At 62.6% G+C, this 85845-nt stretch carries 57 protein-coding genes, 2 tRNA genes, 3 rRNA genes and 1 pseudogene (1 of these 63 running past the window's edge); 42 read left to right on the top strand and 21 right to left on the bottom strand.

Annotation, left to right across the window (positions count from 1 at the left end; genetic code table 11):
- The first annotated feature begins 107 nt into the window (after positions 1–107).
- From OKW35_RS28800 to rrf, 5 genes are all read left to right on the top strand, one after another.
- Positions 108–1640 (top strand): 16S ribosomal RNA (locus OKW35_RS28800).
- A gap of 75 nt (positions 1641–1715) precedes the next feature.
- Positions 1716–1792: transfer RNA gene (locus OKW35_RS28795), tRNA-Ile, on the top strand.
- Between the two features lie 53 nt (positions 1793–1845).
- Positions 1846–1921, top strand: a tRNA-Ala gene (locus tag OKW35_RS28790).
- Positions 1922–2267: 346 nt separating this feature from the next.
- Positions 2268–5149, top strand: a 23S ribosomal RNA gene (locus OKW35_RS28785).
- Between the two features lie 228 nt (positions 5150–5377).
- A 5S ribosomal RNA gene (rrf, locus tag OKW35_RS28780) occupies positions 5378–5491 on the top strand.
- Together the 16S, 23S and 5S rRNA genes with 2 tRNA genes alongside form the textbook arrangement of a ribosomal RNA operon.
- Before the next feature lie 72 nt (positions 5492–5563).
- Here the strand turns inward: rrf and OKW35_RS28775 are convergent.
- The 3 genes from OKW35_RS28775 to OKW35_RS28765 are packed head-to-tail and all read right to left on the bottom strand — an operon-like array spanning position 5564 to position 10123.
- Positions 5564–6796 (bottom strand): lipocalin-like domain-containing protein, encoded by a 1233-nt coding sequence (locus OKW35_RS28775; RefSeq protein ID WP_429553875.1) that lies wholly within the window; start codon positions 6794–6796, stop codon positions 5564–5566.
- A 26-nt stretch (positions 6797–6822) separates the two neighbouring features.
- Positions 6823–9402 carry an FtsX-like permease family protein gene (locus OKW35_RS28770; RefSeq protein WP_429553804.1) on the bottom strand — a complete coding sequence of 860 codons (2580 nt, stop codon included), beginning with the start codon at positions 9400–9402 and terminating at the stop codon, positions 6823–6825.
- Positions 9392–10123 carry an ABC transporter ATP-binding protein gene (locus OKW35_RS28765; RefSeq protein ID WP_429553803.1) on the bottom strand — a complete coding sequence of 244 codons (732 nt, stop codon included), beginning with the start codon at positions 10121–10123 and terminating at the stop codon, positions 9392–9394. Before OKW35_RS28765 ends, OKW35_RS28770 begins: the two co-directional genes overlap by 11 nt.
- Positions 10124–10809: 686 nt before the next feature.
- Here OKW35_RS28765 and OKW35_RS28760 point away from each other — a divergent pair.
- The 5 genes from OKW35_RS28760 (at position 10810) to cyoD (ending at position 16620) form a co-directional block, all read left to right on the top strand.
- On the top strand, positions 10810–12366 hold the full coding sequence (locus tag OKW35_RS28760) for an NADH-quinone oxidoreductase subunit M (protein ID WP_429553802.1): 1557 nt from the start codon (positions 10810–10812) through the stop codon (positions 12364–12366).
- Between the two features lie 391 nt (positions 12367–12757).
- On the top strand, positions 12758–13648 hold the full coding sequence (gene cyoA, locus OKW35_RS28755; protein ID WP_184060279.1) for a ubiquinol oxidase subunit II: 891 nt from the start codon (positions 12758–12760) through the stop codon (positions 13646–13648).
- Positions 13649–13651: 3 nt separating this feature from the next.
- A complete protein-coding gene (gene cyoB / locus OKW35_RS28750) occupies positions 13652–15673 on the top strand; it encodes a cytochrome o ubiquinol oxidase subunit I (protein ID WP_429353803.1) in 2022 nt (673 codons plus the stop codon).
- Positions 15673–16278, top strand: a complete 606-nt coding sequence (gene cyoC / locus OKW35_RS28745; protein ID WP_429553801.1) for a cytochrome o ubiquinol oxidase subunit III — start codon at positions 15673–15675, stop codon at positions 16276–16278. The genes cyoB and cyoC overlap by 1 nt, the downstream gene beginning before the upstream one ends.
- Positions 16279–16620, top strand: a complete 342-nt coding sequence (gene cyoD / locus OKW35_RS28740; RefSeq protein ID WP_090805900.1) for a cytochrome o ubiquinol oxidase subunit IV — start codon at positions 16279–16281, stop codon at positions 16618–16620.
- Between the two features lie 89 nt (positions 16621–16709).
- Here the strand turns inward: cyoD and OKW35_RS28735 are convergent, their stop codons facing one another.
- Together OKW35_RS28735 and OKW35_RS28730 are read right to left on the bottom strand one after the other, a co-directional pair.
- Positions 16710–18770, bottom strand: a complete 2061-nt coding sequence (locus OKW35_RS28735; protein WP_429553800.1) for a capsular polysaccharide biosynthesis protein — start codon at positions 18768–18770, stop codon at positions 16710–16712.
- Entirely contained in the window at positions 18771–19919 is a 1149-nt protein-coding gene (locus tag OKW35_RS28730) for a glycosyltransferase family 4 protein (protein ID WP_429553799.1), read from the bottom strand.
- A 239-nt stretch (positions 19920–20158) separates the two neighbouring features.
- Between OKW35_RS28730 and cysC the strand changes: the two genes are divergently transcribed.
- A complete protein-coding gene (gene cysC, locus OKW35_RS28725) occupies positions 20159–20848 on the top strand; it encodes an adenylyl-sulfate kinase (protein ID WP_429553798.1) in 690 nt (229 codons plus the stop codon).
- A gap of 387 nt (positions 20849–21235) precedes the next feature.
- On the top strand, positions 21236–22414 hold the full coding sequence (locus OKW35_RS28720; protein ID WP_429553797.1) for a polysaccharide biosynthesis/export family protein: 1179 nt from the start codon (positions 21236–21238) through the stop codon (positions 22412–22414).
- Between the two features lie 105 nt (positions 22415–22519).
- Here OKW35_RS28720 and OKW35_RS28715 read toward each other — a convergent pair whose 3' ends face one another.
- The 6 genes from OKW35_RS28715 to OKW35_RS28690 all read right to left on the bottom strand — a co-directional run bounded on the left by OKW35_RS28715 (position 22520) and on the right by OKW35_RS28690 (position 34224).
- Positions 22520–23968 carry a glycosyltransferase family 4 protein gene (locus OKW35_RS28715; RefSeq protein ID WP_429553796.1) on the bottom strand — a complete coding sequence of 483 codons (1449 nt, stop codon included), beginning with the start codon at positions 23966–23968 and terminating at the stop codon, positions 22520–22522.
- A 151-nt stretch (positions 23969–24119) separates the two neighbouring features.
- A complete protein-coding gene (locus tag OKW35_RS28710) occupies positions 24120–26459 on the bottom strand; it encodes a glycosyltransferase family 2 protein (RefSeq protein ID WP_429553795.1) in 2340 nt (779 codons plus the stop codon).
- Between the two features lie 65 nt (positions 26460–26524).
- Positions 26525–31459 (bottom strand): DUF4915 domain-containing protein, encoded by a 4935-nt coding sequence (locus tag OKW35_RS28705; RefSeq protein ID WP_429553794.1) that lies wholly within the window; start codon positions 31457–31459, stop codon positions 26525–26527.
- Between the two features lie 144 nt (positions 31460–31603).
- Positions 31604–32257, bottom strand: a complete 654-nt coding sequence (locus tag OKW35_RS28700) for an ABC transporter ATP-binding protein (RefSeq protein ID WP_429553793.1) — start codon at positions 32255–32257, stop codon at positions 31604–31606.
- On the bottom strand, positions 32254–33003 hold the full coding sequence (locus OKW35_RS28695) for an ABC transporter permease (RefSeq protein ID WP_429553874.1): 750 nt from the start codon (positions 33001–33003) through the stop codon (positions 32254–32256). Before OKW35_RS28695 ends, OKW35_RS28700 begins: the two co-directional genes overlap by 4 nt.
- A gap of 54 nt (positions 33004–33057) precedes the next feature.
- On the bottom strand, positions 33058–34224 hold the full coding sequence (locus OKW35_RS28690; RefSeq protein WP_429553873.1) for a hypothetical protein: 1167 nt from the start codon (positions 34222–34224) through the stop codon (positions 33058–33060).
- Between the two features lie 404 nt (positions 34225–34628).
- On the opposite strand from OKW35_RS28690, the gene OKW35_RS28685 reads away from it, so the two are divergent.
- The 9 genes from OKW35_RS28685 (at position 34629) to ltrA (ending at position 52222) form a co-directional block, all read left to right on the top strand.
- A complete protein-coding gene (locus OKW35_RS28685; RefSeq protein WP_429553792.1) occupies positions 34629–35837 on the top strand; it encodes a capsule biosynthesis protein in 1209 nt (402 codons plus the stop codon).
- Positions 35830–36615 (top strand): SDR family NAD(P)-dependent oxidoreductase, encoded by a 786-nt coding sequence (locus OKW35_RS28680; RefSeq protein ID WP_429553791.1) that lies wholly within the window; start codon positions 35830–35832, stop codon positions 36613–36615. Before OKW35_RS28685 ends, OKW35_RS28680 begins: the two co-directional genes overlap by 8 nt.
- A complete protein-coding gene (locus OKW35_RS28675) occupies positions 36616–38151 on the top strand; it encodes an LTA synthase family protein (RefSeq protein ID WP_429553790.1) in 1536 nt (511 codons plus the stop codon). It abuts the gene before it with no gap.
- Positions 38148–45824, top strand: a complete 7677-nt coding sequence (locus OKW35_RS28670; RefSeq protein WP_429553789.1) for an SDR family NAD(P)-dependent oxidoreductase — start codon at positions 38148–38150, stop codon at positions 45822–45824. Before OKW35_RS28675 ends, OKW35_RS28670 begins: the two co-directional genes overlap by 4 nt.
- Positions 45824–46738, top strand: coding sequence for a UDP-3-O-acyl N-acetylglycosamine deacetylase (locus OKW35_RS28665; RefSeq protein ID WP_429553788.1), 915 nt, complete (start codon positions 45824–45826; stop codon positions 46736–46738). The genes OKW35_RS28670 and OKW35_RS28665 overlap by 1 nt, the downstream gene beginning before the upstream one ends.
- A gap of 23 nt (positions 46739–46761) precedes the next feature.
- A complete protein-coding gene (locus OKW35_RS28660; protein WP_429553787.1) occupies positions 46762–48099 on the top strand; it encodes an aminotransferase class I/II-fold pyridoxal phosphate-dependent enzyme in 1338 nt (445 codons plus the stop codon).
- Positions 48100–48134: 35 nt separating this feature from the next.
- Positions 48135–48845, top strand: coding sequence for a GNAT family N-acetyltransferase (locus OKW35_RS28655; RefSeq protein WP_429553786.1), 711 nt, complete (start codon positions 48135–48137; stop codon positions 48843–48845).
- 97 nt (positions 48846–48942) lie between these two features.
- Positions 48943–50373, top strand: coding sequence for a mannose-1-phosphate guanylyltransferase/mannose-6-phosphate isomerase (locus tag OKW35_RS28650; RefSeq protein WP_429403167.1), 1431 nt, complete (start codon positions 48943–48945; stop codon positions 50371–50373).
- 481 nt (positions 50374–50854) lie between these two features.
- Positions 50855–52222 (top strand): group II intron reverse transcriptase/maturase, encoded by a 1368-nt coding sequence (gene ltrA / locus OKW35_RS28645; protein ID WP_429551605.1) that lies wholly within the window; start codon positions 50855–50857, stop codon positions 52220–52222.
- 238 nt (positions 52223–52460) lie between these two features.
- Here the strand turns inward: ltrA and OKW35_RS28640 are convergent, their stop codons facing one another.
- The 4 genes from OKW35_RS28640 to OKW35_RS28625 form a co-directional block, all read right to left on the bottom strand.
- The gene (locus tag OKW35_RS28640) at positions 52461–52715 is read right to left on the bottom strand and encodes a hypothetical protein (protein WP_090805865.1); all 255 of its coding nucleotides are present in this window, start codon (positions 52713–52715) and stop codon (positions 52461–52463) included.
- A gap of 208 nt (positions 52716–52923) precedes the next feature.
- Positions 52924–53610, bottom strand: coding sequence for an HAD family hydrolase (locus OKW35_RS28635; RefSeq protein WP_184060269.1), 687 nt, complete (start codon positions 53608–53610; stop codon positions 52924–52926).
- Between the two features lie 98 nt (positions 53611–53708).
- Complete coding sequence (locus OKW35_RS28630) at positions 53709–55154, bottom strand: cytochrome-c peroxidase (RefSeq protein ID WP_429553785.1); 1446 nt, start codon at positions 55152–55154, stop codon at positions 53709–53711.
- Positions 55155–55316: 162 nt separating this feature from the next.
- Positions 55317–57041 carry a phospholipase C gene (locus OKW35_RS28625; RefSeq protein WP_429553784.1) on the bottom strand — a complete coding sequence of 575 codons (1725 nt, stop codon included), beginning with the start codon at positions 57039–57041 and terminating at the stop codon, positions 55317–55319.
- Between the two features lie 289 nt (positions 57042–57330).
- Here OKW35_RS28625 and OKW35_RS28620 point away from each other — a divergent pair, with 289 nt between their 5' ends.
- The 6 genes and pseudogenes from OKW35_RS28620 (at position 57331) to OKW35_RS28595 (ending at position 62138) form a co-directional block, all read left to right on the top strand.
- Positions 57331–57648 carry a YXWGXW repeat-containing protein gene (locus OKW35_RS28620; protein WP_184060263.1) on the top strand — a complete coding sequence of 106 codons (318 nt, stop codon included), beginning with the start codon at positions 57331–57333 and terminating at the stop codon, positions 57646–57648.
- 244 nt (positions 57649–57892) lie between these two features.
- Positions 57893–58483, top strand: a pseudogene (locus tag OKW35_RS28615) (RNA polymerase sigma factor); the annotation flags it as partial.
- Positions 58480–58896, top strand: a complete 417-nt coding sequence (locus OKW35_RS28610) for a hypothetical protein (protein ID WP_184038265.1) — start codon at positions 58480–58482, stop codon at positions 58894–58896. The pseudogene OKW35_RS28615 and the gene OKW35_RS28610, both read left to right, overlap by 4 nt.
- Positions 58893–59405, top strand: coding sequence for a periplasmic heavy metal sensor (locus tag OKW35_RS28605; protein WP_090805856.1), 513 nt, complete (start codon positions 58893–58895; stop codon positions 59403–59405). The genes OKW35_RS28610 and OKW35_RS28605 overlap by 4 nt, the downstream gene beginning before the upstream one ends.
- An 82-nt stretch (positions 59406–59487) precedes the next feature.
- Positions 59488–60984 (top strand): DUF1800 domain-containing protein, encoded by a 1497-nt coding sequence (locus tag OKW35_RS28600; protein ID WP_429553783.1) that lies wholly within the window; start codon positions 59488–59490, stop codon positions 60982–60984.
- 5 nt (positions 60985–60989) lie between these two features.
- On the top strand, positions 60990–62138 hold the full coding sequence (locus OKW35_RS28595) for a DUF1501 domain-containing protein (RefSeq protein WP_429553782.1): 1149 nt from the start codon (positions 60990–60992) through the stop codon (positions 62136–62138).
- Positions 62139–62359: 221 nt separating this feature from the next.
- Here the strand turns inward: OKW35_RS28595 and OKW35_RS28590 are convergent, their stop codons facing one another.
- Together OKW35_RS28590 and OKW35_RS28585 are read right to left on the bottom strand one after the other, a co-directional pair.
- A complete protein-coding gene (locus OKW35_RS28590; protein ID WP_429553781.1) occupies positions 62360–62923 on the bottom strand; it encodes a flavin reductase in 564 nt (187 codons plus the stop codon).
- Positions 62924–62970: 47 nt separating this feature from the next.
- Positions 62971–64365, bottom strand: coding sequence for an LLM class flavin-dependent oxidoreductase (locus OKW35_RS28585; RefSeq protein ID WP_429553780.1), 1395 nt, complete (start codon positions 64363–64365; stop codon positions 62971–62973).
- Positions 64366–64550: 185 nt separating this feature from the next.
- Here OKW35_RS28585 and OKW35_RS28580 point away from each other — a divergent pair, with 185 nt between their 5' ends.
- Entirely contained in the window at positions 64551–65120 is a 570-nt protein-coding gene (locus OKW35_RS28580; protein WP_184060247.1) for a helix-turn-helix domain-containing protein, read from the top strand.
- An 18-nt stretch (positions 65121–65138) separates the two neighbouring features.
- Here the strand turns inward: OKW35_RS28580 and OKW35_RS28575 are convergent, their stop codons facing one another.
- Positions 65139–65516: a BON domain-containing protein gene (locus OKW35_RS28575; RefSeq protein ID WP_429553779.1), complete on the bottom strand. Its 378-nt coding sequence runs from the start codon at positions 65514–65516 to the stop codon at positions 65139–65141.
- Positions 65517–66257: 741 nt separating this feature from the next.
- Here OKW35_RS28575 and OKW35_RS28570 point away from each other — a divergent pair.
- From OKW35_RS28570 to OKW35_RS28550, 5 genes are all read left to right on the top strand, one after another.
- A complete protein-coding gene (locus tag OKW35_RS28570) occupies positions 66258–66569 on the top strand; it encodes a hypothetical protein (protein ID WP_429354225.1) in 312 nt (103 codons plus the stop codon).
- A gap of 67 nt (positions 66570–66636) precedes the next feature.
- A complete protein-coding gene (locus OKW35_RS28565; protein WP_184060241.1) occupies positions 66637–67764 on the top strand; it encodes a VIT1/CCC1 transporter family protein in 1128 nt (375 codons plus the stop codon).
- A gap of 259 nt (positions 67765–68023) precedes the next feature.
- Positions 68024–69199 carry a quaternary amine ABC transporter ATP-binding protein gene (locus tag OKW35_RS28560; RefSeq protein WP_429493867.1) on the top strand — a complete coding sequence of 392 codons (1176 nt, stop codon included), beginning with the start codon at positions 68024–68026 and terminating at the stop codon, positions 69197–69199.
- Positions 69192–70094 carry a choline ABC transporter permease subunit gene (gene choW / locus OKW35_RS28555; RefSeq protein WP_184046843.1) on the top strand — a complete coding sequence of 301 codons (903 nt, stop codon included), beginning with the start codon at positions 69192–69194 and terminating at the stop codon, positions 70092–70094. The genes OKW35_RS28560 and choW overlap by 8 nt, the downstream gene beginning before the upstream one ends.
- 20 nt (positions 70095–70114) lie before the next feature.
- Complete coding sequence (locus OKW35_RS28550) at positions 70115–71107, top strand: GlxA family transcriptional regulator (protein WP_187611347.1); 993 nt, start codon at positions 70115–70117, stop codon at positions 71105–71107.
- 31 nt (positions 71108–71138) lie between these two features.
- On the opposite strand, the gene OKW35_RS28545 is transcribed toward OKW35_RS28550, so the two are convergent.
- On the bottom strand, positions 71139–72221 hold the full coding sequence (locus OKW35_RS28545) for a GlxA family transcriptional regulator (RefSeq protein ID WP_429553778.1): 1083 nt from the start codon (positions 72219–72221) through the stop codon (positions 71139–71141).
- Positions 72222–72552: 331 nt separating this feature from the next.
- Between OKW35_RS28545 and OKW35_RS28540 the strand changes: the two genes are divergently transcribed.
- From OKW35_RS28540 to OKW35_RS28515, 6 genes are read left to right on the top strand one after another with little or no spacing between them, the layout of a single operon-like run.
- Positions 72553–73947, top strand: a complete 1395-nt coding sequence (locus tag OKW35_RS28540; RefSeq protein WP_429553777.1) for an L-serine ammonia-lyase — start codon at positions 72553–72555, stop codon at positions 73945–73947.
- A 39-nt stretch (positions 73948–73986) separates the two neighbouring features.
- On the top strand, positions 73987–75231 hold the full coding sequence (locus OKW35_RS28535) for a sarcosine oxidase subunit beta family protein (protein WP_429553776.1): 1245 nt from the start codon (positions 73987–73989) through the stop codon (positions 75229–75231).
- Between the two features lie 17 nt (positions 75232–75248).
- Entirely contained in the window at positions 75249–75584 is a 336-nt protein-coding gene (locus OKW35_RS28530) for a sarcosine oxidase subunit delta (protein WP_018425086.1), read from the top strand.
- A complete protein-coding gene (locus OKW35_RS28525) occupies positions 75581–78583 on the top strand; it encodes a sarcosine oxidase subunit alpha family protein (RefSeq protein WP_429553775.1) in 3003 nt (1000 codons plus the stop codon). The genes OKW35_RS28530 and OKW35_RS28525 overlap by 4 nt, the downstream gene beginning before the upstream one ends.
- Positions 78573–79229: a sarcosine oxidase subunit gamma gene (locus tag OKW35_RS28520; RefSeq protein WP_429553774.1), complete on the top strand. Its 657-nt coding sequence runs from the start codon at positions 78573–78575 to the stop codon at positions 79227–79229. Before OKW35_RS28525 ends, OKW35_RS28520 begins: the two co-directional genes overlap by 11 nt.
- Before the next feature lie 31 nt (positions 79230–79260).
- Positions 79261–79524, top strand: a complete 264-nt coding sequence (locus tag OKW35_RS28515) for a hypothetical protein (RefSeq protein ID WP_018425089.1) — start codon at positions 79261–79263, stop codon at positions 79522–79524.
- A 12-nt stretch (positions 79525–79536) separates the two neighbouring features.
- Here OKW35_RS28515 and ampC read toward each other — a convergent pair whose 3' ends face one another.
- The gene (gene ampC / locus OKW35_RS28510) at positions 79537–80718 is read right to left on the bottom strand and encodes a class C beta-lactamase (RefSeq protein ID WP_429553773.1); all 1182 of its coding nucleotides are present in this window, start codon (positions 80716–80718) and stop codon (positions 79537–79539) included.
- A 280-nt stretch (positions 80719–80998) separates the two neighbouring features.
- Between ampC and fdhA the strand changes: the two genes are divergently transcribed.
- Positions 80999–82198 carry a formaldehyde dehydrogenase, glutathione-independent gene (fdhA, locus tag OKW35_RS28505; RefSeq protein ID WP_184060221.1) on the top strand — a complete coding sequence of 400 codons (1200 nt, stop codon included), beginning with the start codon at positions 80999–81001 and terminating at the stop codon, positions 82196–82198.
- Between the two features lie 19 nt (positions 82199–82217).
- Here the strand turns inward: fdhA and OKW35_RS28500 are convergent, their stop codons facing one another.
- The gene (locus tag OKW35_RS28500) at positions 82218–83213 is read right to left on the bottom strand and encodes a GlxA family transcriptional regulator (RefSeq protein ID WP_429353764.1); all 996 of its coding nucleotides are present in this window, start codon (positions 83211–83213) and stop codon (positions 82218–82220) included.
- Positions 83214–83631: 418 nt separating this feature from the next.
- On the opposite strand from OKW35_RS28500, the gene OKW35_RS28495 reads away from it, so the two are divergent.
- Both OKW35_RS28495 and OKW35_RS28490 read left to right on the top strand, forming a co-directional pair.
- Positions 83632–84906: a serine hydroxymethyltransferase gene (locus OKW35_RS28495; RefSeq protein WP_429553772.1), complete on the top strand. Its 1275-nt coding sequence runs from the start codon at positions 83632–83634 to the stop codon at positions 84904–84906.
- Positions 84907–84924: 18 nt separating this feature from the next.
- A protein-coding gene (locus OKW35_RS28490) for a dipeptidase (RefSeq protein ID WP_429553771.1) crosses the window boundary here: on the top strand, positions 84925–85845 show its 5' portion. 51 nt of this gene lie beyond the right edge of the window; 921 of the gene's 972 nt are visible here — the first part of the coding sequence; its start codon is at positions 84925–84927; the stop codon falls past the right edge of the window.

The following is an 85845-nucleotide window of genomic DNA, read 5'->3' as shown; positions in this document are numbered from 1 at the left end:
TCACACAGTATTGGAGGAAGGTTTGTCTGTCGAAAGACGGATCAATCATCGTCAGTACGTTGAGTGAGCGACCGGGTTCGAGAGAGCCCGAACACAGTAACAGGTTTGAACTGAAGAGTTTGATCCTGGCTCAGATTGAACGCTGGCGGCATGCCTTACACATGCAAGTCGAACGGCAGCACGGACTCCGGTCTGGTGGCGAGTGGCGAACGGGTGAGTAATACATCGGAACGTGTCCTGGAGTGGGGGATAGCCCGGCGAAAGCCGGATTAATACCGCATACGCTCGGGAGAGGAAAGCGGGGGATCTTTCGGGACCTCGCGCTCAAGGGGCGGCCGATGGCAGATTAGGTAGTTGGTGGGGTAAAGGCCTACCAAGCCGACGATCTGTAGCTGGTCTGAGAGGACGACCAGCCACACTGGGACTGAGACACGGCCCAGACTCCTACGGGAGGCAGCAGTGGGGAATTTTGGACAATGGGCGCAAGCCTGATCCAGCAATGCCGCGTGTGTGAAGAAGGCCTTCGGGTTGTAAAGCACTTTTGTCCGGAAAGAAAACCTCGTGGCTAATATCCGTGAGGGATGACGGTACCGGAAGAATAAGCACCGGCTAACTACGTGCCAGCAGCCGCGGTAATACGTAGGGTGCGAGCGTTAATCGGAATTACTGGGCGTAAAGCGTGCGCAGGCGGTGCTGTAAGACCGATGTGAAATCCCCGGGCTTAACCTGGGAACTGCATTGGTGACTGCAGCGCTGGAGTATGGCAGAGGGGGGTGGAATTCCACGTGTAGCAGTGAAATGCGTAGAGATGTGGAGGAACACCGATGGCGAAGGCAGCCCCCTGGGCCAATACTGACGCTCATGCACGAAAGCGTGGGGAGCAAACAGGATTAGATACCCTGGTAGTCCACGCCCTAAACGATGTCAACTGGTTGTCGGGCCTTCATTGGCTTGGTAACGTAGCTAACGCGTGAAGTTGACCGCCTGGGGAGTACGGTCGCAAGATTAAAACTCAAAGGAATTGACGGGGACCCGCACAAGCGGTGGATGATGTGGATTAATTCGATGCAACGCGAAAAACCTTACCTACCCTTGACATGTATGGAATCCTGCCGAGAGGCGGGAGTGCCCGAAAGGGAGCCATAACACAGGTGCTGCATGGCTGTCGTCAGCTCGTGTCGTGAGATGTTGGGTTAAGTCCCGCAACGAGCGCAACCCTTGTCCCTAGTTGCTACGCAAGAGCACTCCAGGGAGACTGCCGGTGACAAACCGGAGGAAGGTGGGGATGACGTCAAGTCCTCATGGCCCTTATGGGTAGGGCTTCACACGTCATACAATGGTCGGAACAGAGGGTTGCCAAGCCGCGAGGTGGAGCCAATCCCAGAAAACCGATCGTAGTCCGGATCGCACTCTGCAACTCGGGTGCGTGAAGCTGGAATCGCTAGTAATCGCGGATCAGCATGCCGCGGTGAATACGTTCCCGGGTCTTGTACACACCGCCCGTCACACCATGGGAGTGGGTTTTACCAGAAGTGGCTAGTCTAACCGCAAGGAGGACGGTCACCACGGTAGGATTCATGACTGGGGTGAAGTCGTAACAAGGTAGCCGTATCGGAAGGTGCGGCTGGATCACCTCCTTTCCAGAGCTGTGCATTCCCTGCACTCAAGTGCTCACGCTTATCGGCTGTGGTTAGAAGCAACGCAGGCAGGCTCAGGGGTCTGTAGCTCAGCCGGTTAGAGCACCGTCTTGATAAGGCGGGGGTCGATGGTTCGAATCCATCCAGACCCACCAGTGTCTTGTCTGGTGAGCTGAAGGGCTGGGGCCGCTGGACTATCTGTGGGACTGGGGGATTAGCTCAGCTGGGAGAGCACCTGCTTTGCAAGCAGGGGGTCGTCGGTTCGATCCCGTCATCCTCCACCAATCCTCAATGCGCAGGGTTCTGCATGAAGGCAGAGCGTTGCGCATTGGCGATTGAGCCAGTCAGAGCGGTATGAGGCACAGGCTTCATACCGGCTGCCGTTCTTTAACAATCAGGAAGAAGTAGTAAAGAGATTCACGAAAGCATACCTGGAGATGGGTGTGTGAGTAGGTGAATCAGGGTTGTGATTGTATCGATGTATTTTAAAGGTGATCGAAAGATTGCTTTGGAATACGGCGCAACACGAATACTCAACCTGTAGCGAGTGCGTCTATCCCCTCCGGGGATGGGACCCACGTAAGCGCTAAAGCGCTAACGTGGGTCGACACAGAGACACACCCGTTATAGGGTCAAGCGAACAAGTGCATGTGGTGGATGCCTTGGCGATCACAGGCGATGAAGGACGCGGTAGCCTGCGAAAAGCTCCGGGGAGCTGGCAAACGAGCATTGATCCGGAGATGTCCGAATGGGGAAACCCACTCCTAATGGAGTATCCGTAGCTGAATCCATAGGCTGCGTGAGGCGAACGCGGTGAACTGAAACATCTAAGTAACCGCAGGAAAAGAAATCAACCGAGATTCCCAGAGTAGTGGCGAGCGAAATGGGATCAGCCGGTACACGTTATCTGTATTGTTAGTCGAACGCTCTGGAAAGTGCGGCCATAGCAGGTGATAGCCCTGTAGACGAAAACAGCATGGAAGAACTGGGTGTACGAGAAGTAGGGCGGGACACGTGAAATCCTGTCTGAAGATGGGGGGACCATCCTCCAAGGCTAAATACTCGTGATCGACCGATAGTGAACCAGTACCGTGAGGGAAAGGCGAAAAGAACCCCGGGAGGGGAGTGAAACAGATCCTGAAACCGCATGCATACAAACAGTCGGAGCCTCTGCGAAGGGGTGACGGCGTACCTTTTGTATAATGGGTCAGCGACTTACATTCAGTGGCGAGCTTAACCGATTAGGGCAGGCGTAGCGAAAGCGAGTCCGAACAGGGCGTCCAGTCGCTGGGTGTAGACCCGAAACCAGGTGATCTATCCATGGCCAGGTTGAAGGCACGGTAACACGTGCTGGAGGACCGAACCCACTAACGTTGAAAAGTTAGGGGATGAGCTGTGGATAGGGGTGAAAGGCTAAACAAACCTGGAAATAGCTGGTTCTCTCCGAAAACTATTTAGGTAGTGCCTCGTGTCTCACCTTCGGGGGTAGAGCACTGTCATGGTTGTGGGGTCCATTGCGGATTACTACGCCATAGCAAACTCCGAATACCGAAGAGTGCAATCACGGGAGACAGACATCGGGTGCTAACGTCCGGTGTCAAGAGGGAAACAACCCAGACCGCCAGCTAAGGTCCCCAAATATGGCTAAGTGGGAAACGAAGTGGGAAGGCTAAAACAGTCAGGAGGTTGGCTTAGAAGCAGCCACCCTTTAAAGAAAGCGTAATAGCTCACTGATCGAGTCGTCCTGCGCGGAAGATGTAACGGGGCTAAGCCATATACCGAAGCTGCGGATGCACAGTAATGTGCATGGTAGGAGAGCGTTCCGTAAGCCTGCGAAGGTGCACTGGAAAGTGTGCTGGAGGTATCGGAAGTGCGAATGCTGACATGAGTAGCGATAAAGGGGGTGAAAGGCCCCCTCGCCGTAAGCCCAAGGTTTCCTACGCAACGTTCATCGGCGTAGGGTGAGTCGGCCCCTAAGGCGAGGCAGAAATGCGTAGCTGATGGGAAGCAGATTAATATTTCTGCACCATTGTGAAATGCGATGGGGGGACGGATCGCGGAAGGTTGTCCGGGTGTTGGAAGTCCCGGTCCTTGCATTGGAGAAGGCGCTTTGGCAAATCCGGGCGCAGAATTCAAGGGTGCGAGGCGAGCCACTTCGGTGGCGAAGCAACTGGAAGGGGTTCCAGGAAAAGCCTCTAAGCTTCAGTTTCACAGTGACCGTACCGCAAACCGACACAGGTGGGCGAGATGAGTATTCTAAGGCGCTTGAGAGAACTCGGGAGAAGGAACTCGGCAAATTGGTACCGTAACTTCGGGATAAGGTACGCCCTCATAGCCTGACTGGCCTGCGCCAGAAGGGTGAAAGGGTTGCAATAAACTGGTGGCTGCGACTGTTTAATAAAAACACAGCACTCTGCAAACACGAAAGTGGACGTATAGGGTGTGACGCCTGCCCGGTGCCGGAAGATTAAATGATGGGGTGCAAGCTCCTGATTGAAGTCCCGGTAAACGGCGGCCGTAACTATAACGGTCCTAAGGTAGCGAAATTCCTTGTCGGGTAAGTTCCGACCTGCACGAATGGCGTAACGATGGCCACACTGTCTCCTCCCGAGACTCAGCGAAGTTGAAGTGTTTGTGATGATGCAATCTCCCCGCGGCTAGACGGAAAGACCCCATGAACCTTTACTGCAGCTTTGCATTGGACTTTGAACCGGTCTGTGTAGGATAGGTGGGAGGCTATGAAGTTGGGACGCCAGTCTCAATGGAGCCGTCCTTGAAATACCACCCTGATCTGTTTGAGGTTCTAACCTTGGCCCGTGATCCGGGTCGGGGACAGTGCATGGTAGGCAGTTTGACTGGGGCGGTCTCCTCCCAAAGTGTAACGGAGGAGTACGAAGGTACGCTAGGTACGGTCGGAAATCGTGCTGATAGTGCAATGGCATAAGCGTGCTTGACTGTGAGACTGACAAGTCGAACAGGTGCGAAAGCAGGTCATAGTGATCCGGTGGTTCTGTATGGAAGGGCCATCGCTCAACGGATAAAAGGTACTCTGGGGATAACAGGCTGATACCGCCCAAGAGTTCATATCGACGGCGGTGTTTGGCACCTCGATGTCGGCTCATCTCATCCTGGGGCTGTAGCCGGTCCCAAGGGTATGGCTGTTCGCCATTTAAAGAGGTACGTGAGCTGGGTTTAAAACGTCGTGAGACAGTTTGGTCCCTATCTGCCGTGGGCGCTGGATATTTGAAGGGGGCTGCTCCTAGTACGAGAGGACCGGAGTGGACGAACCTCTGGTGTACCGGTTGTCACGCCAGTGGCATCGCCGGGTAGCTATGTTCGGAAGAGATAACCGCTGAAAGCATCTAAGCGGGAAACTCGCCTTAAGATGAGATATCCCCGGGGCTTCGAGCCCCTTGAAGGGTCGTTCAAGACCAGGACGTTGATAGGTCAGGTGTGCACGTACAGTAATGTACTGAGCTAACTGATACTAATTGCCCGTAAGGCTTGATCCTATAACAGGTGTGTCTCGACCCGCGGTAGTGCTTCAGCACTTACGCGGGTCCGATCCCCGAAGGGGATTGGTGTGAACTCCCGCGGGAGCTCACAGAAACGCCCGGTTGGGATTCAGTGTTGTGCCAGAAACAACACAACCCCCACACACCCGAATCCTTTACGCTTCTTCCCGATTGGCTGTGGCGCAACCGGTTGACTCCAGCCCTGCGACGCAGCAACCCGTCATGCCTGATGACCATAGCGAGTCGGCCCCACCCCTTCCCATCCCGAACAGGACCGTGAAACGACTCCACGCCGATGATAGTGCGGATTGCCCGTGTGAAAGTAGGTAATCGTCAGGCTCCCCCCCAGTCAGAAACCCCACCCGCCGCGGTGGGGTTTCTGCGTTTACGCGGCCGACTGTGCGCGCTTCACTACTTTCCGATCCGCAATGCATCCGCGTAACCCGTCAGTTCCAGATAGGCTCGCCCTACATCCGCATTCTGTTGACTCACCCGTACCGCGCCTTCCCAATACACGGCACCGGTCGACTGTCGTGAGTCGAGTTCCTGATCGTCCATCAGCGGATCGAGTTGCCATGTCAGCGTTCCCGCTCTAACCGTCATCGAGACCGGATACGAAGTATTCGTGTGCGGCGAGCGCCACATGCGACGCGGCGTGAAGTCGACTTCACCGGGGTTGAAATTCGTTACCTGACCATCGGGTCTGCGAAGCGTCGCGTGGGCCCATATTGCATGTCCGTCGCGGCTACGGATCTTGAATGCCATTAGCGCCGAGCCGTCCGTCAAATTGGCGCCGAGCCAATCCCATCCGACCGCATTGGCGTCGAGCAACGTGCTCGACCACTCGTGATCGAGCCATGCGGTCCCCGTCACTGCTGCATCGCGCATCGTGTCGTTTTCACCTCCGGCTGGGCGCACCACAGTGCCCGTCACACGGAGTTGCGGTTCGCTGTAGTAATAGCTCGCCTGTTCGGGCCGCGGTCCTTTGCGCGAGTAACCGCGCTCGCCCTGAATCAGCGGAGGCTGCGTTGGCGTGAGTTGGAGGTGTAGCGAGAATTCGCTTGCATCGGCGGTGACGTCGTAGTGGCCGTCCGCGGCGCGAATCATTTTCCAGGCGTCGAGTTTGACGTCGGTGTTGGCGGTCTTCGCGTAGGCGAGCCCGAGACCCTGCCGAGCGATGCGTTGATCGTGAACGAGGTGTCCGATGGCCGGATCGCTCAGCGCAGCGTGCGCGATGATCAGTTGCGACGGGGCGAAATCGCTGGGATCGGCGGCATCGTGACCAGTCGCCGTACGGAAGAACGTGATCTGGAATCCGAGCGGTCGGTTGTCGGGCGTCGTGAGCCAGCCTGTCGCGTACCACCATTCGGTGCGGAAAGCCGGATGAGCACCGCTGTCCCGCGGAAACGAGATCGGATGGTCTGGCGTGACTGCCGCGAAGGCGACCGGGGTGGATCCAGTGGAGTCGCTACTAGCGGCGAAAGAGGGCGACACAGCGGCTATGCCAATCCAAAGTAGCCCTCGGAAAAAAAGCTGAAGGCGCCGCGGAGGTGACCCGCCGTGTCGGCGCGCGATGCACGTCGCGCAGCCATCAAGCGCAGAGCAAAGCTCGCGCATGGCCGCGCTATCCCAGATCAACCGCATTTTCCAGGCACGCCGCGCAACTGGCATCACCAGTCCTCCTTCACCGCGCGCACTGCATCCACCGACACCGCGCCGCGTCCCGCGACCACCGCCGTCGTACACGACAGCACCAGCATTACCAACGCGACTGTGCCAAGCACTAACCACGGTACATGCAGCGACATGCTCCAGTGAAACGACTGCGGATTGACGACGAACACGAGAATCAGGCTGATCGCGAAACCAAGCGCGAAACCGAGCGCAATGCCGCATGCGGTGAGCAGACCGCCCTCCGAAGCGAGGATCGCGAGAATCTGCGCGCGCGTCACCCCGACGTGGCGCAACATCCCGAACTCACGGGCGCGCGCGAGCGTCTGCGCGGAAAACGTCGCTGCGACGCCGAACAATCCGATCACGATCGCCACCGCCTCGAGCAGATACGTGACCGCGAAACTGCGATCGAAGATCACCAGCGTGCGCGCACGGATCTCGCCCGGTTGCGACACCTCGAGCGAAGCGCCGAACGGCAGCGCCTTCAAACTTGCGACGACGCGTTCGACAGTCACGCCCGGCTCGACGGTCACGGCGACATCGGTTGCGGTGGAGTCGCCGGTCAGCCGCCGATAATCGGCAAGCCGTATCTGGATCGCGCCGCTCTGCCGCGCGTAGTCGCGCCAGACGCCGGCTACGACGAACGTCTGGCCATGCTCGCCGAGCGACAACCGCACGCGTTGACCTAACTCATACCCATACAGGTCGATCATTGCTTCGGAGACCCAAATAGGTATGTCGCCGGCGCGAAGCGCGGACGGCGGCAGCACCGCGCCGGTCATCTGCAGAGTCGCGCCCGGATCGGTCGCGTCGATTTCGCGGGCGAGCAGCGCGACATCCGGGCGCGCGGGATCGAGCGTCAGATGTGTAATGCGCGCGAACGCGGCGTTGCCGATGCCGGGCACCGTCGCGATGCGCGTCTGTTCGTCGGGCCGCAAGCCGCCACTGTCGCCGCTATTGCCGCCCGACGCTACGCGCACATACAGATCGGCGGACAGCAGATGCGTGATCCAGTCGTCGACAGACACGCGGAAGCTGGCCACCATGATCGCCATCGCGACGATCAGCGCGAAGCTCGACAGCACGCCGCCCATCGCGATCGACGCCTGCCCCGGCGCATTCGCGAGACGCGCAATCGCGAGCGTGCCCGTCGCGCCCGCGCGGCGTCGCGTGCCGCGCGCGCGGCCTGCCGCGCCGAATATCAGCGCGGTCACGCGCGGCATCAGCGCAATGCCGCCGACGAGCAGCAACGCGACCGCCAGATAACCGGCGATCGGCGCATCGAACCACGGCGGCACGCGCGTCAGCGCGGCGGCCGCCAGCAAACAGCCGAACGCCGGCCACGGCGTGGCGAGCCGCGCCAATGCGCTTTCCTCGGCACCGGCCTTGAGTGCCGGGGCAGGCCGTGCGCGCGCCGCGTCGATAGCGGGCGCTACGCTGCCCAACACCGACACCGCGACCCCGAGCGCGAGAAACACCGCGCTCGCGAGCGGCTCGAAGCCGACTCGCGGTTGCACCCCCGGAAAATAGCCGCCGCCGAGATCGCTGCCGAAGAAGCGCAGCGCACCGCTGGCCATCGCGTAGCCGAGCGCAAGTCCACACAACGAGCCGAGCAAGCCGAGCAGCGCGCCTTCAAGCAGGATCTGCCGCAATAGCTGAGCTCGCGTGAGCCCGAGCACGCGCAGCATCGCGAATTGCGATCGGCGTCGCACGACACCGAGCGCCTGAGTCGAAAACACGAGGAACGCGCCCGTGAACAGCGCGACCAGCGCGAGCACGTTCATGTTGATCCGGTAAGCACGCGACAGGCGATCGGTGCGGCTCTCGGTGTCGCGCGTCTCGGCGACTATCCATGTGCTGCCGAGCTCCTGTTGCAGATCGCGTTTGAAGCGTTGCCGATCGACGCCGCGTGCGAGTTGCACGTCAACGCGCGTCAGCTTGCCCACCTTGCCGAATCGCCATTGCGCGGCGGCGATGTCCATCACCGCGAGCCGTTGACCCGGCCGCGTGCGCACGAGCCCGCCCGCGACGCGCAGATGCAGATCCGACGTACCGCGGCGTAGCGTGACGTCGTCGCCGGTCTTGACGTTCAGCCATTGCTGCGCGGCCGTCGACAGAAATATCGCATCGGAGGCGAGCGTGTCGAACGGGCGATCAGGCGAGGGCACGCCGATCAGATCGGGTGTGATCGACCTCGCCTTGAAGACGTCGATGCCGAGAACGGGCAGTGCACCGGTGCGGCCCGGCACCGCGACGTCGAGCGCGAGCACGGGACTCGCCAGCACCACGCCCGGTTCGTTGGCGAGTCGCGGATAGAGGGACTCGTCGACGAAAGGCTGCGCGCCGCGCACCTGCAGATCCGCTTCGCCTGACAGACTGCGCGCGGCCGCCGAGAATTCGTTGAAGGCGGCGCTGTTGATCAATTGCACCGCGTAGCCGAGCGCGACGCCTAGCGCGATCGTCGCGATGGCGACGAGTGCGCGTGCGCGATGACTGCGCCATTCCGCGACCATCAGCCAGCGCGCGAGAACACGATATCCCGGCGCGCGCGGCAGTGGACGAAGGTCAACGGCCATCGTGGGTCGAGCGGGCCGCGGCGTGCGCGACGTTCGCGGCCTTGTCGCGCGCGCCATGCAAGTCGCCGTCGCTGAGGATCAACACGCGGTCCGCCACGGCGGCCGCGGCCTCGGAATGCGTGACCATGATCGTCGCCGCGCCGGTCGCCTTGCATTGCGCGCGGAACAGGCCGAGCACGTCGCGCGCGGTGGCAGGGTCGAGGTTGCCGGTCGGTTCGTCGGCGAGAAGCAGCGTCGGACGATGCACGAGTGCGCGTGCAATGGCTACACGCTGCAATTCGCCGCCGGAGAGATCGCGCGGAAAGTCGTCGCCGCGTCCGCCGAGGCCGACCGCCGCGAGCATGTCGAGCGCGGCGGCCGTCGGTAGATCATTGAGCAGCAGTGGCAGCGCGACGTTCTGCGCGAGCGTCAGATGCGGCAGCACGTGAAACGCCTGGAACACGAAGCCGAGCTTCTGGCGCCGCAGTCGCGTCGCGGCGTTGTCGTCGAGTTGTTCGACCGGGCGTCCGTCGATTAGCACGCTGCCGCTATCGGCGCGGTCGAGCCCGGCGATCAGGTTGAGCAATGTCGACTTGCCGACGCCCGAGTCGCCCATGATCGCGACGAACTCGCCCACAGCGAGTGTGAAGTCGAGCTGCGCGAGCACGATGCGGCCGGTGCCGTACCGCTTGCTCAGGCCGCGGCATTCGAGTGCGGGTACGACGTCGTCACGAAGCGCCATGCGAGGAGGTCCGGAAAAGGAGTCGGGCGAGGGGAGCCCGTTGCGCGAATTGAGTGTGCCTCGCCGCGCGAGTTTCTGCAGCAGTTACCATGGCGCGGCGCTGGTCCGTGTAAGGAAAACGGAAGATTCGTGCGCCTGGAGTGGAACATTTTCAGCGCACCTTGATCGAGGCGCGCGGCACCGCTGGGGACCTCCTCGTCGGTCGGTTTAGACCGCTCGTACAAAAATTTTTTTATCGCCGACGAGGCAAATTTTTGTTTGGTTGCCGCTCGTCCGCGGCCGTCAAAAAGCATTCGACAGCACGATCCGTTCCAGTCGAACCAGCCCCGTAAACAGCGAATGTCTAACAGCGGCCAACCTCCGGCTAATTGCCAGCTTTTGCTGCCAAACTGCCAAGGCCTAACGACGCATTTGTAACAATGTGCAAGTGCACATTTCGATCCATTTTGCAAGCGCCCACGTCGCAACAATGTATTGTGGCGCGGATTTCGCGGCTGTTGCGATGCAAAATTATTCTTATCTTGGTAATCTCCCACCCTTGGTCAGTCGGCTGCGGGTAAACGTGTAGCGGGAAACCGCTCCACGCGTCAATTTCAGCGAACTCCAACTTACATTTCCATTTCAATGTCTGCTTGTTTCAGGGGGCGTTGACGCGGCGTTTTGTACTTCAAGTTTTGACAGAGCACATGCCATTGCCTCTCCTAAGTCTTCTCATCTGGATCCCCATCGTCGCCGGGTTCGTGGTTCTGCGCGCCGGGTCGGACGCGGCGCGTAATCGCACACGCTGGCTCGCGCTGATCGGCGCGGTGGCGGGTTTCTTGCCGGTGATCCCGCTCGTGACGAGTTTCCGTAACGACGTGACCTCGATGCAGTTCGTCGAGAACGTCCGCTGGTCGCCGACGTTCGATATCGCATGGCATGTGGGAATCGACGGGATTTCGCTGTGGCTCGTCGCGCTGACCGCGCTGACGACGATCATCATCGTGATCGCATCGTGGGAGTCGATCACGCAGCGCACCGCGCAATACTTCGGCGCGTTCCTGATGCTGTCGGGCTTCATGCAGGGTGTGTTCACGTCCCTCGACGGCATGATGTTCTTCATTGCGTTCGAGGCGACGCTGATCCCGCTGTATCTGCTGATCGGCACCTACGGTCACAAGAACCGCACGTACGCGGCGGTGAAGTTCTTCTTCGTGTCGTTCCTCGGCTCGCTGATGATGCTGATGTCGCTGCTCTATCTGTATAGCCTGACGCACAGCTTCGACCTCGCCGTGTGGCGCGAAGCGCACCTCGACATGGTGCCGCAGGCGCTGATCTTCCTCGGCTTCCTTGCCGCGTTCGGCGTGAAGGTGCCGATGTGGCCGCTGCACACGTGGCTGCCCGACGTGCACCTCGACGGCCCGACGGGCGCCGCGGTGATGATCGGCATGCTGAAGATCGGCGGTTACGGTCTGCTGCGTTTCGCGCTGCCGATCGCGCCGCAAGCGAGCCATTTCTTCGCGCCGATGATGATCACGCTGTCGCTCGTCGCGGTGATCTATTCGAGCCTGCTCGCACTCGTGCAGACCGACATGCGCCGCCTGCTCGCGTATTCGACGGTCGCGCATATGGGCCTCGTCACGCTCGGTCTGTTCGTTTTCAACCGCTTCGGCCAGTCCGGCGCAATCGTGCAGATGATCTCGTACGGCGTGGTGTCCGGCGCGATGCTGTTGTGCACCGGCATGCTCTACGACCGCACGAATTCCGCGTCGATCGCCGAATACGGCGGCGTCGCCAACACGATGCCGCGCTTTGCCGCTTTCGTGATGCTGTTCTCGATGGCCAACATCGGTCTGCCGGGCACGTCGGGTTTCGTCGGCGAATTCATGGTGCTGATGGGCGCGATCCGCTTCAACTTCTGGATCGGTGCGATCGCCGCGACCACCCTGATTCTGAGCGCGGCCTACACGCTGTGGATGTACAAGCGCGTGATCTTCGGTGCGATTGCCAACGCGCGCGTCGCGAAGCTGAAGGACCTCGGCAAGCGCGAGTTCGCGCTGCTCGGTGCGTTGGCGCTGCTGGTGCTCGCGATCGGTCTCGACCCGAAGCCGTTTACCGATGCGATCGATCCGTCGGTCGCCACGCTGCTCGCGCAATCGGAACGCTCGGCGCTGCCGTCGGACTCCGTGCCGACGGAGGGCGGCGAGCATCTGCAGGCAGCGGCGCCCGGACCGGTTCCCGTCGCCACGCAGACTCCGGGTTGAAAGAACAGAGCGCAAGAGTCGTTGTCGCATCCGCGCGTCAGGATGCGGCGACGCTCTTGCGCTTTTGCGCGTCGTTATCAATCCCTTTGTGAATGCATGCGTGTTGCAGTACGTCGAAAACCGCTGCGCGTCCAGCGATTTTTAGCGCTTATTTCAGGGGACTTTTGCGATGCGTCAGCTTTTCGATGCTTCGTTTCGAAGCGTCGCAAACGACGCTGGTGAATAGGGTGCGCGGGGAGATGCGGCAACGTGTCGCACTGCGTCGCGACGCAATAGTTCGTTGCTAAATCGAGTGTTTATTAGCACCCGATGCCCCCCTATTATGCGAGCGCTTATTAATGGAGAGCCGTCGAATGACGTTCGTTGAAGTCAAAAAAACGAGGCAGTGGATATGAAAGGACGGACGCTGAGAAGGCCGGCAAGTTTCATTTCCGCCAGCCTCATGTTGCTGCTTTCGGGTTGCAGCAACCTCGATATTCTGAATCCGAAGGGGAGTGTGGGACTCGCGGAGCGTGATCTGATCGCGACTTCGGTGTGGGCCATGCTGATCGTCGTGGTGCCGGTGATTCTGATGACACTGTTTTTCGCGTGGCGTTACCGCGCATCGAACAGGAACGCCGACTACCAGCCAGGGTGGACGCATTCCACCGCGGTTGAAGTCGTCGTCTGGACGATTCCGACTTTGATCATTCTGTTCCTCGCAGTGTTGACGTGGCGGACGACGCATGAGCTCGATCCGTATCGCCCGCTCGAATCGCAGGTCAAGCCGATCAACGTCGAAGTCGTCGCGCTCGATTGGAAGTGGCTCTTCATCTATCCGGACCTCGGCATCGCGTCGGTGAACCAGCTCGCGATCCCGGTCGGCACGCCGGTGAACTTCCGGATCACGTCGGACACGGTGATGAACTCGTTCTTCATCCCGCAGCTGGGCGGCCAGATCTACGCGATGGCGGGCATGCAGACGCGCCTGCACCTGATCGCCGATCACGCCGGCGACTACGCGGGCACCTCGGCAAACTTCAGCGGCAAGGGCTTCTCGGACATGAAGTTCCGCACGCTCGCCAGCTCTCCTGAAGACTTCAACGCGTGGGTCGCCAAGGTTCGCGCTTCGTCGGATCGTCTCGACATGGACCGCTATCACGCGGTGTCCGAGCCGAGCGAAAAGGACCCGGTGCGGTACTTTTCGACGGTCGATCCGAAGCTGTTCAACAACATCATCGCCCGCTACAACAACGGCAACGTCCTCGACAACAAGGACGCTAACTGTGCGCCTAAGGGGTAACGCATGTTCGGAAAACTAACGCTCGATGCGATCCCGTATCACGAGCCAATCATCGTTACGGCGGGCGCGGGGATGATTCTCGCTGCGCTGGCCGTGCTCGGCGCAATCACGTATTTCGGCAAATGGCGCTACTTGTGGGCCGAATGGTTGACCTCGGTCGACCACAAGAAGATCGGTGTCATGTATATCGTCATTGCCTTCATCATGCTGCTGCGCGGCTTCGCCGACGCGATCATGATGCGTATGCAACTGGCGCTGTCGTACCTGGCCCCGGGCTTTTTGCCGCCGCATCACTACGACCAGATCTTCACCGCGCACGGCGTCATCATGATCTTCTTCATGGCGATGGCGTTCATGGTCGGTCTGATGAACCTCATCGTGCCCCTGCAGATCGGCGCACGCGACGTCGCGTTCCCGTTCATCAACTCGCTGAGCTTCTGGATGACGGCAATCAGCGCGATCCTGATCAATATCTCGCTGGTGATCGGTGAATTCGCGCAGACGGGCTGGCTCGCTTATCCGCCGCTGTCCGAATTGCAGTTCAGCCCCGGCGTCGGCGTCGACTATTACCTGTGGAGCTTGCAGCTCTCCGGTATCGGCACGTTGCTGACCGGGGTGAACTTCTTCGTGACCATCGTGAAGATGCGCGCGCCGGGCATGTCGTTCATGAAGATGCCGGTGTTCACGTGGACCGCGCTGTGCACCAACGTGCTGATCATGGCGTCGTTCCCGATCCTGACCGTCACGCTCGCGCTGCTCGGTCTGGACCGTTACCTCGGCATGCACTTCTTCACGAACGATGCCGGCGGCAACGCGATGCTGTACCTGAACCTGATCTGGGCATGGGGTCACCCCGAGGTGTACATCCTGATCCTGCCGGCGTTCGGTATCTTCTCGGAAGTCGTCGCGACCTTCGCTAAAAAGCCGCTGTTCGGCTACAAGACGATGGTGTGGGCGACCTGCGCGATCATGGTGCTGTCGTTCCTCGTGTGGTTGCACCACTTCTTCACGATGGGTTCCGGCGCGGACGTCAATGCGTTCTTCGGTATCGCGACGATGATCATCTCGATCCCGACTGGCGTCAAAGTGTTCAACTGGCTGTTCACGATCTACAAGGGCCGTCTGCAATTCACGACGCCGGTTTTGTGGACGATCGGCTTCATCATCACTTTCACGATCGGCGGTATGACCGGCGTGATGATGGCGATTCCGGGCGCGGACTTCATGCTGCACAACAGCCTGTTCCTGATCGCTCACTTCCATAACGTAATTATCGGTGGCGTGCTGTTCGGCTATCTGGCCGGCTTCAACTACTGGTTCCCGAAGGCGTTCGGCTTCAAGCTGAACGAGAAGCTCGGCAAGGCCGCGTTCTGGTTCTGGCAGATCGGCTTCTGGGTTGCGTTCACGCCGCTGTACGTGCTCGGCTTCATGGGCATGACGCGTCGTCTGAACCACTACGACAACCCGACCTGGCATCCGTGGCTGATCGCCGCCGCGTTCGGCGCGGTGCTGATCGCAATCGGTATCGCTTGCCAACTGCTGCAACTGGTCGTCAGCATCCGCGATCGCAACCTGAAGGAAAACCGCGACCTCACGGGCGATCCGTGGGACGGTCATACGCTGGAATGGGCGACGAGTTCGCCGCCGCCGGCTTATAACTTCGCGCACATCCCGGACGTCCGCTCGCTCGACGCGTTCACCGAAATGAAGTCGCGCAAGGGCGGTGTGAAAGTGCCGGCGTATCGCGACATTCACATGCCGTCGAATACGTCCGCGGGTCTGTTGGTGGGTCTGTTCTCGCTGGTGCTCGGTTTTGCCGGTGTGTGGCACATCTGGTGGCTTGCGATCGTTGGCGCGGTCGGCGCGATCGCCACCGTGATCATCTACAGCTTCATGGACAACGACGGCTATTACATTCCTGCCGACACTGTTGCGCTGATTGAAGAGAATCGCAACGGCGGTGCTGGTGCCGTGGCCGGTGTCGGCGCAAGCGCCGGCAAGCAGGTCGCGCTGGAGGTGGACTGATGTTACAGAAGACAATTGCGGTTGAGCCGCAACTCGCGCCGGACCATGTGCCGTCGCACTCGGTGTTCGGTTTCTGGCTGTACCTGATGACCGACTGCATCATCTTCGCGGCGCTGTTCGCGGTGTTCGCGGTGATGAGCCACCAGTTCGCGGGCGGTCCGAGCGGCAAGGACCTGTTCGAGATTCCGGGCGTCGCACTTGAAACGACGATGCTGCTGCTCTCGAGTATCACGTACGGCTTCGCGATGCTCGGCGCGTACAAGAACCGCAAGGGCGTGCTGCTCGGCTGGCTCGGCGTGACGTTCCTGCTGGGCCTCGCGTTCCTCGTGCTGGAAATGCGCGAGTTCTCGCACCTGATCGCCGAAGGCGCGGGTCCGAGCCGCAGCGCGTTCCTGTCGTCGTTCTTCACGCTGGTCGGCACGCACGGCTTGCACGTGACGTTCGGCCTGATCTGGATGGTCGTGCTGGCGCTGCAGGTGATGCGTCATCGCGACCTGACCGAACGCGACATGATCCGTCTGACGTGCCTGAGCCTTTTCTGGCACTTCCTCGACGTCGTGTGGATCGGCGTCTTCACCTTTGTCTATCTTGCGAGCGTGATCTAAATGGACCATAGTCATAGCGCCCATGGCGCACACTCGGAAGGCGGTCACGGCAGCTTCGGCAGCTATACGGCGGGCTTTGTGCTCTCCGTCATTCTGACCGTCGCGGCCTTCGCGATCGTGATGACCGGCACGTTGACTGGCCAGAGCGCGTTGCTCGCGATCGCGGGTCTCGCGTTCGTGCAGATCCTCGTGCATCTGGTGTTCTTCCTGCATATGAACACGTCGTCGTCGCAGCGCTGGAACGTGACGGCGTTTGCGTTCACCGTGCTGACCGCTGTTATCGTGGTTGGCGGGACGTTGTGGGTGTTGCATAACGTCAGCATGAATATGATGTCGCGCTAAGCGGATAACGCTTTAGCGTCAGCCTCGGAAAAAAGCCCCGCAAGATTTCGATCTTGCGGGGCTTTTGTTTTGTCTGGACGGTTTGCGTTTTACTGCGCTCGTGATGCGCGCTGTTGCTGAAGGCGCCATATGGCGTGGCGAATTGCATTGCCGCTCCAGCGAAAAGCTTTGAGAAGCGGCCGCATCCGGTTGCCGCGTACTTTTTCGAGCGGCCGTGCGGCTTGTGGTGCGAGTTGTTCGACCACGGCTTCCGGGGTCGTGAAGAGACGCGTTTTCCAATCGAAGTACAGTGGATAGCGCAGCAGCACGCCCGCGCACAGCATGTCGAGCGTCAATGTGCGATGACGCCACGGCAGCGGCGCGAGCGCGTCGTGGGTGAGTCCCCAGCCCGCGTAGAACGGCAGCCCGTAGGTGAACACCGCTTTGCCGCGCAACAGCGCGTCGAAGCCCGCGAGCGACGATAGCGTGTGAACTTCATCCGCCGCATCGACGAGCGACAGCAGGTCCGCTTCGGTATCGACGACGTCGGCGAGTTGCCGCGCGTCGATCAGACCATTGCGATTGCCTGATAGCACGTCGGGATGCGGTTTGTAGACGACGAATGCGTCGGGCCGCAGGCGGCGGACTTCGCGCAGCAGCGCATCGGCAGTGCCGATTGCGCGCGTGCCGAGGCGGATCGATGCGTCGTCGGCGACCTGGCCGGGGACCAGCACGATTTGCTTGCCTGACGGTGCGGTCCACGCAGGGCGCCGGCGGCCGAGGTTGTACTTGGTGACGCCGAGTTGCACGACCTTGTTGCGAAGCGCCGCGGCACGCGCCAACTCGGTGTCGCTGAACTCGGTCTCGTTGAGCAGCACGCTTAAGTCGCTCGGCTGACTCGCATCGAAGTACAGTCCGCGGCGATCGATCACCTGACTGCGCGGCGCGATCATGTCGGAACCGAGACCTGTCGAGTGGAAGACGCCGTCTTCGATCCGGACGCGACGAATTTCCGGCGCGAGGCCGTCTGCGCTGCGCGCGCCCCACAGTACCGCGCACTCGTGGGCTTGCACCGATTGCGGTTCGGCGGTCCAGCGTAATGCCGGATTGCCCGCGGTGATGTATGGCGTCGCGAACGGGCGCTTCCACCATTGAAAACGTAGTGCCGCTACGGCGTGCAGATCGGCGAAGCGTTGTTGGACCGCTTGCTGCAGTTCGATGCTGTCGAGCAGATCGTCGAGCGTGCCGGGTGTGTGCGTGAACGGATTCAGATAGCGCGTCGAACGGACGAACACAACGTCGAATAAGGTGGCGAGTGTGGGGCGCGCCGTGCGGTTTGGCAAGGGCTGATCGTCGTGCGTCAGGCCCCAGCCTGCGTAATACGGTGCGCCGAATACGTGAACACGTGCGCCGGCCAACAGCGCATGCATGCCTTCCGACGCGCCGAGCGTGTAGACGCGATCGACGTGAGGCAGGGCGGCGAAGAGGGATTCGTGGTCGGCGAAGCGTCTTGTGCCGAGGGGCAGCATCGGTTCCGATGATGCGGACAACCAGCGGCCTCGTCCTGGATCAGTCGATCGAGCAATCCAGAATTCGGCTTGTGGATGGGCGCTGATCGCGGATTGCAGCATTCGCGCAAAAGCTTTGGGCGAATAGCACGCCGCGGTTGCGCTCGATCCTTTTGAGCGTATGCGTTCGTCGATCAGCAGTACGCGCACCTTGCTTCGTGGTTCGAGTAGCGCGACGGGGCAGCAGGATTGCGAGTTACGTATCGCCGATGCGTGACTGTGCGCGAACCGCTGCATCAACCGTTGCGATTGGAAGGCGGTTTGAGATCTGCGATCCTGTTCCGTTGCGCTCGCGAGTGTTTCGTTCAGCGCGGCGGCGAATGTCTCTGGGCTGGCATCAACAAGCGGCATCGAAAACCATGACAAGAGAGGCGTGCCGGACGGTCCACGCGACCAGATCGGCCCGGGCCACGCGGCGTTGATTTGCTTGCGGAGTAGACCTGTGACGCGTAGGGCAATGCGCCCATGCCAACGATCGATCCATACATGCTCGACGCTCCGTTGACGGAGTCCGCTCCACAGACGAAAGCCGCGCGTCAGACTGCGCAGATCGATTGCGAGGTTCCCGGATGCCTGTTCGTTGGCGATGACACGTTGCTCCATTTAGCGCAGCGTCTCCAGAAAGGCGTCGACGCGTTCGAAATGCTCCGCCCACGTCGGCTCGCGAAATCGTTCGATGCGGATTAGCTGCGCATCGCGCTCGGAGCTATTCGGCTGCGCGTAGGCCTGAATGCGCGCGAGCCAGGCGGGACCGTCGAGTGGATCCAGATAGTCGGGAATGTCGTCGGCGATTTCGTGGAAGACGGCGAGATCGCTAGCGAGTACCGGTACTTTTAGCGCGAGTGCTTCTGCGAGTGGCATGCCGTAGCCTTCGACGAAGGAGGGGAACAGCAGCGCCTGGCAGTGTTGCAGATACGCGTGCAGTTTTTCGTCGGAGCAGTGGGGTTCTTCTATTACGACGCCCTTTAGCGGTTCGCAGCGCTCCAGCATGTCGATGACGTTTTCGCATTCCCAGCCGCGGCGGCCGATTACGACGAGCTTTGGTGCTGCGGTGCCGAGTTGTACGATGAGGCGGCGCCAGGCGTGCAGGATTAACCAGTGGTTCTTGCGCGGCTCGATCGTGCCTAGCATCACGAAGTACGGTGTGGCGATCGGGCGCGGCGCGAGTGGGCGCGGGGTTACGCCAGAGGCGAGGTGAGCGACGACTGTCGGTGGAAGCGGAAGATTGGCGCGTTCGGCTTCGGCAGCGAGGGAGTCAAGCGTGGCTTGCGAATTCATGATGAGCCCGCTTGCGTGCTTCAACGCCGTGTGCATGCGATTGCGATGCGTGGCGTCGACACCGGGGCGGCAGTATTCGGCGTGAGTCAACGGGATTAAGTCGTGGACCATGAATACGGGGCGAATTTGACGTCGTGTCATCGCACTGTAATAACGACCGAATTCCATTCCGTTGTGACTGGTGTGCAACAGTATTCCGCGTAGTTTGGTTTCGCGCAAACGATTCAGACAAGCGCGCGCGATTAGCGTACGGATAGAGTTTTTGTTACGAGTCGATGAAAGAAGTTGTGCAAACGTTTTCTGCGAGTCTCGCTCGGTCAAGACAGTGGAAAAGCCACGCTCGCTTAGGATGGCGCGAGCGTTCGGCGCGTACCTTTGGATGTATGCAAGGCTGACACGGTCGACGCCCGTGGGTAGAAGCCCATCATAAACGCGCGTGAGGAGACGCGTGACGTCCAGGAAGAGGGTTGACACAAGGGTGTGGCAGTTCTGTTAAGTGGCGCGTGGACGGTACCGTTTTTCAAGCGGTTTTTATCGCGCGCCATTTTACCCGAGTGCAAGAGACAGTTTCTCTGTAATGGCTTGAGATTTCACGATTGTGGTTTGATTGCCAAGTCTCGCGTTGACCAGCTTTCGTTTGCCGTAAAATCGTCTATCTTGGAACGTCCGCGACGCACCGACGGGATTTCAACGACATAGACAGCTATCCAGACATGAACAGTAGCGACAACGCCCACCTGGTTCCCGCCGCAACCCTCGTTACACCGTTCAACCGCGCATCAATGAAACAGCAGCGACCGGCGGTCGTTTGGTTTACCGGTGTATCAGGTGCGGGAAAATCGACATTGGCGTGCCTGCTTGACGAGGCATTGCACGCTCACGGATTTCATACATTCCTGCTTGATGGCGACAATCTGCGTCTTGGCTTGAATAGCGATCTAGGTTTTTCCGACGCAAGTCGGCACGAAAGCATTCGGCGCGCGGGCGAAGTGGCGAAGGTGCTGGTCGATGCGGGAATCATTGTGATCGCCTCGTTTATTTCCCCATTTCGCTTGGACCGGGATGCCGCGAGAGCGTTGTTTGCTGACGGACAATTTTTCGAGGTGCATGTCGACGCACCGCTGCATGTCGTCGAGTCGAGAGATACCAAAGGCCTATATCGGAAGGCTCGTGAAGGCTCTCTTCGCAACTTCACGGGTATCGATTCGCCCTATGAACCGCCGCTCAATCCCGAGCTTCGTTTGGACACTGCGGAAATTTCTCCGCGCGAGGCGTTGCATCAAGTTCTCGATCTGATCGAAATGGCGGTGCGTCCGACTAGATTGAGCTGCAATCATGAGGCGAGCCGGATGCGCGTTAAAGAGCCATGTCCCGGTGGAACGAACTCCCTCCTGAGCGCTTAGTCCGATCAGCGCAAATCGACAGAAGGGGACGAATCGGCTACGCATGGATTTTTTCTTAAGAAACGCGCGCACTATGCCGACGTGCATGAGACAATTCGCGCCGAAGCCGTTCGACGCCATCGATGTTTTTCTAGCAGCAAAAGAATTGCAAGCAAGCTTTCGACCGCCATGAGAGCAACATCAATGTCGATTAGAGCCAAAATGCGCGGTCGATAAGAGTATTGGTATGAGTTCGCGGTTGGCCTATTGGATGAAATGCGGCGTCTCATGTCAATCCGATTGGACATGGATCACGCGCCCGGCAGGTAGGACCATTCAGCACTGAGTTTTTATTTTCTGGGTGTTGCAAGTTCGTGAAAACACCCGCTTGGAACAACACAAGTAATAATGCGAAGCTTGTCTCCCTTTAAGTTTACGCTGTCGCTGCTGTGCGCGGCCGTCTTGACTGCCTGTTCAAGCATTCCGACGTCGGGCCCGAGTCAAAAGGAAGTGGTACGAACACCTGCCACCGCCACCGCAACGCCCGGCGAACTCGGTGTCCAGGTGGTCGATGTCAGTGATGACGTTGCGCGGCGACTTTTTGCGGAACGTCGCGCCGGCGATTTTTCGAAAACCTTGGGTGATCAACCAGTCACGCAGCAACCTCTGGGTGCAGGCGATGTTGTCGAAGTTTCCATCTGGGAAGCGCCGCCAGCGATGCTATTTGGCGCCTCTCCTACTGATGCACGTTCCGGTGGCCCGTCCAATGCGCGTGTGACCGTGTTGCCGGACCAGGAGATTGACGGTTCCGGCAATATCAATGTGCCGTTCGCGGGGCGGATCAAGGCCGCTGGCCGTACGCTCGATGAAGTAGGTCATGCAATCAGCGAGCGTTTAAACGGAAAAGCGAATCAGCCGCAAACGCTAGTTCGGCTCGTCCAGAACTCGACGTCGTATGTGACGATTGTCGGCGACGTCGCGTCAAGCAAGCGGATGCCCCTTACGGCCAGCGGCGAGCGGTTGCTCGATGCTTTGGCGAGCGCGGGGGGGGTGCGTCAGCCTGTCGACAAGATGACATTGCAGGTCACGCGGGGTGGTCAGGTGCAGGCTTTGCCGCTGGAAACCGTCATTCGCGATCCGCGCCAGAACGTGCCGCTGCATGCGGGCGACGTAGTCACCGCACTCTACCAACCGTATAGCTTCACGGCGCTCGGCGCGACAGGGAAAAACGACGAGGTCAACTTTGAAGCACAAGGCATTACGCTGGCACAGGCATTGGCCCGCGTGGGTGGTCTGAATGATTCGCGCTCCGACGCCAAGGGCGTATTCATTTTCCGCTTTGAAGATCCGGCCGCGCTCAATTGGCCGCAACAGCCCGCACGCACGGCCGCGAATGGCAAGGTCCCGGTGGTGTACCGAATCGATCTAAAAGATCCTCGCAGCTTCTTTGCGCTCCAGACCTTTATGATGGACAACAAGGACGTGTTGTACATCTCGAATGCTCCGCTTGCAGAAATGCAGAAGTTCCTCAACGTAGTGTTCTCGGTCGTCTATCCGGTGATGTCCACCGTGACGACGTTCAGGTAACGTTCAGGATGAACTTTTGCGAGGTCATGTACGCCTGACTTCGCAAGCCGGGTCGGTGGAGGTCACCGGATCCCGGAATAAATACCAGGCGAGTCGAGAGTGGACCTAGGCAGACGATTTGGCCTCAATTACCGAGTGCAGAAATTGTCCCCAAAGCGGCAGAATCGCTTCCGGTAAGTATCGGGCGGAGACTTGCTGACCAATTTCTCGCAACTTCGCCTTCTTCGCGTGTGCATCGATTCCATTCATCACCGTCTTCAGTTGCTGGACGAGACTCTCCGTGCTATGCGGATCGAAGTACAAGGACGCATCGTCGTAGACTTCCCTATGGACAGGAATATCAGATGCGACAGTGACGCCCCCACTTCGCATGCATTCGATGCCAGAGAAGTCGAAACCTTCAGCGATGCTTGGACAAATCGTCGCCGTCGCATGTCGATAGAGTATCCGGAGGTCTGCAGCGGGAACCTTATGCAAAACAAACAAGGCTCCTTGGTCGATCCATGTCCTCATTTCCTTTACGATGGGTTCGACATCCCAGCCGAAACTTCCGACAACGACCAACTTGAGTGCCGGATCTAGTTCGGAGCGTAGTGCCTCGAACGCCGCGATCAATCGCGTATGATTTTTTCTTGGCTCGATCGTCGAGACCATCAACAGATAGTTGAAAGGTGTCTGTCCAAGATGCTCCTCGTAGAACTCTCTTTGCTCATTGAGGTTACTGAACGTCGGCCGAGCCTCGGCACTATCGAGATTGAGTCTCGCTCTAATGATCTGTGCTGGTCGATCCGCGGGCGAGTCATCGGAGAAAAAATGATGCGATACCATGTTGGGAATGGTAATCGCTCGGTCCTTGAGCTCTGGTGCGACTCGTAACAGGTCTTGCCGTGTCGATTCGGAGACACACGCAAAATAGGCCCCGTTCTTTACGTTGCTCATCAGCGCGTGAAAGTGCCCGGCGTGGTGCCGCGTCTTGTTTGCGAACAGGTGCGGCATAAAGATCGGCAGCGCGTCGTGATATCGCACTACCAACGCAGTCCCCTTGTTCACGCGACCAGGGTACGGCGTTTGAGCAATGAAGACCTCGACACCCCGGGTGTCGAGAAAAGGGTAGGACGCTTCGGACGAGAACTTCAGCGACTTCAGCCCGACCGTCTGAAAGCTGTTCCATGGCGTTTTGACGACGCGATATTTTTTCCGTGTGACAATCGGATAGTCGCTTGACGGAAGCGTTTTGGCAAAAAAGGTCTGCCAGACGAAATCTTCGAAGAATTTCGGATCGAACAGGGTTGTCTTTACTTTTCTGGCCTTTCGAAGCAGTAGTGTTTTCAACAGCAGGGTATAAATCGACCACTTTTTCTTCGCGAGACGCGATATTTCGCGCGCAAGTTTATTTGATGGTGTGTCCGTAATCGAAATCAGAAGATTCGAGTACAGTCCAAGCCGCGCGGCTTCGCCATCATTATCCTTGATCCGCTGTGCTGGATTCGTACCCGATGCCAAAGGTCGTAACGAGGTTTGCAACAGCCCCTCAACCTCGACAGAGTCGATCATGCTCAAGCCTCGGAAGAGGAGGCGTGTTTCTTGCGGTATACCTGCAAATCCGTCAAGCGCCGGCCGCATTTCGAGCAGTATGACTGGTTTTTTTTCAGACATAAATCAAAGTTTTGGATCGGTGTTCGCCGCTGATGTCTCAGTTAGGCGGTCAACTAGTACGTGGTGGCCATGCAATTCTGCTGTGCTCGTCGTACAGGCCCAGATTGAGGTTGTACGCGGGATCTCTTTGAAGTACCGATCCCCAGCGTCTTTTCATATATTCGATTTCGCTCTCTGAACGGCGGATTTTTTCCGGTGTGATGTCAAACCCGCGCGACACCGATTCGTGGTGGTACAGCTCTGCAAAAGGCGTCCAGATATTGATGTATCCCGCTTCTCTGATCCGAAGGCAAAAATCCACGTCGTTGCAACCGATCTGCAACTCGGTTTCATTCAGACCACCAACCTGCTCGTAGACTTCTCTTCGAACCAGCAGACACGCCCCTGTTACCGCCGACACCGCTCGCACCGAGCGGGCCCGTCCAAAATATCCGGCGCTGTCGCGAGGAAGAAATCGGTGGACATGGCCTGCGATACCATGGATGCCGAGTACGATGCCGGCGTGCTGGATCGTATTGTCCGCATAGAGCAGTTTGGCACCGACCGCGCCAATATCGGGTCTGACAGCATAGCTGACCATCTCGGACAACCAGTGACGGTTTATCACTTCGATGTCGTCGTTTACCAGGCCCACGATGTCGCCGGTGGTTAGCGATACGGCGTAGTTGTTCAGAGCGGAATAGTTGAACGGCCGGTCGTCACGAACCACCTGGATGAACTCATGCGCTTGGACGCTGCGCAGATAGTCGAGCGTCTTTGCATCATCCGATCCATTATCTATTATCAGAATCCGATACGACGGGTAGTCTGTTTTATCAAGGATAGAGCTGATGCAACTACGAAGATGATCGATTCCGTTTCGCGTTGGTATTATCAGGGAAATCGAGGGCTGAATCTGCGGCTGATTGAAAATGACGCGATATGAGTCACCTGTTCTCTCGATACGAGCCGCAACTTCGCTGCGCTCCAAGTGATCGTTGAGTATTTTTCGACCGATTTCGTGTCGGCACGGCTCATAAGTCGTATCGACCCGTGCGATGTCGGACGAGACGTTCTTATGATAGAGCACCCTGTGAATGTGGCGTATCTGATCGGGTTGGATCAGCTCTATACATCTAACGATCAAATCATATCGCCAGAATTCCGGGTCGTCGCATGCATTCGTCGAGACTTCACGCGCGAGAGTGATAGCACAGCAGAAGAGGTTGGAAAGGTAATTTTTTGTGTAAAACAAGTACCTATCCCAATCGCCTTTGAAATGCGGATTGAAACGGATGCCTTTGTCATCCAGAGAGTCTTCGTCGGAGTAAATTGCGCGTACGCTGGTATGCTGAGCGATGTTGCTTGCAACTCTAAGCAGAGCGTCAGCGGAGATTACATCGCCACAATCGACAAACGCAACCCAATCACCATTCGCTAAAGATAGCGTGGCGCGCCTGCGCTCCGAGACGCTCACGCCTATCGGCACGTTAAGAACTCTGATCCGCTGATCTCCGCGATCCAGAAGCTGGTTCTTGTCTTCGGCGTGTAGGCTGTCTCCATCGACCAATAGCTCCCACTCCTGGTAAGCCTGACAAACAATGGCATTGACCGTCCTATTGATTTCCTGCGCGCGCCGTTCACCTCGATCGAGAAGCACCGAAATCATGGGCTTGGGCGACAACCTGTCCGCGTCGGCGCGCAAAGCGTGAAGTTCGACGGTAGACAAAGTATCGAAGCGCTGAACCCAATCGCCGTAATTGAAGAGTTCGCGCTCCTCATCGTCGAACAGGCGACAGTAGTCAGCCCATAGCACGTTGAGGTTTCGAGACGACACGGCGTCGTCCGACGCAGCACGTTGGACAGCTTCAGCGCCGCGCATGTATCGCGGATGTCCACTTCTCAGCCGCTGGAGGATCCGGGAATGTGCGAACTTCCGCGTGACCAACACGAGTTTGAGGTGTTGAATCTCGACTTTCGGGTCCGATAACGTCAACGAGACCCGTGCGGCGCACGGTAGGTATACAAGCCGCTTACACATTCGGCCGGAAAACACGGACAACGACAGGTGGCTTCGATGGCTTCCCTCGTCCTCGCTGATCGATATCGCTGCTCGAGTACGCACGACCTGGTGAGCCACGCACAGCTCCAGCATGTACCAACCGCGGGGAAGCTTCCTGTCGAACGAGTGTGTCAAGCGATCCGCAGGATCGACCTGCGATGACGTACCAGAATACGTTCCCACGGTTTGTAGCACGTACAGCGCAAAGCGTCGAGCGATGTCGATTAGCCAGTTAGTAGCGGAAGATCGGGCGGGCCACTGCTTGACGTGACCGATTCTGCCGACGTACGGCATGGTAGGTTGACGATTGTCGATGGCGTCGACAAACGCTTCGCGCTGTTCTGTCATCTCTTGCACCGTGCCCGGCGGAGTCGCGAGCATTGATCCAGAAAGGTCAATGCTCGCCTCCGATATCACGCACGTTTGAGAAGTGCGTTGACGGCACCTTTAAGCTTGGCCCGCCGGTTGTTCAGCCGAAATTCGGTCAGTTTCTGCGAAAGCAGAGCCTTGCTCGCTGCAATGAGATCGACATACTGAGTGTTCTGAAAGCCCCAGATAGTCGATGTGTGATCTTCCTTGTGGCCCACGAGGAAGGGCTCGGTAGTCAGGACTTTCAGCGATTTCTTGCTCTCGAGATACCGGTCGATTGTATTGGTGTGAACGTCGCGATTCTGCGGATCCCAGTCGGCGATGATATTGAAAATGTTGCCGTTGTAGCGGTTGAAGACCGTGCTGATCAGCTTGTCGACCGTGACATACTGCTGCCCATCACTCGCCTTGGCCTCAAGCACTGTCACTTCCTCGCTGAGATTCGCCAGCAGCCCAGAGAAGATGTCCCAGCTAGACATGGTGCTGTCTAGGTGACGTTCGATCGTCCGCCACTGCATGTCGAAGTCTTCGGGGAAATCGACATCGTCCTCGCAGATGGTGATGCTGCGCATGTTTTGCTGGCGCGCAAGCATGATCATGAACTTGTAGCTCATCGCACAGCCGATCCAGCCTTGCGTGTGCCGCAGGCCTGGGAACATCGAGAAGTCATAGCGGTTGTCCGCCATGAAGTCGGCGCCGCGCACGACGTCTTCAGGCAACGTCAGGCACAGCCGATCGCCAGGCAGTTTGATCGTATGACCAATCAGCGACCAGAAGCGGTCGAAATTGATGTTGTCTGTGGCCAGCAAGAAGCGGTACAAGAAGTAATCGAAACGATTGGGCTGCGACTCGAGAACCTTCCGGTTCGTGTCGATCCTCAGGCGTCGCAGATCGTCATTCTTCAACCAGTGGTCGATACGAGAGATCATCGCCGAGACGTCGTCGATTTCGACGAAGTCGACAAGCTCGGCGAGCTCGGAATGGCGCTTGATGTCGCTCGAGCTCTCGGAAATGATGAGCTTGTTGAGCGATAGGCACTCGTAGATTCGAGTGGTCTCGAGCAAAGCTCCGGCGTAGTAGTGAACGTTGATGACGAGTTTCGCCCGAGCGACTTCTTCCTGCAGTTCCCGCCCAAACAGATTGTTGATGACCTTGACATGATAGTGCTTTTCGATCTCACCAATGAAGTGACGCCGGCGGTCGTTGTTCACGTCCCCGTAAAAGAGAACATCGTAGTCGGGTTCGACATCGTCGAGCCCCGGACAATAGTTGGGAATATAGCCAATCGGCAGGTGATAGATCTGACGGCGGCTGAGCCCCTTGTCCTGCAGGTAGGCTACGTTGTCGATCGAGTAGTCGAAGATCGCATACGAATTCTCAAGCATGCGAAAATATTCCGGAGTGAACCACCGCGAACTGACGGATTGCTCCATCTGGAAGGCGACATAGAAGCTCGGCAAGTGCTCGAAGATCTGCGGGCAAATGACGATATGGGGAACATCGTCGTAACCTTGTTCGGGACATTCGAAGATAATCTTTGCCGTGATATCCGCTTTTGCCAGTGACGCCTGCATCGCGTGAGCGATATAAAGGCAATGCTTTACCGTAAGAATCACGATCGGCGCGCCGGACGCCGGCCGCATGTCGAATGTTGGCCCGGAAGCCGGCGCCGGAGCCGATGCGACGAGTTCGAGCTTCGGCGGTGACACGGCGATCGGCTCGTCATCGCGAACCGCCACCGAGCGGATCGCCGAGTCTATGTCCGAAAGTTGCGCGTTCATTCGCGCTTCCAGTGTGTGCAGATGCGCCACGATCTGCCGGAGCGTTTGATCCCGTTCCCTGGCATTGCCGCGCAGCAGACTCCCGACAACGGGTAGATTGCGCCACCAGTGGCTGCGCAGCAGCGATTGGAGACCCGGCAGGTCGACGTTGCGTGCACGGCCTTCTTTACTCAAGGCAAGCTGCGCAATGATTTCGCTTTTTTCGATGCCATTTCTCAGTCGTTGGACGTAGTAGCCGAAACCATCGATGTCCGGTTCGCGACGCAACAGCGTTCGATAGGCACAGTTAACGAACGCGTCGTCTTTCTCGGAAAGCAGTTCGTTGACGGACGCTGCTACACGGCGCGAATCGGCGCGACTAGATCCTGTGATCATGGCTTGTGTTCGGAAATGGCTGTGGGCAACTGCCGCGCCATTCGACGCAGGCAACAATGATTCAGACGCGATGGAGAGGCGATGTTGAGGATCAAGGAACGATACGTCGAGGAGCGAACTCGCCTCTTCGATCGTTGCTTTCAACTGCTGGAAGGGAGCCGCCCACCGCCAGCGCCACAGCGTTTGGAGCCTACGGCCTATCTCGCGGACGCGCCGGGCAGCGGTCGCACGATGGTCGTCCGCCGCGTACATCGTTTGTACGCTATGTTCGTATGCGTTTTTCCATTCGAGCAACGACCTCTCGCACGCAAACAGTTGATCAGCCTGTTGGGACAACTGGTACTCTGCGGCATTTTCGACCTCGCTAATCCTTATCGCAAACGCCTGTTCGTTATCTTGCGCTCGCTGTTCAAGGCGCGCGATCATCGCTGAATGCGCACGTTCGGCGTCGGCGAGTTGCGCTGACAATGTCTGTGCTTCTTGCACATGCATTGTTAAGTTCTCGCGCAGCGCGTCCTCGCGTTGCAGGAAATTACGTGTAAGCTCTGCGGTGTTTCGTTCGTGCGATTGTTGTTGTTCAAGTACGCGGTCGCCGAGTTCCTTTTCCGTGTGATATAGCTTGTTCAGCAGATTCTGGATTTCGCCCCGCGACTGCGCTACCTGGTCAAGAAGATCTCGCTCCCGCGCGGCGTGCTGTTCCTGCAGTTCGCGCAGCTTAAGTTCGTTCCTGGCGTGGTTTTCTTGCAGGGATAGCACATATTCGCGCTCTCGTGCGGATGATGCATGAAGATTTGCGTCGGCTTTTTCCTCAAGAGATTGGAGGCGAGCGTTGAATTCCTGCTCCGCGAGCGCACGCGCATCGGCCATGCTTTGAGTCAATGCGGCGTTTTCGACCAAAAGGTCGTTCAGACGGCGGGTCAGTTCGAACTCTCGAGCGGTCGCTGCGCGTTCGAGGTTCGATGCTCGTTGATCGGCGAGAGCCAGATTGTCCGTGACGACCTGGCGATATTCCGACAGAACCCGGCTCGCAAATACATAGGGATCGCTGGCCGGCAGGCGTCCTTCCTCCGCGCCGCCTCCAGCGAAGAAATGATTTTCCGGCGTGACACCGGTTACGGCGAGTGAGGGATACTGCGCGGAATACCATTGCGCGTCAAAGTGCTTGCGGCACAATGGCTCGTCCAAATCGCGCAACGCACTGACAACGTGCGCAAAATGACCGTCACGCTCCGACAGCCATTGGCGCAGGCTCTTCAACTCGCTATCGTATCGAACCGCCGAGTGCTGCGCGACGCGCGCGACGAGACTGCTCACCAACGACGACTGTTCGACACTATGTAGCGTATAAATCTCACGCGACGGCAGTAGGGTAGCGGAGATGTGCTCCCATGAGTCCGCAAGGATCTTGACGATTGTTGCCGACTTGATGTCGCCTTCATGCGGTTCGCGCGATTGGCTCAGCCCGACATAGATGTGTCGACGATTGGCCGCTATTCCGCGGACGTACCCGTTAAAGCGCTTTTTCCTTACCAGCTTTCCGTCGGGGGTATATTCGCGGAGTTCCTTCTCGCCCGAGTTGGCGACCAGCAGGTTGTCCCCGAACTGAACGAGACTATGCGGCTGATTCAGACCTGTAATGAGCCGTTCGCCGCTTTCGAGATCCTCGACATAACCGGCTCCCGCGGTTTGTCCCTTGTAAGAACGGGTTTCCGCAAAATCGCCGAATGCGGAAAAGACGACCCTTCCGTTCCAGAGACCAACGCAATTGATATGACGCGAGTCATGCTGTCCAGAGAAGGTCCAGCTTTTCAATTCAACGCCGTCTGCGGTGAATTTGGTGATCTGGTTTCTGATCGTGCCGACAACGTACAGATGATTGTCGAAAAACAGCACGTCATGGATATCGTCGAGTGACTCGTCCGCGCGCTCGCGTACCTGATCCGCGTAGATCACCAGCGAAAAGGGTTGCTTGCCACGATAGAGAATATCGTTGTTCGAGCAAATTCCCGCGGTAGGATGCCGGTCGAGCGTCGTCACGCGGCCCGTCTGGTACAGGAACAGGCCGCCGTCCTCATTCGGACAAGAGATAAAGACAGCGCCTTCGTCCCCAATTGGCTCGTCGCTCCGATCCAATGTCTGTTGCTTGTCTGGGTTGCCTTTGTTGTGGCTTACCGTTTGACTTGTGACATTGCTTCTGCTTATAGGGGCCCGGAAAGGGCCCGACTGTCCCGACGAATACCCCGCGTCACCCGACGAAGCGTGAGAGGCAGTTGTAAGCTCATCTCTTTTGATTCCGGCGAAGTACAGGTCATGCGTTTGATGATTGACCGAAAATTCATAAAACGAAAATACCTCGTCGATCTCAAAAGCAGCTCGCACATCCTCTTCTGTTAGATTTTTATAGTAATCTGCCCAATCGCCCATCAGCTGGATGAATGGCGCGTCATGCGGCGTTGTTCTTGCCGTGCCATGTTCCGGTCTGCCGGTCGTGGCGCAGGTAAAAATGAACATCCCACCCGGCTTGAGCATCCTGACTGCATTAGTCAGGGTTTTTTCGTAAAACCTGTCATGCTCGAAACACTCTGTCGAAATGATCGTGTCGAACGTGCCTTCGGGGAGAGAGAGTTCGTGTCCTTTTGCGACGATGTCTACGTTGTCGCCAGGCATCAGATCCAACCCCAGGTAGCGACAGTCATCGAATAGATATTGATTGTTCCCGTTTAGGTCGAGCGACCCGATGTCCAGGACGAGAGCATTGGAAAAGTAATTCGGGAACCGTCTTTTTACCGATTCGCAGAAGTCAATCTGATTCTGATGTGCCATCGCTGTAGCGCGTTTATATATCTATTTGAGAGTGCATCCGCTTGTGGCCGGTTGCAGAAATCTTGTGCGGTAAATCCGACGTTTCGTTGCTAGACGGCGGTATCGTTCGTGCGTCTTCGGCTACCTCAATGCTACGCTGTGATGCTATTGCTCGTTTGCTTGGTAGAACGCGAAAGCATTCTCGACTTCTTCAAATACATTCAGTGTCCCATTATGAAGAACCGCCGCTCGCTGACAATGGCTCCGGATGTATTCGGGACTATGCGACACGACGATCATGGCGCGGTCTTTGCGCTTTTCGAACAGCTCGACGTGGCACTTCTCATGAAACCGGCTATCGCCGACCGCGACGATTTCGTCGATCAAGAAGCAATCGAATTCCACCGCCATCGAAATAGCGAATGCGAGCCGGGCACGCATTCCCGACGAATACTTCTTTACCGGTTCGCGCAGATATCCGCCCAGTTCGGAAAAGTGCTGTACGAACTCGATGGCGGGGGGAATAGGGGCGCCATACACCCGGCAGATAAACCGAACGTTATCGAGGCCGCTCAAACTTCCCTGGAACGCGCCGCCGAAGGCCAGAGGCCAAGAAATGCTGATGCCGCGATGCACTCGTCCGCTGGTCGGTAGCTCCGCGCCGCTAATCAACCGGATCATCGTCGATTTGCCAGCACCGTTGCGGCCGAGAATCCCGATTTTCTCGCCCTTTGCAACCGATAGATTGACATTATCGAGAACGGTCCTCGCGCCTTGACGGGTGTGGTAGACCTTCGTGACGTTTTCGAGCGTGATCATTCCGGCTCCACCCTGCGGCCAGTTTCTCTCACAAGAGCAAGACCGAAAAGCGTCATAACGAGATTGACGAGCGCCAGATAGTAAGGATCTTCATAGGTGTGGACCGCTGAGCCGAAGAAACCGTGGCGGATCATCTCGGTTCCGTGCACCATGGGAATCCAAAGCGCCATTTGCTGCGTCGATTTTGGCAGCCAGTCGACCATATAGGCCGCACCGGAAAGTGGGAACATCAGGTAAGTGAAGATATGCCACACCCGTTCGACGATTTCCGAGCGCTCGGATGCAGCGCCGACAATCAGGCTTAGTGCGTACGCAAACCATGCCAGCAATACCCACGCGATGATTACGGTCAAAATGTCGACTGGCGGTTTCATCAACCCAATGATGCTGAAGATGATGGTAAGCGTAATGAACGACGAAGTCGCACCGGAGATTTCGAGCAAAATCCGCGCTGAAAAGACGTCAATTACGCGAACGTTGCGGTGATACATCAGACTATGGTTTACCTCGATCGCCTTGACGATGCGATTGCTGCAATTGCGCCAAAGCAGGATAGACGAATACCCGGTAAGCGAGAATGTCGTAATGGGCAGGTTCGAGCCATGAGTCGCCTTGCTGAGCACCCAGAGCGTCGTAATACCCAGAGTGAACAGCATCGGTTCGAAGAATAACCACAGGAACCCGATATTGTGGCGGCCATAACGGGTAATTACCTCGCGCATCAGCAATGCGCCGATGACCCGCATCTGAATGTTGAAGGAACGCTTCAACGAAGTCGATATTGAACCAGCGCTCACTTCCTAGTCCTTATGCTCATGCAGCCCGGCAACGAGCAGCGTCAGGATGCCCCAGATGATCATGCCGAGACCGAATACCTCGAGAATACCTTTCAGGCGATGTGGCTCGATTGCAATATCAGGGTCGTTCGGTTCGACGAGTCGTTCGAGATACAGTTGTTTGCGCTGGGCTTCCGCGCGCGCAGTTTCGAGCGCCGTCATCGCGGATGCGAGCTGCTTGTCCGCGAACTGCACGTCGAGTTGCAGCCGGGCGTAACTGGACGCTTTGTCCGACAGCGAACCCTTTCCGCCGACCACGCCGCTTTCGGCGTCGCTGATCTGCCGCTGAAGGCTGGCGATGTTTGCCTTGAGCGCGCCAATCTGCGGATTGACCGGGGCGATCGCTTCGAGAACCGTTAGCTGATTTTGCGCGGCATACAGCTGCTGGTGCAGTCCACTGAGCTGAATCAGCTGTTGAGCGGATTCCTTGTCCGGGTCGAACACCGTGTGGTTGTTACGGTAGCTGGCGAGTGACAGTGCGGCGTCCTTCGCTTTGGCAGCCGCTTGATCGACTTCGCGCTGAGCGAATTGCACGGCGTCGTCAGCGGCGCGCTCGTTCATCCGATTGATCAACTGCTCGCTCATCGAAAGCAGCTCAGCATTGATCCGGTGCGCGTCGTCCGCGCTAAATGCATGGACCTTCAGCGTGGTAATCGACGAAGTGGAATCGAAGTCGACTTCAACCACGCGTTTCTGGTAATACTTCCACAGTGACTCGAAGCTGCGGTCGCGATCTATTCCAGGAAAGCGGGTAAATATGTCACCGTTATGACGGCCGAACGCTTTCTGAATATAGTCGTCGTGATTCAGAAGATTCAGTGCGTCGCGGGACTGAATATAGTCAATGACCGGGTAAGTGTCGTCGGTTGCGCGCGAAAATCCAGTGCCCTGCAGCAATGCACCGACCAAACCGGACTGGGACGCCTGGCGTTGCGGACTGCGCACGACAAATCGCGATTCGGAAACGTAGACATCCGACGCAACCAATCCAAAGTAGCCAATGGCAAGGGTGGTAGGCACCACCACTGTCAAAACGAAAAGTCGGTTGACTCTCTTGATGCGTTCGACTAAAGCCGTCTTCCCCGTAAGCGGCAAGGCCGCCGTATTTCGTGAGCTAGATACAGTGTCCAACTTCTTGTCCAGACTGAATGGTCTTGCTCTTCCTCGCGACCGCGGGTGCGAGTCGCTGTAAAAGAGCGAAAATGCCTTGCAAGCTGTGTTGCCAGTCTCGCGCAAACGTTTTGCATGGGCCGATGCTGTCCTGCGTGCCCAACGCCTCGTCATCTTCTGGGCAAACGGGCATGGGCGAGTGATTATATCCAGCAGCTATATCGCGCGCCATCACGTTTTTTTGCACCCAACACATTGCAAAAAATTTTATTGAACTTGAGTATTTTGAGATTGAGTGTTGTATTCTTCGGACCTCGCTTCTAACCACCTCTTGACTAATTCCAACAATTCCGAGGCCACCGGGGGAGGGCGCATTGTTTGGCGCGTCCTGACGGGCAAGCTCGGGCGTAATTCGACGTCCTTTCATGTATCGCTCCTTTCTTGCCTTGCAAGGCACGGCGTCGCCGTTCTTTAGCCGTCTTGCCGTCGCATTGCGCGCGCGCGGGCACGCATTGCGCCGAGTCAATTTCTGTGGTGGCGATCTCACGTACGCCGGTGTCGGCGACGCTTTGGACTTTGCTGGGCCGGCACGTGAATTAGCGGGGTGGTACGAAGCGCAGTTGAGTACAGGGAGTCTCACCGACGTAATAATGTTCGGCGACTGCCGCGAAATCCACCGCCCAATCCACCCGATAGCCCAGGCCCACGGCCTGCGCGTCCACGTATTCGAAGAAGGCTACGTCCGCCCGCATTGGCTAACGCTGGAACAACACGGCGTCAACGCCCGCTCGCAATTACCCCGCGATCCCGCCTGGTATCTCGACCGGCGCCGCTTCACGCCACCGAGCCCGGTAGGAAAGCCCACCGGCTACAACCTGTTCGAACGCGCATTCCACGACATCCGCTACCGAGCCGCCAACACGCTGTTCGCGCCGCGCTTTCCGCACTATCGCAGCCATCGTCCGCGCAACGGCTTCTTCGAATACGCGGGGCTTGCTACCCGCGCATTGCGTCAGCGCCAGCATCACAAAGACTCCGATCAAGTCACCCGAGATCTGCTGGACGCAAAGCAGCCGTACTACATCTTCCCGCTACAACTGAATTCAGACGCGCAAATCGTCGTTCACTCGCCATTCGAGGGCGTACGCGAGGCAATCACCAAGGTCCTGACGTCGTTCGCGACGCACGCTCCGGCGGACACCTGCCTCGTCATCAAGAACCACCCGCTCGACACCGGCCTGATCGACCACCGCAGTCACGCGCTGCAACTCGCCCGCGACCTCGCCATCACAGATCGCCTGCGTTTCATCGACGCCGGCCATCTACCGACGCTGCTGGACAACGCGCGCGGCGCGGTGGTGGTGAACAGCACGGTGGGCCTGTCGGCGCTGCACCACCGCCGCCCGTTGATGGCGCTGGGTTCGGCCATCTACAACATGCCCGGCCTGACCTGGCAAGGCTCGCTCGACGATTTCTGGCTGCACGCCGACCAGCCCGACATGAACCTGTACCAGGCCTTCCTCGACTACGTCGTCCACCACACGCAAATCAACGGCGACTTCTACACGAAGACCGGCATCGCGATGGCCGTAGCGGGAGCGATGCAACGCCTGGAGGCGGCTGCGCATGCGTAAAGCCGCACCGCGCTACATCGTGATCACCGGCGCGAGTGCCGGTCTCGGTCGCGCGCTCGCGTTGGCTTATGCTGCGCCTGGCGTCGTGCTGGGCCTGATCGGCCGCGACGCCGACCGCCTCGAAGCGGCGGCGCAAGCCTGCCGCGCCGAAGGCGCAACAGTGCAGACCGCCCTGATAGACGTGCGCGACGCACAAGCCATGCAAATCTGGCTGCACTGTTTCGACGACGCGCACCCGATCGACCTGCTGATCGCCAACGCCGGCGCGGCCAGCACGCTCGCATCCGCGACCGACTGGGAAGACCTGGCGCGCACGGCCGCGATCGTCGACACCAACTTCTACGGCGCGATGCATGCGGTGCTGCCGGTGATCGCCCGCATGCGTGCGCGCAAACGCGGCCACATAACACTGATCAGCTCGCTTGCCGCGCTGCGTGGCATGGCGATTTCGCCGGCCTACTGCGCGAGCAAAGCGGCGATCAAGGCCTACGGCGATTCGGTCCGTCCGATCCTGTCGCGCGACGGCGTTCGCATGTCGATCGTTCTGCCGGGCTTCGTGAAGACGGCAATGAGCGACGTGTTCCCCGGCGATAAACCATTCCTCTGGTCCGCCGACAAAGCAGCCCAACACATCCAGCGCAAACTGGTAGCCGGCCGTGCCGAAATTGCGTTTCCGAGCCTGCTCGCGTTCGGCATGCGGCTGTTGCCGTTGCTGCCCGCGGTCCTCGCCGATGCAATTCTCGGCGGCCTGTCGTATCTGCCGCGCGGGGAGCATTGAGTGAACGCGACGCTCGCGCTCAGTTTCGCGGCCGCTGCCGGCCTTGCGCTTCTGCCGGAAGCGCTCGCGCAGCCGCGTGCGTCGCTGCGTCGCTCGCCGCTTGCGTTCGCGTTGCATATCGCGGCAATCGTGTTCCTCTGCGCGTGCGTGTTGCTGATCACTGGGCGAGTTGGCTTTTCGGCGTTCGTCGCGATTGCACTGGTCGCGCTGCTGGCGGGCGTCAGCAACGCGAAATACGCGTCGCTGCGCGAGCCGTTCGTCTTCACCGACCTGAGCCTCTTCAGTCAGCTATTCGCGCATCCGCGTCTTTATCTTCCGTTCCTGAGCGTGGGCACCGTCGTCGCGATCGTGCTCGGCATCGTCGTGGTCGTCGCGGCGTTTGTCGCGGACACGCCGCTGGCGCATCGGCCCATCGCCGCGCTTTTGCTCACCGCGTGCGCATCGATTGCGGCCGCCTACGCATGCGCCGCGCGCCTGCCGTTATCACTGCGTGCCGTCGACGATCAGCAACGCCACGGCTTTTTCGCGGTTTTCATCGCCTATCTGCTGAACGGCATGCGCCCAGCCACTGTGCGTCAGTTGCGCACCGCGCTCGCCAACGGTCCGTTCGCGACCGGCACGCTAGGCACGATGCCCGATGTGATCCTGATCCAGAGCGAGTCGTTCTTCGACGCGCGGCGCCTATCCATCTCGATCGATCCGTCGATCCTGCACAACTTCGATCTCGCGCGCCGTGAGTCGATCCAGCACGGCGAGCTGACGGTGCCCGCGTGGGGCGCGAATACGATGCGCACGGAGTTCGCGGTGCTGACGGGCGTCGACCAAACGCAACTCGGTTATGCGCGCTTCTACCCGTACGCTTTTGTACGGCGCGCGTGTGCGTCGCTCGCTTCATGGTTCAAGCACGGCGGCTATCAAACGCTCGCGATTCACCCGTACTACGCCGACTTCTTCGGCCGCGAGCGGGCCTTCAAACACTTGCAGATCGATCGCTTCGTCGACATCGAGGCATTCGCCGACGCACCGCGCGCGGGCCCGTACGTCGCCGATATGGCGGTCGCCGATGCGATCATCGAGGCACTCGACGAACCGCGCGATAAACCCGCGTTCATCTTCGCGATGACGATGGAAAACCACGGCCCGCTGCATCTGGAAACGGTTCGACCCGGCGAGGCCGCCGCTTTCCATTCGCTCGGCGACGACGAGCAATGGCGCGACCTGACCGCTTATCTGCGGCATCTGGCGAACGCCGATGCGATGCTCGGCCGGCTGCTCGACGCACTGCGCGCGCGGCGCCGCGACACGGTGCTGTGTTTTTATGGCGATCACGTGCCGGCGCTTTCGCACGTGTACGCGCAATTTGACAACGAGCCCGCACACAGCAACTACTTTATCTGGCGCAACTATGGTGAAGCGCCAGCTACCCGAACAGATCTTTACGCCGGGCAACTTGGCGTCGCCCTCGTGGAAGCGCTTGCGCCGGCTGTATCGCGCGAGACGCCGACGCGCACGCTGCACCCAACAGAAGAACGATGACCAAACAGATTGCGATTGTGGGGATGGCCTGCCGCTTCCCCGGCCATGTTGAGAACCCCGAAGATTTCTGGGCGTTGCTGCGCGACGAAAAAGATGCGGTGACCGAGGTGCCGGCCGATCGCTTCGGCACGGAGTTTTACCAGCACCCGTCGAAGCGCGAAGCGGGCAAGAGCTATACGTTCTCCGCCGGCGTGCTAGACGACGTCGCCGGTTTCGATGCGTCGTTCTTCGGCATCTCTCCGCGTGAAGCGCAGCAGATGGACCCGCAGCAGCGTCTGTTGCTCGAACTCGCGTGGGAAACCTTCGAGGACGCGGGCGTACGCCCGCGCGACATGGAAGGCAGCAACTGCGCGGTCTATGTCGGTGTCGCGAGCCCGGACTACGGCAATCGTTTCGTCGACGATCTGAACGCGGTCGACCCGTATTCGGCGACCGGCAACACGCTCAGCATCGCGTCGAACCGTCTGTCGTATCTGTTCGACCTGCGTGGGCCGAGCGTATCGGTCGATACCGCGTGCTCGTCGTCGCTGGTCGCGTTGCACCAGGCGTGTCAGGCGCTGCAGGCAGGCGACGCCGAAGTGGCGCTCGCGGGCGGCGTCAATCTGCTGCTGCATCCGTTCGGCTTCGTGACGTTCTCGAAGGCGTCGATGCTGTCGCCGCGCGGCCGCTGCCGTGCGTTCGACGCGACCGGCGACGGCTACGTCCGCTCGGAAGGCGGCGCGCTCGTGATGCTGAAAACGCTGGAGCGCGCGCTTGCCGACGGCGACACGATTCATGCCGTCATCGCGGGTACGGGCGTGAACTCGGACGGCTACTCGCAGGGCGGCATCAGCGTTCCGGGCGCGGCGACTCAGGCCGCGCTGCTGCGCACGGTTTATCAACGCGCGGGCGTCGATCCGCGCTCGCTCGCTTATGTCGAAGCGCATGGGACCGGTACCGCCGTCGGCGATCCGATCGAGGCGCGCGCATTGATGAGCGTCGCGTCGGCGGGGCGCCCCATCGATCGGCCGCTGCTGATCGGTTCGGTGAAGACTAACGTCGGTCACCTCGAAACGGCGTCGGGCATGGCCGGACTGATCAAGGCGATCCTGTGCCTGAAGCACCGCGCGGTGCCGAAAACGCTGCATTTCGAAACGCCGAATCCGGCGATCGATTTCGTCGGCGGCCGGCTGCGCGTCGTCGACCGTCTGACGCCGCTCGAATCGCCCGATGGCGCCGACGCGCCGCTCGTGGTCGGCGTCAACTCGTTCGGTTTCGGCGGCACGAACGCGCACGTCGTGCTGCGCGAGGCGCCGGTTGCAAGAGCGACTGACACGGCGCAGCCCGACTCCAGCAACGCAACGGCTGCGCTCACGCCGCTCGTGCTATCGACGCGCGCCGCGGCCGCATTGCAGAACCTCGCGGCGCGCTATCTGGCAGCGCTCGATCAAGGCGCGTCGTGGAATCTGTTGGCTGCGAATGCCGCGCATCGCCGGCAATGGCTCAAGCATCGCGCGATCGTCGCACCGTCGACGCTCGCCGAAGCGCGCGCGGCACTCGTCGAGCTGACCACGTCGGTGCAAGAGCACGCGGACATGGCGCTAGTGAAAGGTGAAGCACCGGCCGACGATGGCCGTCTCGCGCTGGTGTTCTCCGGCAACGGCTCGCAGTGGGCCGGCATGGGCAAGCAGTTGCTCCAGCAGGAGCCGGTGTTCAGCGCCGCGCTCGAAGAGATCGACGCATTGTGGCGCGCCGACGGCAGCGTTTCGCTGCTCGACATGTTGCGCGCAGGCGTGAGTGCCGAGACTCTCGCGGCCACCGAGCATTCGCAGCCGCTGCTGTTCGCGATCCAGGTCGGTGTGGTGCGCGTGCTCGAAGCGCGTGGCGTCACATATGACGTGTGCGTCGGCCACAGCGTCGGCGAAGTCGCGGCGGCGTGGGCGTCGGGCGCATTGACGCTCGCGCAGGCCGTGCGCGTCATCAAGATCCGCAGCCGCGCGCAGGCGAAAACGCGCGGCACCGGCCGCATGGCGGCCGCCGGTCTCGGCGAAGCGGCGATCCGTGCGTTGATCGCGCAACACGATCTCGACGCGACGGTGGAAGTTGCTGGCGTCAACAGTCCGCAGGCGGTCACGCTCGCCGGTCCGCTCGACGCGTTGCAAACGCTCGACGCGGCTGTCAAGGCGAGTGGTCGTTTCTTCCAGATGCTCGACCTCGACTACGCGTTCCACAGCTGTCAGATGGACCCGATCGAGTTGGACGTCCTCGTGGGTCTCGCGAACCTCGCGCCGGGTGAGACCACGCGCGGCTTCGTATCGACGGTGACGGGCGACGAACTGGCGGGCACCGAACTCGACGCGCGCTACTGGTGGCGCAATATCCGCGAGTCGGTGCGATTTGGCGACGCGATCGCGCGCATCGCGCAGAACGGCGTGCGTCTATTCCTCGAAATCGGCCCGCATTCGATTCTGCGCACCTATGTGACGCAAACGCTCGACGACGCGCGCATCGCGGGCCGCTCGCTGGCGACGCTCAAGCGCAATCACGACAGCGCGGAGACGCTGCATCACGCGCTGCACGCGATGATCGCGAACGGCGCGAACGTCGACGTCGATCGTTTCGCGCCGCGAGCGTTGCTGAGCCGACAGGTGGCGCTGCCGTCGTATCCGTGGCAACACGAACGCCATTGGCTCGGCCCGACCGCCGAGGCCTACAACCTCGTGTACCGCCGCCGCGAGCATCCGCTGCTCGGCTATCGCCTGCACGAGCACGCGCTCGCGTGGGAAAACCAGCTCGACCCGGCGGGTCTGCCGATGCTGGCCGACCACGTCGTCGATGGTGGCGCGGCGTTTCCGGGCGCCGGCTACGTCGAGATGGCACTGGCCGCCGCGCGCGTGCATTTCGGCACCGCGAGCTGCGCGGTCGAGAACGTCGAAATCCGTTTGCCTGTCGTATTCCAGCCGCAGCATTCGAAGCTGTTCCGCTTCACCGTCGACGTGCGGACCGCGAACTTCACGATCGAAACGCGCGATCGCATGTCGGACGAAGCGTGGTCGCTGAACGTGACCGGCCGTTTGCTCGCGAGCGGTTGCGCGCTCGGCGACGCGGCGGCCAACTTGCCGCTTTTCGATCTGACGAGCCTGCTCGCGCAGCCTGCGATGTCGGGCGACACGCTGTACGCGAACACCGCCGCGATCGGCCTGAACTACGGGCCCGCGTTCCGTTGGGTGCGCGCGGTCCACGTCGACGCAAACGCCGACATGGCGCTTGCCGAAGTCGACATGCCCGCGGTGCTCGCGCAGTCCGCTGACGCCGCGAACGCCTACGCATTGCATCCCGCGCTGATGGACAGCGGCTTTCATCCGCTGTTTGCGCTGCTCGCTTCGCCGCGCCATGGCGAGATCGAGCATGCGGCTTATGTGCCGGTGCAACTGGGCCGCATCGACTATCTGCGCGGCGACGCGATTTGCTATGTGCTCGCGCGCATCGAGCGGCGCAGCCCGCATTCGGTCGTCGCATCGTTCGAATTCGCCGACGCGCAGGGCGCGGTCGTCGCGCGTCTGAGCGCCTGCCGGTTCCGTCGCGTCGATCTGCTGAGCCGCCGCCAGCAGGCGCCTGGACGCTATACGTATATCGTCGAAGCGAAGCCGCTTGCCGCCGATGTCAACGCGCACGCGTTGCCCACGGCCGCCGCGTTGCTGGCCGATGCGACGAGCGTGCTCGCCGTGCAGGAAGACGAAGCGCGCCGGCACACGCACCTGACCGAGATGCTGCCGCTTCTCGACGTGCTTGCCGGGGTGTACGCGTTGCAGGCGCTCGATGCGCTCGACGTGTTCGCGCAGCCGGCGCTGCCCGATTGCGCGCATCCGGCGTTGCTTGCGCGGCTCGTGCAGATCGTCGTCGAAGATGGTCTCGCGCGTCGCGAGGGCACCCGCCTCGTGCGCGACGACGACGCCTGCGCGAACCTGCCCGCCATCGACGAGCTGTGGCGCGAGCTGCTCGCGCAATCGCCCGCGCATGTGGCGGAACTGACGCTGCTCGCGCATTGCGGCGCGGCGTTGCCTGCCGTGCTGCGCGGCGAAGTGAGTGGCGCACAGATTCTGCCGCCGTCGCGCAGCAGCCTCGTCGAGCATTTTTTCGAAGCGTCGCCGACGTGGACGCATGCGAATGCGCTGACCGGTGCGTGTCTGCATCGCGCGATCGAAAGCTGGAGCGAGCCGCGCCGTCTGCGCGTGCTCGAACTCGATTCGCCTCTCACCGACGTGCTGCAACCGCTCGCGATCCACGTGCCGGTCTCGCGTTGCGATTACACGATCGCGGGAACGCGCGAGCAGTTGAGCGGCTTCGACACGACTGAGCATCCGTCGCTCCATATCGCGACCGTCGAATTCGGCGATGCGCCGCGTCTCGTTGGCGTCGACGCGGGCGAGCGCTACGACCTCGTGGTCGCGAGTCACGTGCTCGCCGGGCAAAGCGAGCCGCGCGCGCTGCTCGCCGCGTTGCGCGGCTGGCTCGCGCCGGGCGCACTGGTGGTGATCGCGGAGCCGCGCAACAGCCGTTTCGCGGATCTGGTGTTCGATCTCGACGCGGACGCCGCGCATGCCAACGCGCGGCGCGCGGCGTGGCTGTCGCCGCAGGCGCTGACGCAACTGCTCGAACAGGCTGGCTTCGAACAGGTCGCGCGCCATACGGAGCAGGGGCTCGATCTCGAAGGCGCGCCGACGCTGCTGGTAGCGCGGGCGCCGCTTGAAGTGGCTGGGAACGATGCGGCGGGCGCGACTCAGGCGAGCACGTCGCCTGCGCATTGGTCGTTGCTGTACGCGACGTCCGACGCGATCGACGACACGCTGAGCACAGCGCTGCGAGCCGCCGGCCACACGACGTCGAGCACGACGCTTCAGGCATTGCGTCACGATATGAGCAAGCTGGCCGCGCCGGCCGGGGGTGGGCAGCACATCGCGCATCACGTGGTGTTCGTTGCGCCCGATCAGCCGTTGTCCGCCGACGCGGACGGCGCCGAAGTGATGCACGCGCAGCGGCAGACCACGCTCGCGCTCGCACAGCTCGTGCGCGACCTCGCGGTGGCGTCGAACGAAATGCGCCCGCAACTGTGGATCGTCACGCGCGGCGGCGCGCCGGTCGCGACGCCGTTCGTGGATGCCGCGTCTCTGCGTCCCGAGCAGGGCGCGCTGTGGGGGCTCGTGCGCGTGCTGGCCAACGAGCATCCCGAACTATCGTGCCGTCTGATCGATGTGTGCGCGACGCAAGCGGACGCGGGCGCGTTGCTCGCGCGCGAACTGCTTGCGTCCGACGGCGAGGAAGAAGTGCTGCTGACGCCGCGCGGCCGCTACGTGACGCGTATGCTGCCCACCTCGAACGCGGCGCTGCGCGACATCGCGGCCGAGCCGCTGCGTGCGCGCAACGAAGCGGCGGTGCTCGGTTTCGCGTCGCCGGGTTCGTTGCGCAACCTCGAATGGTTCCCGCTGCCGCAGAGCGAGCTCGCTGCGGATGAGGTCGAGATCGAACCGGCCGCGACGGGCCTCAATTTCCGCGACGTGATGTACGCGATGGGCCTGCTGTCCGACGAGGCCGTCGAAAACGGCTTCGCGGGCGCGACGGTCGGCATGGAGCTGTCCGGGCGCGTCGTACGCGTCGGCCGCGACGTGCAGCGTTTCGCGGCGGGCGATGCGGTGCTCGGCTTCGCGCCGGCATCGTTCGCGAGCCGAGTGCGCACGAAAGCGGAAGCGATTGCGCTCAAGCCCGCGCGTCTGACGTTCGAGGAAGCGGCGACCGTGCCGACGACGTTCTTCACCGCGTACTACGCGCTGTGCGAGCTCGCGCGTCTGCGCCGTGGCGAACGGGTGCTCGTGCACGGCGCGGCGGGCGGCGTCGGGATCGCGGCGATCCAGCTCGCGCGGCATCTCGGCGCGGAAGTGTTCGCGACCGCGGGCGGCCGCGAGAAGCGCGAGTTCGTGCGTCTGCTCGGCGCCGATCATGTGTTCGATTCGCGCAGCCTCGCATTTGCCGATCAAATCCGCGAGCGCACGCAAGGCGCCGGCATCGACATCGTGCTCAATTCGCTGGCCGGCGAAGCGATGGTGCGCAGCATCGATACGCTGCGTCCGTTCGGTCGTTTCCTCGAACTCGGCAAGCGCGATTTCTATGAAAACAGCCGCATCGGCTTGCGGCCGTTCCGTAACAACATCAGCTATTTCGGCATCGATGCGGACCAGTTGATGAGCGCGTTGCCGGGGCTGACCGCGCGTCTGTTCGAAGACGTGATGCGGCTGTTCGCGGACGGTGTGCTGCATCCGCTGCCGTATCGCGCGTTCCCGGCCGAGCGCGTCGAGGAAGCGTTCCGCCATATGCAGCAGGCGCGGCAGATCGGCAAGATTCTGGTCACGTATCCGGCCGGCACGCCGAGCCCCGCGCGTTCGGCGCAAGCCAGCGCGACGCTGCGACTCGATCCGGCGGCCGCGTATCTGATCGTCGGCGGCACGGGCGGGCTTGGCTTTGCGAGTGCACGCTGGATGATGTCGCGCGGCGCGCGTCATCTGGTGCTCGCGAGCCGCTCCGGCACGCTCGCGCCCGAACTGGCCGAAGAAACCGCACGCTGGCGCGCAAGCAACGGCACCGAAGTGCGCACGGTCGCCTGCGACGTGACCGACGCGGCCGCGCTCGATGCGTTGCTCGCCGACCTCGCGCAACGCGGCACGCCGTTGAAGGGCGTGCTGCATTCGGCGATGGCGATCGACGACGGTCTCGTGCGCAATCTCGACGACGAGCGCTTTGCCGCCGTGCTCGCGCCGAAGGTGGCGGGTGCGTGGAACCTGCATCGCTCGACGCGCGACCTGGCGCTCGATTTCTTCGTGCTCTATTCGTCGGCGACGACCTTTCTCGGCAATCCGGGGCAATCGAGCTACGTCGCGGCGAACAGCTTCCTCGAAGCGCTGATCGCGCAGCGGCGCGCGGCCGGCTTGCCGGGCACCTGCATGGCATGGGGTCCGCTCGACGACGTCGGCTTCCTCGCGCGCAACGCGGAAACACGTGAAGCGCTGCAGGCGCGGATCGGCGGTGTGTCGATCAGCTCGGCCGAAGCGATGGCCGCGCTCGAACGCGCGCTCGTCGCGATGCATGCGGGCGAGGCGGTGGTGCGGCTCGATTGGCACGCCCTAGCGCTCGGCATGCCGGCGGCGCGCGCGCATCGCTATACCGAGCTGCAGACGCGCGGCAGACACGAACCGGCGCCTCAGGGCAGCGTGCAGATGCGCGAGCAGATCGCGGCGATGGCGTTCGACGATGCGCAGCGATTGGTCGAGGAGACGCTGCAGGCGCAGATCGCGCGCATTCTGCACATGTCGCCGGAGAAGATCGAAACCGGCCGCTCGATTCTCGACATGGGCATGGATTCGCTGATGGGCATGGAACTCGGCATGGCCGTCGAAGAGCGCTTCGAGGTCAAGCTGTCGATCATGACGATGGCCGAGGGCGCGACCGTGCGTTCGCTCGCGCAACGGATCGTCGAGTCGATCCAGACGCAGGATGAGGCTGCGGAGCCGAACGGCGCCGCTGCGCAGATGGCGGCGCAGGTCGCGGCAGTCGCCGCGCAACATGCGCTCGATGTGGGTGCCAACGCGCTGGCCGACGTGGCGGATGCGCTGTCCGCTCAGTCGAGCGCGACGGAGCCCGTCTAATGCGCGCGCCCGCGGGCTGGAGTCATCGGGAGGGGACGCTCGCACGCGTGCTGACGGTGAGCGGTCACGGCTTGCACACGGGCCGGCGCGTGAACGTGCGGATCCTGCCGGGCACGGCCAACAGTCCGCGCGGCATCGTGTTCAGGCGCATGCAGCAGGGTCGCGTGCTGGCCGAATTCGCGGTGAGTCCCGCGTTGCGGCGCGGGCAGCCGCTGTGCACGATGCTCGAATCGGCCGATGGTGTGCGCGTGCGCACGGTCGAGCATCTGCTGGCTTCGCTGCTAACGTGCGAAATCGATCGCGCGACGATCGAGCTCGATGCCGAGGAGGTACCGATTCTCGACGGCAGCGCGCAACCTTGGCTCGACGAGATTCGCGCGTGCGGACGCGTCGAGCTACCGCATGCGAAGCGCTTCATTCGCGTGCTGCGGCCCGTGAAGATTGCCGACGGCGCCGGCACGCGCGACGAACGCAGCATGTCGATCGAACCGGCAGCCGCCTATGAATTGAGTGTGCGCAACGATCTGAAGGGCTTCGGCGAATTGCGCTGGGACGGCGCGCTGACGCCGGCGAGCTTTGCCGGCGAGATCGCGCCGTCGCGCTCCTATGGACGCGTCAAGTGGGCGATCCCGGCGATCGCGGCGGGCTACGTGCGCGGCACGCCGATTCTGCGCGGCGCGCGCCTGTCGTGCACGGCGGCGATCGTCGGCAATCGGGTGCTCGGCGGCATGCGCGTGCCCGACGAGTTCGTGCGGCACCGCGTGCTCGATCTGGTCGGCGACATGGCGATGGCCGGTGCGCCATTGCTGGGCCGCGTGAGCGCGTTGCGGCCGAGTCACGAAATGAACTACCGGCTCGTCGCCGCGCTGCTCGCGGATCGCGACGCGTGGGAATGGGCGGAATTCGCGAGCTGAACGTACAGGATTAGCGAAACACTATGGGACTGGGTGATCACCTTCGCCAGCAACTCGCCGCGAAGGCGTTGATGAGGCAGCTGGAGCGCGTGTCCGACGAGGCGCGCGAGCCGGGCGCGCCGCTCGCGGCGAGCGGCACTCGCGCGGCGCAGGACGCCGCGCGCGCCGAGCTGTGCAGCTTCGAAAGCATGCCGGGTTATCAGCAGGTCGAGATCCTGCGGCAGATGGGCGACAAGCTGCACGTTCAATCGCCGTTCTTTCGCGTGCATGAAGGCGTGGCCGGCGCGACGACGCGCATCGGCGGCGCCGAGTATCTGAACTACGCGAACTACAACTATCTCGGTCTCGCCGGCGATCTGCACGTATGTGCGCGGTCGAAAGAGGCGATCGACCGCTATGGCACGTCGGCGTCGGCGAGCCGCATGGTGGCGGGGGAGCGGCCCGTACAGCGCGAACTCGAAACGGCGCTCGCGTCGTTCTACGAGGTCGACGATTGCGTCGTGTTCGTCAGCGGCCACGCGACCAATGTGACCGTGATCGGCTCGCTGTTCGGTCCTGGCGACCTGATCGTGCACGACTCGCTCGCGCATAACAGCATCGTGCAGGGCGCGCAATTGAGCGGCGCCAAACGGCTGAGCTTTGCGCACAACGACTGGCAGGCGCTCGACGCACTGCTCGCGCGCGTGCGGCACGACTACCGGCGCGTGCTGATCGCGATCGAAGGCCTGTACAGCATGGACGGCGACATTCCCGATCTCGCGCAATTCGTCGACATCAAGCGCCGTCACGCGGCGTTCCTGATGGTCGACGAAGCGCATTCGCTCGGCGTGCTCGGCGAGCGCGGCAAGGGCGTGCGCGAGCATTGCGGCGTGGCGAGCGGCGACGTCGATATCTGGATGGGTACGCTGAGCAAAACGCTGGCCGGTTGCGGCGGGTTTATCGCCGGCACGCAGGCGTTGATCGATATCCTGCGGCACCTCGCGCCGGGCTTCCTGTATAGCGTGGGGCTCGCGCCTGCGTTGGCGGCGGCGTCGCTCGCGGCGCTCGAGCGTCTGATCGCCGAACCCGAGCGGGTCGCGCGCTTGCGCGCACGCGGGCGGCAGTTCATCGACGAGGCGCGTGCCGCCGGTCTCGATACCGGCAAGAGCGCGGGGTATGCAGTCGTGCCGATCATTTCCGGCAGCACGCTGAAGGCCGCGCAATGGGCGAACGCGATGTTCGCCGAAGGCATCAACGTGCAGCCGATCTTCTATCCGGCCGTCGAGGAAAAGGCGGCGCGCCTGCGCTTTTTCATCTGCTCGACGCATGAACCCGAACAGATCAGCCGCACGATCGTCGCGCTCAGGCGCATCGCTCGCTAACCACACCGCAACAATCAAACACAGGGCAGCCTGTCATGTATGCCGTAGATCCTGCGCGCGCGGATTCGCCCGATCGCGAACCCGAACCGCCCGCGCTGCGCTGTCGTGCCGCGCGCGCAGACGATGCCGAAGCGTGCGCGCCGCTCGTGTTCGCATCGGGCATGCGCGAATTCGGTTTCTTTCTCGGCGAGCCAGCCGATGCGTGCACCGAGTTTCTCGCGTTTGCGTTTGCATCGAAGCTCGGGCGCTTTTCGTATCGACGCCACCGTGTGGCCGTGACTGAAGGCGACCAGCCGGTCGCGGTGCTAGCGCTCCATGACGGACGCAACACATGGTTCGACGATCCGCATGTCGCGCTGATGCTGCTGCTGTTCTTCGGCCTGCGCCGCACGGTTCGCATGCTGTTGCGCGGCCTTGTGCTCGAAAGCGAGTTGCCGGCACCGAAGTCGTCGCAGACGCTGATCGCCCACTGCGCGACGCATCAGCGCCTGCGCGGCACGGGCGTTTTCAGCGCGCTGTTTGCGGATGCGATGCGCGCGCGGGAGTTGATGAATTCGCAGACTCGCGCGGCGCATGGCGAACACGATCGGCAACAGCTCGTGCTCGACGTGTTGGTGAGCAACAAGCGCGCATACGCGCTGTACCGGCGTCTCGGCTTCGTCGAATTGCCGCGCCGCGCGCCGGTTTCGGCGCGCTTGCCGCGCGAGCTCGAGTCGGTGCGAATGGAGTGGCTTGGCAAGCAATAAGTGGCGCGGAAAAAAAGACGGCCAGCAACGGACGACGCAAGCAAGACGCAGATGCTCGATGCAGTCGATTGATAAGACACAAACGAGGACCTGAAATATGCACATCCATCCCGTAATTCTTTGCGGCGGCAGCGGCACACGACTGTGGCCGATGTCGCGTGGCGGCTACCCGAAGCAGTATCTGGCACTGACCGGCGAACACACGCTGGTCCAGCAAACCGCGTTGCGCCTGCGCGGCATCGATGATGTGACCGCGCCGATCGTCGTCACGAACAACGAGCAGCGTTTTCTTGTCGCCGAGCAACTGCGCCAGGTCGACGTGGGTTCGTCGCGCATCGTGCTGGAAACGGCGAGCCGTAACACGGCGCCGGCCATCGCCGTGGCGGCATTGCTCGCGTTGCGCGACGCGCCCGACGCGTTGCTGCTGGTGCTGCCGTCCGATCACGTGATCGCCGGCGAGGCCGCGTTCGTGAAGGCGGTCGAAGCGGCAGCACAGATCGCGAAAGACGGGCATCTGGTCACGTTCGGCATCGCGCCGACCGAGCCGCATACCGGCTACGGTTACATCCGCGCGGGCGCGGCGCTGATCGACGGCACGCAGACGTTCGCGGTCGACTCGTTCGTCGAGAAGCCCGATGCCGCGACCGCTCAGCGCTTCATCGACGAAGGCCGTTACTACTGGAATAGCGGCATGTTCATGCTGAAGGCGTCGACGTATATGGACGAACTGCGCCGCTACGAGCCGGAGATCGCGCGTCAGGCCGAACTGTCGCTGCACAGCGCGCAGCAGGATCATGATTTCGTGCGACTCGATGCCGAGGCGTTCGCCGCCTGCCCGAACCTTTCCGTCGACCACGCGGTGATGGAGAAGACCCAATGCGCGGCCGTCGTCGCGGTCGCCGATCTCGGCTGGAACGACATCGGTTCGTGGACCGCGCTCGCGGACATCGCCGAGCGAGATGCGCAGAACAACGCGCTGATCGGCGACGTGCTGACCGAGGCGGTCAGCAACTCGTACATTCGCGCCGAGCATCGGCTGGTGGCGGCGATCGGGCTCGAGAACGTCGTGATCGTCGAGACCGCGGACGCGGTGCTGGTCGCGCATCGGGATCAGGCGCAGGACGTGAAGAAGATCGTCGCGCAGCTCAATGCGATGGGGCGTCACGAGTCGGTCACGCATCGTCGCGTGGTGCGGCCGTGGGGGTCGTATGAAGGCATCGATAGCGGCGAGCGCTTCCAGGTCAAACGCATCGTCGTCAATCCGGGCGCGCAGCTGAGTCTGCAGATGCATCATCATCGCGCGGAGCACTGGATCGTCGTGAAGGGCACCGCGCTCGTGACGAACGGCGACAAGGAAATCATGCTGACCGAAAATCAGTCGACCTACATTCCGCTCGGCGTCACGCACCGGCTGCTGAACCCCGGCAAGATTCCGCTCGAGTTGATCGAGGTGCAGTCGGGCGCGTATCTCGGCGAGGATGACATCGTGCGGTTCGAGGATACGTACGGGCGTGTGGCGAAGGTTTAACGCCGTCGACTTTTAGCCTCGGCGACGTGTTTCAAAGGCCACCGGTCGAAGGACCGGTGGCTTTTTTCATTGTGCGCCGAGCATGCGCAACAGCTTGGGGGTGTGAGTCCCCTGTCCAACCTGATGGTGGTGAAGGACTAGCGAAACGCAAGGGCGTCGTCGTGAGGCGGGGTCTGAAGGAAGCGTGTAGCAAAGCCATGACCTGACGAACAGAAACCAGATGCGAGGCCTACCTAGCCGGACGAGCAAGCAATTGATTGCGAAGTCCATAGCCATCAAGGGCTGGGGTGGTAGATCTGGCAGGTGTGTGGTGAAGGCGGTTGCGCTTACCTCGGGAGGCCTGCATGGCGTCCTGGAATCAGGACTGAGCGGCTCGCAAGGGCCGTTGACCACCGTGCAGGAGTCAGCAGAGGGCATATTAGGGCGGCGACGCCTGAAGGCCCGAACGGAAAGGAGCGGCGAGTAAGCCGGAGAACTCGACATGGGAGAGCAGCAGAAAACGCATCGCGTCCTCGACAGCGGAAGCAGGGGTGAAGCCCCGATGGCTGCTGGTGGAGGGGCTGAACCTACGGCGGCGAACCCCGAGTCTGAAAGCCCGTCGGCATATGACCGACTGATGGAAGAAGTCTGCGAAAGGGGGAACCTGAAGCAGGCGTTGAAGCGTGTGAAAGCGAACAAGGGCGCACCGGGCGTGGACGGGATGACCGTTCAGGCATTACCGGCGTACCTGCGGGAGCATTGGCCGTCGATACGGGCCACGCTGCTGAACGGCACATACAAGCCTCAACCTGTGAGACGGGTCGAGATACCCAAGCCGGATGGTGGTGGCGTGCGCAAGCTCGGCATCCCCTCTGCGCTTGATCGATTCGTCCAGCAGGCGGTCTTGCAGGTGTTGCAAAGGCAGTGGGACCCGACGTTCTCGGAGTCCAGCTACGGCTTCCGTCCGGGCCGCTCGGCACATCAGGCCGTGGCGCAGGCGCAAAGCTACATCCAGTCGGGGTACCGATGGGTTGTAGATCTGGATCTGGAGAAATTCTTCGATCGCGTGAGCCACGACATCCTGATGAGTCGGGTGGCAAAGCGAGTCAGCGACAAGCGAATGCTGAAGCTGGTCCGCTCCTTCCTGACGGCGGGTGTGATGGAGCACGGGCTGGTTGGTGCGACGGACGAGGGCACACCCCAGGGTGGTCCCCTGTCCCCGCTATTATCCAATCTGATGCTCGACGATCTTGACCGGGAGCTTGAGCGACGCGGGCTGCGTTTCGCGAGGTACGCTGACGACTGTAACGTCTACGTACGCAGCGAACGCGCGGGCCAGCGTGTGATGGCGGGGCTGAAGGCCTTCCTCGCCGGCAGGCTGAAGCTGACGGTCAACGAGACCAAGAGCGCGGTCGCACGGCCACACACGCGGAAGTTTCTGGGGTTCACCTTCTCGGATCGGGACAAGGTCAAACGGCGTATTGCGCCCAAGGCGCTGTCCCGCCTCAAGGAGCGCATCCGGGAATTGACTCAACGCACGCGCGGGGTCAGCGTCGACCAGATGATCGGCGCGCTGAAACGTTATCTGGCAGGGTGGCGGGGCTACTTCGGTTTCTGCGAAACGCCCAGCGTTCTGCAACGCCTGGATGAATGGATACGCCGCCGCATCCGCTGCTTCTTCTGGAAGCAGTGGAAACGGGGCCGCACAAGATTCCGGGAGCTGACAGTACGCGGCGTCAGCCGAAACCTTGCTGCCCAGACGGTCGGTTCGCCACACGATGCGTGGCGGCTGAGTTGCAGTCCCGCGCTGGGCATCGCCCTGTCAAACCGTTACCTTCGCTCGCTGGGGCTTCCATCACTAAGGCCATAGTCGATTAACCGATCCGAACCGCCGTGTACGGACCCGTACGCACGGTGGTGTGGGAGGGGCCGGGCCGCGAGGCCTGCCCCTATCCCGATTGCGTGAGCGCATCCGGAACCCGACTTACCGCACGCGAAGGGACCTTCGAAAAAGAGCATGAAGCGCGCGATGCGGCCCGATCGTACCAACCCGGGCCGCAACCCATGCGTGATTGCGCCGTCGTACGCAGCGGCGCTGGGCCTCGTGCTTACAGCGGCACGATCTTGACCGGCTCCGGATGGCAGACCGGGGTGTAGACCGGCCCGCAGCCGTAATGCACGGGCTGGCAGGGGTTGTAGGAGGGCGGGTTGTAGTACGACGGGCCGCGAACCGGCGGTTTTTCGCCGTAACACGAAGGCGGGTATTCGTGCGGGAAACACGAGTGGCCGCCGCGCACGGACTGTGCAGCTGCGTGGTCGAGGTCGTCGCAGCGCGACAGGTCGGCAAGGGTCAAGTTCGACATGATGAATCTCCGGCAACGTTGGATGGGTATCGAGCGCGCAAATGCTTTGCGCCCGGTCGTTCCAGTTGCACGCACCATGCCATGCGGCGGGATTCAACGTCTGTGCTGGGTCGAGCGCTGATCGACCGGATCTGCGCAGTCGAAAACTGATCGGCGTTGACCAACTTGCGGCAAGCCTGTGTCGTTCAACCGCCAACACGTCGGTCGATCAGCGCGTGCCCCATCCCGCGAGCAACGCCGGTAGCTCGGCCATCTCCCTGAACACGTGCACCGCGCCCGCGCCATGCAACGCGGTCGCGCTGCTATGGCCGAGGTGCGTCGGGCAATAGCCGAATACCGTCGCGCCGGCCGCGACGCCCGCGGTCGCGCCCGTCACCGTATCCTCGATGACCGCACAGCGTGTCGGCTCGACGCCGAGTGCCGCGGCCGCGGCGAGGTAGACGTCGGGAAACGGCTTGCTGCGCGGCGTTTCGTGGCCGCTGAAGATGCGTCCGTCGAAGCAGTCGAGGATGCCGGCCTTCACGAGCTGCAATTCGATCTTGATGCGATCCGCGCCCGACGCCACCGCGATGCGTCCATTCAACCTCTGCTGCAGCGCGCGGACCGCGAAAGGCGCGCCGTCGATCGCGCGCAACTCATTGTCGAGCGCCACGTTGCGACGCGCGCGGAACTGCGCCAGCCACCCGGCCGTGATCGCGAAGCCGGTGCGCGCCTCGATCAATGCGGCTTCGTCCCTGACCATCTTGCCGACGAAAATGCGCATCGTCTCTTCGACGCTCAAATGCCAGCCGAGCTCGCCGAGCATCTCGGTGAGCACGCGGTTCGTGATGGGTTCGGAATCGACGAGCACGCCGTCGCAGTCGAAGAGCACGGCGTCGAAAGGAAAATCGGCCATCGGGGAGGGTAGGGATAAGGTCGCGGACCGGCAAGGATACCGCACCGGGCCGCGTGCCGCAGCCTGGAAGCTGCAGCGGCGGCGTCCAGCGCGGCTGCTCAGTCCTTGTACCCGTCGCTCAGCGTCTTCATGAACGCGATGATGTCCTGGATGTCTTGATCGGTCATTGCGGGCTGGTCGCCGAACTTGCGGTCGAACGGCGCATCGGCGACATCCACGTTCGCATGGTATTGCGGCGGCAGATCGTCGTACTTCTGCACCTTGCCCGACGCATCGCGCGGATAGATTCTGTCCGGCGACGTATTGCGCAGGTTGTAGAAGTCCAGCACCTGCTTGAGGTCGTGATACACGCCATTGTGGAAGAACGTCTTGCGTTCGGCGGCATTGCGTAGTGTCGGCGTCAGGAACATGCCGCAATACTGCGTCTCCCTGGCCATGTCGGTCCGGAAGGGCCCACAAATGCCCAGGTCGTAGAACTTCGGATTCCTGTTCGGCGCAAGTTCGCGATTGCGCGGCACGCCGAGCGCTTCATACTGCGTGTCGGTAAACAGAGGCGGAAGGCCGTCCGACGTCGGCTGGCTCAGGTGGCAACCCGCGCAATTGGCCTTGTCCTTGTCGTTGAACAGACGCAAGCCACGTAGTTCGGCTTGCGTGAGGCGTGCACGTCCTTCGAGCCAGGCGTCGTATTTGCTCGAGAATGGATGGAACGCCGGGTCTTCGAATTCATACCGACCGATCGCGAACATGGCTTCCGACACGAGCAGATCGGGATCGTTGACGACGTGCGGACCGAAAAGTTGTCTGAGCGTATCGATGTGCTTCGAGTGCCTTAGCTTGTCGGCAACCGAAGCCAGGTCGGGGTTCGCCATCTCGACCGGGTTGGTCAGCGGCCCAAGCGCCTGGTCCTGCAGCGTGCTTGCCCGGCCGTCCCAGAAGAGTCCCCCTTGCGGCACCATAGCCGGCGCGGCAGGCGCAACGCCCGCGGTTTTCTGGGCGCGCTGCACGCCTAGCGCGGCCGAGGCCTGCGTATCGAGGCTGACCGGTGCGGCGTCGGTATCGCCCTGATCGGGACCGATGCTGAACGGCGCCTGGCGATACAGGTACGCGAGCGATGGCACCGGCCGATAGCCCGCTTCCGTCATGTGAAGGCCGCCCGGTTGTACCGTCAGGTCGTTGGGAGGCGAGAAAGCGTGCGCGGCGCTGTGGCACGACGCGCACGACTGTTTGCCCGACGCCGAAAGCGACGGATCATTGAACAGGTCCCTGCCGAGTACCGCGACCGCGCTAAGGGGCGCGACGGGGGGACGCTGGAGCTTGACCGGATGGGCGTTGAGGCCCGTCAGATTCTCGACCGTATCGCCGATCGCCGCGGGCATACGCTCGGGATAGATCAGCGCGTAGCCAACCAGAGCGGCGCCCAGCAGCACGATGCCCAGCACTATCCGGAGGATCAGGCGACGCCACGTGCTGCTCGCAGCGCGAGGGGACGGGGCGCTTGCGGTGGGTAGTTGCGAAGACAAGGTGGCGTTCGAACGACGATTCATGGCGATAGCGGTAGGCAAGCTGAACTGCAAACAAGCACGTCGAGCCACCGTACCGGCTGGCTCGACGTCATCACTGATTGACGGGCATCAACAGCTCCGTTCCCTGAACGTCACACCGCGTACTTCCCTGTGCGGCAGAACGGACGGATAAACGGTGGCTCCTTAGTTCGTTGCAGGAGGAGCCGACAGCTTGGTGCCAAGGTTCGTGTCGAGGTACAACGCCGGCGTTTTGCCACCGTTGGTGAAGTCGAACAGCGACGCGATGCTCCCCGTCGCCGCATCGTGCGATCCGTTGCCGATGCGGGTGCCGCCGAGCCAGTTGTCTTCGATGAACCTGACAACCGAAGCCTGAGTGATCGCCGTGTGGTCAACGTAGTTGCTACGTGCGTACGGCGAGATCACCAGAAGCGGAACACGCGTTCCCGGGCCGCAACGGCCGTTGACAGCCGCGCCTGTCACGCCGACGCCTTGCTTCGCGCCCGTTGCGTTGCAGGTGCCGGCGCCGTTCAGCTGGTCGGCGGTGGCGTCAAACGACGAAGTCGTCGGCGTCGCATAAGCGTGGTCGTACCAGCCATCCGAATCGTCGTACGTGATGATGACGGCGGTGTTCTTCCAGTCCGGCTGTTGTTGCAGGAAGTTGACGACCTTCGTGACGAACGCCTGCTCGTCGATCGGATCCGAGTTGCCCGGGTGCGCATCGCCGACGGCCGGTGCCTTCAGGTAGCTGACCGACGGGAAGTTGCCCGCCGAGACGGCCGTGAAGAAGTCGTTGACGTCGTATTGATGGTGCACCGGCGTCGCCGTCGAATCGAGCGGGTCGGTCTGTCCAATCAGCGCGGTCGACGTCGGGCGCGTGTGCGCCAGGTTGGCCGTCGTAGCGTAGTACTGGAACCAGTTGTGGTGAGGTACGTAGTCCGTCTTCGTTGCGCCGAGGACCGACGAGTAGGTACTGCGCTTGCACGCCGTGGTGCCGTTCGAGTTGGTGGCGCTCAGGTCGAAGCCGCCCATGAAGCCGCCCCACGTAATGCCTTTCGCGTTGAGGAGGTCACCAATGTTTTTGTTATTCGAGCTCAGCGTGGCCTGGCCGCTCGACGTCGAGGTGTTGCACACGTCCCCGGTCGGGTCGGAATCGCCGTTCATCGTGAAGCTGCCCGCGCCGTCGGCAATCACGTTGTCGCCTTGAGCGGCACCGTTCGCAGGAATAGCGCCGTTGGTCTGGCCGGAAACCACCTCGAGCGCGCCCGGTGTCGACGGACCGTACGTGTCGGTGTACATGTTGTCGCTCATCGCGAAGTTCTGCGCGTAATTCCACAGCGCGGTGACCGTGTTGCCGTCGAAATAGCCCATCACGAGACCCGGCGTGCCGAACGTCGAACCGCTACCGGCGCTGTTGTTACCCGTGTACTTGGGGAACAGGTCCGCCGCGCCATTGTCGTAGGCGAGCTGTTCCTTCATGTAGTCGTGCGACTGGCCGTTGGTGTTGGCCTGGCTGCGGTCGAGGCGGAACGGATTGATACCGCTGCCTGCGGAGGCCGCGTTGTTCGCCGTGTTCAGGAAGTTCGGGTTGCTCGTCAGAAGCGAATTCTGATTCAGATTGTTGATCTGGGCCGGCGTGTTCGCCGCCGTGAACGCCGGTTCACCGACCGGGTTCTGCGCGTTCGGATAGGTGCCGAAGTAGTGATCGAAAGAACGATTCTCACCGAAGATCACGACGAGGTGCTTGATCGGCGTTGCCGTGGCCAACGCGTCCTGGGCGGATACGGTAGCAGCCGGTGCGGAGGCCGGCGCGGATGCAGTCGAAGGAGAGCTGACGCTGCTGTTTCCGCATGCGCTCAGCACGAACAGTGCGGCGGCAAACGGAATGGGCAAAAGGGCTTTACGAAACATTTTTTGGTGGCTCCACATTCGCGGTCCAGCCCTTCCATCGATAGGTATGAACGGTGCTGGAAATTGTTGTTAGAAGCGTAACGGCCGACGCCATTGATTGCAGCCCGGGCATTGGACCATCAAAAAATGAAAGTTTTCGGGCAATACGCCGACTATTGCCTTTCGTGAGCCCGACTGTATTCGTGCTTTTTTGCCAATAGCGCGACGGATTTCTTCCGCTGCCGCGTTCAAGTAGAAACGGGGCCGTCCTGGGCGCCGACTTGTTCCAGCCTTGAAGGGAGAAATCGACATGAATACCAACCGCATCGCTCGTCTGCTCGGTTCCACGCTGAGCGCCGCGCTGTGCTGCGCGGCCACGCTGACCGCCGCGCCCGCCTCCGCACAAGTGATGATCGCGCCGATGGCACCGCCGCCGCCGCGCGTCGAAGTCGTGCCCGCGCCACGGGACGGCTATGTGTGGGATCAGGGCCGCTGGCGCTGGGAGCACGGCCGCTATGCGTGGGTGCCGGGCCACTGGCAGCCGGTGCGCGTCGGCTATCACTGGGTGCCCGGGCATTGGGCGCAACGTGGGCCGCACTGGCGCTGGATCGAAGGACATTGGGCTTGAACGAGGCTTGCGATGAAAACCCTCGTGATGATTCTGCTGGCGGCCTCGCTCGCCGGCTGTGTGGTCTATCCGGCACGCCCGGCCTATTACCGGCCGGCGGTCGTCGTATATTGACCGCGTACGTGATACCTGGCCGGATAGCGGCGTAGCCGCACGACAACATAACGACACGACAGCTGAAGGAGCGGCGGCAAGTGAACGACGTTGATCCCGTGATGCGGTCCTCACGCGAAAGCGCGCGCGTGATGTCGCGACCGAGCCGCACGCCTTGAGCGACGCACCACCCGATCCGGACGCCGAGCTGGTCGCGCGGGTGGGCCGCGCGGAGCCCGGCGCGGTCCGCTCGCTGGTCGCGCGCAAGCTGCCGCGGCTACTTGCGCTCGCCACGCGCATGCTCGGCGATCGCATGGAAGCGGAGGACATCGCGCAGGAGGTCTTCGTGCGAATCTGGAAACAGGCGGCGCGCTGGCGCGAAGGCGAAGCGAAGTTCGACACGTGGATGCATCGGGTCGCGCTCAATCTTTGCTATGACCGTCTACGCGGCCAGCGCGAAGACCCGAGCGACGAACTGCCCGATTCGGCCGATCCCGCCGCGCCGCCCGACGCGCGGCTCGAAGCACGTGCCGACCACGCGCGCGTGCGCGCGGCGCTCGCCGCGCTGCCGGCGCGACAGCGCGAGGCACTCGTGCTGACCTACTACCAGGAGATGTCGAACCTCGACGCTGCCGCCTTGATGGGCGTCAGTGTCGATGCGCTGGAGAGTCTGCTGGGCCGCGCGCGCCGCGGTTTGCGCGCTCAACTGGCCGGCAGCGGCCTTAGCAAGGACAAGTCATGACGCCCGAAAGATTCCATCAGATCGTTGCAGCGTACGGCGCCGACGCGCGCCGCTGGCCGGAGCGCGAACGCGAAGCCGCGCAGGCGTGGGCGCGCGCGCATCGCGACGAAGCCGATGCGGCGTTGAGCGACGCGGCCAGCCTCGACGCGTGGCTCGCCGCCGACGAGCTCGAGCCGCCGAGCCTCGAACTGCAGCGTCGCATCATCGACCGTGCGCCGTCGCGACGCCCAGCCGCGCGCTGGCGTTTGTGGTGGTCGGGCGCGGCGGTGGCAGGTGTCGGGCTGCTGGGCGGCGTGGCGGGGGCGTTCGCGGTGTCGTTCTTCGTGCTGACCGGGAACGCGCCGGTCGTGCATGAATCCTCGTATCTGACTTCGAGCTTCGGCGGCAGCTCCGCCGATTGGAGCGGCGAATGAACGGGCGCTCGTGGAAATTTGCGCTGCTGGGCTCGGTGGTGCTCAACGTGTTCCTGCTCGGCGCGATCGCCGGCGGCGCGTATCAATGGTTCGCCGCGCACGGTGCGAATCCGCCGGCGGCGGCGCAGGACCGGCGCGCGCTGCGGTTCGCCGCCGAGCCGCTGTCGGCGCAGCAGCGGCAGGCGTTTATCGACGGCCTGAAGAGCGCGCGGCGCGACGGCCGCCAGTATGCGCGCGATGCTCGCGAAGGGCGTCGTGAGGTGCTGCGTCTGCTGGCCGCGCCGAAGTTCGATCGCGCCGCACTCGATGCCGCGCTCGCGCGCACGCGCGCGGCCGACGTCAGCCTGCGCGCGATGGTCGAAGCGAGCGTCGCCGATTTCGCGGCGACGCTGACGCCCGAGGAGCGCGTCGAATTCGCCGAGAGTTTGAAGTTGCGCGGGCAATGGCGCGAAGCGCAGCCGGCGCCGAACGCGAAAAAACCGGCGGCGAATGCCGCATCGAGCGAATAAAAAATGCGCGCGATGGCGACGGATTTCGGCGTGTCGGCCGTTTAACGGACATGCAGGTGTCCTACCTGCCGACGAGGATCGTATGGCCAACTCACCGAACCTGAATGCCGCGGCGATCGCACTGAACCGCTTCGGCCTCGGCGCGCGCGCCGACGACACGCCGCCCGCCGATCCGAAGGGCTGGCTGCTCGCGCAGTTCGAGCAGTATCAGCCGCGGCCCGACGCGTGGGCGAACCAACCCGATTCGATCGCATTGTCGACGCAGCTCGTGCAGCAGCGCATGCAGATGGAGCAGCAGTCGAAACAAAAGGCGGGCGAGGAGACCAACCCGAGCCAGAATGCGAACAACACCGCAGCACCCAGCCAGACCGACGCGCAAGCCGCCAGGCAAGCCGAAAGAAAAGCACTGCGCGTCGAGATACTCGACATATACCGCTCGTCGGTCAATGCGCGCGTCGCAAGCGCGCTGACCACGCAGACGCCGTTCGTCGAACGCCTCGTGCATTTCTGGGCGAATCACTTCGCGGTGTCGACCGAAAAGCCCGGCGTCGCGGCGCTCGCCGGGTCGTTCGAAGCGGAGGCGATTCGCCCGCACGTGCTCGGCCGTTTCGAGGACATGCTGGTGGCCGTCGAGCGCCATCCGGCCATGCAGCTATTCCTCGACCAGACCCGCTCGGTCGGTCCCGACAGCATGGCCGCGCTGCGCGCCGCGCAGCGCAATCCGGACAACAAACGCGGACTCAACGAGAACCTTGCGCGCGAGATCATGGAGCTGCATACGCTCGGCGTGCGCAGCGGCTATAGCCAGGACGACGTGACCGAGTTCGCGCGTGCGCTGACCGGCTGGAGTCTCGTCGGCAATCCGGGGAGCGGCGGCGCCAATGCAAACCGGCGCGCGCTCGAACAGAACGGCGAACCCGGCAGCTTCGTGTTTCGTCCCGCGCTGCACGAGCCCGGCTCGCGCACGATCATGGGACGCCGCTACGACGAAGCCGGCGAACAGCAGGCGCTCGCGATCCTGCGCGACCTCGCGCACGCGCCGGCCACCGCGCGGCATATCGGCACGAAGCTCGCGCGCCATTTCGTCGCCGACAATCCGCCACCTGGCGTCGGCGAACGTCTGGCCGATGCGTTCGCGCGCAGCGACGGCGATCTGCCGACCGTCTATCGCGCGTTGATCGATACGCCGCAAGCGTGGTCGCCGGCCGCGGTGAAGTTCAAGACGCCGTGGGAGTGGACCATCTCGTCGATGCGCGGACTCGGCTGGCACGAGCCCGGCAATCTGCAGAGCGCGCCGATCCTCACGCAGCTTGGCCAGCCGGTGTGGCGGCCCGGTTCACCCGCCGGCTACGACGATATCGCCGCGAGCTGGGCCGCGCCCGATGCGCTCGTGCGTCGCGTCGAAGTCGCGCAACGTTTCGCCGCGCGCGTGGGTGACCGGCTCGATGCGCGCTCGCTCGGCCAGACCTTGCTGGCTGGCTCGCTCAGCGAGCCGACGGCCACGGCGGTGTCGCGCGCGGAAAGCGCATCGACGGCGATCGCGCTGCTGCTCGTATCGCCCGATTTTCAACGGAGATGAACGCCATGCTGTCACGTCGCAAGTTTCTGAGCGTCGCCGCCGCCGGTGCCGGCGCAATGCTCGTGTCGCCGCGGATTGCGTTCGCGCATGTCGCGACCGACCGCCGCTTCGTGTTCGTGATCCAGCGTGGCGCGGCCGACGGGCTGAACATCGTCGTGCCGTACGCGGACCCCGCGTATGCGACGCTGCGTGGGCCGCTCGCGATCGATGCGTCGAACGCGCCGCATCTGGACGGCACGTTCGCGCTGCATCCGGCGCTCGCGCAGATGGCGAAGCTGTACGCGCAGCGCGAGGCGTTGTTCGTGCACGCGGTCGCCTCACCATATCGCGACCGCTCGCATTTCGACGGACAGAACGTGCTGGAGACCGGCGGCACGTCGCCGTATCAGACGAAGGACGGCTGGCTCAACCGGCTCGCCGCGCAACTGCCCGCCACCCGCGAAAACGCGATCGCGTTCGCGCCGACCGTGCCGATGGCGCTGCGCGGGCCCGCGGCGGTGACGTCGTATGCACCGTCGGCCTTGCCGCAGGCGCCCGATGATCTGCTCGCGCGCGTGTCGCAACTGTACGAGCAGGACGCGCAACTGCGTGCGCTGTGGGAATCGGCGATGGCGGCGCGCGGCCTTGCGGGCGACGCTGGCGCGCGCCAGGACCCGGCGAGCCTCGGCAAGCTCGCGGCCAGTTTTCTGGCGCGCGACGACGGTCCGCGCATCGCGATGATCGAGACCGGCGGGTGGGACACGCACAGCGCGCAGAACGCGCGGCTCGCGAATCAACTGAAGGCACTCGACACGATGCTCGCGGCGTTGCGCGACGGCATGGGTTCATCTTGGAGCAAGACCACGGTGCTGGTCGCGACGGAGTTCGGCAGGACCGCCGCCGCGAACGGCACGGGCGGCACCGATCACGGCACCGGCTCGGTCGCGATGGTGGTGGGCGGGTCGGTGCAGGGCGGACGCGTGATTGCCGATTGGCCGGGCCTCGCGCCGCATCAGCTGTATCAGTCGCGCGACCTGAAGCCGACCGCCTCGCTCGATGCGTTGATCGCCGGCACCGCGAGTGAAAGCCTCGGGCTCGATCCCGAACGGACGGCGGCAGCGCTGTTTGGTCGGACCATGGCGGGCAGACCGATGACGGGCATGGTGCGGGCGTGACGCGTCGATCGCACAACGGCGTGCAATGACGATGGCACGCAGGCGTGATGGGCGATCGAGGGTTCCGTCGGCGAGCGACCTGCGATCGCGGCGGACGGGGGTTCGCGTCGCATCGGCATGGCGAATCGCGTGAGCCGACGCTGACTGCTTTGCTCGACGCGTTGATCGTCGGTGCAGCGAGCGAAAGTATTGCGCTCGATCCGGAGCGCACCGCGGCCGCGCTATTCGGCCGGACGATCGCGGGCAGGCCGTTGGCGAGGGTGGGGCGGGGCAGGTGAAGCGGCGGGCGTCGCGTGAACCGAGCGCTCGCCGACGCGATGATAGCGGCGGCCGTAGTAGATCAGCGCATCGCCCGCGCCCTGCGTGCGCGCGGCTTTCACCGCGCAGAAGAACACCGTGTGCGTACCGACTTCGGTCACCGACTCGATCTCGCAGTCGAGCGACGCGAGCGCGTCCTGCAACACCGGCGCGCCGGTTGCGAGGTCGTCCCATTGCGCGGCGGCGAAGCGCTCTTCGATCGCGAGCGCGCTCGTGGCGAAGTGCGCGGCAAGCGCCTGCTGCTCGGCGCTCAGCACGTTCACGCAGAGCTTGCCGTTGCTGCGAAACGCCGCGTTGTTGCGGCTGCTGCGGTTGATGCAAACGAGCAGGGTGGGCGGCTCGTCGGTGACGCCGCAGACCGCCGACGCGGTGCAGCCCGCAAGGCCGGCTTTGCCGTCGCTGCTGATGATGTTGACGGCCGCGCCAAGCCCGGCCATCGCGTCGCGGAACGTGCTCTTGTCAAGCATGGGGGCCTCTGCTGGAAGTCGGGTTCGCCAAAACAACGGTGGTCGAGTTAGCCGCGAGCCTCGTCGTCCGGCGCCGCCGCGCAAGCCGGCGAACGGAAGCGCGCCGCCGTGTGGCTCGCAGGCAGCCGCGCGTGGCCGAACAGCTTTTCGCGCAGCGTGCCGTCACGATACGCGCGCTTGTACGCGCCACGCTCCTGCAGCAGCGGCACGACCAGTTCGATGAAATCGTCGAAGCACTCGGGCACGACGGTGCGCGACAGATTGAAGCCATCGACGCCGGTTTGCTCGGTCCACGCGATCAGATCGTCGGCGATTTTGTCGGCCGAACCGACGAGCGGCTGCTGGCGGCTGCCGAGCACCATCTGTTCGAGCAGCTTGCGCTTCGTCCATTGCGGACCGGCCGCGCGCGTCATCGCTTCGACGTTCGACACGATCGCCTGGCTCTTGCCCGTTTCGATCGGCTCGTCGAGGTCGTAGCGCGCGAAGTCGATGCCAAGCGACGCGGCCGCATGCACCAGCGCCGCCTCCGAGCTCACATAGCGGCGGTACTCCTCGAATTTCTCCCGCGCTTCCTGATCGGTGCGGCCCGTGATCACGGTCTGGCCGAGCAGTACCTTGATGTCGTCGGCGCGGCGGCCGCCGGCGACCGCGTGCGCGCGGATGTCGTCGACGATCGTCTTGACCGCCGGCTTCGCCTGACCGTTGACGAACACGCACTCCGCGTGTGCCGCCGCGAACTGTTTGCCGCGCGCGGACGAACCGGCCTGATACAGCACCGGCGTGCGCTGCGGCGACGGCTCCGCGAGATGCATCGCATCGACGCGGTACTGCTTGCCGTGGTGATGGATCACGTGGACTTTCGACGCGTCCGCATAGACGCCGCGCGCCTTGTCGCGCAGCACCGCGCCGTCTTCCCAGCTGCATTCCCACAGCTTGTACACGAGCTCCATGTACTCGTCGGCGAGATCGTAGCGGTCGTCGTGCGCCATCTGGCCGCTCAGGCCGATCGCGCGCGATGCGCTGTCCAGATAGCCGGTCACGATGTTCCAGCCGACCCGGCCGCGCGTCAGATGATCGAGCGTCGACATGCGGCGCGCGAACAGAAACGGCTGCTCGACCGACAGATTCGACGTGACGCCGAACGACAGATGCCGCGTGAGCGCGGCCATCGCCGGAATCAGCAGCGTCGGATCGTTGACCGGCACCTGCACGGCGCCGCCGATTGCCGCGTCCGGGCTGCCGCCGTAGACGTCGTACACGCCGACCACGTCCGCGAAAAAGATGCCGTCGAACAGGCCCGCTTCGAGCTTGCGCGCGTAGTCGGTCCAGTACTGCAGATCCGTGTAGCGCGTGGACTGATCGCGCGGATGGGTCCATAGCCCTTGCTGGATGTGGCCTACGCAGTTCATGTCGAACGCGTTGAGAACGATTTCCTTCGGCATGGTGTGTTCCTGCTGATGAGCGGGTTCGGGGGATGGCGTTGCGTTTAATATAGTGGACGAAAAATCACTATGCAAGACATGGTTGGCTGACGTGGATGAGGGCGCGTTGAACGCCGTTTGGACGCCCGCTGCCGCATCGCATCGATATAATTTCGCGGTACTCACCTCTGCACCGACAACCCGCCATGTCCGAAACTTCCGCCATCGATCTGACCCAGGCGATCTCCGCGCGCGTGAAGACCGAGCGCGAGGCGCGCAACTGGTCGCTTGCCGAGCTGGCCGAGCGCTCGGGTGTATCGAAGGCGATGATCAGCAAGATCGAGCGTGGCGAGGCGAGTCCGACCGCGATGGTGCTCGGGCGGCTGTCGGGCGCGTTCGGGCTAACGCTGTCCACGTTGCTCGCACTCGCCGAGCAGACCGGCGAGCGGCTCGTGCGTCATGCGGACCAGCCGCTGTGGGAGGACCCCGAAACCGGCTATACGCGGCGGCGTATTTCGCCGCCGACCGGCGGCGTGCTGGAACTGCTCGAAATCGAATTGCCGACTGGGGTGAGGGTGCCTTATCCGTCGGATGCGTTCGTGTTTCAGCATCAGCAGATCTGGGTCACGCAAGGGGTGCTGACGTTTCGCGAGGGCGCGCTCACGCACCGGCTCGAAGCGGGGGATTGTTTGCAACTCGGTGCGCCGGTCGAATGCGAGTTCTTCAATGCGGGCACCGAGGTGTGCAGATATGTGGTTGGGTTGGTGCGGCGCTGAGTTTCGTCCAGCTTGTGCTCAGCTCCCGCCACTCCCGCGGGATGGCAGGTTCAGGGTGAGTCTGTTGGTCACCGAGGCCACGCCCGGCACGCCTTTCGCAACATCGCCGGCCTGCTGGATCATTTCGCCTTGAGGCACCGAGCCGGTCAACGTCACCGCGCCGCCGCGCGCCCGCACGAACACGTTCGATACATTGAAGCCCGGCGCTTTACCGAGCGCGCGCCGCACGTCGCGGCCGAGCTTGCGATCCGCCGCACGCGTCGACGGGGCGGTCGTGGCCGGCGCGGCTGCCGTGGCGGCGGGCGCCTGCGCGTCGCTCGCCTGGGCATAGGCGCTGGATGCGGTTGCCACGCACAATGCAATACCGAGCACCTTCAAAAGATTGACTGTTTTCACTGTTTCACCATCCTCGATAAGTTGATGTCGCTTCGTTGCATGTTACAAACGTCGCGCTTTGTCGAGCAGGTCTGTACTCTGGGAAGCGTCTGTCTTGTAGAGGAGTGGTAGTGTTGGCGCTTCCGGCGCGGTTAAAAGATACTCCTGACGGCGCGGACATGCCAAAAAACTGAATCGCGGAAGGAAGTGCGTGCGGCTTGATTCCAGCACGGTGCGACACAGGCACCGGCATACGACGCAGCCGACTATAAGCGCGGGCGCGCGGCGGCTAGTTTGTCCCAGAACGACGGAGGTAACGAAATACTCGAATCTCCTTCACCGCCATCTCCGCGGGAAAATTCGACGGACGGACCGAGATAACGGGGCGGCGAATACGGATTCAGCGAGTATCGCAGACCCGTTGACCAGAAAAGATCGGGGACAGGCGTGCTGAACGTGCGCTGTGCAAGCAGCTTCCCAGTCTTGGCATCGAATAGCCGGCCGACATATACGAAGCGACAGTCCGAGTAGATGATGAAATCGATCCGCGCCACTGTTGTTCATGAGTCAATCTCGGCAAAACCCGGAGAATTCTGAAAGCGAGGCCGCCGGGAGCCGTCCACGCTCCCGACCCGCATCCCGCTATTTGGCAGTAAGCTCCCGTTGACGGGTTCGCGTGGAGGCTGCGCGACCCGGCGTGTGGTTCACGATTCGCAGCCGCAATTCGTACGTTATTGCCAATTTTTTCAGGGGATATCAGTGATGAAGAGCTTCGCTATTAAACGAATCATGCTGGGGGTTTCGGCCGTCGCACTGATGGCCGGTACGATTCCGCTCGCGCTCGCGCAGGGCTCGACGGATGCCGCAGCCCAGGAAGGCGCGACGACGACCACCCCAAAGCCGACCAAGGCCGAGCGCAAGGCAGAGCGCAAACAGGCCCGCGCGAAAAAGAACGCCGAGTTGAAGAAACTCGAAGACGCGGGCTACCAGCCGGCGCAGAACGATCCGAACTATCCGGACAAGCTGCAGGCAGCCCAGAAGAAGGCCGGCGTTGGTGTGCCTGCCAGCCAGTAACGGACAGGCGGACGCCCGGCGTGGCATTCATCGTTGATGAGGCGCCGGGCAGTTGCGAGGCGCGATCATGGCAACGAAACATGAAGTGAAACGCTACAAGGCGAATCTCTCCGACGAACTGCACAGCGCCGCCCTCTATGAGACGCTCGCGCAGGTCGAGAAAGACGAGACCCGCAAGCAGGTCTATCAGGATCTCGCGCAATCCGAACACAGCCACGCGCAAGTGTGGGCCGACAAGCTCAGAGCCAATGGCATCGAACCGAAGGGCCGTGGCCATGCGGTCAAGACGCGTCTGATGAAGGGGCTCGTGCGCGTGTGCGGCGCGGACTTCGTGCTGCCGACGCTCGCCGCAGCCGAATACGCGGACCGCAACAAATATCAAGGCCAACGCGACGCGGGCCACATGTCGGCCGACGAACATCATCACGCGGCCGTCGTGCAGACGCTCGCGAGCACCGGCAATGCCAACCTGTCGTCCGGCGCGCGCATTGCCGCGGCCGAATCGTGGCACAAGGGCGCCGCGTCGGGCAACGATCTGCGCGCGGCGGTTCTCGGCGCGAACGATGGCCTCGTGTCCAACTTCTGCCTGATCATGGGCGTCGCCGGCGCGGGCACCGGCAACAAGGCGATCCTGTTGACCGGCCTCGCCGGGCTGATCGCCGGTGCTTGTTCGATGGCGCTCGGCGAATGGCTGTCGGTCACCAATGCGCGCGAACTCGCGAGCACGCAGATCGCCAAGGAAGCCGAGGAGATCGAAGAACAGCCCGAAGCGGAGGAGCACGAACTCGCGCTGATCTACCGCGCGAAAGGGCTCGACGCGAGCGAGGCGAAACGCGTGGCCTCGCAGATGATGCGCGACAAGGACAAGGCGCTCGACACCCTCACGCGCGAGGAGCTCGGTCTCGATCCGGCGGAACTGGGCGGCAATCCGTGGTCGGCGGCGGGTGTGTCGTTCTGCCTGTTCTCGCTCGGCGCGATTTTCCCGGTGATGCCTTTCCTGTGGACGCGCGGCGTCAGCGCAATCGTGCAGTGTGTCGTGCTGAGCATGCTGGCGCTCGCGTCGATCGGCGTGTTCACGTCGTTGTTCAACGGACGCAGCGCGGGGTTTTCGGCGCTGCGCCAGATCGTCATCGGGCTCATCGCGGCAGGGTTCACGTTCGGCGTCGGGCGCTTGCTGGGCGTGTCGATTTCCTGAACCCGGCGCCTCTCAGGCGCCTCGCGCCCGCCGCCGTCCGGGAGCGCCGCTTGCTATGTCGCGACACGCTCCGCGCGCGGGCCAACCCGCGTCAAGCCTTTCTCCCACAAGGGTTTGCTTGCCGCGCCGAGCGTCCACGGCATGGCCGGGTGTCGCATTTCCTCATGTGGTTGTCGGAATTAGTCGGTTAGCCGCACTTTTTTCTGGCAACTATGTAGGCACAGCGCGGACGGACGTCCGCGAGCGAGGAGAGCACTCGATGAATTCCCCCAAGGTCGTGGTCGAAGGGCTGTGCAAGGTGTTCGGCAGCAACCCGAAACAGGCGCTCGCGATGCTGGCCAGCGGCGCCACGAAAGAAGAGGTGTTTGCCCGCACCGGTCAGATCGTCGGCGTCCACAACGCGTCGTTCGAGGTTCGCGAGGGCGAGATCTTCGTGCTGATGGGCCTGTCCGGCTCGGGCAAGTCGACGCTGATTCGCCTGATCAATCGGCTCGTCGAGCCCAGCGCCGGCAAGGTGCTGATCGACGGCCGCGATGTCGCGAGCGTGCCGCGCGCCGAGCTGACCGCGCTGCGCCGCAAGGACATGAGCATGGTGTTCCAGTCCTTCGCGCTGATGCCGCAGCGCAGCGTGCTGGCCAACGCGGCGTTCGGCCTCGAAGTCGCGGGCGTCGGCCGCAAGGAGCGCGAGGCGCGGGCGCTGACGGTGCTCGAACAGGTCGGCCTTGCACCGTTCGCGCAGAAACTGCCGGCCGAGTTGTCGGGCGGCATGCAGCAGCGCGTCGGGCTCGCGCGCGCGCTCGCGGTCAACCCGTCGCTGATGATCATGGACGAGGCGTTCTCCGCGCTCGATCCGCTCAAGCGCAAGGAGATGCAGAACGTGCTGCTCGATCTGCAACGCGAGCAGCAGCGCACGATCCTGTTCGTGTCGCACGATCTGGAGGAGGCGATGCGCATCGGCACGCGCATCGCGATCATGGAAGGCGGCCGTGTCGTGCAGATCGGCACGCCGCGGGAAATCATCAAGAATCCGGCCGACGACTACGTGCGAGCGTTCTTCGAAGGCATCGACACGAGCCGCTATCTGACGGCCGGCGATCTGATGCAGACCGACGACGTGCCGCTGATGCACGCACCGCAGATCGACGCGTCGAGCGTCGCCGCGACGCTCAACGGCAGCGCCGACTACGCGTTCGTGCTCGATAGCGAGCGCCGGATTCGCGGCTTCGTGTGCCGCGATGCGACAGGCAGCGCGTCGCCGCAGCTCAACCAGATCGAATGCATCCGCCGCAACGCGCCGCTCGACGACGTGGTCGCGCGCGTGGTGGCGAGCCGCGCGCCGCTGCCGGTCGTCGAAGCGGACGGCTCCTACTGCGGTTCGGTCAACAAGACGAACGTGCTGAACGTTCTCACGCGCCATCGAGGTTCTCATGTCTGAAGTCATTCCAGTTGGCGCGTGGGTCGATCACGGCGTTCACTACCTGCTCGATCACGACGCGCAGACCTTCGACACGATCGGCAAGGTCATCGAGAGTTTCGCCGCGGCGGTCGAGCACGGTTTGCAGGCCGTGCCGATGTGGGCGCTGATGGCGTTTTTCGTCGGCATCGGCTTGTGGCGCGTCGGCTGGCGCTTCGCGCTGTTCACGCTGGCGGCGCTGCTGCTGATCTACGGCACCGGCTTCTGGGATCAGATGGTGATCACGCTCGGCCTCACGCTGTCATCGACGGTGATCAGTCTCGTGCTCGGCGTGCCGCTCGGCATCTGGATGGCGAAGAGCCGCGCCGTCGAAATGATCGTGCGCCCGGTGCTCGATCTGATGCAGACGATGCCCGCGTTCGTCTACCTGATCCCGGCCGCGATGCTGTTCGGTCTCGGCCGCGTGCCGGGCATCCTGTCGACGGTGATCTTCGCGATGCCGCCCGCGGTGCGTCTGACCGCGCTCGGCATCAAGCACGTGAATCGCGAAATCGTCGAAGCGGGACAGGCGTTCGGCTGCACGCCGTGGCAACTGCTGTACAAGGTGCAGTTTCCGAACGCGCTGCCGTCGATCATGACCGGCGTGAACCAGACCATCATGATGGCGCTGTCGATGGTGATCATCGCGTCGATGGTCGGTGCGGGCGGCCTCGGTAACGACGTGCTCGCGAGCATCCAGCGGCTCGATATCGGACTCGGCTTCGAAAGCGGGATGTCGGTCGTGATGCTGGCGATCATTCTGGACCGCATCACCGAGAGCTTCGGCCGGGCGCCGGGCAAGGTACGCGCGCCCCTGTTCGCCGGTTTGCGCAATGCGATGAAAGTGCGCCGCGAGCCGGCGGCGCAACACGGTTGATGGCCTGATTCGATACGTCCATGAAGCGCGACGCAATCGCCTCCGCCGAAGCCGATGCGCGGCTGTGCGCCGTCGCGCATGTCGGCTTCCTGACGCTGCCGAACTTCTCGATGATCGCGTTCACGAGCGCGGTCGAGGTGCTGCGCATGGCGAACTACGTGGGCCGCGCGCAGCACTACCGGTGGTCGGTGATCACGCCGGACGGCGAGCCGGCGCGCGCGAGCAACGGCATCACGGTGAAACCGACCACCACGCTCGCCGAGGCCGGCATGCCGGACCTGCTGTTCGTGTGCGCGGGCTGGCACGTGCGCGAGTATGTGAACGACGCGGTGATCGCGCTGCTGCGCGAGGCGGCCGCGCACCGCGTGCCGCTCGGCGGCATCTGCACGGGTCCGTATGCGCTGCTCGCGGCCGGGCTGCTCGACGGCTATCGCGCGACCGTGCATTGGGAGGACATGTCGCCGTTGCACCAGCGCTATCCGCATGTGCATTTCGACGACGAACTGTTCGTGATCGACCGCGACCGGCTGACCTGCACCGGCGGAACCGCGCCGCTCGATCTGATGCTGCATCTGGTGGGCATGCGGCTGGGGGCCTCGGTGGCCGCGCAGGTGTCCGAGCAATTCATCGTCGAGCGGATTCGCGGCTCGACCGATTACCAGCACATTCCGGTCGACGCGCGGGTCGGCCTGTCGCGCACCGAACTGATCGAAGTGGTGCGGCTGATGGAAGCGAACATCGAGGAGCCGCTATCGCTCGACGAACTCGCCCGGCTCGTCAACCTGTCGCAGCGTCATTTGCAACGGATGTTCAAGCTATTCCTGAACGTGTCGCCGACGCATTACTACCTGAGCTTGCGGCTGCGCCGCGCGCGCGATCTGCTGCGCAATACCGATGCGTCGATCGCGCGCGTGACCACGGTGTGCGGTTTTCATTCTCCGTGCCATTTCAGCAAGGCCTATCGCGCGCAGTTCGGGCATGCGCCGAGCGTCGAGCGGCGCATGCCGGAGTAGCGGGTGCCGCGGCCTCGCATGCCGCGCGGATTCAGATCGCCTGCGCGCGGCCCGGAAACGTTTCGTCGTAGCACGAGCCGTCGTCGGCTTGCTCCGCCGTGCCGCGCTGTTCGCGATACATCATCGGCGGCACGCCGAACTGTTTGCGAAATTCCCGTCCCAGGTGCGAGGCGTCCGAAAAGCCGCAGCTCGACGCGATATCGGCGACGGTTTTGTCTGAGCTCGTCAACAACCACGCGGCGGTGCGCAGGCGCACCTGCTTCGCGTAGGCCTGCGGCGCCTTGCCGGTCTGCGCCTTGAACAGCCGTTCGAGCTGACGCGGCGACAGATCGAGCTTGCCCGCCAGTTCGTCGAGCGGCAGCGCGCGGCCCACGTGCTGCTCCATCAGCAGGATCGCGCGCTTGACCTTTGGATGCGAGGCCGGCGCGAGACCGGGGGGATGAGGCTGCGGCGCGTTGCCTTTCTGCAGGTCGTCGACGAGCAGGATGCGCAGCGCCTTCTGCACCGTGGCGGTTTCGAAATGACGCAGCAGGATCGCGGCGGCGACGTCGATCGACGCGCGGCCGCCGGAACAGGTGATGCGCCGCCGGTCGATCACGAACAGCCGGTCGGCGACCAGCATCTGTTCGTCGACCGACGGAAAGCGCTCGATGAAATCCCAGTAGTGAAACCAGCTCACGCAGATCCGATGGCCGTCGAGCACGCCCGCGCGCATCAGCGAGAACACGCCGGTGCACATGCCGACCAGCGTCGCGTCGCGGGCGGCGGCGCGGCGGATGAACGCGAGCGTCGCCTCGCTCGCGGCCGGCCCCGAGTGCAGCAGTCCGCCGACCACCACCACGTAGTCGAACTTCCCGGCGGTCTCGAAGGTTTCCCACGGCGTGATCTGGATGCCGCAACTCGCGCGCACCGGAGCCAGGGTTTCCCCGATCACGCTCCACGAACAGCGCGCCGGCTTGCTGAAGTCGCCTTCGTCGGCGGACAGGCGCAGCAGGTCGACGAAACCCGCGAATGCGGTCAGCGTGAAGTTCGGCAGCAGGATGATGCCGAAGCGGATGCGCTGCTTCGCGGCCGTGTCGAGTGAGGGAGGGGCAAGCGTTTCAGCGGAATTCATGCGCGCGGCGGGTCGGTGAAAAGAACGGCGAAAGAGGAACGAACGTTGACCGAAACGGTGAAGCGAGGATAGCACCACGGACCTTCAGCATTGCCGGCCGCAATCGGGCCGCCTGTCGCAAATGCGTCCCAAGTCATCGCAAATGCGCCGGAAGACCCGCCTGGCGGTTCACCTGACGACGCCATCCCATTGCGATGCCGTTTTTATTCTATCGATCCGGCCCGGCGTGCGGTGCAATAGACGCACATTCCGTCCGGGCGCATGAGTCGAGTCGAAGCGCTTCCGGTCATCGCAACACGCAACACGCAAGACACAACGCACAAGGCACGCCATGAACGTCAGCGTCTTCGATCTGTTCAAGATCGGCATCGGTCCATCCAGCTCGCACACGGTCGGGCCGATGATCGCCGCATGCCGCTTCGCATCGCACATCGAGGACGCGAATCTGCTCGGCTTCGTGCGGCGCATCAGAGCCGAGCTGTTCGGCTCGCTCGGCGCGACCGGCAAGGGCCACGGCACCGACAAGGCGGTGCTGCTCGGCCTCGAAGGCAATCTGCCCGACCGGCTCGATCCTGAGCTGATCGAGCCGCGGCTGCGCGCGATCCGCGAGACCCGCCAGCTCGTGCTGCTCGGCAAGCATCCGGTCGCGTTCGACGAGCGCGAACATGTCGGCTTCTTGCGCAAGCTGATGCCGGGCGCGCCGGGCTCGGGCGTCGTGCATCCGAACGGCATGCGCTTCCAGGCCTTCGACGAGAACGGTCAACTGCTCGTCGAAAAAGAGTACTTCTCGATCGGCGGCGGCTTCGTCGTCAATCGCGACGGCGACCGCGTGAACGGCCGGCGCGCCAACGCGGAGGTGCCGTATCCGTTTCGCACCGGCGCCGATCTGATGCGCGTGTGCCGCGAAAGCGGCCTGTCCATCGCCGAAGTGACATTGCGCAACGAATGCGCGACCCGGCCCGAGCACGAAGTGCGCGAGGGGCTGCTGGCGATCTGGCGCACGATGGCCGCATGTGTCGAGCGCGGTTGCAAGGCGCGCGGCGAGTTGCCCGGCCCGATGAACGTGAAGCGTCGCGCGGCCGAGCTGTGCGAGCGCTTGCGCGCACACTCGGAGGAATCGCTGCGCGACCCGCTGTCGATGCTCGACTGGGTCAACCTGTACGCGATGGCCGTCAACGAGGAGAACGCCGCGGGCGGCCGGGTCGTCACCGCGCCGACCAATGGCGCGGCCGGCGTGATCCCGGCAGTGCTGCACTACTACGTGAAATTCATGCATGCGGCGAACGACGCCGGCATCGTCGACTTCCTGCTGACCGCCGCGGCGATCGGCATCATCTACAAGGAAACGGCGTCGATCTCCGGCGCCGAGGTGGGCTGCCAGGGCGAAGTGGGCGTGGCCTGCTCGATGGCCGCCGCCGCGCTCGCGGCCGTGATGGGCGGCACGCCCACCCAGGTCGAGAACGCCGCCGAAATCGGCATGGAACACAACCTCGGCATGACGTGCGATCCGGTCGGCGGGCTGGTGCAGATTCCGTGCATCGAGCGCAACGCGATGGGCGCGATCAAGGCGATCAACGCGGCCCGCCTCGCGATGAAGGGCGACGGCAAGCACGTGGTGTCGCTCGACAGTGTGATCCGCACCATGCGCGAAACCGGCGCCGACATGAAGACGAAATACAAGGAGACGTCGCGCGGCGGACTGGCCGTGAACGTCATCGAGTGTTGAACCGCTACACCGCATCTGCAAAACCGCAAAGGACCGACGATGAGCCGCTATTCGATATTCAGCCTGCTACGCAACGGGATGTCGTATCACGAGAACTGGGAGCGGCAATGGCGCAGCCCCGAGCCTAAACGTGAATACGACGTCGTGATCGTCGGCGGCGGCGGGCACGGTCTCGCGACCGCGTACTACCTCGCGAAGGAGCATGGCGTGCGCAATGTCGCGGTGCTCGAGAAGGGCTGGATCGGCGGCGGCAACACCGCGCGCAATACGACGATCGTGCGGTCGAACTACCTGTGGGACGAATCCGCCGCGCTCTACGAGAAGGCGATGAAGCTGTGGGAAGGGCTCGCGCAGGATCTGAACTACAACGTGATGTTCAGCCAGCGCGGCGTGATGAATCTCGCGCATACGCTGCAGGACGTGCGCGACACCGAACGCCGCGTCAACGCGAACCGCCTGAACGGCGTCGACGCCGAATTTCTCACGCCCGCGCAGATCAAGGAACTCGAGCCGACCATCAATCTGAACAGCCGCTACCCGGTGCTCGGCGCATCGATCCAGCGGCGCGGCGGCGTGGCGCGGCACGATGCGGTGGCGTGGGGCTTCGCGCGCGGCGCCGATCAGGCCGGCGTCGATATCGTGCAGAACTGCCAGGTCGTCGGCATTCGCCGCGACGGCAGCCAGGTGACGGGCGTCGACACGACGAAAGGTTTCATCAAGGCGAAGAAGGTCGCGGTGGTCGCGGCCGGCAACACGTCGACGCTCGCCGACATGGCCGGCGTGCGACTGCCGCTCGAAAGCCATCCGTTGCAGGCGCTGGTGTCGGAGCCGATCAAGCCGGTCGTCAACACGGTCGTGATGTCGAATGCGGTCCACGCGTATATCAGCCAGTCCGACAAGGGCGATCTCGTGATCGGCGCGGGCGTCGATCAGTACACGGGCTTTGGGCAGCGCGGCAGCTTCCAGATCATCGAGGGCACGCTCGAGGCGATCGTCGAGATGTTCCCGGTGTTTTCCCGCGTGCGGATGAACCGGCAGTGGGGCGGCATCGTCGATGTGTCGCCGGACGCGTGCCCGATCATCAGCAAGACCGATGTGAAGGGACTGTATTTCAACTGCGGCTGGGGGACGGGCGGCTTCAAGGCGACGCCCGGCTCGGGATGGGTCTTTGCGCACACGATCGCGAAGGACGAACCCCATCCGTTGAACGCGCCGTTTTCGCTGGACCGGTTCTATACCGGTCATCTGATCGATGAGCATGGCGCTGCCGCCGTGGCCCACTAGTCGACAAGGAGACACAGATGCTGCTGATCGAATGCCCCTGGTGCGGTCCCCGCGCCGAAACCGAATTCTCGTGCGGCGGCGAGGCGGACATCGCCCGCCCGCTCGACACGGACAAGCTCACCGACAAGGAATGGGGCGACTACCTTTTCATGCGCAAGAACCCGCGCGGCGTGCATCGCGAGCAATGGTTCCACACGCAGGGCTGCCGCCGCTGGTTCAAGGCGCAGCGCGACACCGTCAGCTATGCGTTCCAGGGCTATCAGACGTTCGAGCGTCCGTTGCTGGCGCTGGACAGTACCGATACACAGGCAGCAAACGCACAGGTAAAGGCACAAGAGGGCAAAGCATCATGAGCCAGAAAGACCGACTCCCGACCGGCGGGCGCATCAATCGCGCGATCGCGCTGAGCTTCACGTTCAACGGCGTCGAGTATCAGGGTTATCAAGGCGACACGCTCGCGTCCGCATTGCTCGCGAACGGCATGCATTTCGTCGCGCGCAGCTGGAAATATCATCGGCCGCGCGGCATCGTGACCGCGGGCGTCGAGGAGCCGAACGCGGTCGTGCAACTGGAGACCGGCGCCTACACGGTGCCGAACGCGCGGGCCACCGAGGTCGAGTTGTACCAGGGGCTCGTCGCGAGCAGCGTGAACGCGAAACCGAGCATCGAGAAGGACCGCATGGCGATCAACCAGAAGATCGCGCGCTTCATTCCGGCGGGCTTCTACTACAAGACCTTCATGTGGCCGCGCAAACTCTGGCCGAAGTACGAGGAAGCGATTCGCGACGCGGCCGGCCTCGGCACCGCGCCGCGACAGCGCGACGCGGACCGCTACGACAAGTGCTTCGCGCATTGCGACGTGCTGGTGGTCGGCGGCGGCCCGACCGGGCTCGCGGCCGCGCACGCGGCGGCCTTGTCCGGCGCGCGCGTGACGCTCGTCGACGATCAGCCCGAGCTGGGCGGCTCGCTGCTGTCCTGCGGCGCGGAGATCGACGGCAAGCCCGCGCTGCGGTGGGTGCAGAAAATCGAGGACGAATTGCGGCAGTTGCCCGATGTGAAGATCCTGAGCCGCAGCACCGCGTTCGGCTATCAGGACCACAATCTCGTCACGGTCACCCAGCGCCTGACCGATCATCTGCCCGTGTCGCAGCGCAAGGGCACGCGCGAACTGCTGTGGAAGATCCGCGCGAAACGCGTGATTCTCGCGACCGGCGCACATGAACGGCCGATCGTGTTCGGCAACAACGATCTGCCTGGCGTGATGCTCGCGTCGGCGGTGTCGAGCTATCTGCATCGGTATGCGGTACTGCCGGGTCGCAATGCGATCGTGTTCACGAACAACGACGACGGCTATCAATGCGCGCTCGACCTGAAGGCGGCCGGCGCGCAGGTGAGCGTCATCGATCCGCGCGCGGGCGAATCGAAGGGCACGCTGCCCGCGCTTGCGCGCCGCCATGGCATCAAGGTGCTGAACGGCACGGTCGCCACGGCGGCGCATGGCAAGCTGCGCGTCGCGTCGGTGTCGCTCGCTTCGTATGCGAAAGGGCAAATCACCGCTCAGCAGGGCCAACTGCCGTGCGATCTGCTCGCGATGTCGGGTGGCTGGAGCCCCGTGCTGCATCTGTTCGCGCAGTCGGGCGGCAAAGCCCATTGGCACGACGACAAGGCCTGCTTCGTGCCGGGCAAGGCGGTCCAGCCTGAGACCAGCGTCGGCGCCTGCGCGGGCGACTTCACGCTCGGCCAGGGCATTCGCTTCGCGCTCGACGCCGGCGTCGAAGCGGCGCGCGCGGCCGGGCACATCGTCACGCGGCCAAAGCCGGTGCAGGTCGCCGAACTGAGCGAAACGAAGCTGGAACCGCTGTGGCTCGTCGGCGGACGCGAGTTGGCCACGCGCGGGCCCAAGCAGTTCGTCGATCTCCAGAACGACGTCGCGGCGGCCGATATCTTCCTCGCGGCGCGCGAAGGCTTCGAATCCGTCGAACACGTGAAGCGCTACACCGCGATGGGCTTCGGCACCGACCAGGGCAAGCTCGGCAACATCAACGGCATGGCGATTCTCGCCCAGGCGCTCGGTAAGACCATTCCCGAGACTGGCACGACGACGTTCCGGCCGAACTACACGCCGGTCACGTTCGGCACTTTCGCCGGCCGGGAATTGGGCGAATTGCTCGATCCGGTGCGCAAGACGGCGGTACACGAATGGCACGTGGAACACGGCGCGGCGTTCGAGGACGTCGGCAACTGGAAGCGTCCGTGGTATTACCCGAAAGCGGGCGAGGATCTGCACGCGGCGGTTGCGCGCGAAGCGCTCGCGGTGCGCACAAGCGTCGGCATTCTCGATGCGTCGACGCTAGGCAAGATCGATATTCAGGGCCCCGATTCCGCGGAACTGTTGAACTGGGTGTACACGAATCCGTGGACCAAGCTCGAAGTCGGCAAGTGCCGCTACGGCCTGATGCTCGACGAAAACGGCATGATCTTCGACGACGGCGTGACCGTGCGCCTCGCCGAGCAGCACTACATGATGACGACCACCACCGGCGGCGCGGCGCGTGTGCTCGCGTGGCTCGAACGCTGGCTGCAAACCGAATGGCCCGACCTGCGCGTGCGGCTCGCGTCGGTCACCGATCACTGGGCAACTTTTGCGGTAGTCGGCCCGATGAGCCGCAAGGTGCTGCAAAAGGTCTGCGACGACATCGACTTCGCGAACGCGGCGTTTCCGTTCATGACGTATCGTGAAGGCACCGTCGCGGGCGCGGCGGCGCGCGTGATGCGCATCAGTTTCTCGGGCGAACTCGCGTATGAGGTGAACGTGCCGGCCAACGTCGGACGCGCGGTGTGGGCAGCGTTGATGGCCGCGGGCGCGGAGTTCAACATCACGCCGTACGGCACCGAGACGATGCACGTGCTGCGCGCGGAGAAGGGCTATATCATCGTCGGCCAGGATACGGACGGCTCGATGACGCCGCACGACCTCGGCATGGGCGGGCTCGTCGCGAAGTCGAAGGACTTTCTCGGCAAGCGCTCGCTCGCCCGCTCGGACACCGCGAAGGCGGGACGTAAGCAACTGGTCGGGCTGCTCGCGGAAGATGCGTCGTTCGTGATACCCGAGGGCTCGCAGATCGTCGCCGGTCCGTTCCAGGGCGACACCGCGCCGATGCTCGGGCACGTCACGTCGAGCTATTACAGCCCGATTCTGCAACGCTCGATCGCGATGGCGGTCGTCAAGGGCGGTCTCGACAAGATCGGCACGACCGTCACGATTCCACTCGCGAGCGGCAAACAGATCGCGGCGAAGATCGCGAGTCCGGTGTTCTACGACAGCGAAGGAGCACGTCAACATGTGGAATGAAACTGGCGGAACGGTGTCCATCGTGGACCGCACGCTCGGGCGGCAAAACGGCGCGTGGCAGGAGTCGCCGCTGGTCGGTGTGGATGGGCTGCTGAAACAGCATCAGGCCAACGCGAGTGCCGCGTTCCGGCTCGGCGAGCGGCCATTTCTCGAACTCGTGAACGTGCGCGGCGATACGCGCGACGCGGCGTTCATTCGCGCGGTGGAACAGGTGATCGGCTGCAAGCCGCCGGAGAAGCCGAACACCGTCGCGCGCGGCAACGGCTACGACATGGTCTGGCTCGGCCCGGACGAATGGCTCGTGCGTTCGGAGACCGCGCACGATGCGACGCGCACGGCGCCGTTGCAGGCGAAGCTCGGCGCGGCGTTCGCGGGCGTGTTCGCATCGGCGGTCGATGTGGGCAGCGGCTATACGGTGCTTGAAATCACCGGCACGCGGACGCGCGACGTGCTCGCGCGCGGCTGTCCGCTCGACCTGCATCCCAAACTTTTCGGCCTGGGGCAGTGCGCGCAGAGCCACTATTTCAAGGCGTCGATCACGTTGCTGCCCACGGGCGCCGACAGTTTCGACATCGTCGTGCGTCGCAGCTTCGCGGATTACTTCGTCAGGATCATGCTCGACGCCGCCGAGCCGTTGATGTGCTGAGCGACGCGCGGTTCGCTTTGCCGATTTCGCCATGACGTCGGCACGCGCGGCCACCTCGCTTCTCACGGCACGCGCGTGCGATGAGCGCGATGCCGGCGCCGCGCTCGCGCTGCTCGATCAAAGTATCGCGCTGCGTCATCGGCGCATTGCGCTGATCCGCTATCTACTCGCGCGGGAGCTCGGTGCGCCGCTCGAAGCGCGGCATCATGCGTACGTCGAGAAAATCGCGGCTCGTCTGAGCGCGGATGCGCTCGCGCGGATCGCCGGCGCAGCGCGTGCGCGGCTGCGCCCGTAAGTCCACGCCGTATCAGGGCTTGCCGCCATCCAGCGCCGTCAGGATCTGATGCGCGGCGCTCACGCGCGCTTCGTTCGGGAAATTGCGATTGGCGAGCATCACGATACCGATGCGTTTTTGCGGCACGAACGCGACATACGCGCCGAAGCCGTTCGTCGATCCGGTCTTGTTGATCCAGACGTTCTGCTGCGGCGGCAGCGGCGGTTTGATTGCGGTCGACGGCGTCCCGTTGAGGACCATCTCCGGCGAATTGCCGGCCAGCAAGGTCGGCAACGCGACCGGATACGGGTACTGCTCCCAGATCAGATCCTGGGTCAGCACGCCGGACTGGAAGTAGCCGGTATGCGTGTCCGTGATCGCGCGCTGCCACTGACTGTCGAGCGGAATCAGATTCATGTTTGCCTGCACGTAACGCAGCATATCCGCGGCGGTCGACTTCACCCCGTAGGCTTCGGCGGAAATCACGCCGCCCGTCAGACGGACCGGCGCGCCGTCTTTCGCATAGCCCTGCGCATAGTCCGGCATTTTCGCCGCGGGCACGTCGATATAGGTGCTCTTCATACCGAGCGCCGGAAACACGCGTTGCTGCACCAGCACGGTGAAATCCTGCCCCATGGTCTTCGCGGTGATCAGGCCGAGCGTGCCGATGCCGGGATTCGAGTAGGTGCGGAACGTGCCGGGCGCATGAGCGGGCTCCCAGTCGTGGAAGTACCGCAGCAATTGCGCGTCGTTATGGATGTCGTCCGGCACCTGCAGGGGCAGGCCGCCAGGCGTGTGCGTGCCGAGGTTCAGCAGGCTGACTTTGCCGAACGGGCGGCCGCGCAGCGTCGGCAGATAGCGTTCCGTGCCGTCCGACAACGACAGCTTGCCGTCGAGCTGCGCATACGACGCGAGTGTCGCCGTGAAGGTCTTGCTGACCGAGCCGAGTTCGAACAGCGTGTCGCGTGTGACCGGCTTGCCGGTTTGCGTCGACGCGACGCCGTAGTTGTACACGTAGGGCTTGCCGTCGTCGATCACGCCGACCGCCATCCCGGCGATATGGTACTTCGCCATCAGCGGCCTGATCGCGGCATCGATGGTCGGTTGGAGTTGCGCGGCGGTGGGCTCGGCCGCGTGGCCGACGGGTGAGATCGCGCAGAGCGTGAGCAGCGCGAACTTGGCGGTTGTTATCAGTTTGAGCGCTCGGGTCTTCATGGCAAACGGGTCCTCGGTCGGGGGAGTGTGAATCGGTGGATCGGCGATTCGGCTGAGGCAGCACTATCGGGCTTTCGAGAACCGCTGGCAAACGAGGATAAGTTAGGCGACGGTAAAGAAAAAGTTGTGGGCGGCAATCCGAGCGGCGCCGGCGTTGTCGGCTGAAGCCAAACGCGTGTCGGGTTCGACACAGGTGTCGCTCCGGGCGGCCGCTACGCTGGTGAAACGGTGCGCCGCGCGGCGTGCGGGGCGTGCCGCTCACGAACATGGAGACGAGACAATGAGCAGCAATCGCGGCGTCGTGTATCTGGGGCAGGGTATGGTCGAAGTGCAATCGATCGACTACCCGAAGATGGTCGATCCTCGCGGCCGTTCGATCGGCCACGGCGTGATCCTGAAAGTGGTCAGCACGAATATCTGCGGCTCCGATCAGCACATGGTGCGTGGCCGCACGACCGCCGAGGTCGGCCTCGTACTTGGGCACGAGATTACCGGCGAAGTGATCGAGGTCGGGCGCGATGTCGAGACGCTGAAGGTCGGCGATCTGGTGTCGGTGCCGTTCAACGTCGCCTGCGGGCGCTGCCCGACCTGCAAGGCGCAGCATACCGGCGTGTGCCTGAACGTAAACCCGTCGCGCGCGGGCGGCGCGTATGGCTACGTCGACATGGGCGGATGGATCGGCGGCCAGGCCGAATACGTGCTGGTGCCGTACGCGGACTTCAACCTGCTGAAATTTCCCGACCGCGCGCAGGCGATGTCGAAGATCCGTGACCTGACGTGCCTGTCCGACATTCTGCCGACCGGCTATCACGGCGCGGTGATGGCCGGCGTGCAGCCCGGTGCGAGCGTCTACATCGCGGGCGCGGGCCCGGTCGGCATGGCGGCGGCCGCGTCCGCGCGCCTCCTGGGTGCGGCCTGCACGATCGTCGGTGACATGAACGAGGCACGCCTTGCGCATGCGCGCAAGATGGGCTTCCAGACTATCAATCTGTCGAAGGACGCGACGCTCGGCGAACAGATCGAGCAGATTCTCGGCAAGCCCGAAGTGGATTGCGCGGTGGACTGCGTCGGCTTCGAAGCACACGGTCACGGCAGCAGCGCTTCACACGAGGAGGCCCCGGCCGCGGTGCTCAATTCGCTGATGGAAATTACCCGCGCGGCCGGCGCGATCGGCATTCCCGGACTCTACGTGACCGACGATCCGGGCTCGACCGATGCCGCCGCGCGCCAGGGCAGCCTCAGCTTGCGTTTCGGGCTCGGCTGGGCCAAATCGCACTCGTTCCACACCGGGCAGACACCGGTCATGAAGTACAACCGCAATCTGATGCAGGCGATCCTGTGGGACCGTTTGCCGATCGCCGACATCGTCAACGTGACGGTGGTGTCGCTCGACGATGCGCCCGAGGGTTACCGGCAATTCGACGGCGGCGCGCCGAAGAAGTTTGTGATCGACCCGCACGGGTTGTTGAAGGCCGCTTGAGGTTCGTTGGCCGCTGGTATCAAGCGGCCATCACCGGCGCGTTCGATAGCGAAGGCACCTGCTTGCGACGCTCGCGCGTCGGCGCGGTGCCGAACGCATCGCGATAGCTCTTCGAGAAGTGGCAGGCCGACTGGAAGCCGCAGGCCATCGTGATGTGCATGATCGACATGTCGGTCTGCAACAGCAGCTCGCGCGCGCGCCGCAGGCGCAGTGTCAGATAGTAGTGCGTCGGCGTCATGCCCAGATGCTCGCGGAACAGCCGTTGCAACTGCCTTTGCGACATGCCGGCGAGGCGCGCCAGCTCTTCGCGCGACAGCGGCTCCTCGATGTTGTTCTCCATCAGCGAGATCACTTCGAACAGCGATTTGTTGGCCGAGCCGAGCCGCGCGACGAGCGGCATCTTCTGCTGCGCGCTGGTGTCGCGCACGTGTTCGACGATGAACTGCTCGGCGATCTGCGTGACCCGAGCGGTGCCAACACGCGGCGCGATCAGGTTCAGCATCATGTCGAGCGGCGCGACGCCGCCGGTACAGGTCACGCGATCGCGATCGATCACGAACAGTTCTTTCAGAAAGCGCGTATCGGGAAACTCTTCCTTCAGCGCCGACATGTTTTCCCAATGAATCGCGCACGCATAACCGGCCAGCAGGCCGGCGCGCGCGAGCGCATAGGTGCCCGTGCAAAGACTGCCCAGCACGCAGCCCATGCGCGCGAAACGGCGCAGCGCGGACAGATGCTCGGCGGTGGTGGAGCGCTGCACGTCGATGCCGCCGACCACGAACACGATATCGGGTTGCCCGACGCATTCGACCGGCCCCGTATCGACGGATAACCCGTTGCTCGCCATGACCGGCCCGCCGGCGGGACTCACGATCGACCAGCGGTAAAGCGTCTGGCCCGTCAGATAGTTCGCCATGCGTAGCACTTCGATCGCGTTCGAGAAGGCGATCATCGTGAAGTTGGGGACCGGCATGAATGCGAAATGCGACAACGATGCCGTGCGATCGGTGGACATGTGAACGGTGATTCCTGATGTAAATGTCGCGTCGCCGTGGGGAGGGCGACTATCTGAATTCTGAGTATCAGGGCAACTACCGTGCCATCAGGCTAAACCCTTGGATACTGCGCACAAAGCCTGGAATAGCTAAGCAATCGACTGATGAAAGCATCCGCGCGGCACCGGAACAGCGCGGCGACGCTCTTGCAGCGCACCCGATCGGCGCAGGAATACTGCGTTGTAGTGCAGCGCTGAGCGCGCGGATTGCGCCGACTTGTCGAAAAAGGTTGCGCATGGCGGAAAAGGCAAAGAACGCGTCTGAATTCGTAAATAGACGCGCCGGGTGACCGTCAAGAATAGACCCAGGGCAAAGCGGTAGCGCGATCCCGCCGGCGACCCGCAGGAGCCTCCCCGTCAACGTTCTCACGGACCTTCCATGTCGAACCCGAATCCCTTCTTCGAAGACTCGCTAGCGGCGCGCGACCCGGCCGTGCGCGGCGCCATTCTGAAAGAGCTCGAGCGTCAGCAGTCGCAAGTCGAGCTGATCGCGTCGGAAAACATCGTGTCGCGCGCGGTGCTCGACGCGCAGGGCTCGGTGCTGACCAACAAGTACGCGGAAGGGTATCCGGGCAAGCGTTACTACGGCGGTTGCGAATACGTCGACGCGATCGAGACGCTCGCGCTCGATCGCATCAAGCAGCTGTTCGACGCGAAGTTCGCCAACGTGCAGCCGCATTCCGGCGCGCAGGCGAACGGCGCGGTGATGCTCGCGCTCACCAGGCCGGGCGACACGGTGCTCGGCATGTCGCTCGACGCGGGCGGGCATCTGACGCACGGCGCGAAACCCGCGATGTCGGGCAAGTGGTTCACCGCGGTGCAGTACGGCGTGCGGCGCGACACGATGCTGATCGACTACGAGCAGATCGAGGAACTGGCGCAACAGCACAAGCCCGCGCTGCTGATCGCCGGCTTCTCCGCCTATCCGCGCGCGCTCGACTTCGCGCGGCTGCGCGCGATCGCCGATGGCGCCGGTGCGAAGCTGATGGTGGACATGGCGCATATCGCCGGCGTGATCGCGGCCGGCCGCCATGACAATCCGGTCCCGCATGCGCACGTGGTCACGTCGACCACCCACAAGACCTTGCGCGGTCCGCGCGGCGGATTCGTGCTGACCAACGACGAGGAGATCGCAAAGAAGATCAACTCTGCCGTGTTCCCCGGCTTGCAGGGCGGCCCGCTGATGCACGTGATCGCCGGCAAGGCGGTCGCATTCGGCGAGGCGCTGCAGCCGGACTTCAAAACCTATATCGACAGCGTGCTCGCGAACGCGCGGGCATTGGGCGAGGTGCTCACATCGGGCGGCGTCGATCTGGTGACGGGCGGCACCGACAACCATCTGCTGCTGGTCGATCTGCGGCCGAAGGGGCTCAAGGGCAATCAGGTCGAACAGGCGCTGGAGCGCGCGGGCATCACCTGCAACAAGAACGGCATTCCGTTCGATACGGAGAAGCCGACCATCACCTCCGGCATCCGCCTCGGCACACCGGCGGCCACGACACGTGGCTTCGGTGTCAGCGAGTTTCGCGAGGTCGGGCGTCTGATCGTCGAGGTGCTCGATGCGCTGCGCGTGTCGCCCGAAGGCGATGCCGCAACCGAACAACGCGTGCGCCGCGAGATTTTCGCGCTGTGCGAGCGCTTTTCCATTTACTGAGTACGCGTGGAGCAAACGATGAGTCAACTGCACGAGAACAGCATCATCATCGACGGGCTGAACATTTCGAAGTTCGAGCGCTCGGTGTTCGAGGACATGCGCAAGGGCGGCGTGACCGCGGTCAACTGCACGGTGTCGGTCTGGGAGAGTTTTCAGAAGACCGTCGACAACATCGCCGAAATGAAGCAGCAAATCCGCCAATACAGCGAAATCCTCACGCTGGTGCGCACCACCGACGACATCTTCCGCGCCAAGAAAGAGAACAGGACCGGCATCATCTTCGGCTTCCAGAACGCGCATGCGTTCGAGGACAACCTCGGCTATATCGAAGCGTTCAAGGATCTCGGCGTCAACGTGGTGCAGCTTTGCTACAACACGCAGAACCTGGTCGGCACCGGCTGCTACGAACGCGACGGCGGTCTGTCCGGCTACGGGCGCGAAGTGATTCAGGAGATGAACCGCGTCGGCATCATGGTCGATCTGTCGCATGTGGGCGGCAAGACGTCGTCGGAGGCGATCGCGGCTTCGAAGAAACCGGTCTGCTATTCGCATTGCTGCCCGTCAGGGCTCAAGGAGCATCCGCGCAACAAGACCGACGAGCAGTTGAAGGAGATCGCGGACGCGGGCGGCTTCGTCGGCGTGACGATGTTCGCGCCGTTCCTGAAGCGCGGACCGGATGCGACCGTCGAGGACTATATCGAGGCGATCGAGTACGTGGTGAACCTGATCGGCGAGGACCAGGTGGGGATCGGCACGGATTTCACGCAGGGCTACAGCACAGAGTTTTTCGACTGGATCACGCACGACAAGGGCCGTTATCGCCAGTTGACGAACTTCGGCAAGGTCGTGAATCCCGAAGGCATTCGCACGATCGGCGAGTTTCCGAACCTGACCGCCGCGATGGAACGCGCCGGCTGGAGCGAGACGCGCATCCGCAAG

Origin of the sequence: Paraburkholderia sp. MM5477-R1 (assembly GCF_050436385.1) — a bacterium.
Taxonomy (GTDB): domain Bacteria; phylum Pseudomonadota; class Gammaproteobacteria; order Burkholderiales; family Burkholderiaceae; genus Paraburkholderia; species Paraburkholderia tuberum.
This window is presented reverse-complemented; position numbering and strand designations above follow the sequence as displayed.

Bases quoted from the DNA above. Each gene is read 5' to 3' on its own strand.
- OKW35_RS28650 (WP_429403167.1), top strand. From the start codon at position 48,943: ATGCACATCCATCCCGTAATTCTTTGCGGCGGCAGCGGCACACGACTG.
- OKW35_RS28495 (WP_429553772.1), top strand. From the start codon at position 83,632: ATGTCGAACCCGAATCCCTTCTTCGAAGACTCGCTAGCGGCGCGCGAC.
- OKW35_RS28705 (WP_429553794.1), bottom strand. From the start codon at position 31,459: ATGGCACATCAGAATCAGATTGACTTCTGCGAATCGGTAAAAAGACGG.
- OKW35_RS28600 (WP_429553783.1), top strand. From the start codon at position 59,488: ATGGCCAACTCACCGAACCTGAATGCCGCGGCGATCGCACTGAACCGC.
- OKW35_RS28640 (WP_090805865.1), bottom strand. From the start codon at position 52,715: ATGTCGAACTTGACCCTTGCCGACCTGTCGCGCTGCGACGACCTCGAC.
- OKW35_RS28590 (WP_429553781.1), bottom strand. From the start codon at position 62,923: ATGCTTGACAAGAGCACGTTCCGCGACGCGATGGCCGGGCTTGGCGCG.
- OKW35_RS28700 (WP_429553793.1), bottom strand. From the start codon at position 32,257: ATGATCACGCTCGAAAACGTCACGAAGGTCTACCACACCCGTCAAGGC.
- OKW35_RS28655 (WP_429553786.1), top strand. From the start codon at position 48,135: ATGTATGCCGTAGATCCTGCGCGCGCGGATTCGCCCGATCGCGAACCC.
- OKW35_RS28585 (WP_429553780.1), bottom strand. From the start codon at position 64,365: ATGCCGAAGGAAATCGTTCTCAACGCGTTCGACATGAACTGCGTAGGC.
- OKW35_RS28560 (WP_429493867.1), top strand. From the start codon at position 68,024: ATGAATTCCCCCAAGGTCGTGGTCGAAGGGCTGTGCAAGGTGTTCGGC.
- OKW35_RS28665 (WP_429553788.1), top strand. From the start codon at position 45,824: ATGCGCGCGCCCGCGGGCTGGAGTCATCGGGAGGGGACGCTCGCACGC.
- OKW35_RS28605 (WP_090805856.1), top strand. From the start codon at position 58,893: ATGAACGGGCGCTCGTGGAAATTTGCGCTGCTGGGCTCGGTGGTGCTC.
- OKW35_RS28500 (WP_429353764.1), bottom strand. From the start codon at position 83,213: ATGTCCACCGATCGCACGGCATCGTTGTCGCATTTCGCATTCATGCCG.
- OKW35_RS28670 (WP_429553789.1), top strand. From the start codon at position 38,148: ATGACCAAACAGATTGCGATTGTGGGGATGGCCTGCCGCTTCCCCGGC.
- ltrA (WP_429551605.1), top strand. From the start codon at position 50,855: ATGGGAGAGCAGCAGAAAACGCATCGCGTCCTCGACAGCGGAAGCAGG.
- OKW35_RS28620 (WP_184060263.1), top strand. From the start codon at position 57,331: ATGAATACCAACCGCATCGCTCGTCTGCTCGGTTCCACGCTGAGCGCC.
- cysC (WP_429553798.1), top strand. From the start codon at position 20,159: ATGAACAGTAGCGACAACGCCCACCTGGTTCCCGCCGCAACCCTCGTT.
- OKW35_RS28680 (WP_429553791.1), top strand. From the start codon at position 35,830: ATGCGTAAAGCCGCACCGCGCTACATCGTGATCACCGGCGCGAGTGCC.
- OKW35_RS28735 (WP_429553800.1), bottom strand. From the start codon at position 18,770: ATGGAGCAACGTGTCATCGCCAACGAACAGGCATCCGGGAACCTCGCA.
- OKW35_RS28660 (WP_429553787.1), top strand. From the start codon at position 46,762: ATGGGACTGGGTGATCACCTTCGCCAGCAACTCGCCGCGAAGGCGTTG.
- OKW35_RS28515 (WP_018425089.1), top strand. From the start codon at position 79,261: ATGACGTCGGCACGCGCGGCCACCTCGCTTCTCACGGCACGCGCGTGC.
- OKW35_RS28635 (WP_184060269.1), bottom strand. From the start codon at position 53,610: ATGGCCGATTTTCCTTTCGACGCCGTGCTCTTCGACTGCGACGGCGTG.
- fdhA (WP_184060221.1), top strand. From the start codon at position 80,999: ATGAGCAGCAATCGCGGCGTCGTGTATCTGGGGCAGGGTATGGTCGAA.
- cyoC (WP_429553801.1), top strand. From the start codon at position 15,673: ATGTTACAGAAGACAATTGCGGTTGAGCCGCAACTCGCGCCGGACCAT.
- OKW35_RS28630 (WP_429553785.1), bottom strand. From the start codon at position 55,154: ATGAATCGTCGTTCGAACGCCACCTTGTCTTCGCAACTACCCACCGCA.
- OKW35_RS28530 (WP_018425086.1), top strand. From the start codon at position 75,249: ATGCTGCTGATCGAATGCCCCTGGTGCGGTCCCCGCGCCGAAACCGAA.
- OKW35_RS28710 (WP_429553795.1), bottom strand. From the start codon at position 26,459: ATGACAGAACAGCGCGAAGCGTTTGTCGACGCCATCGACAATCGTCAA.
- OKW35_RS28715 (WP_429553796.1), bottom strand. From the start codon at position 23,968: ATGATCGACTCTGTCGAGGTTGAGGGGCTGTTGCAAACCTCGTTACGA.
- OKW35_RS28625 (WP_429553784.1), bottom strand. From the start codon at position 57,041: ATGTTTCGTAAAGCCCTTTTGCCCATTCCGTTTGCCGCCGCACTGTTC.
- cyoB (WP_429353803.1), top strand. From the start codon at position 13,652: ATGTTCGGAAAACTAACGCTCGATGCGATCCCGTATCACGAGCCAATC.
- OKW35_RS28580 (WP_184060247.1), top strand. From the start codon at position 64,551: ATGTCCGAAACTTCCGCCATCGATCTGACCCAGGCGATCTCCGCGCGC.
- OKW35_RS28565 (WP_184060241.1), top strand. From the start codon at position 66,637: ATGGCAACGAAACATGAAGTGAAACGCTACAAGGCGAATCTCTCCGAC.
- OKW35_RS28765 (WP_429553803.1), bottom strand. From the start codon at position 10,123: ATGGCGCTTCGTGACGACGTCGTACCCGCACTCGAATGCCGCGGCCTG.
- OKW35_RS28535 (WP_429553776.1), top strand. From the start codon at position 73,987: ATGAGCCGCTATTCGATATTCAGCCTGCTACGCAACGGGATGTCGTAT.
- OKW35_RS28610 (WP_184038265.1), top strand. From the start codon at position 58,480: ATGACGCCCGAAAGATTCCATCAGATCGTTGCAGCGTACGGCGCCGAC.
- OKW35_RS28520 (WP_429553774.1), top strand. From the start codon at position 78,573: ATGTGGAATGAAACTGGCGGAACGGTGTCCATCGTGGACCGCACGCTC.
- OKW35_RS28595 (WP_429553782.1), top strand. From the start codon at position 60,990: ATGCTGTCACGTCGCAAGTTTCTGAGCGTCGCCGCCGCCGGTGCCGGC.
- cyoD (WP_090805900.1), top strand. From the start codon at position 16,279: ATGGACCATAGTCATAGCGCCCATGGCGCACACTCGGAAGGCGGTCAC.
- OKW35_RS28570 (WP_429354225.1), top strand. From the start codon at position 66,258: ATGAAGAGCTTCGCTATTAAACGAATCATGCTGGGGGTTTCGGCCGTC.
- OKW35_RS28720 (WP_429553797.1), top strand. From the start codon at position 21,236: ATGCGAAGCTTGTCTCCCTTTAAGTTTACGCTGTCGCTGCTGTGCGCG.
- OKW35_RS28545 (WP_429553778.1), bottom strand. From the start codon at position 72,221: ATGAATTCCGCTGAAACGCTTGCCCCTCCCTCACTCGACACGGCCGCG.
- OKW35_RS28685 (WP_429553792.1), top strand. From the start codon at position 34,629: ATGTATCGCTCCTTTCTTGCCTTGCAAGGCACGGCGTCGCCGTTCTTT.
- OKW35_RS28540 (WP_429553777.1), top strand. From the start codon at position 72,553: ATGAACGTCAGCGTCTTCGATCTGTTCAAGATCGGCATCGGTCCATCC.
- OKW35_RS28525 (WP_429553775.1), top strand. From the start codon at position 75,581: ATGAGCCAGAAAGACCGACTCCCGACCGGCGGGCGCATCAATCGCGCG.
- cyoA (WP_184060279.1), top strand. From the start codon at position 12,758: ATGAAAGGACGGACGCTGAGAAGGCCGGCAAGTTTCATTTCCGCCAGC.
- OKW35_RS28775 (WP_429553875.1), bottom strand. From the start codon at position 6,796: ATGCGGTTGATCTGGGATAGCGCGGCCATGCGCGAGCTTTGCTCTGCG.
- OKW35_RS28695 (WP_429553874.1), bottom strand. From the start codon at position 33,003: ATGCGGGTCATCGGCGCATTGCTGATGCGCGAGGTAATTACCCGTTAT.
- OKW35_RS28550 (WP_187611347.1), top strand. From the start codon at position 70,115: ATGAAGCGCGACGCAATCGCCTCCGCCGAAGCCGATGCGCGGCTGTGC.
- choW (WP_184046843.1), top strand. From the start codon at position 69,192: ATGTCTGAAGTCATTCCAGTTGGCGCGTGGGTCGATCACGGCGTTCAC.
- ampC (WP_429553773.1), bottom strand. From the start codon at position 80,718: ATGAAGACCCGAGCGCTCAAACTGATAACAACCGCCAAGTTCGCGCTG.
- OKW35_RS28770 (WP_429553804.1), bottom strand. From the start codon at position 9,402: ATGGCCGTTGACCTTCGTCCACTGCCGCGCGCGCCGGGATATCGTGTT.
- OKW35_RS28760 (WP_429553802.1), top strand. From the start codon at position 10,810: ATGCCATTGCCTCTCCTAAGTCTTCTCATCTGGATCCCCATCGTCGCC.